This window comes from Dokdonella sp. (assembly GCF_019634845.1).
Lineage (GTDB): Bacteria > Pseudomonadota > Gammaproteobacteria > Xanthomonadales > Rhodanobacteraceae > Dokdonella_A.
Genome location: NZ_JAHCAQ010000002.1, coordinates 114,748 through 227,569, shown reverse-complemented (window position 1 = coordinate 227,569; position 112,822 = coordinate 114,748). Strand labels below are relative to the sequence as shown.

The 112,822-nt window shown below is 68.8% G+C and carries 106 protein-coding genes and 6 tRNA genes (2 of these 112 running past the window's edge); 75 read left to right on the top strand and 37 right to left on the bottom strand.

Translation table 11 applies throughout. The annotated features are described in order from the left end of the window. Positions 1-2,668, top strand: the 3' portion of a protein-coding gene (gene cphA / locus KF903_RS02515) for a cyanophycin synthetase (protein ID WP_291210595.1). Its footprint begins 128 nt before the window's first position; 2,668 of the gene's 2,796 nt are visible here — the last part of the coding sequence; its start codon lies off the left edge, out of view; its stop codon occupies positions 2,666-2,668. After that, positions 2,665-4,437: a Mur ligase family protein gene (locus KF903_RS02510; protein ID WP_291210593.1), complete on the top strand. Its 1,773-nt coding sequence runs from the start codon at positions 2,665-2,667 to the stop codon at positions 4,435-4,437. Before cphA ends, KF903_RS02510 begins: the two co-directional genes overlap by 4 nt. 31 nt (positions 4,438-4,468) lie before the next feature. On the opposite strand, the gene KF903_RS02505 is transcribed toward KF903_RS02510, so the two are convergent. From KF903_RS02505 to KF903_RS02490, 4 genes are all read right to left on the bottom strand, one after another. Further along, positions 4,469-5,806, bottom strand: coding sequence for a DUF4105 domain-containing protein (locus KF903_RS02505; protein ID WP_291210591.1), 1,338 nt, complete (start codon positions 5,804-5,806; stop codon positions 4,469-4,471). Then, entirely contained in the window at positions 5,796-6,638 is an 843-nt protein-coding gene (locus KF903_RS02500; protein WP_291210589.1) for a transporter associated domain-containing protein, read from the bottom strand. The genes KF903_RS02505 and KF903_RS02500 overlap by 11 nt, the downstream gene beginning before the upstream one ends. Positions 6,639-6,884: 246 nt before the next feature. Continuing rightward, positions 6,885-7,343 carry an rRNA maturation RNase YbeY gene (gene ybeY, locus KF903_RS02495; RefSeq protein WP_291210586.1) on the bottom strand — a complete coding sequence of 153 codons (459 nt, stop codon included), beginning with the start codon at positions 7,341-7,343 and terminating at the stop codon, positions 6,885-6,887. Further along, complete coding sequence (locus KF903_RS02490; RefSeq protein ID WP_291210583.1) at positions 7,340-8,338, bottom strand: PhoH family protein; 999 nt, start codon at positions 8,336-8,338, stop codon at positions 7,340-7,342. The genes ybeY and KF903_RS02490 overlap by 4 nt, the downstream gene beginning before the upstream one ends. Positions 8,339-8,514: 176 nt before the next feature. Here KF903_RS02490 and KF903_RS02485 point away from each other — a divergent pair, with 176 nt between their 5' ends. Genes KF903_RS02485 through KF903_RS02470 form a run of 4 tightly spaced genes read left to right on the top strand, consistent with a single transcriptional unit; the run spans position 8,515 to position 12,125 of the window. Next, positions 8,515-9,096, top strand: coding sequence for a TetR/AcrR family transcriptional regulator (locus tag KF903_RS02485; RefSeq protein ID WP_291210580.1), 582 nt, complete (start codon positions 8,515-8,517; stop codon positions 9,094-9,096). A 1-nt stretch (position 9,097) separates the two neighbouring features. Further along, positions 9,098-10,069 (top strand): biotin/lipoyl-binding protein, encoded by a 972-nt coding sequence (locus tag KF903_RS02480; RefSeq protein WP_291210578.1) that lies wholly within the window; start codon positions 9,098-9,100, stop codon positions 10,067-10,069. Positions 10,070-10,086: 17 nt separating this feature from the next. Next, on the top strand, positions 10,087-11,019 hold the full coding sequence (locus KF903_RS02475; RefSeq protein ID WP_291210646.1) for an ABC transporter ATP-binding protein: 933 nt from the start codon (positions 10,087-10,089) through the stop codon (positions 11,017-11,019). Beyond that, positions 11,016-12,125, top strand: coding sequence for an ABC transporter permease (locus tag KF903_RS02470; protein WP_291210575.1), 1,110 nt, complete (start codon positions 11,016-11,018; stop codon positions 12,123-12,125). Before KF903_RS02475 ends, KF903_RS02470 begins: the two co-directional genes overlap by 4 nt. 111 nt (positions 12,126-12,236) lie before the next feature. Here KF903_RS02470 and miaB read toward each other — a convergent pair whose 3' ends face one another. Beyond that, the gene (gene miaB, locus KF903_RS02465) at positions 12,237-13,589 is read right to left on the bottom strand and encodes a tRNA (N6-isopentenyl adenosine(37)-C2)-methylthiotransferase MiaB (RefSeq protein ID WP_291210572.1); all 1,353 of its coding nucleotides are present in this window, start codon (positions 13,587-13,589) and stop codon (positions 12,237-12,239) included. Between the two features lie 249 nt (positions 13,590-13,838). Between miaB and KF903_RS02460 the strand changes: the two genes are divergently transcribed. Next, positions 13,839-14,969, top strand: a complete 1,131-nt coding sequence (locus KF903_RS02460) for a lytic transglycosylase domain-containing protein (RefSeq protein ID WP_291210569.1) — start codon at positions 13,839-13,841, stop codon at positions 14,967-14,969. Positions 14,970-15,077: 108 nt separating this feature from the next. On the opposite strand, the gene KF903_RS02455 is transcribed toward KF903_RS02460, so the two are convergent. After that, entirely contained in the window at positions 15,078-16,244 is a 1,167-nt protein-coding gene (locus KF903_RS02455; RefSeq protein WP_291210566.1) for a trypsin-like peptidase domain-containing protein, read from the bottom strand. 373 nt (positions 16,245-16,617) lie between these two features. Here KF903_RS02455 and petA point away from each other — a divergent pair, with 373 nt between their 5' ends. The 5 genes from petA to KF903_RS02430 all read left to right on the top strand — a co-directional run bounded on the left by petA (position 16,618) and on the right by KF903_RS02430 (position 20,595). Then, positions 16,618-17,223 carry a ubiquinol-cytochrome c reductase iron-sulfur subunit gene (petA, locus tag KF903_RS02450; protein WP_291210563.1) on the top strand — a complete coding sequence of 202 codons (606 nt, stop codon included), beginning with the start codon at positions 16,618-16,620 and terminating at the stop codon, positions 17,221-17,223. Between the two features lie 80 nt (positions 17,224-17,303). Continuing rightward, on the top strand, positions 17,304-18,548 hold the full coding sequence (locus KF903_RS02445; protein WP_291210645.1) for a cytochrome b N-terminal domain-containing protein: 1,245 nt from the start codon (positions 17,304-17,306) through the stop codon (positions 18,546-18,548). A gap of 28 nt (positions 18,549-18,576) precedes the next feature. Continuing rightward, entirely contained in the window at positions 18,577-19,305 is a 729-nt protein-coding gene (locus KF903_RS02440) for a cytochrome c1 (protein WP_291210560.1), read from the top strand. A gap of 227 nt (positions 19,306-19,532) precedes the next feature. Then, positions 19,533-20,156 (top strand): glutathione S-transferase N-terminal domain-containing protein, encoded by a 624-nt coding sequence (locus KF903_RS02435; protein WP_291210556.1) that lies wholly within the window; start codon positions 19,533-19,535, stop codon positions 20,154-20,156. Positions 20,157-20,187: 31 nt separating this feature from the next. Continuing rightward, complete coding sequence (locus KF903_RS02430; RefSeq protein WP_291210553.1) at positions 20,188-20,595, top strand: ClpXP protease specificity-enhancing factor; 408 nt, start codon at positions 20,188-20,190, stop codon at positions 20,593-20,595. A gap of 14 nt (positions 20,596-20,609) precedes the next feature. Here KF903_RS02430 and KF903_RS02425 read toward each other — a convergent pair whose 3' ends face one another. Next, positions 20,610-20,951: a DUF3301 domain-containing protein gene (locus KF903_RS02425; protein ID WP_291210550.1), complete on the bottom strand. Its 342-nt coding sequence runs from the start codon at positions 20,949-20,951 to the stop codon at positions 20,610-20,612. Between the two features lie 150 nt (positions 20,952-21,101). On the opposite strand from KF903_RS02425, the gene KF903_RS02420 reads away from it, so the two are divergent. Next, a complete protein-coding gene (locus KF903_RS02420) occupies positions 21,102-21,899 on the top strand; it encodes an FHA domain-containing protein (protein ID WP_291210547.1) in 798 nt (265 codons plus the stop codon). Positions 21,900-22,025: 126 nt separating this feature from the next. Here KF903_RS02420 and nadC read toward each other — a convergent pair whose 3' ends face one another. From nadC to KF903_RS02405, 3 genes are all read right to left on the bottom strand, one after another. Then, complete coding sequence (gene nadC, locus KF903_RS02415; RefSeq protein WP_291210544.1) at positions 22,026-22,913, bottom strand: carboxylating nicotinate-nucleotide diphosphorylase; 888 nt, start codon at positions 22,911-22,913, stop codon at positions 22,026-22,028. Between the two features lie 61 nt (positions 22,914-22,974). Further along, positions 22,975-25,377 (bottom strand): DUF1631 domain-containing protein, encoded by a 2,403-nt coding sequence (locus KF903_RS02410; RefSeq protein WP_291210541.1) that lies wholly within the window; start codon positions 25,375-25,377, stop codon positions 22,975-22,977. Between the two features lie 109 nt (positions 25,378-25,486). Then, positions 25,487-25,747, bottom strand: coding sequence for a Trm112 family protein (locus KF903_RS02405; protein WP_306581956.1), 261 nt, complete (start codon positions 25,745-25,747; stop codon positions 25,487-25,489). Between the two features lie 62 nt (positions 25,748-25,809). Between KF903_RS02405 and purE the strand changes: the two genes are divergently transcribed. Both purE and KF903_RS02395 read left to right on the top strand, forming a co-directional pair. After that, positions 25,810-26,322, top strand: a complete 513-nt coding sequence (gene purE / locus KF903_RS02400) for a 5-(carboxyamino)imidazole ribonucleotide mutase (protein WP_291210535.1) — start codon at positions 25,810-25,812, stop codon at positions 26,320-26,322. A gap of 108 nt (positions 26,323-26,430) precedes the next feature. Then, entirely contained in the window at positions 26,431-27,573 is a 1,143-nt protein-coding gene (locus tag KF903_RS02395) for a 5-(carboxyamino)imidazole ribonucleotide synthase (protein ID WP_291210532.1), read from the top strand. 42 nt (positions 27,574-27,615) lie between these two features. Here the strand turns inward: KF903_RS02395 and sodB are convergent, their stop codons facing one another. Then, positions 27,616-28,194: a superoxide dismutase [Fe] gene (gene sodB, locus KF903_RS02390; protein WP_291210529.1), complete on the bottom strand. Its 579-nt coding sequence runs from the start codon at positions 28,192-28,194 to the stop codon at positions 27,616-27,618. Positions 28,195-28,313: 119 nt separating this feature from the next. Between sodB and grxD the strand changes: the two genes are divergently transcribed. The 5 genes from grxD (at position 28,314) to ppnN (ending at position 35,281) form a co-directional block, all read left to right on the top strand. Continuing rightward, the gene (grxD, locus tag KF903_RS02385; RefSeq protein WP_291210527.1) at positions 28,314-28,631 is read left to right on the top strand and encodes a Grx4 family monothiol glutaredoxin; all 318 of its coding nucleotides are present in this window, start codon (positions 28,314-28,316) and stop codon (positions 28,629-28,631) included. 1 nt (position 28,632) lies between these two features. Then, positions 28,633-29,403: an SDR family NAD(P)-dependent oxidoreductase gene (locus KF903_RS02380; protein ID WP_291210524.1), complete on the top strand. Its 771-nt coding sequence runs from the start codon at positions 28,633-28,635 to the stop codon at positions 29,401-29,403. A gap of 89 nt (positions 29,404-29,492) precedes the next feature. After that, positions 29,493-30,104 carry a YhgN family NAAT transporter gene (locus KF903_RS02375; protein WP_291210522.1) on the top strand — a complete coding sequence of 204 codons (612 nt, stop codon included), beginning with the start codon at positions 29,493-29,495 and terminating at the stop codon, positions 30,102-30,104. A 343-nt stretch (positions 30,105-30,447) separates the two neighbouring features. After that, complete coding sequence (locus tag KF903_RS02370) at positions 30,448-33,753, top strand: TonB-dependent receptor (protein ID WP_291210519.1); 3,306 nt, start codon at positions 30,448-30,450, stop codon at positions 33,751-33,753. A 142-nt stretch (positions 33,754-33,895) separates the two neighbouring features. Continuing rightward, on the top strand, positions 33,896-35,281 hold the full coding sequence (gene ppnN / locus KF903_RS02365; protein ID WP_291210516.1) for a nucleotide 5'-monophosphate nucleosidase PpnN: 1,386 nt from the start codon (positions 33,896-33,898) through the stop codon (positions 35,279-35,281). A gap of 51 nt (positions 35,282-35,332) precedes the next feature. Here ppnN and KF903_RS02360 read toward each other — a convergent pair. After that, positions 35,333-35,409: transfer RNA gene (locus KF903_RS02360), tRNA-Asn, on the bottom strand. A gap of 88 nt (positions 35,410-35,497) precedes the next feature. Next, positions 35,498-36,055: a GspH/FimT family pseudopilin gene (locus KF903_RS02355; RefSeq protein WP_291210513.1), complete on the bottom strand. Its 558-nt coding sequence runs from the start codon at positions 36,053-36,055 to the stop codon at positions 35,498-35,500. A gap of 153 nt (positions 36,056-36,208) precedes the next feature. Here KF903_RS02355 and uvrB point away from each other — a divergent pair, with 153 nt between their 5' ends. The 13 genes from uvrB to pip all read left to right on the top strand — a co-directional run bounded on the left by uvrB (position 36,209) and on the right by pip (position 48,123). Continuing rightward, positions 36,209-38,251: an excinuclease ABC subunit UvrB gene (gene uvrB, locus KF903_RS02350; protein WP_291210510.1), complete on the top strand. Its 2,043-nt coding sequence runs from the start codon at positions 36,209-36,211 to the stop codon at positions 38,249-38,251. A gap of 84 nt (positions 38,252-38,335) precedes the next feature. Further along, positions 38,336-38,410, top strand: a tRNA-Val gene (locus KF903_RS02345). Positions 38,411-38,449: 39 nt separating this feature from the next. After that, complete coding sequence (locus tag KF903_RS02340) at positions 38,450-38,971, top strand: hypothetical protein (protein ID WP_291210508.1); 522 nt, start codon at positions 38,450-38,452, stop codon at positions 38,969-38,971. Positions 38,972-39,304: 333 nt separating this feature from the next. After that, a complete protein-coding gene (thrS, locus tag KF903_RS02335) occupies positions 39,305-41,212 on the top strand; it encodes a threonine--tRNA ligase (protein ID WP_291210505.1) in 1,908 nt (635 codons plus the stop codon). 28 nt (positions 41,213-41,240) lie between these two features. Continuing rightward, a complete protein-coding gene (infC, locus tag KF903_RS02330; protein ID WP_291210502.1) occupies positions 41,241-41,780 on the top strand; it encodes a translation initiation factor IF-3 in 540 nt (179 codons plus the stop codon). 110 nt (positions 41,781-41,890) lie between these two features. Continuing rightward, on the top strand, positions 41,891-42,088 hold the full coding sequence (rpmI, locus tag KF903_RS02325) for a 50S ribosomal protein L35 (RefSeq protein ID WP_192030206.1): 198 nt from the start codon (positions 41,891-41,893) through the stop codon (positions 42,086-42,088). Positions 42,089-42,100: 12 nt separating this feature from the next. Further along, positions 42,101-42,472, top strand: a complete 372-nt coding sequence (gene rplT / locus KF903_RS02320; RefSeq protein ID WP_291210494.1) for a 50S ribosomal protein L20 — start codon at positions 42,101-42,103, stop codon at positions 42,470-42,472. 127 nt (positions 42,473-42,599) lie between these two features. Continuing rightward, positions 42,600-43,595 (top strand): phenylalanine--tRNA ligase subunit alpha, encoded by a 996-nt coding sequence (gene pheS / locus KF903_RS02315; protein ID WP_291210491.1) that lies wholly within the window; start codon positions 42,600-42,602, stop codon positions 43,593-43,595. Positions 43,596-43,668: 73 nt separating this feature from the next. Then, positions 43,669-46,032, top strand: coding sequence for a phenylalanine--tRNA ligase subunit beta (pheT, locus tag KF903_RS02310; protein ID WP_291210489.1), 2,364 nt, complete (start codon positions 43,669-43,671; stop codon positions 46,030-46,032). A 2-nt stretch (positions 46,033-46,034) separates the two neighbouring features. Next, entirely contained in the window at positions 46,035-46,337 is a 303-nt protein-coding gene (locus KF903_RS02305) for an integration host factor subunit alpha (RefSeq protein WP_291210486.1), read from the top strand. Continuing rightward, positions 46,315-46,671, top strand: coding sequence for a MerR family transcriptional regulator (locus tag KF903_RS02300; RefSeq protein ID WP_291210483.1), 357 nt, complete (start codon positions 46,315-46,317; stop codon positions 46,669-46,671). The genes KF903_RS02305 and KF903_RS02300 overlap by 23 nt, the downstream gene beginning before the upstream one ends. A 73-nt stretch (positions 46,672-46,744) precedes the next feature. Beyond that, positions 46,745-46,821: transfer RNA gene (locus KF903_RS02295), tRNA-Pro, on the top strand. Between the two features lie 351 nt (positions 46,822-47,172). Then, a complete protein-coding gene (gene pip, locus KF903_RS02290; protein ID WP_291210480.1) occupies positions 47,173-48,123 on the top strand; it encodes a prolyl aminopeptidase in 951 nt (316 codons plus the stop codon). A gap of 66 nt (positions 48,124-48,189) precedes the next feature. Here pip and KF903_RS02285 read toward each other — a convergent pair whose 3' ends face one another. Beyond that, positions 48,190-48,531, bottom strand: a complete 342-nt coding sequence (locus tag KF903_RS02285) for a PsiF family protein (protein ID WP_291210478.1) — start codon at positions 48,529-48,531, stop codon at positions 48,190-48,192. 148 nt (positions 48,532-48,679) lie between these two features. Next, complete coding sequence (locus KF903_RS02280; protein WP_291210476.1) at positions 48,680-50,182, bottom strand: aminotransferase class III-fold pyridoxal phosphate-dependent enzyme; 1,503 nt, start codon at positions 50,180-50,182, stop codon at positions 48,680-48,682. Between the two features lie 231 nt (positions 50,183-50,413). Here KF903_RS02280 and KF903_RS02275 point away from each other — a divergent pair, with 231 nt between their 5' ends. The 4 genes from KF903_RS02275 (at position 50,414) to KF903_RS02260 (ending at position 54,421) form a co-directional block, all read left to right on the top strand. Then, positions 50,414-51,310 (top strand): ABC transporter ATP-binding protein, encoded by an 897-nt coding sequence (locus KF903_RS02275; RefSeq protein WP_291210474.1) that lies wholly within the window; start codon positions 50,414-50,416, stop codon positions 51,308-51,310. A gap of 24 nt (positions 51,311-51,334) precedes the next feature. Further along, positions 51,335-52,126, top strand: coding sequence for an ABC transporter permease (locus tag KF903_RS02270; RefSeq protein WP_291210471.1), 792 nt, complete (start codon positions 51,335-51,337; stop codon positions 52,124-52,126). 483 nt (positions 52,127-52,609) lie between these two features. Then, positions 52,610-53,773, top strand: coding sequence for a sensor histidine kinase (locus KF903_RS02265; protein ID WP_291210469.1), 1,164 nt, complete (start codon positions 52,610-52,612; stop codon positions 53,771-53,773). 48 nt (positions 53,774-53,821) lie between these two features. Then, positions 53,822-54,421: a response regulator transcription factor gene (locus KF903_RS02260; RefSeq protein ID WP_291210467.1), complete on the top strand. Its 600-nt coding sequence runs from the start codon at positions 53,822-53,824 to the stop codon at positions 54,419-54,421. A 10-nt stretch (positions 54,422-54,431) separates the two neighbouring features. Here the strand turns inward: KF903_RS02260 and KF903_RS02255 are convergent, their stop codons facing one another. After that, positions 54,432-54,695, bottom strand: coding sequence for a hypothetical protein (locus tag KF903_RS02255; protein WP_291210464.1), 264 nt, complete (start codon positions 54,693-54,695; stop codon positions 54,432-54,434). 137 nt (positions 54,696-54,832) lie between these two features. Between KF903_RS02255 and KF903_RS02250 the strand changes: the two genes are divergently transcribed. After that, positions 54,833-54,979, top strand: coding sequence for a hypothetical protein (locus KF903_RS02250; protein ID WP_291210461.1), 147 nt, complete (start codon positions 54,833-54,835; stop codon positions 54,977-54,979). Between the two features lie 105 nt (positions 54,980-55,084). On the opposite strand, the gene KF903_RS02245 is transcribed toward KF903_RS02250, so the two are convergent. Next, on the bottom strand, positions 55,085-55,414 hold the full coding sequence (locus KF903_RS02245) for a hypothetical protein (protein ID WP_291210460.1): 330 nt from the start codon (positions 55,412-55,414) through the stop codon (positions 55,085-55,087). A gap of 153 nt (positions 55,415-55,567) precedes the next feature. Beyond that, positions 55,568-56,341, bottom strand: coding sequence for an SDR family oxidoreductase (locus KF903_RS02240; RefSeq protein WP_291210457.1), 774 nt, complete (start codon positions 56,339-56,341; stop codon positions 55,568-55,570). 114 nt (positions 56,342-56,455) lie between these two features. On the opposite strand from KF903_RS02240, the gene KF903_RS02235 reads away from it, so the two are divergent. Then, on the top strand, positions 56,456-57,382 hold the full coding sequence (locus tag KF903_RS02235) for a LysR family transcriptional regulator (RefSeq protein WP_291210455.1): 927 nt from the start codon (positions 56,456-56,458) through the stop codon (positions 57,380-57,382). Here KF903_RS02235 and KF903_RS02230 read toward each other — a convergent pair whose 3' ends face one another. Next, positions 57,383-57,577, bottom strand: a complete 195-nt coding sequence (locus tag KF903_RS02230) for a hypothetical protein (protein ID WP_291210453.1) — start codon at positions 57,575-57,577, stop codon at positions 57,383-57,385. Positions 57,578-57,803: 226 nt separating this feature from the next. Between KF903_RS02230 and KF903_RS02225 the strand changes: the two genes are divergently transcribed. The 7 genes from KF903_RS02225 (at position 57,804) to secF (ending at position 67,075) form a co-directional block, all read left to right on the top strand. Continuing rightward, entirely contained in the window at positions 57,804-59,072 is a 1,269-nt protein-coding gene (locus KF903_RS02225) for a DUF3142 domain-containing protein (protein ID WP_291210450.1), read from the top strand. Beyond that, a complete protein-coding gene (locus KF903_RS02220) occupies positions 59,069-61,207 on the top strand; it encodes a hypothetical protein (RefSeq protein ID WP_291210448.1) in 2,139 nt (712 codons plus the stop codon). Before KF903_RS02225 ends, KF903_RS02220 begins: the two co-directional genes overlap by 4 nt. A gap of 90 nt (positions 61,208-61,297) precedes the next feature. Further along, on the top strand, positions 61,298-62,341 hold the full coding sequence (gene queA / locus KF903_RS02215) for a tRNA preQ1(34) S-adenosylmethionine ribosyltransferase-isomerase QueA (protein WP_291210445.1): 1,044 nt from the start codon (positions 61,298-61,300) through the stop codon (positions 62,339-62,341). Positions 62,342-62,488: 147 nt separating this feature from the next. After that, entirely contained in the window at positions 62,489-63,601 is a 1,113-nt protein-coding gene (gene tgt, locus KF903_RS02210) for a tRNA guanosine(34) transglycosylase Tgt (RefSeq protein WP_291210442.1), read from the top strand. A gap of 200 nt (positions 63,602-63,801) precedes the next feature. Beyond that, on the top strand, positions 63,802-64,137 hold the full coding sequence (gene yajC / locus KF903_RS02205; RefSeq protein ID WP_291210440.1) for a preprotein translocase subunit YajC: 336 nt from the start codon (positions 63,802-63,804) through the stop codon (positions 64,135-64,137). Between the two features lie 65 nt (positions 64,138-64,202). Continuing rightward, positions 64,203-66,122 carry a protein translocase subunit SecD gene (gene secD / locus KF903_RS02200; RefSeq protein WP_291210437.1) on the top strand — a complete coding sequence of 640 codons (1,920 nt, stop codon included), beginning with the start codon at positions 64,203-64,205 and terminating at the stop codon, positions 66,120-66,122. An 11-nt stretch (positions 66,123-66,133) separates the two neighbouring features. Next, the gene (gene secF, locus KF903_RS02195; RefSeq protein ID WP_291210434.1) at positions 66,134-67,075 is read left to right on the top strand and encodes a protein translocase subunit SecF; all 942 of its coding nucleotides are present in this window, start codon (positions 66,134-66,136) and stop codon (positions 67,073-67,075) included. 325 nt (positions 67,076-67,400) lie between these two features. Here secF and KF903_RS02190 read toward each other — a convergent pair whose 3' ends face one another. The 17 genes from KF903_RS02190 to KF903_RS02110 all read right to left on the bottom strand — a co-directional run bounded on the left by KF903_RS02190 (position 67,401) and on the right by KF903_RS02110 (position 83,469). Further along, complete coding sequence (locus KF903_RS02190; RefSeq protein WP_291210431.1) at positions 67,401-67,952, bottom strand: response regulator transcription factor; 552 nt, start codon at positions 67,950-67,952, stop codon at positions 67,401-67,403. Then, positions 67,949-69,235, bottom strand: coding sequence for an ATP-binding protein (locus tag KF903_RS02185; RefSeq protein WP_291210428.1), 1,287 nt, complete (start codon positions 69,233-69,235; stop codon positions 67,949-67,951). Before KF903_RS02185 ends, KF903_RS02190 begins: the two co-directional genes overlap by 4 nt. Before the next feature lie 206 nt (positions 69,236-69,441). Continuing rightward, positions 69,442-70,857 (bottom strand): ATP-binding protein, encoded by a 1,416-nt coding sequence (locus KF903_RS02180; RefSeq protein ID WP_291210425.1) that lies wholly within the window; start codon positions 70,855-70,857, stop codon positions 69,442-69,444. 37 nt (positions 70,858-70,894) lie between these two features. Further along, positions 70,895-71,596: a response regulator transcription factor gene (locus tag KF903_RS02175; RefSeq protein WP_291210422.1), complete on the bottom strand. Its 702-nt coding sequence runs from the start codon at positions 71,594-71,596 to the stop codon at positions 70,895-70,897. Positions 71,597-71,724: 128 nt separating this feature from the next. Next, positions 71,725-72,453: a sulfite exporter TauE/SafE family protein gene (locus KF903_RS02170; RefSeq protein ID WP_291210419.1), complete on the bottom strand. Its 729-nt coding sequence runs from the start codon at positions 72,451-72,453 to the stop codon at positions 71,725-71,727. Then, the gene (gene ccoS, locus KF903_RS02165) at positions 72,450-72,674 is read right to left on the bottom strand and encodes a cbb3-type cytochrome oxidase assembly protein CcoS (protein ID WP_291210416.1); all 225 of its coding nucleotides are present in this window, start codon (positions 72,672-72,674) and stop codon (positions 72,450-72,452) included. Before ccoS ends, KF903_RS02170 begins: the two co-directional genes overlap by 4 nt. Then, entirely contained in the window at positions 72,671-75,109 is a 2,439-nt protein-coding gene (locus KF903_RS02160) for a heavy metal translocating P-type ATPase (protein ID WP_291210414.1), read from the bottom strand. Before KF903_RS02160 ends, ccoS begins: the two co-directional genes overlap by 4 nt. After that, positions 75,106-75,279, bottom strand: a complete 174-nt coding sequence (locus KF903_RS02155; RefSeq protein ID WP_291210412.1) for a hypothetical protein — start codon at positions 75,277-75,279, stop codon at positions 75,106-75,108. Before KF903_RS02155 ends, KF903_RS02160 begins: the two co-directional genes overlap by 4 nt. A 10-nt stretch (positions 75,280-75,289) precedes the next feature. Continuing rightward, complete coding sequence (gene ccoP / locus KF903_RS02150) at positions 75,290-76,195, bottom strand: cytochrome-c oxidase, cbb3-type subunit III (RefSeq protein ID WP_291210410.1); 906 nt, start codon at positions 76,193-76,195, stop codon at positions 75,290-75,292. Continuing rightward, entirely contained in the window at positions 76,192-76,353 is a 162-nt protein-coding gene (locus KF903_RS02145) for a CcoQ/FixQ family Cbb3-type cytochrome c oxidase assembly chaperone (protein WP_291210407.1), read from the bottom strand. Before KF903_RS02145 ends, ccoP begins: the two co-directional genes overlap by 4 nt. Beyond that, a complete protein-coding gene (gene ccoO, locus KF903_RS02140) occupies positions 76,350-77,003 on the bottom strand; it encodes a cytochrome-c oxidase, cbb3-type subunit II (RefSeq protein WP_291210403.1) in 654 nt (217 codons plus the stop codon). Before ccoO ends, KF903_RS02145 begins: the two co-directional genes overlap by 4 nt. 10 nt (positions 77,004-77,013) lie before the next feature. Beyond that, a complete protein-coding gene (ccoN, locus tag KF903_RS02135; protein WP_291210400.1) occupies positions 77,014-78,480 on the bottom strand; it encodes a cytochrome-c oxidase, cbb3-type subunit I in 1,467 nt (488 codons plus the stop codon). A 101-nt stretch (positions 78,481-78,581) separates the two neighbouring features. Next, positions 78,582-79,217, bottom strand: a complete 636-nt coding sequence (locus KF903_RS02130) for an SCO family protein (RefSeq protein ID WP_291210397.1) — start codon at positions 79,215-79,217, stop codon at positions 78,582-78,584. After that, positions 79,214-80,011 (bottom strand): formylglycine-generating enzyme family protein, encoded by a 798-nt coding sequence (locus KF903_RS02125; RefSeq protein WP_291210394.1) that lies wholly within the window; start codon positions 80,009-80,011, stop codon positions 79,214-79,216. Before KF903_RS02125 ends, KF903_RS02130 begins: the two co-directional genes overlap by 4 nt. Before the next feature lie 57 nt (positions 80,012-80,068). Further along, positions 80,069-81,577 (bottom strand): copper-containing nitrite reductase, encoded by a 1,509-nt coding sequence (nirK, locus tag KF903_RS02120; RefSeq protein ID WP_291210391.1) that lies wholly within the window; start codon positions 81,575-81,577, stop codon positions 80,069-80,071. A gap of 246 nt (positions 81,578-81,823) precedes the next feature. Continuing rightward, a complete protein-coding gene (locus KF903_RS02115; RefSeq protein ID WP_291210389.1) occupies positions 81,824-82,225 on the bottom strand; it encodes a SirB2 family protein in 402 nt (133 codons plus the stop codon). Next, a complete protein-coding gene (locus KF903_RS02110) occupies positions 82,225-83,469 on the bottom strand; it encodes an NnrS family protein (RefSeq protein WP_291210643.1) in 1,245 nt (414 codons plus the stop codon). Before KF903_RS02110 ends, KF903_RS02115 begins: the two co-directional genes overlap by 1 nt. A 39-nt stretch (positions 83,470-83,508) precedes the next feature. Here KF903_RS02110 and KF903_RS02105 point away from each other — a divergent pair, with 39 nt between their 5' ends. From KF903_RS02105 to KF903_RS02065, 9 genes are all read left to right on the top strand, one after another. Then, positions 83,509-84,018: a DUF2249 domain-containing protein gene (locus KF903_RS02105; RefSeq protein WP_291210387.1), complete on the top strand. Its 510-nt coding sequence runs from the start codon at positions 83,509-83,511 to the stop codon at positions 84,016-84,018. A 68-nt stretch (positions 84,019-84,086) separates the two neighbouring features. Continuing rightward, positions 84,087-85,112, top strand: a complete 1,026-nt coding sequence (gene nadA, locus KF903_RS02100) for a quinolinate synthase NadA (protein ID WP_291210384.1) — start codon at positions 84,087-84,089, stop codon at positions 85,110-85,112. Next, positions 85,109-86,578 carry an FAD-binding protein gene (locus KF903_RS02095; RefSeq protein ID WP_291210381.1) on the top strand — a complete coding sequence of 490 codons (1,470 nt, stop codon included), beginning with the start codon at positions 85,109-85,111 and terminating at the stop codon, positions 86,576-86,578. Before nadA ends, KF903_RS02095 begins: the two co-directional genes overlap by 4 nt. Before the next feature lie 74 nt (positions 86,579-86,652). After that, the gene (gene fabA / locus KF903_RS02090) at positions 86,653-87,168 is read left to right on the top strand and encodes a 3-hydroxyacyl-[acyl-carrier-protein] dehydratase FabA (RefSeq protein WP_291210378.1); all 516 of its coding nucleotides are present in this window, start codon (positions 86,653-86,655) and stop codon (positions 87,166-87,168) included. After that, complete coding sequence (gene fabB, locus KF903_RS02085) at positions 87,168-88,376, top strand: beta-ketoacyl-ACP synthase I (RefSeq protein ID WP_291210375.1); 1,209 nt, start codon at positions 87,168-87,170, stop codon at positions 88,374-88,376. The genes fabA and fabB overlap by 1 nt, the downstream gene beginning before the upstream one ends. Positions 88,377-88,619: 243 nt before the next feature. Then, positions 88,620-89,486: a patatin-like phospholipase family protein gene (locus KF903_RS02080; protein WP_291210372.1), complete on the top strand. Its 867-nt coding sequence runs from the start codon at positions 88,620-88,622 to the stop codon at positions 89,484-89,486. A 243-nt stretch (positions 89,487-89,729) separates the two neighbouring features. Beyond that, positions 89,730-90,461, top strand: a complete 732-nt coding sequence (locus tag KF903_RS02075) for a GTP cyclohydrolase I (protein WP_291210369.1) — start codon at positions 89,730-89,732, stop codon at positions 90,459-90,461. Positions 90,462-90,547: 86 nt separating this feature from the next. Next, positions 90,548-91,264, top strand: coding sequence for an RNA polymerase sigma factor (locus KF903_RS02070; RefSeq protein ID WP_291210366.1), 717 nt, complete (start codon positions 90,548-90,550; stop codon positions 91,262-91,264). Positions 91,265-91,524: 260 nt separating this feature from the next. Further along, on the top strand, positions 91,525-92,748 hold the full coding sequence (locus KF903_RS02065; protein ID WP_291210363.1) for a prolyl oligopeptidase family serine peptidase: 1,224 nt from the start codon (positions 91,525-91,527) through the stop codon (positions 92,746-92,748). Positions 92,749-92,817: 69 nt separating this feature from the next. On the opposite strand, the gene rpsT is transcribed toward KF903_RS02065, so the two are convergent. Further along, on the bottom strand, positions 92,818-93,081 hold the full coding sequence (gene rpsT, locus KF903_RS02060) for a 30S ribosomal protein S20 (protein ID WP_291210360.1): 264 nt from the start codon (positions 93,079-93,081) through the stop codon (positions 92,818-92,820). Between the two features lie 249 nt (positions 93,082-93,330). Here rpsT and murJ point away from each other — a divergent pair, with 249 nt between their 5' ends. From murJ to KF903_RS01960, 20 genes are all read left to right on the top strand, one after another. Continuing rightward, a complete protein-coding gene (gene murJ, locus KF903_RS02055; protein ID WP_291210357.1) occupies positions 93,331-94,938 on the top strand; it encodes a murein biosynthesis integral membrane protein MurJ in 1,608 nt (535 codons plus the stop codon). A 69-nt stretch (positions 94,939-95,007) separates the two neighbouring features. Continuing rightward, positions 95,008-95,994, top strand: a complete 987-nt coding sequence (locus KF903_RS02050; protein WP_291210356.1) for a bifunctional riboflavin kinase/FAD synthetase — start codon at positions 95,008-95,010, stop codon at positions 95,992-95,994. A gap of 53 nt (positions 95,995-96,047) precedes the next feature. Beyond that, the gene (gene ileS, locus KF903_RS02045; protein ID WP_291210355.1) at positions 96,048-98,945 is read left to right on the top strand and encodes an isoleucine--tRNA ligase; all 2,898 of its coding nucleotides are present in this window, start codon (positions 96,048-96,050) and stop codon (positions 98,943-98,945) included. 32 nt (positions 98,946-98,977) lie between these two features. Next, entirely contained in the window at positions 98,978-99,475 is a 498-nt protein-coding gene (gene lspA / locus KF903_RS02040) for a signal peptidase II (protein ID WP_291210352.1), read from the top strand. Positions 99,476-99,482: 7 nt separating this feature from the next. Further along, positions 99,483-100,430, top strand: a complete 948-nt coding sequence (gene ispH / locus KF903_RS02035) for a 4-hydroxy-3-methylbut-2-enyl diphosphate reductase (protein ID WP_291210349.1) — start codon at positions 99,483-99,485, stop codon at positions 100,428-100,430. 188 nt (positions 100,431-100,618) lie between these two features. After that, positions 100,619-101,251: a GspH/FimT family pseudopilin gene (locus tag KF903_RS02030; RefSeq protein WP_291210346.1), complete on the top strand. Its 633-nt coding sequence runs from the start codon at positions 100,619-100,621 to the stop codon at positions 101,249-101,251. An 11-nt stretch (positions 101,252-101,262) separates the two neighbouring features. After that, entirely contained in the window at positions 101,263-101,781 is a 519-nt protein-coding gene (gene pilV / locus KF903_RS02025; RefSeq protein ID WP_291210343.1) for a type IV pilus modification protein PilV, read from the top strand. Next, positions 101,778-103,121 carry a PilW family protein gene (locus KF903_RS02020; protein WP_291210340.1) on the top strand — a complete coding sequence of 448 codons (1,344 nt, stop codon included), beginning with the start codon at positions 101,778-101,780 and terminating at the stop codon, positions 103,119-103,121. Before pilV ends, KF903_RS02020 begins: the two co-directional genes overlap by 4 nt. Positions 103,122-103,130: 9 nt before the next feature. After that, positions 103,131-103,775: a PilX N-terminal domain-containing pilus assembly protein gene (locus KF903_RS02015; RefSeq protein ID WP_291210337.1), complete on the top strand. Its 645-nt coding sequence runs from the start codon at positions 103,131-103,133 to the stop codon at positions 103,773-103,775. A gap of 28 nt (positions 103,776-103,803) precedes the next feature. Next, positions 103,804-107,640 carry a PilC/PilY family type IV pilus protein gene (locus KF903_RS02010; RefSeq protein WP_291210334.1) on the top strand — a complete coding sequence of 1,279 codons (3,837 nt, stop codon included), beginning with the start codon at positions 103,804-103,806 and terminating at the stop codon, positions 107,638-107,640. Positions 107,641-107,704: 64 nt separating this feature from the next. Next, positions 107,705-108,100 carry a type IV pilin protein gene (locus KF903_RS02005; protein ID WP_291210331.1) on the top strand — a complete coding sequence of 132 codons (396 nt, stop codon included), beginning with the start codon at positions 107,705-107,707 and terminating at the stop codon, positions 108,098-108,100. A gap of 79 nt (positions 108,101-108,179) precedes the next feature. Further along, positions 108,180-108,255 (top strand) — tRNA-Thr (locus KF903_RS02000). 92 nt (positions 108,256-108,347) lie between these two features. After that, positions 108,348-108,422: transfer RNA gene (locus KF903_RS01995), tRNA-Val, on the top strand. 116 nt (positions 108,423-108,538) lie between these two features. Continuing rightward, positions 108,539-109,291, top strand: a complete 753-nt coding sequence (gene tpiA / locus KF903_RS01990; protein WP_291210329.1) for a triose-phosphate isomerase — start codon at positions 108,539-108,541, stop codon at positions 109,289-109,291. A gap of 10 nt (positions 109,292-109,301) precedes the next feature. Further along, positions 109,302-109,745: a preprotein translocase subunit SecG gene (gene secG / locus KF903_RS01985; protein ID WP_291210326.1), complete on the top strand. Its 444-nt coding sequence runs from the start codon at positions 109,302-109,304 to the stop codon at positions 109,743-109,745. A gap of 23 nt (positions 109,746-109,768) precedes the next feature. Beyond that, a tRNA-Leu gene (locus KF903_RS01980) sits at positions 109,769-109,853 on the top strand. 117 nt (positions 109,854-109,970) lie between these two features. Continuing rightward, positions 109,971-110,327 carry an NADH-quinone oxidoreductase subunit A gene (locus KF903_RS01975; RefSeq protein ID WP_291210641.1) on the top strand — a complete coding sequence of 119 codons (357 nt, stop codon included), beginning with the start codon at positions 109,971-109,973 and terminating at the stop codon, positions 110,325-110,327. Positions 110,328-110,415: 88 nt separating this feature from the next. After that, positions 110,416-110,970 (top strand): NADH-quinone oxidoreductase subunit B, encoded by a 555-nt coding sequence (locus tag KF903_RS01970; protein WP_291210323.1) that lies wholly within the window; start codon positions 110,416-110,418, stop codon positions 110,968-110,970. 11 nt (positions 110,971-110,981) lie between these two features. Beyond that, on the top strand, positions 110,982-111,722 hold the full coding sequence (locus KF903_RS01965; RefSeq protein ID WP_291210320.1) for an NADH-quinone oxidoreductase subunit C: 741 nt from the start codon (positions 110,982-110,984) through the stop codon (positions 111,720-111,722). Between the two features lie 3 nt (positions 111,723-111,725). Then, positions 111,726-112,822: the 5' portion of an NADH-quinone oxidoreductase subunit D gene (locus KF903_RS01960; protein WP_291210317.1), read on the top strand. It continues 157 nt past the right edge of the window; 1,097 of the gene's 1,254 nt are visible here — the first part of the coding sequence; its start codon is at positions 111,726-111,728; its stop codon lies beyond the right edge, outside the window.

Sequence of the window (112,822 nt, the reverse complement as noted above, 5' to 3'; positions counted from 1 at the left end):
CGACGGCCTCGTCGCGGCGCTGCCGGGCCTGGCCGAGCATGGCTGTTCGTACCGTGAGCCGGGCGGCTTCATCCGCCGCATGCGCGAGGACGAGGGCACCTGGCTCGGCCACGTGCTCGAGCATGTCGCGATCGAGGTGCAGAACATCGCGGGCGAGGCCGTCACCTTCGGCAAGACGCGCAGCACCGCCGAGGGTCGCCCGGGCGTGTACACGGTGGTGTACGAATACGCGCAGCGCGAGGAAGGCATCGCCGCGGGCGAGCTCGCGCTCAGGCTGCTCGAATCGCTGCTGCCGGTGCAGTTGCGCACGCGCGGGGCATTGCCCGACGACTGGGACTGGCCGACCGCACGCGACGAGTTCATCCGCTATGCGCAGCACCGCGCGCTCGGCCCCTCGACCGCGGCACTGGTGCGTGCGGCCGAGGAACGCGGCATTCCGTGGCTGCGCCTCAACGAACAGTCACTCGTGCAGCTGGGCCACGGCAAGTACCAGCAGCGCATCCAGGCCACGGTGACGGGCCGGACCTCACACATCGCGGTGGAGTTGGCCAGCGACAAGGAGGAGACCAACAAGATCCTCGCCTCGCTCGGCCTGCCGGTGCCGCGCCAGGAACTCGTGCAGAGCGAGGACCTTGCGGTGCGCGCGGCGCGCCGGCTCGGCCATCCGGTCGTGACCAAGCCCTACAACGGCAACCACGGCCGCGGCATCTCGATCCGGCTGATGAACGACGACGAGGTGCGGGCCGGTTTCCATGCCGCGCGCGAACACTCGCGCTCGGTCATCGTCGAGAACTTCCTCGACGGCGCCGACCATCGCCTGCTCGTCGTCAACGGAGAACTCGTTGCCGCCACCCGGCGCACGCCGGGCCACGTGGTGGGCGATGGCACGTCGACGATCGCGGCGCTGGTCGACGGCGTCAACGCCGATCCGCGGCGCGGCATCGGCCACGAGAAGGTGCTCACGCGGATCCAGCTCGACCGCGAGGCCGAGCAGATGATGCAGCGCGTGGGCTACAGCGCCGCCTCGGTGCCCGCGGATGGCGAGACCGTGTACCTGCGCTCGACCGCCAACCTGTCCACCGGCGGCACCGCCACCGACGTCACCGACATCATCCACCCCGACAACCGCGACATGGCGGTGCGCGCGATCCGCGCCATCGGCCTCGACGTCGGCGGCGTCGATTTCCTCTCGCCCAACATCGCCGAAAGCTACCGCACGGTCGGCGGCGGCATCTGCGAGGTCAACGCCGCGCCGGGCTTCCGCATGCACGTCTCGCCCAGCGAGGGCACGCCGCGCGATGCCGCCGGTCCCGTCATCGACATGCTGTTCCCGCCCGGCACGCCCGCGCGCGTGCCGATCGCGGCCGTGACCGGCACCAATGGCAAGACCACCACCGCGCGCATGCTCGCCCACATCACCAAGATGGCCGGTTACACGCCGGGACTGACCACCACCGACGGCGTCTACATCGACGGCCAGCGCACGGTGGAGGGCGACATGACCGGGCCGGTGTCGGCGCGCATGGTGCTGTCCGATCCATCGATCGACATCGCCGTGCTCGAGACCGCGCGTGGTGGCCTGCTGCGCGCGGGCCTGGGCATGCGCCACGTCAACGTCGGCGCGGTGCTCAACGTGCAAAGCGACCATCTCGGCATGAAGGGCATCGACACGCTCGAGCAACTGGCCGAGGTCAAGCGCATCGTGGTCGAGGTGGCGCGCGATTGCGCCGTGCTCAATGCCGACGATCCCAATGTGCTGCGCATGTCGGGCTACACCGACGCCAAGGTGATCTGCTACGTGACGATGAACCCCTCGCACGCGCTCGTGCGCGAGCACGTGCGCGCGGGTGGCCGCGCCTGCGCACTCGAGGCCGGCGTCAACGGCACGATGATCACGCTGTACGACAAGGGCGGCCACATCCCGCTGCTGTGGACGCACCTGATCCCGGCCACGCTCGAAGGCCGCGCCCTGCACAACGTGCAGAACGCGATGTTCGCGGCGGCGATGGCGTTTGCGCTCGGCATCAAGCTCGACGCGATCCGTCAGGGCCTGCGTACCTTCGGCACCACCTTCTTCCAGGTGCCGGGGCGCATGAACGTGTTCGACGAACACCCGTTCAAGGTGCTGTTCGACTATGGCCACAACGCAGCCGCGGTGGCGGCGATGGCCGACCTCGCGCAGCGCCTCGACGTGGCTGGGCGGCGCATCGTCGTGCTGGCCGGACCCGGCGACCGGCGCGACGAGGACCTCGCCGCGATCGCGCAGGCCACGGCCGGCAAGTTCGACCACTACATCTGCCGGCGCGACGACAATCTGCGTGGCCGCGATGGTGACGAGGTGCCGCTCATCATCTCCCGCGCGCTGCAGGCGGCCGGCGTGGCCAAGGACGCGATCTCGCTCATTCCCGACGAGCAGGCCGCGATCGACGCCGCCCTGCAGATGGCGCGCCAGGGGGATCTGCTGCTCGTATTTGCCGATGCGCTGGTGCGCTCGTGGAAGCAGATCATCAAGTTCCGCCCCGAAGGTGCGCCGGCGCCGGCCGCTGTGCGCGCGGCACCGCCGCCCGTGGTCGAGGAAGCCAGCTTCGACGAAGCCAGCTTGGCGAACCTGGGCGAGGTCAGCCGCGATGCGCGCGGCCTGTTTCTCGCCCGCGAGAGCGAAGATTGAGCCTGCCGTCGCTGCCGTTCGAGGATTCGCGGCGCCTGACCGGTTGGAACCTGCACTTCGCGGCGACCGGCGCGGTGCTGCAGACGGTCGGCGTGGCGGTCGCGACCGATCTGCCCGACCGCTGGCGCGCGCAGCTCGCGCGTGCGCGGCAGGCGCTGGGCTGGCCTGCGGCCGCGACCAGCGTGCGCAGCGCCGCGAATGGCCTCGTGCTCGCCTTTGCCGCGCCCGTCGACCAGTTGCTGACCGCCACCGAAGTCAACGAGTGGGCGCTCGCCAGCGCGCTCGGCGCCGGGCCGTGGGCGCGCCTGCATGCGCCCGGTCACCCCGCCGCGTGGGACGAAGCCAGCGCACTGGCCACCCTGCAGGCCCATGCCGCCAGCGAACGCAATCCGGCGCTGCTCGCGCTGCACGCGGCGGCGCAGGCGCGCGGCCGCAACGTGCTGCAGGATGACACCACGCTGACGCTCGGGTCCGGCGCCGCTGCGCGCAGTTGGCCGTTGGCGGCGCTGCCGGCAGCGGCGGCGCTCGAGTGGGACGCGCTCAGCGAGGTGCCGATCGCGCTCGTCACCGGCTCCAATGGCAAGACCACGACCACGCGCCTGCTGGCGGCCATCGCGCGCGGGCAGGGCCTGCACGTCGCGCACACCTGCACCGACGGCGTCTATCGCGATGGTGTTGCGCTCGCCAGCGGCGACTACTCGGGCCCGGTCGGCGCGCGCACCGCGCTGCTCGCCTCGGGCATCGACCTGGCGATCCTCGAGACCGCGCGTGGCGGCCTGCTGCGGCGCGGCCTGGCCGTGCAGCATGCGCAGGTCGGCATCGTCACCAACGTCAGTGACGACCATTTCGGCGAGTACGGCATCGATACGCTGGAAGCACTCGCGCAGGCCAAGCTGACGATCGCGCGCGCGCTCGGCGCTGCGGCCACGCTCGTGCTCAACGCCGACGACGCGCTGCTCGTGGCGCAGGCCGGGCAGCAGGCGATCACGGCGCGCCGCGCGTGGTTTGCGCTCGACGCCGATGCGCCGCTGCTGCGCGCCGGGCGCGCGCGGGGCGAGGCCACCTGCGGCTTGCGCGCGGGTCGCCTCGTGCTGCACGCGGACGGCCACGAGCATGACCTTGGTGCAGCTGCGGCGATGCCGCTCGGTTTCGGTGGCACCGCGCGCTACAACCTCGCCAATATCGCCGCGGCCGCACTCGCTGCGCAGGCGCTCGGCATCGCGCCTGGCGTCATCGCCGCCGTTGCGCAAAGTTTCGGCGCCACGCCGGCCGACAATCCCGGTCGGCTGCAGCATGTCGAGCTCGGCGGCGTGCATGTGCTCGTCGACTACGCCCACAACCCCGATGGCATGCGCGGCCTGCTCGAAGTCGCCGCAGGGCTGCGCCCGGCGCGGCTGGGTATCCTGCTCGGCCAGGTCGGCAACCGCAGCGACGCCGAGATCCGCGAGCTCGCCACGACGGTTGCCGCGGCGCGCCCTGCGCGCATCGTGCTCAAGGAAATCGCCAGCTACCTGCGCGGCCGTGAGCCCGGCGCAGTCCCGGCGCTGCTGCGCGCGGCGCTGCTCGCGGATGGCGTCGCCGAGCCGGACCTGAGCGGGCCGGTCGATGAGGACGCCGGCGTGCGGCAACTCCTCGCGTGGGCACGCGCGGGCGACGTGGTCGTGCTGCCCGTGCATGGCACCGACACGCGGCCACGTGTCGGTGCGTTGCTCGATGCACTCGCTGCGGGTGGCTGGCGCGCCGGCGATCGGTTGCCGGCATCGCGATGAGCGGGCGGCGCCGTCGGGTTGCGCGCGGTCGCTATTGACGCGGCGTGCGGCCGGTAGCGCCGCCGAGCGCCAGCGCGAGGGCAAGATGGATCGGCAGCAGCAGCACGATCCAGTGTAGGTTGGCCTGGGGGAACCACGGCAGGATCTTCGAGGCGAGCGCGAACAGCGCGCCGGCGACGACGAGCCAGGCCAGCGTGCGCGTGCCGCCCCTGGCGCGGCGGCCGCGCGCATGGCCGATCCAGCCCGGCACCAGCAGCAGGCACAACGGACTCAGCAGCAGCAGATTCTCGTTGCGCCAGGCGGCAACGTGGTCGCTGCCGAGCCACAGGTAGAGCAGGGCGATGCCGCCCAGTCCGCACAACGACTCGAACACGACCGCGAACGTGGCCAGGCCGATGCGCGCCGCGCAGGCTTGCCGCCGCGCGAGCCAGTGCAGGCCCAGGCCCAGGCCGATGCCAAGGCCGAGGAACGGCCAGCGCAGGTCGGGCGGCAGCGCGGGCGGCACCGCGACGTGGTTGGCGGCCAGCTCGCGCGTCGTGGTGACCAGCGGCTGCGCATCGGCACCGATGCGTGCACGCGCGACGACGGCGGCGAGTGTTTCGGGCACGAAGCTCTCGTCCCAGAAGTCGATGCGGCGATCGGCATACGGCCCGAGGCCGAGGTCGATCAGCAGCATGAGCGCAGGCTCGGGCGCCATCAGGCGCAGCGCGTCGAGCCGGTAGGTATAGCCGCGCGAGCGGCCTTCGCTCTGCGCGAGCAGCGCGCCGCCCAGCGCGCGATCGAGCGCGTCGCGCACGCGCGTGGAGCAGTTGGCGCTGAAATAGTCGTAGCGGTAGCGGGCGTTCTCGGGCAGGGCGTTCCACTCGAGGAACGCGACAAGCCGCTGCGCCTGCGCGGGCGCGAGGTCGAGCACCTGCTCCTCGACGCTGCGCCCTTCGGCGCGGTACTGCGCCAGGTCGGCGTCGAGAGCGTTGGCGGCGAGCTGGTAGGTCATGTGGCCGCGCACGAAATTGGCGAGGAAGTGGGCCTCGCTGAAGTCGAACATGCCGTAGTTGTAGGCCAGCGCCTCGCCGCTGGCCGGATCGCGCACCACGATCGCGTTGTGACCGAAGCGCTCGAAGTAGATGTCGCCGGGCCCCACCGTCAACAGGCTGATCGCGGGATGCCCAGCGGTGGCCGGAGTCGCCTCGCCGGCAGGCAGCGGCGCAGGCCCGGCGGCGGGTGGTTCGGCAGCGGGTGGTTCGGCAGCGGCGTGACCGACGGCCGCCGACACGCCCGCGCAGGCCAGCAGGGCGAGCCGCCGCAGCACGTGCCCGAACCGGCTCGCGCGTCGCTGGGCGGTTGCCGCCTGCCTGTGCTCAGGCCTCATGCACGCGCACCGCAAACTGCTGCACGCGGCGCGCGTCGGCCTTGGCGACATGGAACAGGAAGCCGCCCAGCGCCACTTCCTCGCCGACTTCGGGCAGGTGGCCGAACTGCGCGGTGACCATGCCGCCGACGGTGTCGAACTCCTCGTCGCTGAACTCGCTGTCGAAGCGCTCGTTGAATTCGGCGATCGGGGTCAGCGCGCTGACGAGGAAGTCGCCGTTGGGGCCGACCTGGATCAGCGTGCCCTCGTCGTCGTCATCGTCGTGCTCGTCGCCGATGTCGCCGACGATTTGCTCGAGCACGTCCTCGATGGTGACGAGGCCCGCCACGCCGCCGTATTCGTCGACCACGATCGCCATGTGGTTGCGCGACAGGCGGAACTCCTTGAGCAGGATGTTGAGGCGCTTGGATTCGGGAATCATCGTCACCGGCCGCAGCAGGCTGCGCAGATCGGCCTGCGCGCCGGCGACGAAGCAACGCAGCAGGTCCTTGGCGAGCAGGATGCCGAGGATCTCGTCCTTGTCCTCGCCATGTACGGGAAAGCGCGAGTGGCCCGACTCGATCACGCTGGCGAGCACCTGCGCCAGCGGGGCATCCACCGGCAGCGACACCATCTGTGCACGCGGCACCATGACATCGGCCACGCTGAGGTCGACGACCTCGATGGCGCCTTCGACCATCGACAGCGTGTCGTTGGTCAGCAGGCCATTGGCCTGCGCGTGGCGCAGCTCCTCGATGAGTTCCTCGCGGCTTTGGGGTTCGCCCGACAGTGCCTGGGTAATGCGTTCGAACCACGATCGTGGTGCGGGTCTACTGGGAGGATCCTCGCTCATCTGCCGTTTGTACATGCCCATCGGGGCGGCAGGGCAGTGTAGCAAAGATGGTCGGAGCCGCTACGAGCGGCCGGGGTCGAGGGCGCCACGCGCGGCCGAGGGGGAAGCCTGCAAAGCGACTGGAGAGCGCACCAGGGCGGCGGCCCCGAGCAGGGCCGGAGTCGATGACGCGCCACCGAGGGTTGCTTGCGATGACGCACGCGGCAGCAGACGCCGCCGCTCGCCACGACTGCGCCCCGACCCCAATCACTGTTCCCGATACGGGTCGGCGATGTCGAGCGAGGCCAGGATCCGGCGCTCGAGTGCCTCCATGCGCTGCGCCTGGGCATCGTCCTCGTGGTCGTGGCCGAGCAGGTGCAGCACGCCGTGGATCGTCAGGTGCGCATAGTGGTCGCGGGCGCGCTTGCCCTGCGCGCGGGCCTCGCGCGCGATCACGGGGGCGCACAGCACGAGATCACCGAGCAGGCCGCAGCGATCGCCCGGCAGGCGCTGGTAGGGAAAGCTCAGCACATTGGTGGCGTAGTCGCGACCGCGATAGCGCCGGTTGAAGTCGCGACCGTCGGCGGCGCCGACGATGACGATGGCGAGCTCGGCCGATCGGCGCCGGCGCAGTTGCGGAATCGCGTCGAGCCAGCGCTGGAACGAGCGTCGCAGCGGCACGCCGCGGCGACCGGTGCGGTTCTCGACGAACACCGATACCGTCATCGTCCGGAACCCGCGGCCGGTGCGTCGCTGCCGTCCTGCGCGGCGCGGCTCTCGTAGGCGCGCACGATGCGCTGCACGAGCGGATGGCGCACCACGTCCTTGGCCTCGAAGAAGGTGAAACCCACGCCCTCGACGCCGCGCAGCACCTCGATCGCATCGCGCAGGCCCGAACGGATCTGGCGCGGCAGGTCGGTCTGGGTCAGGTCGCCGGTGACGACCGCGACCGAGCCGAAGCCGATGCGGGTGAGGAACATCTTCATCTGTTCGATCGTCGTGTTCTGCGCCTCGTCGAGGATGACGAAGGCATCATTGAGCGTGCGGCCGCGCATGTAGGCCAGTGGCGCGATCTCGATCACGTTGCGCTCGATGAGCTTGCCGACCTTGTCGATGCCGAGCATCTCGTACAGCGCGTCGTACAGCGGTCGCAGGTAGGGGTCGACCTTCTGGGTGAGGTCGCCGGGCAGGAAACCGAGCTTCTCGCCGGCCTCGACTGCCGGCCGCACGAGGATGAGGCGCTGCACGCGGCTGTCGTTGAGCGCGTCGATGGCCATCGCCACCGCCAGCCACGTCTTGCCGGTGCCGGCGGGACCGACGCCGAAATTGATGTCGTGGCGTGCGATCGACTGCAGGTAGCGCTGCTGGTTGGCGCCACGGCCACGCACGATCCCGCGTTTGGTGCGGATCGCGATGTCGCCGACGTCGTGGCCGGATTCCGCCACGGCATCGGCGCCGGCTTCGGCCAGCGCGAGGTTCACCTGCAGCGTGCCGAGCGTGCCCTGCGCAGTCTGCGCATAGAGCTCGTGCAGCAGGCGTTCGGTGCGCTTCACGGCGTCGGCGGCGCCCTCGACGCGGAACAGGTTGCCGCGCTGGGCGATCGTCACGCCCAGCCGCAGTTCGAGCTGGCGCAGGTGTTCGTCGAGCGGGCCACCGAGATTGGCCAGCCGTTCGCTGTCGGCCGGTTCGAGGGCGAAATCGCGGCAGGTCGGTGCGGTCATGGGGCGGCGAGCCTAGCGCGCACGGCTCGCCGGTGCCAGCGGAGCGGCCTGTACTTGCATATATTTAAGCGAGCAATTAATTTATGCCGATGGCGACCATCCGCAGCAATTCCCGCCCCGCTTCGGCGGCGCGCAAGCGCCGTGCCCCGGGTCGACCGCCAGCGAACGGGCCCGAATTGCGGCCGCGCCTGCTCGATGCGGCGCTTGCCTGCTATGTGCGCGTCGGCATCGCCGCAACCTCGCTGCGCGCGATCGCGCGCGAGGCCGGTGTCACTCCGGCACTGCTGCACTACTACTTCGGCGATGCATCGCAGTTGCGCCAGGCCGTGGTCGACGAGCGCGTGCTGCCGGCGATCGCGACCTTGCGCGCGCGCCTCGTCTTCGATGGCGCGCCGGCCGAGATCGCCACCGGCTTCGTCGACGCCGTCGCCGAACTCGTTGCGAGCCACCCGTGGCTGCCGGCGCTGTGGGTGCGCGAGATCCTGTGCGAAGGCGGTGGCTTGCGTGATCTGCTGCGACAGTTCGTGTCGCCATTGCCGCAGGCATTGGCCGCGCGCTTCGCGCAGGCGCAGCGCCAAGGTGCGCTCAATGCCGCTCTCGACCCGCGTTTGCTCGTCGTTTCGCTGATCGGGCTGACGCTGTTTCCGGCCGCCGGAGCGCCGCTGTGGCGCGAGACGTTCCGTGCCGGCGACGTCGATGCCGCGGCGCTGCGCGCACATACGCTGGCCTTGCTCGGCGGCGGCCTCGGAGGAACCTGAAATGAAGCAGCCGACCCTCATTCGCATGCGCGACGCGGCCCTGCTCGGCGTGCTCGCCGTCGCGGCCTGCAGCAGGCCCGTGCCGCAGGCGCTCGGTACGCTCGAGTTCGATCGCATCGGCCTGCCGTCGCCGGCGGCCGAGCGCATCGTCGCGGTCGCCGTACACGAGGGCGAGCGGGTGGCCGCCGGTCAGTTGTTGCTCAAGCTCGACCCGACGCGCACGCAGGCGCAACTCGCAGCCGCGCAGGCGCAGGCCCAGCGCGCCCGTGCCGCACTGGCCGAACTCGAGGCCGGCCCGCGTGCGCAGGACATCGCGCAGGCGCGCGCCAGCCTGGCCGCCGCGCTGGCCGAAGCGCGTGCCGCACGCGCCTATCTCGATCGTCTGCTGCCGCTGCAGGGTCGCAACTACGTCGCCGCCGCCGACCTCGATCGCGCCCGTGCAGCTGCCGACAATGCGGCCGGCAAGGCGCGCGCGGCGCAGGCCGCGCTCGACGAACTGCTCGCAGGCACGCGCAGCGAACAGGTCGCGCAGGGCAGGGCGGCGCTCGCCGCCGCCGAGGCCGAGGTCGCCGCCCAGCAGGTCCTGCTCGACAAACTCGATGTCGTCGCGCCACGCGCCGCGCGCGTCGACAGCTTGCCTTACCGGCTCGGCGACCAGGCGCCGGTCGCGGCGCCGCTGGCGCTGCTGCTGGCGGGCGAGGCGCCCTACGCGCGCATCTACGTGCCGGCGGCGCTGCGCGCCAACCTGCACGTGGGTGATGCCGTGCAGGTGACGGTCGAAGGGCGCCGCAAGCCGCTGGTCGGCAAGGTGCGCATGATCCGCAGCGAGCCGGTGTTCACGCCGTACTACGCCCTGATCGGCGATGACGTCACGCGGCTGAGCTTCCTCGCCGAGGTGGCGCTCGACGCCGATGCGGCCACGCTGCCGGCTGGTCTGCCGGTGCGCGTCGAGCTCGCGGATGGTGTGCGATGAATGAAGCGCCGATCGCGATCAGCGCCCGCGGGCTGAGCCGGCGCTTCGGCGCCCTCGTCGCCGTCGATCGCATCGATCTGGCCGTGCCGCGGCGCCACGTCTATGGCTTCCTCGGGCCCAACGGCTCGGGCAAATCGACCACGATCCGCATGCTGTGCGGCCTGCTGACGCCGAGCGAAGGCAGCATCGAGGTGCTGGGCCTGGCAATCCCCGCGCAAGCCGAGGCGCTGCGCCGGCGAATAGGCTACATGACGCAGAAGTTTTCGCTGTTCGACGACCTGACCGTGCGTGAGAACCTCGAGTTCATGGCCGCGGTGCAGGCGCTGCCGCGGCTGGCCGCACGGCGCCGCATCGACACGCTCGTCGAGGAATACGCCTTCGCCGACCGCCAGCGCCAGTTCGCCGGGACGCTCAGCGGTGGTCAGAAGCAGCGCCTGGCACTTGCCTGCGCCGTCCTCCACGAGCCCGAACTGCTGTTCCTCGACGAGCCGACCAGTGCGGTCGATCCGCAGTCGCGCCGCGACTTCTGGGACAAACTGTTCGAGCTGGCCGATCGCGGCACCACCCTGCTCGTCTCGACGCACTACATGGACGAAGCCGAACGCTGCCACCGCATCGCGATCCTCGACCGCGGGGCGTTGGTGGCCGATGGTACGCCGGCCGAACTGACGGCGCGGCTGGCCGGTCGGACCCTGCTCGTCGTCAGCAGCGATCCACGCCGCGCGCAGCAGGCGATCCTCGGCGAGGACGGTGTGGTCAGCGTGGCGCAGATCGGCAACAGCCTGCGCGTGCTGACTGCGGCTGCGGGCGATGAGGCGTTGCAGTGCGTGCGCGCCGCCCTGGAACGCCGTGGGCAGCAGGCCCGCGTCGAAGCCGTGCCGGCCAGTCTCGAGGACGTGTTCGTCGCGACCACGCAGCGCGGCGCCGAACCCGCGCGGCGGGCCTCATGAACCTGCGCCGGATGTGGGCCGTGGTGCTCAAGGAGCTGCGCCAGCTGCGCCGCGACCGCATCACGCTGGCGATGATCGTTGCGGTGCCGGTCGTGCAGCTCGTGCTGTTCGGTTACGCCATCAACCTCAATCTGCGCGGCCTCGACGCCGGCATCGCCGATGAGGCCAACACCGCCGGTTCGCGCGCGCTGGTCATGGACATGCTCGCGACCGGCGTCGTCGCTCCCACGGTGGCGGCGCGATCGCCACAGGAGCTCGTCGACCTGCTGCGGCGCGGCCGCATCAATGTCGGCATCGCGATCCCCGCCGATTTCGAGCGGCGCAAGGCGGCCGGCGGCGAAGCGGTGCAGGTCCTTGTCGACGGCAGCGACACCTCGGTGCAGGCGGCTGCGGCCCAGCTTGCGCAGATGCCGCTGACGCGCGTGGTCGGCGTCGGCGAGGCGCCGCTGGCAAGCACGCCGGCGGCGCGCCCGATCTCGGTGCTGGCGCTGTACAACCCCGAGCGGCGTTCGGCGGTCAACATCGTGCCTGGCCTGATCGGCGTGATCCTGACGATGACCCTCGTGCTGTTCACGGCGGTTGCGATCGTGCGCGAGCGCGAGCGCGGCAACATGGAGCTGCTCATCGCGACGCCGCTGTCGCGCAGCGAGCTGATGGTCGGCAAGGTACTGCCTTATGTCGCGATCGGTTTCGTGCAGACGAGCGTGATCCTGCTGCTGGGGGTGTGGCTGTTCGCGGTGCCGATTCGGGGCAGCCTGCTCGACGTCTACATTGCCGCGGGCCTGCTGATCCTCGCCAACCTCACGCTCGGCTTGCTGATATCCACGCGTGCGCGGTCGCAGTTCCAGGCGATGCAGATGACATTTTTCCTGTTCCTGCCGTCGATCCTGCTGTCGGGCTTCATGTTCCCGTATGCCGGCATGCCGCGCTTGGCGCAGTGGATCGCCGAACTGTTGCCGCTGACGCACTTCCTGCGCCTCGTGCGCGGCATCATGCTGCGCGGAGCGTCGCTGGCCGAGCTGTGGATCGACGCGCTCGTGCTGGTGGCGTTCACGATCGTGCTGATGGCGGCGGCGATCGTGCGCTTCCACAAGCGGCTCGATTGAGCGCCGCGCCGGCGAGCGGAACGCAGTGCGTGACGCGATCGGTCGATGGTCGGCGAACGGGTTGCCCTGCGTGCTTGCGCACGGGGGCGCTGCGGGCCTGCCGCGCGCTGCCTAAGCGTCGGACAGGCGCGCGTCGTCGGCGATGCTGACGCGGCCACGCAACGAGTTGGTCAGCGCCTCGGTGATGACGACATCGACGAAGCGGCCGATGAGCCGCGTCGGCGCCGCGAAGTTGACCGAGCGCATGTTCTCGGTCTTGCCAGTGAGCTCGCGCGGGTTCTTGCGGCTCGGGCCTTCGACGAGGATGCGCTGGGTGGTGCCGACCATCGCTGCCGAGTAGCGTGCGGCGTTGGCATTGAGCGCGGCCTGCAGGCGTTCCAGCCGTGCGTGCTTGACCTCGGCGGGGGTGTCGTCGGGCAGGTTCGCGGCCGGCGTGCCCGGTCGCGGCGAGAAGATGAAGCTGAAGCTCTGGTCGAAGCCGACATCCTCGATCAGCTTCATCGTCTTGTCGAAGTCGGCGTCGGTTTCGCCGGGGAACCCGACGATGAAGTCGGACGACAGCGTGATGTCGGGGCGCATCGCGCGCAGCTTGCGGATCTTCTGCTTGTATTCGAGCGCGGTGTAGCCGCGCTTCATCGCCGCGAGGATGCGATCCGAACCCGACTGCACGGGCAGGTGCAGGAAGTTGGCGAGCTTGGGCACGCTCGCATAGGCCTCGATCAGCGAGTCGGAGAATTCCAGCGGATGCGAGGTGGTGAAGCGGATGCGGCCGATGCCGTCGATCTCGGCGATGGCGTGGATGAGCAGGCCCAGATCGGCGATTGCGCCATCGTGCATCGGCCCGCGATAGGCATTGACGTTCTGGCCAAGCAGATTGACCTCGCGCACGCCCTGTTCGGCAAGCGTGGCCACTTCGGCCAGCACATCGTCGAACGGACGGCTGATTTCCTCGCCGCGCGTGTAGGGCACCACGCAGTACGAGCAGTACTTGGAGCAGCCTTCCATGATCGACACGAATGCGGTCGGTCCGTCGGCGCGCGGCTCGGGCAGGCGGTCGAACTTCTCGATCTCGGGGAATGAGATGTCGACCTGCGGCTTGCCGCTGTCGCGGCGCGCCTGGATCAGCTCGGGCAGGCGGTGCAGCGTCTGCGGCCCGAACACGAGGTCGACGTGCGGCGCACGCTTGACGATGGCGGCGCCCTCCTGCGAGGCCACGCAGCCACCGACGCCGATCAGCACCGGCCTGTCGCCGCGCTTGTAGTCCTTCCAGCGGCCAAGCTGGCTGAACACCTTTTCCTGTGCCTTCTCGCGGATCGAGCAGGTATTGACGAGGATCACATCGGCCTCGGCCTCATCCTGGGTAAGCTCCAGTCCGTGCGATTGCCGCAGCACGTCGGCCATGCGGGCCGAGTCGTACTCGTTCATCTGGCAACCGTAGGTCTTGATGTAAAGCTTGCCGGTCATGGGCGGGTGGGCGCGAAACGGGTCGACGAGTCTAGCATCGTGCGGCCGGTAGCCATGCGTACGGCATGGAACTGCCGGCGCCGCCGCGGGTCGCAACCTCGCCGCAGCGGCAGCCGGGCGGCGCCGGTCGCCCGCGCTGCCGGGGTGGCGCCTGTCGCCAGCCCGGCGTGGCATGTTGCAATGCCGCATTACGCCTGCTTGGAAAGTTGAACAATGCAGCGGAAACTGTTGGTCCGGTTCAGATTGGATATGTCCTTGCCCTTCCTGCGCTTACCCCTGTCGTTGCTGGCGCTGCCGCTTCTTGCCGGCGCGGCGGTCGTGCACGCGGGCGCGCTCTATCGTTGCAACGCCGACGACGGCTCGATCGCCTACACGAGCACGACCAAGGGTTACTCCAACTGCAAGCTCGTCGACGTCTTTCCCGATCCGCCCAAGGCCAGACCGGTGGCCGCCACGCCGGCGGCGAAAGCCGCAGGCGCGGACCGTGGCTGGCGTTACGAGGAGAACCGCGCCGATTTTTCGAGTGTGCGCGGCGCGGTGGCGGTCATGCCGCCGGCGATCGCGCGCGCCGACTTCCGCGCCGTCTACGGCAACTCCGCATCGACCGCGCGCATCGTCGTGGCGGAGGACTTCTCGACCGTGCAGGCCGATGTCGCCAGCACGGCACGCACGATCGGCAACCCATTGTTCATCGCCGCGCGCTATCGCATGCGCGTACCGTGGCGGCAGCCGCAGGCCGTCGCGAACCTGGCCTTGCCGGCCGCCCAGAGCACGCCGCTGCCGCGCGTGCTGCGCGGGGCCGTGTACAAGCGGGCGCGCGCCGACGGCAGTATCGAGTACACCAACGTCAAGCCGCGCGAGGGCGGGTTTGCGGTGCTGTTCACCTACATCGCCACCTGTGTCGCCTGCGATGTGCACTCGACGATCGATTTTGCACGCACCGCGTTGAAGCTGGATTCCTACCGCGACGAGATCGCCGCGGCAGCGGCCGAATTCGGCGTCGACGGCGCCCTGCTGCATGCCGTGATCCACGCCGAGTCGGCCTTCAATCCGATGGCGCTGTCGGACAAGGGTGCGCAAGGGCTCATGCAGCTCATGCCCGGCACCGCGAGCGACATGGGCGTCGCCGATGCCTTCGATGCCGGCCAGAACATCCGTGGCGGCACGCGCTACCTGGCCATGCTGCTGCAGGCATTCCATGGCGACACGACGCTGGCCACCGCCGCCTACAACGCCGGCCCCGGCGCCGTGCAGAAATACGGCGGGGTGCCGCCCTACGACGAGACGCGCATCTACGTGCAGCGCGTGGCAACGCTGCGCGAGCGCTACCGGGCCGCGGCCGCGGCGCCGACCACGGCCGCTGTCGCGCCACGCTCGTAACACAAGGCCGCCGTTGGCGGCTGCGGCGCATTGGGTTGCGTGCTCCGTTGCTCACACCACGCGGCTTGCGCGACATCATCGCTGGCCGCCGCGCGGGCGGCGATGACATCAGGTGCCGGTGCTCGGGGCCGGGCGCTGCGCCATCACGAGGTTGACGTCGATGGGCTGGTTGCCACGCAGGCCGGCGAGGCGGGCGGTGCTGCCCGGCGCGAGCGCCGATTCGCGGTTGAGCAGGTCCATCTGGTCGACGATGTCGACGCCGTTGAGCTTGAGCAGCACGTCGCCGGCCTGCAGTCCGGCCTGCGCGGCGGGGCTGTCGGGCACGATGCGCACCAGCAGGACACCCTTCGCGTGCGCATCGCCATTGCCTGGCGGCACATCGGTGTAGTCGGCACCGATCCAGCCGCGGATCACGTGCCCGTGCTCGATGATCTGGTCGAGCACGGTCTTGGCGGTGGCCACCGGGATCGCAAAGCCGATGCCCTCGGGCATCTGCGGCGCGCGGTTGGATTCGGCACTGATCGGTCGCGCATACACCGCGGTGTTGATGCCGACCAGTTCGCCGCTGGCATCGACCAGCGCGCCGCCCGAGTTGCCGGCATTGATCGCCGCATCGGTCTGGATGAAGTCCTCGAAGGCCGACATCCGCAACTGCCGCCCGGTGGCGCTGACGATGCCCATGGTGACGGTCTTGCCGACGCCGGCCGGATTGCCGATCGCGAGCACCACATCGCCGACTTCGGCGGCATCCTCGCGCACTGCGATGGTCGGCAGGTTGCGCGCGTCGATATGCAGCACGGCGAGATCGGTCTCGACGTCGGTACCGACCACCTGTGCGCGTCGCACGCGACCGTCGTCGAGCATGACCTGGATGTCGTCGGCGCCGCTGATGACGTGGTTGTTGGTCAGCACGTAGCCGTCGGCGCCGAAGATCACGCCCGAGCCCAGGCTCTGATCGCGGCGCGGGATCACCGGCCCGGCGACGTAGCCAAGCAGGCGTTGGCTGAGCGGGTCGAACACGCGGTAGGCCGAGCGCGCCGCGGTGATGCGGTTGGCATAGATGTTGACGACCGCGGGCGAGGCGCGCGCGACTGCGGGCGCGTACGACTGCGCGGCACGCGTGGCCACGACGTCGGAACGCACGGCGCCGGTGCCGCCGCGCAGGCGATCGACCAGGCGCGGCGCGAGCACGCTGAGGACGAACGCCGCCGCAAGGCCGAGCACCACGCTGCGCGCGATGAAAGCGAAGAGTCTGTAGGTGGGGGATGGCGACATGGCGGTGTGTGCGGCGGCGTGGGGGTCAAGCCAGTCGGTCGCTCGCCATGTCGGCGCGGGCAGCCAGCGAGCGGACCGACCGGCCGGTCGGGATCGGGCTTGCCGCCTGAGCGGACATGGCGTCGTTCCCGGCGGTGAAACATCGGGACAAGGCTGGCGCGTATTGCCGCATTCGATTGTGCGGGTTGGATGCCTTGGTTAAACTAACACGATTTTGCGGCCCACCCGCGCCGTTGCGGGCGCGCCGGCGGCGATGGCGCGGTGGCCTGGCGCCACGCGCGACGGCCGTTGCAGGGCGGGATGTTGGGGTTGGCGTGCGGGCTCGGCCCTGCGGTCGGGCGTTCTGAATCTTGAGAGTTGCAGCGGAGTGCTGATGGCAAACGATGCTGTGGTGGACAAGGGCCGGCGCCGGTTCTTGACCGCGACGACTGCGGTCGTCGGTGGAGCGGGGGCCGCAGTGGCCGCGATCCCGTTCATCAAATCCTGGGAACCCAGTGCGCGGGCCAAGTCGGCCGGTGCGCCGGTGCTGGCCGACATCAGCAAGATCGAGGCCGGGCAGAAGGTCACCTTCGCCTGGCGCGGTCTGCCGGTGTTCGTGGTCAACCGCACCAAGGCCCAGCTCGATGCGCTGCCGGGGGTGGACTCGCGTCTGCGCGATCCCAAGTCCGACAACACGGCGCAGCAGCCCGAGTACGCCAAGAACGAGTTCCGCTCGATCAAACCCGAGTGGCTGGTGCTGATCGGCATCTGCACCCACCTGGGCTGCGTGCCTGACTTTTTCCCCGAGCTCAAGCCCGAGCCGTTCGACCCGAACTGGCAGGGCGGCTTCTACTGCCCCTGCCACAAGTCGCGTTTCGACATGTCCGGGCGCGTGTTCGACGGCGTGCCGGCGCCGGCCAACCTGGCCGTGCCCAAGTACCACTTCGTCGACGAAAGCCACATCCTGATCGGCGTCGACCCGGGCAAGGGGGCAGCGTAATGGGTACCACGATGGTTCGCCTGCATCCCAAGAATCGCGTGTTGGCCTGGGTCGAGGACCGCCTGCCGATCCTGTCGTTCATGTCCTCGCACACGAGCGGCTACTACGCGCCCAAGAACTTCAACCTCTGGTACTACTTCGGTTCGCTGGCGCTGCTGGTGCTGGTCAACCAGATTCTCACCGGCATCTTCCTCACGATGTTCTACAAGCCGAGCGCGCTCGAAGTCGCGCCGGGCATCTCGGCCGCGTTCGCTTCGGTCGAGTACATCATGCGCGACGTCGAGTGGGGCTGGCTGATCCGCTACATGCATTCGACCGGCGCCTCGCTGTTCTTCGTGGTCGTCTACCTGCACATGTTCCGCGGCCTCATGTACGGCTCGTTCAAGAAGCCGCGCGAGCTGGTGTGGATCCTCGGCATGTTGATCTTCCTCGCGCTGATGGCCGAGGCCTTCATGGGCTACGTGCTGCCGTGGGGCAACATGTCGTTCTGGGGCGCCAAGGTGATCATCTCGCTGTTCGGCACCGTGCCGTGGATCGGCGAGTCGCTGGTCGAGTGGATCATGGGCGACTACCTGCCGGCCGACGCCACGCTCAACCGCTTCTTCGCGCTGCACGTGATCGCGCTGCCGCTGGTGCTGCTGCTGCTGGTCGTGCTGCACCTGGGCGCGCTGCACGAGGTTGGCTCCAACAACCCCGACGGCGTCGAGATCAAGCAGAAGAAGAAGGAAGACGGCACGCCGCTGGATGGCATCGCCTTCCACCCGTACTACACGGTCAAGGACATCTTCGGCACCGGCGTGTTCCTGTTCATCGCCGCCTTCATCATCTTCTATGCGCCGACCTTCGGCGGCTGGTTCCTCGAACACGACAATTTCATCCCGGCCAACAACCTGGCCACGCCCACCCACATCAAGCCGGTTTGGTACTTCACGCCGTTCTACGCCATCCTGCGCATGATCCCGTCGTTCCTGGGCAGTGCGATCTGGGGCGTGATCGCGATGTTCGCTTCGATCGCGGTGCTGTTCGTGATGCCGTGGATCGATGCCGGTCCGGTCAAGTCGATCCGCTATCGCGGGGTCGGCTACAAGGTGGCACTGGCGCTGTTCGCGGTGTCGTTCGTCATGCTCGGTGCAGTCGGCGCCGGCGTCACCGCCGAGGTCATTCCGCAGTGGTTCGGCGCCCATGTCGACGCGACCTTCGTCGAGAACCTGTTCGGTCGCTTCTGGACTGCGGTCTACTTCGGCTTCTTCGTGTTCCTGTGGTTCTACAGTCGCGGCATGGAGCGCACCAAGCCGGTACCGGAGCGGGTGACCACGCATGACTAAGCCGACGACACTGACCATGGGCAAAGCGATGTTGATCAAGTTCGCCGCCGCACTCACGCTCGGGCTGGCCCTGCTGGCGCCGTTGCACGCCTCCGAGGGCGGCTCGCTGCAAGCCGCCAACGTGTCGCTCAACGACACTGCGGCGCTGCAGCGCGGCGCAAAGCTCTACTTCAACTACTGCTCGGGTTGCCATTCGCTGCGCTACGTGCGCTACTCGCGCATCGCCGAGGACCTGCAGATCGATCCCAAGGACGTCGAAGCCAACCTGATCTTCACCGGCGCCAAGATCGGCGACCTGGCGCTGAGCAGCATGTCGGCCGAGGACGGCACCAAGTGGTTCGGCAAGGCGCCGCCCGACCTGTCGCTCGAGGGTCGCTCCAAGGGCGCGGACTGGATCTACAGCTACCTCAAGTCGTTCTACCTCGACCCGACCCGCCCGCTGGGCTGGAACAACACGGTGTTCGAGAACGCCTCGATGCCCAACGTGCTGTGGGAACTGCAGGGCCTGCAGAGCCCGGTGCGCAAGGGCGGCAAGGCCGACGGCCCGATCGAGCACCTCGACCTCACCACGCCTGGCCGCCAGAGCGCCGCGGAATTCGACCGCAGCGTGCGCGACATCACGGCCTTCCTGCAGTACGTGGGCGAACCGGCCGCGCTCAAGCGCGAGTCGATGGGCGTGTGGGTGCTGCTGTACCTGGCCGTGTTCACGCTGCTGGCCTACCTGCTCAAGCGCGAGTTCTGGAAGGACGTGCACTGAGCGCTGCCGCGGCGACCGGGTAGCTCCTGAAGGGCGGCCATTGGCCGCCCTTTTTCGTGGTTGCCATGCCGCCGCCGTCGCGCGGCGACCGGGCACGGACGGCACCCCGGCCGGCCGACCCGGCGACCCGAGACCGGCAGGCCGCTGCCCGTGGGCCGGTGCGCCTAGGCGAGCGCGCCCACCGCGTAGTACATTCCGGGCGCATCGACGGGAGAGGGGACGACGGCATGGCCTTGAACCAACGCTCGCGGACGGTTCTGACGCTGTACTCGGCGCAGGACTGCATTCATGGACATCGCGTCCGCATGACCCTGGCCGCCAAGGGCGTGACCTATGATCATGTGCTGGTCGACCTCAACAATGCGCCCCACGAACTGCTTGAACTCAATCCCTATCATTCGGTGCCGACCCTGGTCGATCGTGACCTCGTGCTGTACGACACCGGGGTGATCTGCGAATACCTCGACGAACGCTATCCGCACCCGCCACTGATGCCGGTCGATCCGCTGTCGCGCGCGCGGTTGCGCCTGGCCATTGCGCGCATCGAGAACGACTGGGTGGCCCTGGTCGAGCAGATCGAGGCCGGCGGCAAGGGTGCCGATGCGGCACGCAAGGCCCTGCGCGAGGAACTGCTGCGCAATGCCTCGGCGTTCAAGGCGTCGCGGTTTTTTCTCAGTCCCGAAATCAGCCTTGCCGACTGCGCGTTGGCGCCGCTGGTGTGGCGCCTCAGTCATCTGGGCGTGCAGTTGCCCAAGGAAGCCCAGTCGATCATCGACTACGGCGAGCGCATCTTCCACAGCCAGGGTTTTGCGCGCAGCGTGACACCGTTCGAACGGACGATGCGCCCGTGACGACCCATTCACCTGCCGACCGGCGCGCAGCATGAGCGCCGATGCGCCAGCGATGAGCTCGAACCGGCCGTATCTGGTTCGCGCGCTGTACCAGTGGATCAGCGACAACGGCCTTACTCCGCACCTGCTGGTGGATGCCAGCGTCGCTGGCGTGCAGGTGCCGGCCAGCGCAGTACAGGACGGTCGCGTCGTGCTCAACGTCGCCGCGCGGGCGGTCAGCCAGTTCGACGTGGCCGACGACGCCGTCCGCTTCCTGGCCCGCTTTGGCGGCGTCAGCCAGTCGGTGCAGGTGCCGATGCCGGCCGTGCTCGCGATCTACGCGCGCGAGAACAACCAGGGCATGATGTTCCCGCCCGAGAACGCGCCGCCGGCAACGCCACCCGACGCGCCCGCGCCCGAGGCGCCGCCACGACGCTCACACCTGCGCATCGTCAAGTGACGGTACGCCGCGCCCTACTGCACGATGCGCAGGCGCGGCGGTGCGGGGTCGGGCGTGGTGGTGTCGGGCAAGCTCCAGGCGGCCAGGCGATGGCCTTCCAGGTCGAGGTGTCCCGGCCGGCGGTCACTGCCGTCGGTGCTGACATCGAACACGTAGCGGCGCAGTACTGAGGGCAGGCCGTCGCGCCAGACCAGACGGACGCGGCTGACCGCGACACTCTGGTCGAGCAGCTGCAGCCCTGCATCGGCACACAGCCGATGGCCATGCGCGATCGCGTATTCGCGCGAGCGCAGCACGTCCATCCAGGCCCATATGGCGGCCGCGATCAGGAGCAGGGCGAGCAGGGTTCCGGTCATGCGCGGCAGTGTGGCCAAGCCCGGCCCGGGCCGCAACCGCGTTGCGGCGTGCGCGCGGCGCCCGGCTCGGTACAATCGACCGCAAGTACGCGGCCACCGCCGCGCCCGTTTTGATGGTCGCACGCTGCGACCGGACACTGGAGGGGAGAAATGAAACTGGTCTTTCCGGGTGGGGATCACGCGCCGCTGGAGGTAGGCGGCGGTACCGTGACGATCGGACGTGATGCCGGCTGCACGATCGTGCTCGACAAGGATGGCGTCGCGCCGCGGCATTGCGAGATCGTCGGCACCGACGATGGCGCAAGCCTGCGCGCGCTCGACAGCGCGCTGGCCACCGTGCTCAACGGTCGCCAGGTCACGGCGCCGACGCCGCTCAAGGATGGCGACCTCATCGTCATCGGCCGCATCGGCTGTTCGGTGGTCAACGAGCGCAAGGCGGCACCGCAGCAGGCCGCCGCACCGGTGCGCGACGAGGCCACGCGCGTGCGCGCGGCGCTGCCCAAATTCGTGCTGCGCGGCGTGTCCGGGCCCACGCTGGGCAAGACCTTCGCGGTCAGCAACGGCGCCGTCATCGGGCGCCAGGCCGATTGCGACATCCCGATCGCGGCCGACGAGGTCTCGCGCCACCACGTTCGCCTCAAGGTGACTGCCGACGGCGTGATGGTCGAGGACATGGGTTCGGCCAATGGCACCTATGTCGGCAACCAGCGCATCAGCGAGGCGACGTTGTTGAGGCCGGGCGAGGAATTGCGCCTGGACACGATCCGCTTCCAGTTGATCGCACCCGGCATGGATGCGCGCCAGCAGGCGGCGGCGGTGCGTCCGGAAGCGGTTGCGCCGCCCGCGTCGGCGGCCAAGGGCGGCAACGGCACGCTGTGGATCGTGGTGGCCGTGATCGTGGTCGCGGCGATCGCCGCCGCCGTACTGCATCAGCAGGGCGTGTTCTGAGAGGCCGCCGAGGCACCGTCGCGAGCGCGTTCGCGCGGCGGTGACGGGTTGCCTGCCGGTCGGGCGCGGCCAGTGCCGCACCCGCGTCGCCGCTCCGGAATCGACCGGCGCGGCGCGACGTCCGCCTCAGTGACCGGTCTCGGCGTGACCACCGGCGGCTTCTGGAATGATGCTGTCGATGCGCATCGACAGGTCGATGGCACGGATGTGCTTGGTCAGCGCGCCGATCGAGATGTAATCGATGCCGGTTTCGGCGATCGCCCGCACGCGCTCGAGCGTGACCGAACCCGATACCTCGAGCGGCACGCGGCCCGCCGTCTCGGCCACCGCCTGGGCCAGTTCGTGCAACTCGAACTCGTCGAGCATGATGCGGTCGACGCCAGCCGCGATGGCCTCGCGCAGTTCCTGGAAGTTCTCGACCTCGGTTTCCAGCAACAGCTCCGGATGCAGCGCGCGTGCGCGGCTGACGGCCGCGCTGATCGAGCCGGCAGTGGCGATGTGGTTTTCCTTGAGCAGCACCGCATCGAACAGGCCGATGCGGTGGTTGTGGCCGCCACCGGTGCGCACCGCATACTTCTGCGCCAAGCGCAGCCCCGGCAGCGTCTTGCGCGTGTCGAGGATCCGCGCGCGCGTGCCGCGCACGGCGTCGACATGGGCCGCGGTCGCGGTCGCCGTGGCCGACAGCGTCTGCAGGAAATTGAGGGCCGTGCGCTCGGCGCTGACCAGCGCGCGCGCCGCGCCCTCGATGCGGCACAGCAGGGCGCCGGCGGCGAGCGTATCGCCATCGGCGGCCTGCCAATCGAGCCGGGTCTGCGGATCGAGGGCGTGGAAGCAGGCATCGACCCAGTCGCGCCCGCACAGCACCATGGCTTGCCGCGTCACGATGCGCGCCTGCGCCTGCGCCGACAGTGGCAACAGGTCGGCGGTGACGTCGCCGCTGCCGATGTCCTCGGCGAGCGCGCGCTGCACATCGCGCAGCACGTCGTCACGGCACGGTGGCGGCAATACAGGCATGGTCAAGCCGCAGGGGCAGGAGGGGGCGCAGGATAGCAAGCCGCGGCGCGAGCGGCTTGCTTCAGTGTGTCCCGTCGGCGGGCGGCACGGGCGCAGCGGCGGTTGCCGTCGCCGTGTGTGCCGACGCGGACGCCTCACTGCCGCCCGCGTCGCGCAGCTTGGCGACGATGGCGTCGAGCGCGCGATCGAACAGTGGCACTTCCTCGAGGATCGTCGTGCTGCCGCTGCGCAGTTCCTCGGCGAGCGAGGTGGCGGTCTTGTCGCAGACCTTGAGGCCGCGCCGGTTCACGAACAGGTACTTGGCGCTGATCGGGCTGATCCACGACAGTTTGGCGCGTTCGCGCTGGCCACTCTCGTCGACGAACTCGATCCAGCTGCCGGGCTTGATTGCCTTGACCGCGCGCAAGTACTCGTCGTCGGCGTCCGGTTCGGCGCTCACTTCGTCGGCTGCGAGCAGGGTACCGTCGAGCACGGCCTCCTCGACCGGGCTGTGCGATGCAGGAGCTGCCGGCGCCACGGCATCGGCGGTGGCACCTGCTGCCGCGTCGGTCGGAATGGCTGCCGCCACCGACTCGCGGATCACCTCGTCGACCTTCTTGGTTTCCAGCTTCTGCCCCGCCAGCACGCGGTCGTAGAACAGCGCCAGGTCGGCGAGCAGGCGCTGCATGTCGGCTTCGTGGTACGCGACCGTGGTCAGGCCGTGGCGCAGCGCCTTCTGCAGGGGCGGCAACAGGGCGCGCAGGCGGGCCAGCTCGTTGTCGGTGGTCTTGGGCTGCGCGCTCCAGATGAATTCGTCGGTGAAGCGCAGTGCATTGCGCCATTCATCGGACTCCTCGCCTTGGCGCAGCAGCGTCAGCACGAGATAGTTGGCCCACGGGCGCGACAGCACGCCATGCACGATCGGCGGCAGGTTGCGGTCGCTGATGCGCGACAGGATCTCGCGCGCGGCGCGTTGGCGCGCCGCCTGCAGCTTCTCGCGACCGCGTGCGGCATCGGCCGCGCGCTGCTCGGCCAGATCGGCGCGCTTGCGGTTCTGGCCGATGAAGTCACTGAACGAGGCGACTTCGCGGTCGAACACGCCCACGTCGTCGTCGAAGTCGCGCAGCACGGTTTCCACCGTCGCCTTGACGCGGTCGAACAGGCGGTGATCGCGGTCGGATTCCTCGCTCCAGCTCTTGCCGGCGTCGGCGAGCAGGTCGAGCAGACGTCGCGCCGGGTGTGTCTTCTGCGCGAACAGGTGCCGATCGAGGATGCCGACCTTGAGGTAGGGGATCTGCAGGCGGCCAAGCAAGGCCTGCATCTGCGCCGGCAGGTTGCGGTCGCGCAGGATGTATTCGAACAGCATGCCGACCAGGTCGATCGTGTCCTCGTCGGCCGAGGTCACGCGCTTGTCCTTGGCGTCGGCGGTCAGGCGGCCGACTTGCGCCAGCAATTCCTGCTTGATCTGCTGCACGATCTGCGCCGCGTCGAGCGGTTCGGCCTCGACGCGCGCCGGTGGGGTGGGACTGGCCTGCAGCAGCGTCAGGGCACTGAGCAGGTCGGTGGCCGAGAAGCCGCCCGCTGCCGGTTCGCCGCCGTAGTGCATCGGCCCGCGCCGGCTGGCGAGCAGCGCGCGCAGGGTGTGGTAGACCTCGGCCTGCACCGGGTCGTACACGGTCTGTGCATCGTGGGCCGTTGTCGTCGGATTGATCTCGCCGGCGTCGTCATGGCCGAGCAGACCTGCCGCCGGCGACGCGCCGGCGCCGGATTGTGCATTGCGGGCCACCGTATGGCGCACCTGCGGCAGCACTCCGGCGCGGATCAGCTCGATGTTGACCTCGTCGTAGACCGCTTCGAGCCCGGCGATGACGTAGCGCTCGAACAGCTTGAATACGATCAGCTTGACCTGGACGTTGACTTCGAATTCGCGCACCGCGACGCGGAAGGCGTTGGCCAGTGCGGCGGGGCCGATCGGATTGTTGGCATCGTCGACCTTGCCGCCGCCGACGATCACCGACAGGCGCTGGTTGACCTGGTAGAGCGTGCGCTGCAGGCGGTTCTCGGCCTTGGCGATCATGCTGCTGACGGCAAGGGACTCTTCCAGTTCGACGTCATCGACCAGGCTGAGGCCGCCTGCCGGCGCCGACGGCTGGGGTCCTTCGCCGGCTACCGTGTGGGCCTTGCCTTCGGCAAAGTCGTTGAAGGCGCGGCTGGCCTGCTCGTGGAACAGGCGTTCGACGAGATGGCGCTTGCGCCGGATCTCGCGCATGCCATCGAAGTATTCGGTCTGCACCGCGTTGCTGCCGGCGCGTTCGGCCAGGTCGAACAGCGCATCGTCGACGTTTTCGAACAAGGTGCCGACGAGCGCGTTGATGCGTTTGAGCGAGACGCCGCGCACGAGCTTGAGCAGATCACCGAGGCGATCCACCGGCGCCTGGCGTGGCGACAGGACGACGACGTTGGGGTTGTCGTTGGCAGCGGTCATGGTGCGAAGCCGGCTGAGGGTGCCACGTGGGCCGATTATGCCACTGCGCCGCCAGGCGCCGGCATGCCGAAACTGTCTACCCGTTCACAGTAGTGCATGCGTCGCGGGCTCAGGCAGCGGGGAACTGCGCGATGTCGGCGACCGCGAGCGCGGCGTCGGCGAGCAGCACCGGGATATCGTCGTCGATGCGATACAGCGTGCGTCGGTCGCGCGTGATGAGGCCGGCCGTCCACGCACCGGATGGGGCCGCGCCATGGTCACCTGCCGAAGCCAGCGCGCGGTTGACGGCCTCGAGCTCGTCGGCGCGCAGCAGGCGCAGCGGCACCTTGGTGCTCGGGCAGCACAGGATGTCGAGCAACTGGGGGTTGATGGCCACGTCGATCGCGTCGCAGGGCAATGCACGTACAATAGCGTTTTGCGGACGTGGCGGCTATGACGGAAAGCATGGTGGCGGCGCGACGAATCGGCGTCGTCATGGGCTCGCGCTCGGACTGGGACACGATGCGGCATGCGGTGGACATGCTCGAGCGGCTCGCTGTGCCGCACGAGGTGCGCGTGGTGTCGGCGCATCGCACGCCCGATCTGCTGTTCGACTACGCCGCGGGCGCACTCGCCCGCGGTCTGGCCGCGATCATCGCCGGCGCCGGCGGCGCGGCCCACCTGCCGGGCATGCTGGCGGCCAAGACGCGCGTGCCCGTGCTCGGCGTGCCGGTCCAGTCACAGGCGCTCAATGGCATGGACTCGCTGCTGTCGATCGTGCAGATGCCGGCTGGCATTCCGGTGGCAACCTTCGCGATCGGGCGCGCCGGCGCGGTCAATGCCGCCCTCCATGCGAGCGCATTGCTGGCACTGACCGATGCCGCGTTGGGCGAGCGACTGGATGCGTTCCGGCGCGACCAGACCGCTGCGGTGCTGGCTGGCGCCGATCCGCGCGAGCAAGCCTGATGCCGGTGATGGACACCTGCGTGATGAATGCTTGCCGTCGGCGGCCGCGCGCGCCGGGCAGGATGCGGACGGCCGCTACCGGCGCCGCGCGGTGCGAGGCGAACTGACGTGCCGACGATCGGGATCCTCGGTGGTGGCCAACTCGCACGCATGCTGGCGCTGGCGGGTGCGCCGCTGGGCCTGCGGTTCCTCGTCGTCGACAGCGCGGCCGACGCCTGCGCCGGTCAGGTCGCGCCGCTGGTGCAGGCCGACTGGTGCGATTTCGATGCGCTGGCCGGATTCGCGCAGCGCATCGACGTGGCCACTTTCGACTTCGAGAACGTGCCAGCCGATACCGCGCGCTGGTTGAGCGAGCGCACGCGCGTGTTTCCGAACCCGCGCGCACTGGCCACCTCGCAGGACCGCCTCGCCGAAAAGACGCTGTTCCAGCGCATCGGGCTGGCAACGCCGCCGTTTGCGGTGGTCGACAGCCGCGACGATCTGCAGCGGGCAGTCGCGCAGGTGGGTCTGCCGGCCATCCTCAAGACGCGACGGCTCGGCTACGACGGCAAGGGCCAGTACCGGCTGCGCCTGCCCGGCGACGTCGATGCGGCGTGGCAGGCGCTCGGCGGCGCACCGGCGATCCTCGAAGCCTTCGTGCCGTTCGAGCGCGAGTTGTCGGTGGTCGCCGTGCGTGGCCGCGACGGCGAGCTGCGGGCCTATCCGCTGACCCGCAACTGGCACACCGACGGGATCCTGTCGGCGAGCCTTGCGCCGGCGCCAGGCAGCCAGGCGCTGCTGCCCGTCGCGCTCGCCCACGCGCGGCGGCTGGCCGAGGAACTCGACTACGTCGGCACCTTCGCGCTCGAACTGTTCGTGCGTGACGGCCAGTTGCTCGGCAACGAAATGGCGCCGCGCGTGCACAACTCGGGGCACTGGACGATCGAAGGGGCCGCTGCCAGCCAATTCGAGAACCACGTGCGCGCGGTCTGCGGCCTGCCGCTTGGCGACACCGCTGCGCTCGGGCTGTCGGTGATGCTCAACTGGATTGGCGAATTGCCGCCGGCGCAGGCCGTGCTGGCCGAACCGCGTGCGCATTGGCACGACTACGGCAAGAGTCCGCGTGCGGGACGCAAGGTCGGCCACGCCACGTTGCGCGCCGACAGTGCGCCCGAGATGATCGAGCGGCTCACGCGCGTGGGCCGCGCGCTTGGCCGCGAGGCCCAGGTCGCGCCCGTGATCGAGGCGTTGCAGGCCGACGCCAGCGCCTGACCAGAACCCGGCCGCCAGCCTTGGCGGCGGCCAGGCGCGGGTTCACGCCATCTGGCTTGCTGCGAACTCCCAGTTCACGAGTTGCCAGAACGCCTCGAGGTACTTGGGGCGCGCGTTGCGATAGTCGATGTAGTAGGCGTGCTCCCACACATCGCAGGTCAGCAGTGGGCGGTCGCTGCCAGTGATCGGGGTGCCCGCATTGGAAGTGCTGACCAGCGCCAGGCCGCCATCGGCGCGCTGCACGAGCCAGCCCCAGCCCGAGCCGAACGTCCCCACGCAGGTCTTGGTGAATTCTTCCTTGAACTGGGCGAAGCTGCCGAAGGCCTTGTTGATCGCCTCGGCCAGCGCCCCGCCGGGTTCGCCGCCACCATTGGGCTTGAGGCAGTTCCAGTAGAAGCTGTGGTTCCACACTTGGGCCGCATTGTTGAACATGCCGCCGGTGGCCTTGCGGATGATGTCCTCGAGCGCGAGGTTCTCGAACTCGGTGCCCTTGATCTGGTTGTTGAGGTTGGTGACGTAGGCCTGGTGGTGCTTGCCGTAGTGGTAGTCGATCGTCTCCGCCGAGATGTGCGGAGCGAGTGCGTCGCGCGCCCATGGCAGCGCGGGCAGTTCGATGGCCATGAGGGACTCCTTGCCGGTGATGGGATCTTGCAGTCTAGGCAGTCGCGGCGCGCCGGATCAAGCAAGGAGCGCAGTGCTACACTTGCGGCTTTGTGCGTGCATGCAATCACAGGCTACCCATGGACGTCATCCAACGCATCACCGACACCCTCGCCGCGCATCCGATCGTGCTGTTCATGAAGGGAACGCCCGAGTTCCCGATGTGCGGGTTTTCCAGCCGCACGGTGCAGGCGCTCGATGCCGTGGGCGCGCACTACCATGCGGTCAACGTGCTCGAAGACCCGGAGATCCGTGCCACGCTGCCGCGCCATTCCAACTGGCCGACCTTTCCGCAACTGTTCGTCAACGGCGAACTGATCGGTGGCTGTGACATCACGCTCGACCTGTATCAGTCGGGCGAACTGGCCCGTCTCGTGCAGGACACGCGCAAGGACTGACATGCTGGCGTCGATCCGACTCGAGCGGGCCGCGCGCACGCCGGCCGCGGCGTCCTTGCACGAGCGCGTGGTGCTCGTCACCGGCGCCAGCGGCGGCCTTGGCCGGGCCACGGCGTTGGCTGCGGCGCAGGCGGGTGCGAGCGTGATCCTGCTCGGCCGCAAGCCGCGCGCGCTGGAGCGCGTGTACGACGAGATCGAAGCGCAAGGGTGGCCCGCCCCGGCGCTGTATCCACTCGATCTGGAAGGCGCCACGCCGCGCGACTACGAGGACCTGGCCGCCACGGTCGAGCGCGAGTTCGGTCGCCTCGATGGCATCGCCCATTGCGCCGCGCATTTCAACACGCTGCAGCCGTTCGGCCAGATCGAGCCGCTGGAGTGGGCGCGCGCGCAGCATGTCAACGTGACCGCGCCATTGTGGCTCACCCAGGCCTGCCAGCCGTTGCTGGAGCGCGCCGCCGACGCGGCCGTCGTGTTCGTGGTCGATGATCTGCGACGCATGGGTCGCGCTTACTGGGGCGCCTACGGGGTGGCCAAGCATGCGCTGCTGGGTCTGGCGTCGATCATCCACGAGGAAACCGAGAGCTCGCGCCTGCGCAGCCATCTGCTGCTGCCGATGCCGATGCGCACGGCGTTGCGCCGCGCCGCCTACTACGGTGAGGACACGGCCATGCTGCCCGAGCCCGACGAGGCCGGTGCGGCGCTGGCGTGGCTGCTCGGCGCGGCCGGCATCGCCGCGCGCGGGCGCTTGCTGGATCTGCGCCCGCAGGCGTGAAATGGGCCGCGGCCGCGGGCGGCGGCAACGGCCATGCGGGTGCGGGCGTCGCCAGCGGAAGCAGCCAACGGCCTGGAGGGGCCTGATCCATGGAAAGCTCGATGAGCACCGTGTCGGCGGGGATCCTGCTGTTCCTCATCATGGATCCGCTCGGCAACATCCCGTTGTTCCTGTCGCTGCTGCGCAACGTCGCACCCGAGCGGCGCCGGTTCGTGCTCGCGCGCGAGCTGCTGATCGCGCTGGTCGTGCTGTTCGCGTTCCTGTTCGGCGGGCAATACCTGCTGCACCTGCTGCAGCTCAAGCAGGAGTCGGTCGGCATCGCCGGCGGCATCGTGCTGTTCCTGATCGGCGTGCGCATGATCTTTCCGCCCAAGAGCGGCGGCATCTTCGGTGACGTGCAGGGCGAGCCGTTCATCGTGCCGATGGCGATTCCCGGTGTTGCCGGGCCGTCGGCAATGGCCGCCGTCATGCTGCTGGCCAACAGTCATCCCGGTCGCACGGCCGCCTGGAGCGTGGCGCTGTTCCTGGCCTGGCTGGCCACGGCGATCATCCTGTTGTCGGCGACCTACCTGTTCCGCTGGCTCGGCCACAGCGTGCTGACCGCGCTGGAACGACTCATGGGCATGCTGCTGGTCGCGCTGTCGGTGCAGATGTTCCTCGACGGGGTGGTGTCCTACGTGCGCATCGCCGTCGCCAGCTGAGGGCCTGCGTCTCCGATGCCGTCCCGTGGCTGCGGCGCCGGGCGCGGGGCCGTGGGCGGCGACAATCATCGCAAGTGATTGTTTCCATGGCACAAAGGAACCTTTTTTGGTTGCCGTTCCGGTCGGGTCATGGCGCTTGCGCGGCGCGCCGCCCGGTCGCCGACGCGCGGTGTTACAAATCCGTAATGGAACCCTGTTAAACTGCCGTTAGCGTAGCCCTGCGCATGCCCGGAGGGGTTGCTGGGGCCGCGCGGATCAACGACGTATTCCATGCATGGCGGCGCCTCACGATGGCGCAGCCGCGGTGCTGCTTTTTTCGTCTGGCATTTTTGGGGGTAACACCATGAAATCGCAATTCCGCCTGCGACTGCTGCCGCTGGTGATCGGTTCGCTGCTGGCCGTCTCCACCGCCTATGCGCAACAGACTTCGTCGGCCCTGAGTGGTCGCGTCGTCGATGCGGCTGGCAAGCCTGTTGCAGGCGCCACCGTCGAGATCATCCATGTGCCGACGGGTACGTCGCGCACGGTCGTCACCGATGCCGATGGTCGCTATGCCGCGCAGGGTCTGCGCGTGGGCGGTCCGTTCGAGGTCAAGGCGTCGGGTGATCATGGCGAGGCCGCCGACCAGGGCGACGTGTACCTCAAGCTGGCCGAAGAATCCACGCTCAACCTCGTGGTCGGCGCGGGTGGTACCCAGCAACTCGAGAGCATCGTGGTGACGGGCGTCGCCCCGGGCTCGACCTTCCAGGCCGACAACAAGGGCGTCAGCACCAACCTGTCGCAGCGCGCGCTGCAGGCTCTGCCGCAGCCGGACCGCTCGATCCAGAACATCGTGCGCGCCGATCCGCGCATCGTCGTCACCGACCGCGATCGCGGCGCGTTCTCGGCGATGGGCCAGAACTTCCGCTACAACTCGATCACGGTCGACACCATCAACGCGGGCGACCCCTTCGGCCTCAACGACAACGGCCTGCCGACCAAGGGTTCGCCGATCTCGCCTGATGCGATCGAGGAATACAACATCTCGACCGCCAACTACGACGTGAGCACGCGTCGCGGCGCCGGCGCCGTCGTCAACGCGGTCACCAAGAGCGGCACCAACGAATTCCACGGTTCGGCTTACTACTCATACACCAATGCCAAGGACCTGACCGGCGAGAATGCGGCGGGCAATGACTGGACCGGCTGGACCAGCAAGTACACGGCCGGTGCCACCCTCGGTGGCCCGATCATCAAGGACACGCTGTTCTTCTTCCTGTCGTACGAGGAGAGCAAGAACAAGGCGCCGGGTTCGGTGTGGGGGCCGGAAGGTTCGGGCGCGACCAATACCGTGCGCGGCCTGACCCAGCAGCAGGTCGACCAGATCACGAGCATCGCGGCAGGTTATGGCATCAATGCCGGCGGCATCCAGGCCTCGAACGTCGATCTGGTCAGCAAGCGCCTGCTCGGCAAGATCGACTGGAACATCAACGAGTCGCATCGCCTGAGCTTCCGTGCCAGCCGCACCAAGGAAGACGAGCCAATCATCGTGGCGGGTTCGTCCACGCGTCTGAACCTGTCGAGCAACTGGTACCTGTTCCACAAGACCAATGATTCGGCGGCGTTGACGCTGTTCGACGATTGGTCGAGCACGTTCTCGACCGAGGCGTCGATCGGTTACAACAAGTTCGACCAGGTGCGCGGGCCGCTCAATGGCCAGGCTGCCCCTGAAATCATCGTGCGCACGACCGGTACCGATTCGGGTACCAGCGTCGTGCTCGGCAGCGAGTATTCGAGCCAGGCCAACGTGCTCGGCGTGAAGACCTGGAACGCCTACTTCGCCGGCAACTGGTTCCTTGGCGACCACACGGTCAAGGCCGGCCTCGACTACCAGAAGGACAGCTACTACAACCTGTTCCTGCAGCGCTATTACGGCCAGTACGAGTTCAACTCGATCGACGATTTCGCCAGTGGCACCTACCGTCGCTATCGCCTGGCCGACCCGGCGCCGGGCTACTCGCTCGGCAACGTCGCCGCGGTCTACGACCTCAAGCAGTACGGCCTGTTCCTGCAGGACACCTGGCAGGCCACCGACCGCCTGTCGCTGATGTTCGGCCTGCGCTATGACATGCCGCACATGACGCCGGCACCGACCTTCAATCCCTGCGTCGCGCAGGCGTCGGGGACGACCGGCAACTTCGGCGTGTGCGGCCTGCAGGCCTCGACCAGCAATCCGAACGCGGCGTCGGGCGGTTACGGCATCAAGAACACCGACCGCATCACCGGTGGCGTGCTGCAGCCGCGCGTCTCGTTCAACTACGCATTCGACACCGAGCGGCTGACCCAGCTGCGCGGCGGCATTGGCGTGTTCATCTCCAACACGCCGGGCGTGTGGATGGCCAACCCGTACTCCAACAATGGCGTGGCGGTGGCTCAGTATGACGTCAATCGCCTGCGCACGCCGACCGATCCTGAGTTCAGCCCCGATCCCAACCACCAGAACATTCCGGGTGGCACGCTCACCACGCCGGGCTTGGGTCGTTCGCAGATGGGCGTCGACCTCGTCGACAAGCATTTCCAGTTGCCGACCGTCACCAAGATCACGCTCGGCTTCGATCGCGAACTGCCGTGGTGGGGCCTGATCGGTACCGCCGAGTATCAGCGCCTCAACGTCAACAAGGCCGTGCAGTACCAGAACCTCAATCTTGGTGCGCCGACCGGTACCCTTCCCGATGGTCGTTTCAGCTACGCCAAGGATCCCTACGCGGCGCCAGGCAGCAGCAACACCGCGCGCTGGAACGCCAATCCGTCGTTTGGCAGCGTGATCTACCTGACCAATACCGACAAGGGCAGTTCCGAAGCGCTGACGCTGTCGGTCAAGAAGCCGTTCGCCGACAACTGGTTCGGCATGCTGGGCTTCACCGCGAGCCGCGCCACCGAGGTCAATCCGGGTACCTCGAGCGTCGCGTTCTCGAGCTACCAGAATCGTGCGATGTTCAACCCCAATGACGCGGAAGTGTCGACCTCCAACTACTCGGTGCCGCGTCGCGTGATTGCCTCGCTGAGCTGGCAGCACAAGTTCTTCGGTGACTACAGCACCCAGATCAGCACGTTCTTCGACGGTCACTCGGGCACGCCCTACAGCTGGGTGTTCGGCAATGACATGAACGGCGACTCGCTGGGCGGACGTGATCTGGCGTACATTCCGCGTGGCCTCGACGACGTCATGTTCACGGGCAACTCGACGGCGGAACAGCGTCAGCAGTTCATGGACTACATCAACAACGACAACTACCTGAGCCAGTACAAGGGCCGCGTGTTCAAGCGCAACGGTGCGCGCGCGCCGTGGATCAACCAGATCGACCTGACCTTCCGGCAGGAGATCCCGGGCATCTTCCCCAGTGGCGCCAAGGGTGAGTTGCGCTTCGACATCTTCAACCTCGGCAACCTCATCAACGACAAGTGGGGCGTGGAACGCCGGGCGAGCTTCCCGCTCACGCGCAACCTCGCCAACTTTGCGGGTGTCGATCCGGCCACCGGTCGCTACATCTACAACATCGACCAGCAGATCAGTGGCGGCAACTACTCGCCGTCGGCGCTACCGGTCAACGAGTCGTTCAATCCGTCGCAGCGCTGGTCGGTATTGGTGACCCTGCGTTACACGTTCTGATCGGGTCGCGAGTGGACTGCAAACGGCCGGCCCTGTGCCGGCCGTTTGCTTTTCCGCCACAATGACGGGCTCGCCGTGCGAACGGCACCGCCTGGTGGCGCGCCGCGAGCGGCGACCGACAAGGCTTTGCCCAGGAGTATCCATGCAAGATTCCACCCGCGCCGCCACCGTCAGTGCGCGCATCACCCCCGCCGTCGGGCTCGACATCCTCTCGCGCCAGGAAGTGGCGCGCCTGCGCGACGCCGGCGCCGGCGGCCTGCATTCGCTGCTGCGCCGCTGCGCGCTGGCGGTATTGACCCAGGGTTCGGCCAGCGACGACGCGCGCGCGATGCTCGAGCGGTTCCCGGACTTCGACATCCAGATCCTGCAGCGCGACCGCGGCGTCAAGCTGGAGCTCACCAACGCGCCGGCCGAGGCCTTCGTCGACGGCCGCATCATCACCGGCGTCAACGAGCTGCTGTTTGCAGTGGTGCGCGACATCCTCTACGTCGCCACCCAGATCGACGCCGGCACCTTCGATCTGGACGATCCGCACGGCATCACCCACGCGGTATTCGAGATCCTGCGCAACGCGCGCGTGCTGCGCGCCAATGTCGATCCCAACCTCGTGGTGTGCTGGGGCGGCCATTCGATCAGCCGCGACGAATACGAATACACCAAGAAGGTCGGCTATGAGCTGGGCCTGCGTGCATTCGACATCTGCACCGGCTGCGGCCCGGGCGCGATGAAGGGGCCGATGAAGGGGGCGACGATCGCCCATGCCAAGCAGCGGCGTCGCCAAAACCGCTACATCGGCATCACCGAGCCCGGCATCATCGCCGCCGAGTCGCCCAATCCGATCGTCAACAACCTCATCATCATGCCCGACATCGAGAAACGGCTCGAGGCGTTCGTGCGGCTCGGGCACGCCATCATCGTGTTCCCGGGCGGCGTCGGCACGGCCGAGGAGATCCTCTACCTGCTCGGCATCCTCATGCATCCGGCCAACGCCGAGCTGCCGTTTCCGCTCATTTTCACCGGGCCACGCGAATCAGCCGCGTATTTCGAGCAGATCGACCGCTTCCTGCGTCTGGCGCTCGGCGACGCGGCCGCGCGGCACTACTCGATCGTGGTCGACGACCCGCGTGAAGTGGCACATATCGCGCGCAAGGGCGTCGATCGTGTACGCACGTTCCGGCTCGACAACCAGGACGCGTTCTTCTTCAATTGGGCGCTGCACATCGATGGCGCGTTCCAGACTCCGTTCCGGCCCACCCACGAGGCGATGGCGGCACTCAACCTGCATCGCGCGCAGGAACCGCACCGGCTTGCCGCCGACCTGCGGCGCGCGTTCTCGGGCATCGTGGCCGGCAACGTCAAGGAGGAGGGCATCCGTGCGATCGAGCAGCGCGGCTCATTCGTCATCCATGGCGACGGCGACATCATGCGCGCGCTCGATGCGATGCTCGCGAGTTTCGTCGAGCAGGACCGCATGAAACTGCCGGGCGGCACACGCTACGTGCCCTGTTACCGCGTCGAGGCCGGTTGAGGCGCCGGCGGCAACGAAAAAGGCCTGCATCGCTGCAGGCCTTTGCGTATCTGGCGCCCGAAGTTGGACTCGAACCAACGACCCCCTGATTAACAGTCAAGTGCTCTAACCGGCTGAGCTATTCGGGCGGGCCGCGTATTGTCTTTGCCGCATCCGGTGGCGTCAAGCGTTGCGGTGCAGCAGGCCCGGCCGGCCGCGGTCGTGGCGGTGGCCGCGTCAGCCGGCGGCGGCGAGGCACTGCGCAAGGCTGCCCGCGCTCGGCGTGCCGTCGCGCAGGCGGCCGCTGGCTGCGAGCACGAGCGTGCGCGCACCTCGCGCGCCGCTGCTGCGGTCGCAGATCGTGAGGGTCACGTTGCTGCCGTGTGCGCTGCCGTCGGGTCGGTAGTCGATGCGCAGTCGAGCGCTGCTGCCGACCACGGCGACCCCGGCCGCAAGCTGCTGGCCGATCGTCAGACGCTGTTCGTCGGCGCCGGCCTCGCGGTCGTGGTCGGCATCGACGAAGACCAGCCAGCCGCGCTGCCACTGCGCATCGTCGCTGCAGAGGACGCCATCGGCGCTCGGGCAGACCACCACATGGACGCCACGCGACACCGCGGCAAGGCGCGCGCTGTTGAGCGCAGTGGCCAGTTCGCTGCGTGTGGTGCGGGTGCGCGTGGCGCCGGTCAGGTCGCTGAACGAGGGTAGGGCGACGCCGGCGAGGATGGCGAGGATGGCGAGCACGCTGAGCAGTTCCACGAGCGTGAAGCCGCGACGGGGGCGAGTGGGCGCTGGCATGGCAGACTCCGGCTGCGAGGGGGTCGGCACATGCTCGGCCCGCGTCGGTCGCGCGGCGATGGCCGCCTGCCGCGGCCTGCTGTAGGAAATCGGCCCGCGACCGTGCGCGAAGTGGCTGCTTGCATGGGCGCCGGTGGTCCATACTTGGCCAGCATGCACAACGATGACTCCCGCGAGCGCTTCCAGCTCGTCGCGCCGTATCGCCCGGCCGGCGACCAACCGGCCGCGATCGAGGCCTTGGTAGGTGGCTTCGAGGCTGGCCTGGCCCAGCAGACGCTGCTCGGCGTGACCGGGTCGGGCAAGACCTACACGATCGCCAACGTGATCGAGCGCGTGCAGAAGCCGACCATCGTGATGGCGCCGAACAAGACGCTGGCCGCCCAGCTCTACGGCGAGTTCAAGGCCTTCTTCCCGCACAACGCCGTCGAGTACTTCGTCAGCTACTACGACTACTACCAGCCCGAGGCCTACGTGCCATCGAGCGACACCTATATCGAGAAGGACTCCTCGATCAACGACCACATCGAGCAGATGCGACTGGCGGCGACCAAGGCGCTGCTGTCGCGCCGCGATGCACTGATCGTCGCTTCGGTGTCGGCGATCTACGGCCTGGGCGATCCCGAGGACTACCTGCAGATGCGGCTCATCCTCGCCCGCGGCGAGCACACCGATCAGCGCGCGCTGTTGCGCCACCTGACCGAGCTGCAATATGTGCGCAACGACGTCGAGTTGCGCCGCGGCAGCTATCGCGTGCGCGGCGAGGTCATCGACGTGTTCCCGGCCGAATCGGAAACCGAGGCGCTGCGCATCGAGCTGTTCGACGGCGAGATCGAGAACCTGTCGCTGTTCGATCCGCTGACCGGCGCGCTGCTGCGCAAGGTTCCGCGCCATGTGGTCTATCCCAAGACCCACTACGCGACCACGCGCCAGGCCACGCTCAACGCGATCGAGACGATCAAGCTGGAGCTCAAGGACCGGCTCGACCAGTTGTACAGGGCCAACAAGCTCGTCGAGGCGCAACGGCTCGAGCAGCGCACGCGCTTCGATCTGGAGATGATGGCCGAGGTCGGTTATTGCAGCGGCATCGAGAACTACTCGCGCCACCTCACGCGCCGCCAGCCGGGCGAGCCGCCGCCGACCCTGTTCGACTACCTGCCGCCCGATGCGCTGCTGGTGGTCGACGAATCGCACGTGACGATTCCGCAGATCGGTGCGATGTACAAGGGCGATCGCTCGCGCAAGGAGACGCTGGTCGAATTCGGCTTTCGACTGCCCTCGGCACTCGACAACCGGCCGCTCAAGTTTCCCGAGTGGGAGGAGCGCACGCCGCGCGCGATCTACGTGTCGGCCACGCCCGGCCCCTATGAGCTGGACAAGTCGCAAGGCAGCATCGTCGAGCTCGTCGTGCGGCCGACTGGTTTGGTCGATCCACGGGTCGAGGTGCGGCCGGCCCGCACCCAGGTCGACGACCTGCTCGGCGAGGCCAATGCGCGCATCGCGCAGGGGGATCGCGTGCTCGTCACCACGCTGACCAAGCGCATGGCCGAGAACCTCACCGAGTACCTCGACGAACACGGCGTGCGCGTGCGTTATCTGCATTCGGACATCGACACGGTCGAGCGCGTCGAGATCATCCGCGACCTGCGGCTCGGCAAGTTCGACGTCCTGGTCGGCATCAACCTGCTGCGCGAGGGCCTCGACATGCCCGAGGTGTCGCTGGTGGCGGTGCTCGATGCCGACAAGGAAGGCTTCCTGCGCTCGACCGGCTCGCTGATCCAGACCATCGGTCGCGCCGCGCGCAACCTGCGCGGCACCGCGATCCTGTATGGCGACAGCGTGACGCGCTCGATGCAGGCGGCGATCGACGAGACCGAGCGCCGCCGCGGCAGGCAGCTGCAATACAACGCGGCGCATGGCATCACGCCGCGATCGGTCGAGCGCCGCATCACCGACATCATGGAGGGCGCGCGCGCCGACGGCGTGCAGTCGCGGCGCGTGGGCCGCGGCGCGGCGCGCAAGGTGGCCGAGCCGGCCGCCGACTATGCGTTGCTCACGCCCGAGCAGGTCGCAGCGAAGCTGCGCGAGCTCGAAGCGCGGATGTACCGTCACGCACGCGACCTCGAGTTCGAGGACGCCGCGCGGCTGCGCGACGAGATCCACGCGATCCGCGAGCAGGGACTGATTGGTTCGGCTTGATATCGGCCGATGTTGCCGGCGGTTGTCGCTGCGCTGGGGCTGTGCTACCTTGCGCGACCCTCGCCGGGCATCCCTCGGCGTTGCGGGCGCGTAGCTCAGCGGTAGAGCACTACCTTGACATGGTAGGGGTCACAGGTTCGATCCCTGTCGCGCCCACCAATCCAAGCCGTCCCACGCGCCACCTCGACGGTGGCGTTCGTGTATCTGCGCGGCATGGCTGGCGCGGACTGCTTCGCCGGCAGCCGCGCCCGCGCCATGCGTCGTCGCAGCACGGCGGCAAGCGGCGCGCCGCCGTGGCATGCACCGCGCCAAGCGCGGCATGGGCCGATACGCACCAAAGTTTGCAATCGGCACGTGCCGCGACCACGCCAGATCGGTGATGCTCGCGGCGATGCGCAATGGTCCCGCGCGATCGCGTTGCGAGTGAGGATGGTGATGCCAAGGCGGACGCAAGGTTGGTTGATGGTCGTCGTCACGGCTGGTATCGCGGCGTGCGGACTGCGCCCGGTGCTGGCGCAGGAAGTGGCCGAAATCAGCGTCGAGCGCTCGGACTGGCCATTGCGCAGCATCAAGGCCGATCCGCGCGCCGCGGCGGCGGCGGGCGTGGTGGAGCTGTGTGGCAGCCGCGCGCTCGACTGGGGCGCGCCCGCACCTGCGCCACAGGATCGCGTGGCCGCGAACCGGGACGGTCCAGCCGGCGGGCCGCTGTGCCTGAGCTGATGTCGCGGCTCGCCCCGAGCCCGACTGCACCCCCGGGCCTGGCGATGACGTGCCGAGGAATACGGTGGCGGACGCTGGCAGCGCGCGGGTGCAACGGCGTTGACAGTGACGGCAGTCTGCTCTAGCGTGCGTGACCATTCGTTGATCGCTGTGAGGTGGCCCGCGGGTAACCGCCGGTCGAGTGTGCGACATGGATACGCGAACTGCCCACGATTGAACCCGCGCGACGGCACTTGGTGGAACCCAGGCGCCTTGGCGCCTTTTTTGTTGCCCTGATCCAGGCCTGGGCCACACCCGTGCCAGGCAATGCGATCGATTGTTGGAACGCTCCCCATGATCACGATCACCCTTCCCGACGGCAGCCAGCGACAGTTCGAGCAGCCACCCACGATCGCCGCCATTGCTGCCTCGATCGGCGCCGGCCTGGCCAAGGCCGCGCTGGCCGGCAAGATCGACGGCCGACTGGTCGACACCAGCCGCGTGGTCGAGCATGACGCCGCCGTCGAGATCGTCACCGAGAAGTCGGCCGAGGCACTCGAGGTCATCCGCCACTCGACCGCGCACCTGCTCGCGCAGGCCGTGCAGCGGTTGCATCCGGGCACCCAGGTCACGATCGGACCGGTGATCGAGGATGGCTTCTTCTACGACTTCGCGCCCAAGGGCGAGCCGTTCAAGCCCGAGGATCTGCCGGCCATCGAGGCGGAGATGCGCAAGATCGCGCAGGAAGCATTGCCGCTGTCACGCCAGCTCAAGTCGCGTGACGAGGCCGTGGCGTTTTTCCGTGGCATTGGCGAGGACTACAAGGCCGAGATCATCGAGTCGATCCCGGCCAACGAGGACCTGTCGCTGTACACGCAGGGCGAATTCACCGACCTGTGCCGCGGTCCGCACGTGCCCGACACGGGGCGGCTCAAGGCATTCAAGCTCATGAAGACGGCCGGTGCCTATTGGCGCGGCGATTCCAACAACGCGATGCTGAGCCGCATCTACGGCACGGCCTGGCTCAACGACAAGGATCTCAAGGCCTACCTCACGCGCATCGAGGAAGCCGAAAAGCGCGACCACCGCAAGCTCGGCAAGCAGCTCGACCTGTTCCACATGCAGGAGGAAGCGCCGGGCATGGCGTTCTGGCACCCGAAGGGGTGGGCGCTGTGGCAGCAGGTGGAGCAGTACATGCGGCGCGTGTACGTCGCTTCGGGCTATGCCGAGGTCCGCTGCCCGGCCATTCTCGACGTGTCGTTGTGGAAGAAGTCGGGCCACTGGGACAACTACAAGGACAACATGTTCTTCACCGAGTCCGAGAAGCGGACCTACGCGGTGAAGCCGATGAACTGCCCCGGTCATATCCAGATCTTCAAGTCGGACCTGCGCAGCTACCGTGACCTGCCGATCCGCATCGGCGAGTTCGGCGGTTGCACGCGCAACGAGCCTTCGGGGGCGCTGCACGGCCTGCTGCGCGTGCGCAGCTTCACCCAGGACGATGGCCACGTGTTCTGCACCGAGGACCAGATCGAAGCCGAGGTCGTGGCGTTCCACGAGCAGGCGCTCAAGGTGTATGCCGATTTCGGTTTCGAGGACGTCGAGCTCATGCTCGCGCTGCGCCCGACGCCGCGGCTGGGCGACGATGCGATCTGGGACAAGGCCGAGGATGCGCTGCGTGCCGCGTTGCGCAAGGCCGGTGCGCAGTGGACCGAGCTGCCCGGCGAGGGCGCGTTCTACGGGCCCAAGATCGAATACCACCTGCGCGATGCGATCGGCCGCGACTGGCAGCTGGGCACGATGCAGGTCGATTTCTCGATGCCGGGCCGGCTCGGCGCCGAGTACGTGGGCGAGGATTCGGCGCGCCACACGCCGGTCATGCTGCACCGCGCGATCGTCGGTTCGATGGAGCGCTTCCTTGGCATCCTCATCGAGCACCATTCTGGTGCATTTCCGCCCTGGCTGGCGCCGGTGCAGGCCGTGGTCATGAACATCACCGATGCGCAGGCCGGCTTTGCCCGCGAGGCGACGCAAGCCCTTGTCGCGCAAGGATTCCGCGTCGAGGCCGATTTGCGCAACGAGAAGATCGGCTATAAAATCCGCGAACACACGCTGGCCAAGGTGCCGTATCTGCTGGTCGTGGGCGACCGCGAGCGGGATGCGGGCGCCGTCGCCGTGCGTACGCGCGCGGGCGAAGATCTCGGGTCGATGCCGATCGCCGACTTCGCGCAGCGTCTGAAGTCCGAAACGCGCCTGGCCTGAGGCCGGCACGTCCGGGTGCGTATTCTTTTTGGAGGGTCGACATATCGCCATCGAAAGCAAGCCGAACCGCCGGAACCACGAGATCCGTGTCCCGCGTGTTCGCGTCATCGGTCCGGAAGGTGAGCAGGTCGGCATCCTGAGCCGCGACGAGGCATTGTCGATGGCGCAGGACGCGGGGCTCGATCTCGTCGAAATCCAGCCCAACGGCGATCCGCCGGTGTGCCGCATCATGGATTTCGGCAAGTTCAAGTTCGAGGCGCAGAAGAAGGCGCACGCGGCCAAGAAGAAGCAGAAGCAGGTCGAGATCAAGGAACTCAAGTTCCGTCCGGTGACCGACGTCGGCGACTACCAGATCAAGATGCGCAACCTGCGCCGCTTCCTGGAAGAGGGCGACAAGGTCAAGATCACGATCCGGTTCCGCGGCCGCGAGATGTCGCACCAGGAACTGGGACGGGCGATGGTCGACAAGATCACCGCCGAGATTGCCGAGGAAGCGGTGATCGAGCAGTTTCCACGCATGGAAGGGCGCCTCATGGTGATGATGATCGCGCCGAAGAAGAAGCAGTAATCAGGAGCCGATCCGCGTTGGCGGATCACACAAGCCGGTTCGAGCAGGATGGAAAGCGTGGCCCCGGCCACCGCTCGCGCCAGTCACGAAAACCACTGAAGGGAAATGTCATGCCAAAGATGAAGACCAACCGGGCCGCCGCCAAGCGGTTCCGCAAGACCGCCTCCGGCAAGTTCAAGTGCGGTCACGCGTTCAAGAGCCACATCCTTACCAAGAAGGCGACCAAGCGCAAACGCGGTTTGCGCGCCACCAACCACGTGCGCAAGGAAGACGCCGGTCGCGTCGCCCGCATGATGCCCTACGCGTAAGGAGAACCAGACATGGCACGAGTCAAGCGTGGCGTCATCGCCCACCGTCGACACAAGAAGATCCTCGGCAAGGCCAAGGGTTACTACAACGCGCGGCGCAAGGTATTCCGCGTCGCCAAGCAGGCGGTTACCAAGGCGCACCAGTACGCCTACATCGGCCGCAAGCAGAAGAAGCGCAACTTCCGCAGCCTGTGGATCGTGCGCATCAACGCCGGGGCGCGCCAGTTCGGCCTGTCCTACAGCCGCTTCATCAACGGCCTGCTCAAGGCCGGCATCACGCTCGACCGCAAGGTGCTCGCGGACATCGCAGTCCACGACATCGCTGCGTTCGGTGCGCTGGCCGACAAGGCCAAGGCAGCTCTCGGCGGCAAGGCGGCTTCCTGAGCGATCACGCGCGCGCAACGCCGCATTGCGGCGTTGCGCTGGGCGGAAGAAGGGAAGGGCGCGCGTCCTTCCCTTTTTTATTGGTGCGGCGCGGCCGTCGCCTCGGCGGGCGCAACGGGAACTGGACATGAGCGACATCGAACAACTCACTGCCACCGCGTTGGCCGATATTGCCGCCGCCGGCAGCAGCGGCGTGCTGGAACAACTGCGCGTGGCCGTGCTTGGCAAGTCGGGCACGCTCACCGCGCAGCTCAAGCAGCTCGGCGCACTCGATCCGCAGCAGCGCAAGGAGCGCGGTGCGCAGGTCAACGCAGCCAAGGAGCACATCGGCGCGGCGCTGGCTGCGCGCAAGCTCGAACTGGAGCGGGCCGAAACGGCTGCGCGACTCGTCGCCGAGCGCATCGACGTGACGCTGCCGGGGCGCGACGGCACGCGCGGTGGCCTGCACCCGCTCACGCGCACGCTCGAGCGCATCTGCGGCATCTTCGCGCGATTGGGCTATGACGTGGCCGATGGTCCCGAGATCGAGGACGACTGGCACAACTTCGAGGCGCTCAACTTTCCACCCGACCATCCGGCGCGCACGATGCACGACACGTTTTGGTTCGGCGACGGGCGGCTGTTGCGCACGCACACCTCGCCGGTGCAGATCCGTGCCGCCAAGGGACGCACGCCGCCGATCCGCATCATCGCGCCGGGCAAGGTCTACCGCAGCGATTCGGACCAGACCCACTCGCCGATGTTCCACCAGGTCGAGGGGCTGCTGATCGACGAAACTTCGACCATGGCCGATCTCAAGGGCACGCTGCGCGAGTTCCTGCGCGCGTTCTTCGATCGCGATTTCCACATGCGTTTCAAGCCGACGTTCTTTCCGTTCGTCGAGCCCGGCGCCGACGTGATCATCCGCTGGGACCTGCCCGACGGTGGTTCGCGCTGGCTCGAGGTGCTCGGCTGCGGCATGGTGCACCCGGCGGTGCTGCGCAATTGCGGCATCGATCCGCAGCGCTACAGCGGTTTCGCTTTCGGCATGGGCGTGGAACGGCTGGCCATGCTGCGCTATGGCGTGGCCGACCTGCGCGCGTTCTTCGAGAACGACGTGCGGTTCCTGCGGCAGTTTGCCTGAGGCCGCGACGGAGCGGGGGCGACGGATTCGCGCTCCCGGACCACGGCCCTGACACGAACGAAGTGAGCAACCAATGAAGATCTCGGAAAACTGGCTGCGTTCCCGGGTGCCGCTCACGGTCGATTCGGCCACTCTCTGCGAGCGGCTGGACATGATCGGCCACGAAGTGGAGAGCGTCGAACGGATCGGCGATGGCCTTGCCGGCGTGGTCGTTGCGCAGATCGTCGCCTGCGCCCGGCACCCGCAGGCCGATCGCCTGCAGGTGTGCGATGTCGACGCCGGTGGGGCGCGCCTGCAGATCGTGTGCGGCGCTCCCAATGCGCGCGCGGGGCTCAAGGCGCCGCTGGCAATGGTCGGCGCGCGACTTGGCACGCTGACGATCAAGGCGGCCAAGCTGCGTGGCGTGGAATCGGCCGGCATGTTGTGTTCGGCGAGCGAGTTGGGTCTCGATGCCGACGCTGCGGGGCTGCTCGAACTGGCCGACGATGCGCCAGTCGGCATGGAACTCGCACAGTACCTGGGCCTGCCCGACGCCAGCATCGACCTCGGCCTCACCCCGAACCGCGCCGACTGCCTGTCGCTGGAGGGCCTTGCCATCGACGTGGCGGCGGCGTTCAACCTGCCCTGTGCGCCACTCGCCATCGACGCCGTGCCGGTGCAGGGCTCGCGCACGATCGAGGTCGAGCTGCAGGCGCCGGCCGACTGCCCGCGCTACTGCGGACGTCACATCGACGGCATCGATCTGGCGGCGCAATCGCCGGCGTGGCTCGTCGCGCGCCTGCGCCGTGCCGGCCTGCGGCCGATCAGCCTGCTGGTCGACGTGACCAACTATGTGATGCTCGAACTGGGCCAGCCGCTGCACGCCTTCGATGCCGACACGCTGCATGGCCCGATCGGGGTGCGTCGCGCGCGCGAGGGCGAGACGCTCAAGCTGCTCGACGAGCGTGAACTGCGCCTGGATGGCAGCTTCCTGCTCATCACCGATGCCGACCGGGCGGTGGCACTGGCCGGTCTCATGGGTGGATTCGATACGCGGGTCACTGCCGGTACGCGCAGCGTGTTCCTCGAAGCCGCACACTTCGCGCCGGCCGCGCTCGCCGGGCGCGCACGCAGCCTGGGCATGCACACCGACGCGGCGCACCGCTTCGAGCGTGGTGTCGATCCCGAGTTGCCACGCCGCGCGCTCGAACGCGCGAGCGCCCTCATCATCGCCTGCGCCGGCGGCAACGCCGGGCCGATCGTCGAGGCGGTCAGCACCGCGCACCTGCCGCAACGTGGCGCGGTGTCGCTGCGCCGTGCCCGCATCGAGCGTCTGCTCGGCATCACGGTCGCCGACGCCGAGGTCGAGCGCATCTTTGCCGCCCTCGACATGCGCTGCGAGCGCAGCGGCGACGGCTGGCACGTCACGCCGCCGAGCCGGCGCTTCGACATCGTGATCGAGGAGGACCTGGTCGAGGAAGTCGCGCGCATCCACGGCTACGAGCACATCCCCGATCGCGCGCCGGGTGGCGCGCTGGCGACGCCGGCGCTGCGCGAGGATCGCGTCGCGCTGGCTGCGCTGCGCGACCAGCTCGTCGGGCGCGACTATTTCGAGGCGATCACCTACGCCTTTCTCGCTTCCGGGCAACTGGCGCACTGGCAGCTCGACAGCGGCGCGCTGGCGCTGACGAATCCGCTGTCGGCCGACCTGGCCGTGATGCGACCGAGCCTGCTGCCGGGGCTGGCGGCGGCGCTGGCCGGCAACCGGCGCCGCCAGCAGCAGCGCGTGCGGCTGTTCGAAACCGGCAACGTGTTCGCCGCCGACGGCAGCGAAACGCTGCGCATCGCCGGCATCGTCTGCGGCACGGCGGCGCCCGAGCAGTGGGGCGATGCGCCGCGCGCGGTCGATTTCTTCGACCTCAAGGGCGATGTCGAGGCCTTGCTGGCGCTCACCAACGCCGGCGCCGAGTTCGCTTGGGTGCCAGCTGCGGCGCCGTGGGCGCATCCGGGCCAATGCGCGGCCATCGAGCGCGCGGGGCAGGTCGTGGGTCATCTTGCTGCACTGCACCCAGATCTCGGCGCGGCGCTCGATCTGGCGGAACCGGTGTTCGCGTTCGAACTCGACGTCGAGCCGCTCAGCCGCCGTGCGGTGCCACGCGCGCAGGGTCTGTCGCGCTTTCCGTCGGTGCGCCGCGACCTGTCGCTCGAACTGCCGGTCGAGGTGCCGTTTGCGGCCGTGGCGCGTGCAATCCGTGACGCAGTTGGCGAAACGCTCGCCGATGTCGTACTGTTCGATCGCTACATGGGGGACAAGCTCGGCAGTGGGCTCAAGAGCCTCGCCATCGGCTTGATTTTGCAGGACCGTTCCCGCACGCTTACCGATGAGGACGCAGACCGCTGCACGGGCCTCGCGGTTGCCGCACTCGAGTCGGCGTGCCGGGCAAAGTTGCGAGGGTAGTGATGGCGCTTACGAAGGCTGAAATGGCCGAACGCTTGTTCACCGACGTGGGCTTGAACAAGCGCGAAGCCAAGGAGTTCGTCGACGCTTTCTTCGACGTGTTGCGTGATGCGCTCGAGCAAGGGGAGCAGGTGAAGCTGTCCGGTTTCGGCAACTTCGACCTGCGTCAGAAGAATCAGCGTCCGGGACGCAACCCAAAGACCGGTGTCGAGATCCCGATCTCGGCGCGACGGGTCGTAACGTTCCGTCCGGGGCAGAAACTGAAGGTCCGGGTCGAGGCATATGCTGGATCAGGGCAGCAATAGCGAACTGCCGGTCATCCCGGCCAAACGCTATTTCACCATTGGTGAGGTCAGCGAGCTGTGCGCGGTCAAACCGCACGTGCTGCGCTACTGGGAACAGGAGTTTCCCAACCTCAAGCCGGTGAAGCGGCGTGGCAATCGGCGCTATTACCAGCGCCACGACGTGCTGATGATCCGGCAGATCCGCTCGTTGCTGTACGAGCAGGGTTTCACGATCACCGGCGCGCGCCAGCGCCTGGAAGGTGCGCAGGCGCGCGTGGAGTCGTCCATGTCGGCGCAGATCGTGCGCCAGGTGCGGCTGGAGTTGGAAGAAGTGCTGCAGCTCCTGCGGCGCTGAACCCGCCACGGCGGCCACCACGTGGCCGGTATCGCCTGCCAACCTGATACAATCCGCCTCACGGTACCCATGTCGGGGTATAGCGCAGCCTGGTAGCGCACTTGTCTGGGGGACAAGTGGTCGTCGGTTCAAATCCGGCTACCCCGACCAACTCATCGCCCACCATCGTCCAACGTGGTCCAATGAACCCCGCGAAATGCGGGGTTTTTGTTGCTGCTTGCCCGCTGTCCCCGTGCAGTCGCACGCACTGTCCACGGACGAAGCATGCGCGGCCTTGGCGTCGAACGTGCGTACCGGCGAGAAGGGTCGCAACAGTGATTCGGCCTACGAGCGCAACAAGATGCGCGCCGAGCTGAACTGCCGGTAGGTCAGGAGGCCTGGGGCTAGCAAGGCAAGGAGACCAACGGCAACATCACCTGTACACGTCCCCGCACCAACTTCCGGCCAAGGGTATTCCTTCGTTCGGTACCCTTGGAATGTCGCCCGTATCGGAGCCATCACATGACCGACCGCCGCACGCTGTATCCCGAGATCGAACCGTTCGACAGCGGATTCCTGTCCGTCTCGCCGCTGCATCGCGTGTACTACGAGCGGTGCGGCAAGCCCGATGGCAAGCCGGTTGTGTTCCTGCATGGCGGGCCCGGCGCAGGCTGCAACGCGAAGTCGCGGCGCTTCTTCGATCCGGCCCACTACCGCATCGTGCTGTTCGACCAGCGCGGTTGCGGGCGCTCCACCCCACACGCCGAGCTGACCGACAACACGACTTGGCACCTCGTGCAGGACATCGAGCTGCTGCGCAGCCACCTCGGCATCGAGCGCTGGCAGGTATTCGGCGGGTCGTGGGGCTCGACACTGGCGCTCGCCTACGCGCAGAGCCATCCCGAGCGCGTCACCGAACTCGTGCTGCGCGGCATCTTCATGCTGCGGCGCTGGGAGCTGGAATGGTTCTACCAGCGCGGTTGCGACGCACTGTTTCCCGACGTGTGGGAGCAGTATCTGGCCGCCATTCCGGCCGCCGAACACGGCGATCTCATGAGCGCCTACCACCGGCGGCTGACCAGCGCCGACCCGCAGGTGCGTCTGGCGGCTGCGCGTGCCTGGGCAGTCTGGGAAGGTGCGACGAGCTTCCTGCTGCAGGACGAGGCCCACATCGCATCGAGTGGCGAGGATGACTTCGCGCTTGCGTTCGCGCGCATCGAAAACCACTTCTTCGTCAACGGCGGCTTCTTCGAAGTGGACGGGCAGCTGCTGCGCGACGTGGCGCGCATTCGCCGCATCCCCGCCGTGATCGTGCAGGGCCGCTACGACGTGGTGTGCCCGCTGCGCAGTGCCTGGGACCTGCACCGCGCCTGGCCCGAGGCGGATCTGCGCATCGTGGCCGACGCCGGCCACTCGGCCTTCGAACCCGGCATCACGCACGAGCTCATCGCGGCCACCGACCGCTTCCGCTGAGACGCGACGCGCATGCGCAGCCGTCGAGGCTGCGCATGGCGGACCGGCTGTGCGCCGTGTCTGCTTTCAGTGCGCGGGCGCCGCGGCGGCGTGATCGCCGCGCAGGCAGGTGCTCATGAAGGTCTTGCGGTCGGCACCCTTGAGGTGCTTGCTGCTGGCTTCGGCGTTGCAGGTGGTCATCTTCTCCTGCTGGGTTTCCTTGGCCGGTGCCGCCGCCGTCTCGCCCTTGAGGCAGGAGCTCATGAAGGCCTTGCGCTCGGCGCCGGTCTTGCCGGCCGCTTCCTTGTTGCAGGTCGTCATGCGCTGCTGTTGCGGGGTGAGCGTCTTGCCGGCGTCCTTGGCGACCGCCGTCAACGAACCAACCGACAGCGCCAGCACCAGCGCGAACATCGATGTCTTGAGAAGCATGGGGAACGTCCCTCCGGTGGGGTCAGCCGTTGCCGGCTGGCAACGACGCGCGCAGTCTACGCCGCTGCCAAGCGGGCAGCGGCGACCGGAAACCGATGTTCACGCGGCTCGTTGCGACCGATTCAGGCAGTCGCCGACCCATGCCCGATCAGGCCGCCTCGGCCTGCTGCTTGCGCGGGCCTTCGAGCAGGGCGCGGCGCACACCCTCGACGAGCAGGTCGACTTCGGCCGAGCTGACCGCGAAATGCGGGGTGAAGCGCAGCGAATTGGCGCCGCCGTGGATCACGCCATAACCGTGCTCGCGCAGCCATTCCTCGGTGCTGCCGGCACCGAAGCACTTGAACTGCGGCGCGAGCTCGCACGAGAACAGCAGACCGGTGCCCTGCACCTTGGTGATGTAGCTGGGCAGCTCCGCCCGCAGCGCATCGAGCTTGGCGACGAACTCGGCGCCGCGCGCACGAATGTTGTCGCGCAGTTCGGGCGTGAGTGCCTTGAGCACGCTGAGCGCGACGTCGAGCGCGCGCGGGTTGGTGGTCATCGTGTTGCCGTAGATGCCGCGGTGGTAGAGCGCGGCGGCATGCTCGCTCACGGCCAGCACCGACAGCGGATACTGCCCCGCGTTGAGCGCCTTGGAATAGGTTTCCATGTCCGGCGCGTCGAGTTTCTCGAAACCGGGGTAATCGACGATCGACAACACGCCATGGGCACGCAGACCGGCCTGGATCGAGTCGATCAGCAGCAGGCTGCCGTGCGCGCGCGTGAGCTCGCGCGCGGCGGCATAGAACTCGGGCGTCACGCCGCGGCCGGGATCGCCTTCGCCCATGACCGGCTCGATGAACATCGCCTCGATGAACCAGCCGTTCCTGTCGGCATCGGCAAAGGCTTGCCGCAACTGGGCGACGTTGTAGGGCTCGACCGTGATGACGCTGTGCTCATCGCGATAGCTGGCCAGTTCCTTCTGGTAGGCCTTGCGCGAGGAGTCCGAATACAGCGCCGGCCGTTCGGTGCGGCCATGGAACGCGCCCTTGATGGCCAGGCGCTTGATCGTGCGGCCGGCGTGGCGCGCGCCCGGATCGGTCATCAGCTTGGCGTTGACGTCGACGATGCGCGCAGCCAGCGTGACCGATTCGGAACCCGAGTTGAGGCACATGAACTGCGTGTAGGGGCAGCCGCCGCGGCTGTGGCCGATTTCCTTCTTCATCGCGGCGCCGAAGCGCAGCTGCGACAGGTTCGGCGTCATCACGTTGGCCATCACCTGCGGGCGCGACAGCACCTTGAGGATTTCCTTGGGCGCGTGGCCGAGCCCGAGCATGCCGTAACCGCCCGCGTCATAGACCACGGCGCCCTTGACCGTGACCAGCCACGGGCCGTGCGCCGCCAGTGCGACGTAGGGATTGACGCCGTCGGTCGGATAGAAATTGACGAAATCCTGCTGCACCTGCGCGATCTGGCTCGCCTCATCCAGATGCAGGAAGTCGGACATGCACGAGCGCAGCGCGAGGTGGGCGGCATAGGCCTCATCGATCGCCTCGCCGAGCGCGGCATCGGTGGCGAGGAAGTGCTCGATGACCGCGTCGGGCAGGCCGACCGTGCGCACCTCGCCTTCATCGAAGGTCCTCATCTCGATCAATTTGGCCAGCATTGCGTTCATCGGTAGGTCTCCTCAAAAACACGTCGTGCCCGCCCCGTTCGGGAAGCGAGCACGGCGTCTTAGGTATTGATTTGCAAGTGAATACGCGAGTCGAATTGTAGCACGCGCGCCGGCCAGCCGGTACCCCGTCGCGGATGACAGGCGTCACCCGCGATCGCTGACGCGCGTGCCTGCCGGCGCGGCGCCATCGCCTGCACAGTGGCGCCGTCATCCACTGCACGGTCCATGCGCATGCCTGTTCCCATCGCCCCGGTGCTCGCCTACCACGCGGCCTCGAAGCGGTACGGCGCCGCCACCGCGCTCGATCAGTTCGATCTGGCCCTGCGTCCGGCCGAACTGTTTGCGCTGCTCGGCCCCAATGGCGCCGGCAAGACCACCGCGCTCGCGCTCGGACTCGGGCTGGCCGATCCCGATGCAGGCAGCGTTCAGCTGTTCGGCCAGTCGCCGCATGCGCTCGCGGCGCGCCGCCAGGTCGGCATCATGCTGCAGGACGCCGGACTGCCCGATACGCTCAAGGTCAGCGAGTTGCTGGCGCAGACGCGTGCCGCCTACACGCAGCCGCTCGCGGTCGACGAGTGCGCGCGCACGGCCGGCATCGAATCGCTGCTGTCGCGCCGCTACGGCCGCCTGTCGGGTGGCGAGCAGCGGCGCGTGCAGTTCGCGCTCGCGATCTGCGGCAGGCCGAACCTGCTGTTCCTCGATGAGCCGACCGTTGGACTCGACGTCGAGGCACGCGGGCTGCTGTGGCAGGCCATACGCACGCTGCGCGCCGCTGGTTGCTCGATCATCCTCACCACCCACTACCTTGAGGAAGCCGAGGCGCTGGCCGATCGCGTCGGCGTGCTCGTGCAGGGCCGCCTCGTTGCCTGCGGCAGCGTGGCGCAGATCCGTGCCCGCGTCAGCCAGAAGCGCATCCGCTGCACGAGTGTGCTCGCAGCCGAGACGATCGCGGCCTGGCCGCAGGTCGCCAGCGCGAGCCGTGCCGGCCACTACATCGAGATCGTCACCGCCGCCGCCGAACCGGTCGTGCGCGAACTGCTCGCGCTCGACGCCACCGTCGCCGAACTGGAAGTGCATCGCGCCGGGCTTGCCGAAGCATTCGTCGAGATCACGCGCGCCGCCGCCTGAACACGAGCACTGGGAGCACAGTCCATGTCCACCGCCATCGCCGTACCGGCCCTCGCCTCGTCCACGCCAGTGCCGCGCCTGCTGCGCTGCTATGCGCTGGAGGCGCGGCACGAATTCCTGCGCCTGCTGCGCACCCCGATGTTCGCGTTGCCCACCTTGCTGTTTCCGGCCATGTTCTACGTGCTGTTTGCCTCGCTCACCAACGGTTCGGCCAGCGGCCCGATCAACCCGGCCGTATACATGCTGGCCGGCTACACCGTGTTTGGCGTGATGGCGCCGGGCATGTTCGGCTTTGGCGTGGCGGTGGCGACTGATCGCGACAGCGGCTGGCTGCGGTGGCGACGCGCGTCTCCCATGCCGCCGGCGGCGTATCTGGCGGCCAAGCTCGTCATGGCCATGCTGTTCGCCGCGCTCGTGTACGCGACGATGGCAGCGGCCGCGGTCATCGTCGGTGGCGTACGCATGGCATGGTCGGCCTGGGGCGCGCTGGCGCTGGTGGCGAGCCTGGGCGTGGTGCCGTTCTGCGCGATCGGCCTGTTCGTTGGCAGTCTCTGCCGGGCCCAGGCGGCCCCGGCCATCGTCAACCTCATCTATCTGCCGATGGCCTTCCTGTCGGGCCTGTGGTTGCCGCTCATGCTGCTGCCGGCATTGCTGCGCGAGGCTGCGCCGGTGTGGCCGTCCTACCACCTCGCGCAACTGGCCTATGCCGCCACGGCACAGCCGCATGCGGGTTCGCTGCTCGGCCATGTCGCCGTGCTCGCCGGCATGACGGCGCTGTTCCTGCTGCTGGCCTGGCGGCGCCTGGCGCGCGCCTGAACTACCGTCATCGTCATCTACCCGAAGAACCCCGCGATGCAGTCTTTCCTGTCGCGCGCACTGGTGACGGTCGGTGCCATGCCGGACGCCGGCGCTCCGGCATTCACCTCTGTCGCCCGGCCGCAGCATGATCGGGACACCGCACGCGGCCGCGGTGCGACCGCCGATCCGGGCGCGCGCCAGCCGCCTTCCCGAACCACGCCGCACGTGGCCCTGTGCATGCCGAACCGGACATGTTCACCGACTGGCACATGCTCGCCGCGGCCCGGCGCGGCGCTTGGGTCGCGCCGACCGCGCTCGCATCGCGCTGGGCAGGCGTGCCGCCTTCGTGCGCGCCGACAGCGATCCCACGTGCGACACCACCGCCACGCGCGACCCGCGAGGTGTGGAAGAATGGTTGCGCGATCGCGCGCGCCCCGGCGGCCGGCGTGCCGGCGGTAGCGCGATGAACAGGCATGGGCACGATCCTCGGAGCAGGCCGTCATGAACCACTCCCCCGCACCATCGTCCGCAGCGCCCGCCGCCGCCGAACACGATCGCATCGCGTTGTGGAGCCTGCTCTATGCGGGCTTCCTGTTCGTCAATTGGGAGGTCGCGCCGCTCGTGCGGTGGCTGCCGCCGACGCTGCTCACGCTCGCCGTGTTCGTGCCGGTCTACGTTCACGTGGTGCGACGGGCGCGCGGTCGGGGCGCACTGCCCGCGGCCGCGCTGTTCGCGCTGCTGACCTATGTACTGCTGCCGTTCAACGTCTCGGCCAACACCTACCTCATCTACGCGGCCGCGCTGCTGCCGCTTGGCGGCATGCGGCCGCGCTGGTCGCTGCTCGCGATCGGCGGCGCCATCGCGCTGCTCGGTGTCGAGGCGGTGTGGTTGGGCTGGCCCACGCGCTACGCGGTCCTCGTCACCGCGATCTCGGCGATCATCGCCTGCGCGGTCTACCTCGCCAACCATTTCGCGCACGAGAAGGCGCTGCGCCAGGCCGAACTCAAGCTCAGCCACGATGAAGTGCGCCGACTCGCCGCGCTGGCCGAGCGCGAGCGCATCGGGCGCGACCTTCACGACCTGCTTGGCCATACGTTGTCGCTGATCACGCTCAAGTCCGAGCTCGCCAACCGCCTGCTCGAGCGCGATCCGCAGGCCGCTCGGCACGAAATGGTCGAGGTCGAGCGCGTGGCACGTGATGCGCTGGCCCAGGTACGGCGCGCCGTCAGCGGCATCCGCGCCGCCGGCATCGCCGCCGAACTGGCCGCGGCGCGGCTGCTGCTCGAAACCGGCGACGTGGCGCTCGACTATCACCTGGACGAAGTCGCCATGCCGCCGGCGATCGAGACCGCGCTCGCGCTCGTCGTGCGCGAGGCCGTCACCAACATCCAGCGCCACGCCCATGCGAGTCGGGCGCGGGTCACGCTGGCGGTCCTCGACCGCGCCGTGGAACTGCGCATTGCCGACGACGGGCGGGGCGGCATCGGCGCCGCAGGGAACGGCTTGGCCGGCATGCAGGAGCGCCTGCAGACGCTCGGTGGCACCCTGGTGATCGAATCGCCGCGCGGCGGTGGCAGTGTCCTCGTGGCGCGCGTGCCGCTGCCACCGCAGGCCAGCCACGGCAGCGCAGGGCAGGCCGTGGCACACGTCGCGCCGCTACACTGACGTTTCGCGGGCAATCGACGGATCGGAACGAGGGCAATCCAGGTGGCGATGCGGGTCTTGTTGGCCGAGGACCAGGCGATGGTGCGCGGGGCGCTGTCGGCGCTGCTGGGCCTGGAGAGTGACATCGAAGTCATCGGCAGTGCCGCCGATGGCGAGGAAGCCTGGCGTCTGCTGCAGGCGCTCAAACCCGACCTGCTCGTCACCGACATCGAGATGCCGGGCCTGTCGGGGCTCGAACTGGCGCAGCGCGTACAGCGCCACGAATTGCCCTGCAAGGTGGTGATCGTGACCACGTTTGCGCGCGGTGGCTTCCTGCGCCGCGCGCTCGAGGCCGGCGTGGCCGGTTACTTGCTCAAGGACGCACCGGCCAGCCAGCTCGCCGAGGCGCTGCGCAGCGTGCATCGCGGTGGCCGCGCGATCGATCCGCAACTGGCGATCGAAGCCTGGTCGGAAGCCGATCCGCTCAGCGAGCGCGAGCGTCAGGTGCTGCGCCTGGCCGGCGAGGGCATGAGCGCCGGTGACATCGCGCAGCGGCTCAACCTGTCGCACGGCACCGTGCGCAACTACCTGTCCGAGGCGATCAGCAAGCTCGGCGTGAGCAACCGCATCGAGGCCTGGCGCCTCGCGCGGCAGAAGGGCTGGCTGTAGCGCCGCCGCGTCAGTCGGGCGGCGGCGCTTCGCGCGCTGCCCGCGCCAGCGTGCGCCGCGTCCATTCCGGCCACAGTCGCCGCGCGGTCGCGAGCGGCAGGGTGCCATCACCGAACATGCCGCGCAGGATTCCGCGGTGGGTCGGCAGCAGGCCCAGCCGCGCCGCGACGTGGATCGCGAGCGCGACGATGAGCGCCCACGCCGCGTAGATGTGCGTGCGGATCGCCACGATGAACATCCAGCGCGGCCAGTCGGGCGTCACGTACAGGTACACGCCGCTCGAGGTATGGGAATTTCAAACGGCCTTTTCGGACAGTCTGGCGGCCAGGCTGCCGTCGTGCAGCACCGGTTCTGGCACCGAAGCCGGAGGCCCACGCGGTGGGCGACGTCGCTCGCGGAGAGGTCAATGCGATGGGTGAAGTGGTCGCAAACCGCGCGCCGTGGATCGCCTCGACCTTGAGGCTGTGGTTGCAGCGTGCCATCGCCGCGTTGTCGCCGCCGTTGACTGCGCTTGCCGCAGATTTTCCGAAGACTGTTTTCTGGGTGATTCAACGATGAAGCCAATCCCAACCGCCGCCCTCGTGCTGGCCGCCGGCCTCGTGTCCGGCGGCGCCCGGGGCCGACGCCGTACCGCCCGCGCACGTGGCCGCCTGCGGCCTGGAATTAGATCTTCCCGCGGGCTACAAGATCACCCGCCGCAAGCGTGACGGCAGCCCCAAGGACGGCGCCTCCTGCGCCTTCGACATCGTCCAGGCCCGGTCCGCGGCGCCCCTGCGCGGCGAATGCAAGGACAACGAAGACGGCGGCCAGCCGCCCTACAACGTGTGCGACTGGATGATCGACGCCGGCCCCGCCACGCCGAGCGTGCGGGTGGTGCGCGCGCCACCGGGCGGCAGGCCCTTGCTGGATGCCTTCGTGCGCGGCGACGATGACCTGTGGCACGTCGTCAACGCGCAGGCCGGCGACCAGCCCGCCAAGCCCTTCGACTTTCATGGCAAGCCTGCATGGAAGGGCGAAACCATCATGCGCGGCGACCGGTACCGCCAGCGCGTCAAGCACTTCAACGGCATCTACGCAGGCTCCCTCGGCGGTGATGTGACCCTGGTGCAGTTCGCGCCCGATCTGCCGGCAAGCGCCTTGCGGCGCCTACTTGGTGGTGTAACCGCCGTTGATCAGAATGGTCTGGCCCGTGACCCACCAGCCATCGCTGACCAGGTGGCGGATGAAGGGCACCACGTCCTCGATATCGGTCAACCCCGTCTTGCTGAAGGGCGAGAGCGCGGCGGCGCTCTTGTGGTAGGCCTGGGCGTCGGCGCTTTCCTGGCCATAGAAGAACGGCGTGTCCATGGGTCCCGGGCCCACGGCCGTGACCGAGATACCGCGCGCACCCAGCTCCTTGGCGGCTGCGCGCGTGTAATGCTCCACCGGCGCCTTGGTGCCCGCATACGAGGCATAGAACGGCGTGAACGCCCCCAGCAAGGACGTGACCAGGGTGCAGATCTTGCCGTTGTCATTCACGTGTTTACCGGCCTCCTTCAGAAAGAAGAAGGCGCTCTTGTTGTTGACCGCGTCCATCTCGTCGAACTCGGTCTCGCTGATGTCGGCCATGGGCTTCTTGAGCACCTTGCCCACGGTGTTGATGGCGATGTCCGGTCGGCCCACGGCGGTCACGCAATCGGCGAACAGCCTTTCCATCGCTGCGGCCGTGGTCAGGTTGCCCTGCAGCGCCACGGCCTTGGCGCCAAGCTTTTGCACGGCCGCCACGGTGGCATCGGCATCGGCCTTGGATGCTGCGCTGTTGTAGTGGATGGCGACGGCCTTGGCGCCATGCTGCGCCAGGTCGCGCGCCAGCAGGCCGCCGAGGTTCTTGGCGCCGCCGGCGATCAACACGACCTTGCCTTGAATGCTGTGCTGGGACATGGGGGACTCCTTCATGCAGATGAACGACAGTCAATCACTCTATTTGCCAACAAAGCGCAAATAAATATCGAATCAACGGCTTTACTATCCAAGAATTACAAACAAAGAACGCCCATGGACCGCATCGAGCAACTTCACATCTTTGCCCGCGTGGCGCACAGCGGCAGCTTTACCCAGGCGGCCGACCAGCTGGGCCTGCCGCGGGCCACGGTGTCGCTGGCCGTGCAGCAGCTCGAATCGCGCCTCGGCACGCGGCTGCTGGCGCGCACCACGCGCCGCGTGGCGCTCACCCAGGACGGCCAGGCCCTGCTCGAACGTGCCCAGGCGCTCGTGGCCGACATGCAGGAACTGGAGCAACAGTTCCGTCCCCAGGGCGGCGCGCTCAGCGGGCGCCTGCGTGTGGACATGCCCAGCCGCATCGCGCGGCGCCTGGTGGCGCCGGCGCTGCCTGGCTTCTTTGCGCTGCATCCCGGCGTGGAGGTGGAGCTGGGCAGCAGTGACCGGGCGGTTGATCTGGTGCAGGAGGGCGTTGACCTGGCGCTGCGCGTGGGCACGCCACCCGCCAGCAGCCTGGTGGCGCGGCCCCTGGGACAGCTGCGCATGGTCAACTGCGCCAGTCCGGACTATCTGGCGCGCTGCGGCACGCCGCGGTCGCCGCAGGATCTGGCACGGCACCAGGCCGTCAACTACGCCTCGCCCACCAGTGGGCGGGTCGAGCCCTGGGAATGGCAGCAGGCCGGGCAGGTACACACCCTGGTCTTGCCCGGCAGCGTGGCGGTGAACAACGCGGAAACCTATATCGCCTGCTGCCTCGCGGGCCTCGGACTGATCCAGGTACCGGCCTTCGACGTGCGTGAGCACCTGCAGAGCGCAGAACTCGTCGAGGTGCTGCCAGACTGGCCCGCGCCCGCCATGCCCATGCAGCTGCTGTACCCGCACCGGCGCCACCTGTCGCGGCGGCTGCAGGTTTTCAGCCAGTGGCTTGCAGAAGTGCTCGCTCCCTGCTGGGAGGCAGGCGATCCATCGCGGGGGCTGGGGTGATCAGCTGTTGCGGCGCATCTGCGCAAATGCCGCAAACTCCCAACTGCGCATGGCCAGCGGTAGGGTGTCGCCCTCGCGCTCCTGCTCGGGCAGGCGCCGCTCGGCCAGGTGCTGCTGGGCAGCGTCCCCGGCCACGCGCTGCGAGCGCTCGAGCCGGGACGGAGCCAGGCTGCGGACGATGGAGCCTTGAGGCATAGGAATTTCAGATGGCCTTTTCGGGCAGTCTGGTGGGTAGGCGGTGGTCGTGCAGCACCGGTTATGGCACCGAAGCCGGACGCCCACCCGGTGGCTTTCGGCAGCTCGCCGCCGCTCATTGGCGTCATCCCTGGCGGCGCTGACCGATGCTCAACAAGGAGCAGAAACCACAGCCAAGCATCGGCCGTGAGACGATCGGTGCGGTGCAGTACACGGAGTTCGGTCCATGCAAGGGTGGCAGATCCAAGGCAGGGCTGGGGCGCGGCGCGGCACAGGCGCGCGCTGTTGGCGCCGGCTGGCGGCGATGGCCGGCGTGGTGGCCGCGAGTCTGGGTGTTGCGGCACCGCCCGTTGCCGCGCCGACGCACGAGGTCTACGTGTGGCAACGGGTGTGGAACGAGCCGCTGCGCGGCGCGCTCGGCGACAGCCGCGATCTCTTCAGCGGCGTGCGCGTGCTCGTGGCGCAGGTGTCTGGTGATGGCCGCTGGCAGGCGACCCAAGCCGATCCGGCGGCGCTCACCGGCGATGCGCGGCGCCGCGTGGCGGTGGTGCGCTTCGATGGCGCCGGTCAGGCGCCCGTGGCCGAGTCGCTGCTTGCCGAACTGCGACCGCTGCTCGCGCGCTGGCAGTCTGGCGCTGCGCCGTTCGCTGCGGTGGAGATCGACTACGACTGCGGCACCGCGCGGCTGGCCGACTACGCGGAGCGCCTGCGCACGCTGCGTGGCGGCTTGCCGGCGGGACTGGCGCTGTCGGTCACCGCGTTGCCGGCGTGGCTCGATGCGGGTGAACTCGATGGCGTGCTCGACGCCGTCGACGAGAGCGTGCTGCAGGTGCATGCGGTGCAGCGCCCAGCGGCGGGCCTGTTCGACGCGGCGAGCGCCGAGCGCTGGGCGCGTGCGTTCGCCCGGCGCACGACGCGGCCGTTCCGCCTCGCGTTGCCCGCCTATGGCACGCGCGTGTACTTCGATGACGCGGGGCAGCCGCGCGCCGTCGAAAGCGAAGCGCGACTCGAGGACCGGCCGGCGCTGCCGGGCGAGGAACTCGCGGCCGAGCCACGCGAGGTGCTCTCCCTGCTCGCACGCCTGCGCGCCGATCCGCCCGCGCACTGGCAGGGCGTGGCCTGGTTCCGCCTGCCGTTGCCCGGCGATCGGCGGGCGTGGACGCTCGCGGCATTGCGCGAGGTCATCGCCGGCACGCTGCCGCGCGCACGCTTCGAGGTACGCCTGACGCCACAGGCCAACGGCGCGCACGATCTCGCGCTCGCCAATGGCGGCACGGTTGCGGCACCGGCGCCCGCGCTGCGCGTCGCCACCGCCTGCAACGCGCACGATGCGGTGGGCGACTGGATCGCGGCGGGCGATGCCACGCGCCTGCGCTTCCTGCCCAAGCCGGGCTTCCGCCTGCCGCCGGGTCGCACGAGCCCGGTCGGCTGGCTGCGCTGCGCGCAGGCGCCGGTCGTTACAATCGAGGACTCGCAAGCAAAGGATGTGCAATGAAGAAGACGCTGCTCGCCGCGCTCGCGCTGGGCATCACGCTGCAGGCCTGGGCCTGCGGCCCCGATTTCCCCGAGAACCTCCTCGACCACCGTGGCGCCACGCTGACCCACCTGCCGGCGCGCGGTTTCGCCGCCGAGGCCGCACGGCTCGTGCCGGCACCGCCGGGCGCGGCCACCGCGGGTTCGGTCGGCATCGGCAGTCATGGCGATGTCGAGGTGCGGGCGGGCGTCGAGCGCGACTGGTTGGGTGACCAGGCCGAACTCGCCCAGCGCGTGCGCGAGGCCGACAGCGGAGCGGCCGCCTGGAATCTTGGTGCTGGGCTGCCCGTCGAGGCGCGGCGCTATCTCGCGGGAGCCGCCGCGTTCGCGCAGGGGGCGCATGACGAGGCGCGGCAGCGCTTCGCAAGTGTGCTCGAACTGCCCGCCGCCGAGCGGCGCCACTACGGGCCGTGGGCGCAGTACATGCTCGGTCGCCTGCTCGCCGACACCGCGCCGGCGGAAGCAGCGGCCGCGTTCGCGCAGGTGCGCGAGCTGGTCGCCGCGGGCGCGGACGATCCGCTCGGCCTCGCCCTCGACAGCCAGGGCGAGCAGGCGCGTCAGTTGCTCGCCACGGGTGACACTGCGGGCGCGGTGCGCCTGTACGCCGAGCAGGCCGCGCGCGGCTCGGAGCTCGGTTGGACCTCGCTGCTGGTGGTCGCGCGGCGCATCGTCGCCAGCGACACCGAACTCGATGCCGCAGCGCATGATGCGCGGTCGCGCAAGCTGGTCGCGGCATACCTGATCACGCGCGGCGACGTGGGCGACTTCGACGATGAGGATGCAGCGACGCTGGAGCGCGTCACACAACGTTTTCTCGCCGCGCTCAGGCATGAGGACGCGGCCGGTTTCGACGACGCCTCACGGCTCGCGGCGCTCGCCTATCGCAGTGGCCGTTACGACGTCGCGGCGCGCCTGGCGGCGAAGGGCGACGACGGATTGTCGGCGTGGGTGCGCGCCAAGCTCGCGCTGCGCGCGGGCGACATCGCGGCGGCGACGCAGGCCTATGCCGTTGCGGCCAAGGCGTTTCCGCCGACCGAGCCCGATGGTGACGGGGAGGGCGACGCCGGTGTGGCGCCGGCGGTGGACTACTGCCGCGTGCGCGGCGAGCAGGGCACGCTCGCGCTGGCGCGCGGCGAGTACCTCGCGGCGATGGACCACCTGTTCCACGCCAACGCGTGGGAGGACGCGGCCTTCGTCGCCGAGCGCGTGCTCACGGTCGAGGAGCTCGAGGATTTCGTGGCGCACAATGCGGCTGCGCCCGGCAGCATCGGTGGTTTTGAAAGCGGTGCCGATCCGGTGCACCAGTTGCGCACCCTGCTCGCGCGGCGCCTGCTGCGGGCCGGGCAGTGGGACGCCGCGCTCGCGCATTTCGATGATCCGCAGTTGCGGGCCAAGGCGCAGGAATACGTCGCCGCGCGCCGTGCCGCCGAGCAGGGCGGGCGCATCGAGCGCGCCGAGGCGTGGTATCGCGCGGCCGAGCTCGCGCGCAACGACGGCATGGAACTGCTCGGCTACGAGGTGACGCCCGACATGGTGACGTGGGGCGGCAGTTTCCCCACCGTCTACGATTTCGGCTATCCGCGTGCCGGCGAGTCTGCGAGCACTGTCGGCGACGCGCCCGCGTTCAAGTTGCCGTTCGCCGCGGGGCCGACCGACGCGGAGCGCGTGCGCGTGACCGCGAGCGCCGCGCAACCCGACCGTCGCTTCCACTACCGCTACGTCGCCGCCGAGTTCGCCGCCCGTGCCGCCGACCTCGTGCCGCAGCGTTCGCAAGCCTACGCGGCACTGCTGTGCAGCGCGACCGGCTACGTGCTCAATGATGCGCCCGAGCTCGCCCGCGACTACTGGCGGCGCTACGTCAAGCACGGGCCGTACGTGCCCTGGGCCGACGATTTCGGCAATCAATGCCTCGCCCCGGATTTCCCCGGCGCGGCCAAGCGCCTGCACTTCGAACGCGTGCGCGCCGCCAAGCGCCTCGCCAGGCGCGCGTTGCCATGGGCGGCGGGCGCGCTGTTGCTCGCGCTCGGTGCTGGCGCGTGGTGGTGGCAGCGCCGTCGCCGCGGCAGCGCAGCGCAGGGTCACGTGGTCGCGGGTTGAGCGCCGTCGCGCACCGCGGCCGCGCGCGGTACTTGGCGCACGCGCGACCGGCTGCCTACCATCCACGTTTTCACCCCATTGGCCACCCCGTTGCGCAAGACCGATTTCCATTACGACCTGCCGCCCGAGCTCATCGCCCAGGTGCCGCTCGCGCAGCGCTCGGCGAGCCGCCTGCTGCTCGCCGATGCGCGCAGCGGCACGCTCGCCGATCGCGGCATCACCGATCTGCCGGCGCTGCTGCAGCCGGGTGACCTGCTGATCTTCAACGACACCCGCGTGCTGCCGGCGCGCCTGTTCGGGCGCAAGGAATCGGGCGGCGCGGTCGAGATCCTCATCGAGCGTGTGACCGGCACGCATGAGGCGCGCGCGCAGCTGGGCGTGAGCAAAAAGCCGAAGTCCGGCGGCCGCATCGTGCTCGCCGACGGCAGCCTCGTCACCGTTCTTGGTCGCGACGGCGAGTTCTTCCTGCTGCGTTTCGACGAACGCGAGCCGCTGGAAAAAACGCTATTGCGCCTGGGCCGCATGCCGCTGCCGCCATACATCGAACGCGACGCGGATCGCGCCGACGACGAGCGCTACCAGACCGTGTTCGCGCGCCAAGCGGGCGCGGTCGCCGCGCCGACGGCGGGCCTGCATTTCGACGCCGCGCTGCTCGCCGCGTTGCGGGCGCGCGGCGTCGATTTCGGCTACGTCACGCTGCACGTCGGCGCCGGCACGTTCCAGCCGATGCGCGCAGAACGCCTCGAAGACCACACGATGCACCGCGAATGGCTCAACGTCGGCGCCGAACTCGTCGAGAAGATCCGCCACACGCGCGCGCGTGGCGGGCGCGTCATCGCGGTCGGCACGACGGTCGTGCGCGCGCTGGAGTCATCGTTGCAAGGCGGCGAAGTCGCACCGTTCGCGGGCGAGACGCAGATCTTCATCTTCCCCGGCTATCGCATCACCAGCGTCGATGCGCTGGTGACGAACTTCCACCTGCCCGAATCGACCCTGCTCATGCTCGTGTCCGCCTTCGCCGGGCGCGAGTTCATGCTGGCGGCATACCGGCACGCGGTCGACGCGCGCTACAGGTTCTTCTCGTATGGCGATGCGATGCTGATCCTGCCGCCCGGCACCGCGGCGGCGGTGTAGCAGCTCGGTGCCGAGCGCGGCGCAGGCTGCGGCGTCGAACCTTGGATGCGATGGGCGCGTGTCGATTTGGCGCGGCTTGGCCGCTTGTCGCGCATCGATCGCCGCAGCGCGTATCATGCGCGGCCTGTTTCCGCGGCGGCCCGTTTCATGCAGTTCGAGCTTCTGACAACCGACGGCGCCGCACGCCGCGGCCGGCTGGCGTTTCCGCGCGGCACGATCGAGACGCCGGCGTTCATGCCGGTCGGCACCTATGGTTCGGTCAAGGCGATGACGCCGCAGTCGCTGCGCGAGATCGGCGCGCAGATCATTCTCGGCAACACCTTCCACTTGTATCTGCGCCCGGGGCTCGAGGTCATCGAACGCTTCGGCGGCCTGCATCGCTTCATCGGCTGGGACCGGCCGATCCTCACCGATTCGGGTGGTTTCCAGGTGTTCTCGCTTGCGCACAAGCGCAAGATCACCGAGGAGGGCGTGACCTTCGCCTCGCCGGTCGATGGCTCGAAGGTGTTCCTCTCGCCCGAAGTGTCGATGCAGATCCAGCGCACGCTCGATTCCGACATCGTCATGATCTTCGACGAGTGCACGCCGTACCCGGCCGACGAGCGTACCGCGCGCGCCTCGATGGAGCTGTCGCTGCGCTGGGCCGAGCGCTCGCGGCTGGCGTTCGATGCGCTGGGCAATCCCAATGCGCTGTTCGGCATCGTGCAGGGCGGCGTGCACGCGGAGCTGCGCCGCCGCTGCGCGCAGGCACTCATCGACATCGGCTTCGACGGCTATGCGATCGGCGGACTGGCCGTGGGCGAGCCCGAGGCCGAGCGCAACGCCACGCTCGAGGCCATCGAACCACTGCTGCCACGCGAGCGGCCGCGCTATCTGATGGGTGTGGGCCGTCCCGAGGACATCGTGGCCGCGGTCTGCCGCGGCGTGGACATGTTCGATTGCGTGATGCCGACGCGCAATGCGCGCAATGCGCACCTGTTCACGCGCCACGGCACCTTGCGCATCCGCAACGCATGTTACGAGCACGACACGCGCCCGCTCGACGAGACCTGCGCCTGCTACACCTGCCGCAACGGCTTCAGCCGTGCCTACCTGCGCCACCTGGACCGATGCGGCGAAATGCTGGGGCCGATGCTGGCGACGATCCACAACCTGCACTACTACCAGGAACTCATGGCCGGCCTGCGCGCCGCGATCGACGAGCGGCGCCTGGCGCAGTTCGTGGATGGGTTCTGGCGGCTGCGCGCAGGGCCGGCCTAGGGTCCGCCGGCGGGCGCCTGCCGGCGCGGCCGCGTGGCAGCGGGTCGGCGGCGGTGGCGGTGGCGGTGGCGGTGGCGGCCGTGAGGCGTCCCTGGACGTGGTGGCGCTGGCGACCGCGTCGCCGCTCCCCGGTATGGCATAATTCGCGATCTTTTTGGTCCCCGCCGGGGCCTGACCCTCGGCGCACAACCGGAGCATCCATGGATTTCTTCATCAACACCGCCCATGCGCAGGCCGCTGGCGACGCCGCCGCGGCACCCAATCCGCTGGTGTCGTTCCTGCCGCTCATCATCCTGTTCGGCATCTTCTACTTCATGTTGATCCGGCCGCAGATGAAGCGCGCCAAGGAGCAGCGCGCCATGATCGCGGCGCTGGCCAAGGGCGACGAGGTGCTGACCAACGGCGGTCTGCTCGGCCGCGTCGAGGAGATCAACGAGCAGTTCGTGGTGCTCGAAGTCGCCAACGGGGTGTCGGTGAAGATGCAGAAGCAGGCCATTTCCGCCGTGCTGCCCAAGGGCACCCTGAAGTCGGCCTGAGCCGGCCGACCTGACAACCATCCGTCGCGGCCGGAGCTGGCCGCGGCAGCGCAACGGATCCCACCATGAACGATTTTCCACGCTGGAAGTCCGTGCTCGTCGTAGTCGTGCTGTTGCTCGGCATTCTCTACGGCGTGCCCAACCTGTACGTGCAGCAGCCGGCCGTGCAAGTCACCGCCAATCGCGGCGCGACCATCGACGAGGCGCTCAAGGAGCGCGTGCAGGGCGTGCTGGAGAAGGACAAGATCACCTTCCAGAGCATCGAGTTCAACAAGGACCACATGCTCGTGCGGCTGCCGCTCGGCGCCAGCGACGACCAGGCCAAGGCCGTCGAGGCGATGAAGACCGAGCTGGCCGACCAGTACGTGGTGGCGCCCAATCTGGCCTCGACGGTGCCGGCGTGGATGCTCGCGATCGGCGCGCGCGAGATGCCCAAGGGCCTCGACCTGCAGGGTGGCGTGCACTTCCTCATGGAAGTGGACGACAAGGACGTGCTCGACAAGCAGGTGCAGCGTTACACCGACGACATCCGCGGCGTGCTGCGCGAGAAGAACATCCGCTACCAGTCGGTCAACCGCGGCGCCAAGGGCGTGGTGGTGCAACTGCGCTCGGCCGAGGATCGCGACGCCGCGCGCACGGCGATCCAGTCCAAGGTGCCCGATGTCGTCGTCAGCGATGGCCCTGGCAGCGGCGATGCGTTCGTGCTCAACGCCAGCGTCAAGCCGGACAAGGTGCGCGAGGCGGCGCTCAACACGATCCGGCAGAACCAGGCCACGCTGTCCAACCGCATCAACGCGCTCGGCGTGGCCGAGCCGCTGATCCAGCAGCAGGGCGAATCGCGCATCGTGGTCGAGCTGCCCGGCGTGCAGGACACGGCCGCCGCCAAGCGCGTGCTCGGCGCGCAGGCCACCCTCGAGTATCACGCGGTCGATCAGGATGCCAACGCGTTCGACGCCATGCGCAGCGGCAACGTGCCGCCCGACGACAAGCTCTACTACATGCGCAACGTCGGCGCCGATGGCCGCAAGGTGCCGGTGCTGCTCAAGAAGAAGATCATCGTGAGCGGTGACGAGATGGTCAACGCCAGCAGCGAGCTCGACCAGCAGTCGGGCACGCCGGCGGTGTCGGTGCAGCTCAATGCCAGCGGCGGCCGCAAGATGCTCGACTTCACCACCCAGAGCGTGGGCAAGCCAATGGCCGTGCTCTACGTCGAGCGCACGCCCGAGGTGAAGGTCGTCGACGGCAAGGAAGTGCGCAGTACCAAGATCACCGAGGAGGTGATCAGCGTGGCGACGATCCGCGGCGTGTTCTCCACCCGGTTCCAGACCACGGGGCTGGAGAGCATGAAGGAAGCCTCCGACCTGGCCCTGCTGCTGCGTTCGGGTTCGTTGGCGGCGCCGATCGACATCGTCGAGGAGCGCGTGATCGGCCCGAGCCTGGGTGCCGACAACATCAAGAAGGGCGTCTACGCCGTTGCGCTCGGCCTGGCGGCCGTGCTCGTGTTCATGGCGTTCTACTACTGGCTGTTCGGTCTCATCGCCGACATCGCGCTGTTCTTCAACCTCGTGCTGCTGCTGGCGATCATGAGCGCGATCGGCGTCACGCTGACCATGCCCGGCATCGCCGGTATCGTGTTGACGCTGGGCATGGCGATCGACGCCAACGTGCTGATCTGCGAGCGTGTGCGCGAGGAATTGCGCCACGGCTCCACGCCATTGGCGGCGATCCGTGCCGGCTATGACAAGGCCTGGGCCACGATTCTCGACGCCAACGTGACCCACCTGCTGGCTGCGCTCGCACTGATGACGCTCGGCTCGGGTGCGATCCGCGGCTTCGGCGTGACGCTGTTCATCGGCATCCTGACCTCGATGTTCACCTCGGTCACGGTGACCCACGCGTTCACGCACTTCATTCACAGTCGCCGGCGCAAGCTCAAGGGCTTGTCGATCGGCAGCGGTTACACCGACCGCACTGCGACGGCCTGAGGACGCACGCCATGGAAATGTTCAATCCCAACAGCAACATCGACTTCCTGGGCATGCGCAAGGTCAGCCTGGTGATCTCGCTCGTGCTGGTCCTGGCCTCGCTCGCGCTGGTCGCGACGCGCGGACTCAACTACGCGCTCGACTTCACCGGTGGCGTGCTCATCGAGGCCCAGTACGAGCAGCCGGTGGCGGTCGACCAGGTGCGTGCGGCACTGACGGCCGCCGGCATCGAGAACGCGCAGGTGCAGAGCCTGGGCGGCACGCGCGACGTGTCGATCCGCCTGCAACCGCAGGCCGACCAGAAGGACGTTGACGCGGTCGGCAAGACGGTGATGGCCGCGCTGCAGAAGTCGCGTGCCGACGCCTCGCTCAAGCGCCATCCCGACTTCGTCGGTTCCTCGGTCGGCGACGAGCTCAAGTCCGACGGCATCGTGGCGGCCGTGTTCGTGATGCTCGGCATCATGATCTACATCGGCATCCGCTTCGAGAAGCGCTTCGCCATCGCCGCCATCGCCAGCGAATTCCACGACGCGATCCTGACCGTGGGCTTCTTCGCCGCGACCCAGCTCGAGTTCGACCTGACCGTGCTCGCCTCGCTGCTGGCCGTCATCGGCTACTCGATCAACGACAAGGTGGTGGTGTTCGACCGCGTGCGCGAGCTGTTCCGCCTGACCCGCAAGGCCGAGACCTACGACATCCTCAACAAGTCGATCAACCAGACCTTGTCGCGCACGATCATGACCTCGTTGACCACGGCGCTGGCGATGTTCGCGCTGTTCTTCTTCGGCGGCCCGTCGGTGCATGGCTTTGCGCTGACGATGCTGGTCGGTATCGTGATCGGTACGCTGTCGTCGATCTTCTTCGCCAACCCGATCCTGCTCTGGCTCAAGGTCTCCAAGACCGACCTGATGCCGGTCACCAAGGAAAATCCCGAGCTCGCGCGGCGCCCGTGAGGGCGTCCGCAGCGGAACCGGCGCGCGCCACGCTCGGCGCGCACGGTCGCGGGCAGTCCCGCACTGCGCGCTGGCGCAGTGCCGGTTGGCGAGGCGCCCGCTGAGGCTGCGCCGCTGCCATTGCAGCGGCCACGTGCGTCGCGCTGCACCACCGGTGCACATGGCCACCGGGCCGCGGCGCGGCGTTGGGCGAAACGATTGTGCGTGCCGGTCGATCCGCGTCGAGCGCGCCCGCCGCAAGTGTGGCTGCGCGCGAGGCCGGCGCGGTGGTGACGACCGCATCGCGCGTCGCGCATCGGGCCTGACGCCTGCATGGCGCCTGCGCTCAGGCGTTGTTTTCGCGTACCGGCCGCTTGGCCAGCTTGCGCTGCAGCGTGCGGCGGTGCAGCCCGAGCCGCCGCGCCGCTTCCGAAATGTTGTTGTCGCATTCGGCCAGCACGCGCTGGATGTGTTCCCATTCCAGCCGGCGCAGGGGTGGCGCGTGCTCGGGCAACGGCAGGTCATCGGCATCGTCGCTGCCCTCGCCGAGCAGCGCCTGCATCACCTGGTCGGCGTCGACCGGCTTGGCGAGGTAGTCGTGCGCGCCGCGCTTGATCGCCTCCACCGCGGTGGCAATCGAGGCATAGCCGGTCAGCAGCAGGATGCGCAGGTTCGGCTGCAGCGCCAGCAGATCGGGGATCAGGGTCAGGCCGTTCTCGGCGCCGAGCTTGAGGTCGAGCACGGCATAGGCGGGTGCACGTTCGCGCGCATGCGCGAGGGCGCTGGCACTGTCGTGGGCGATCGCGACCGCAAACCCGCGCGCGCTGAGTGCGCGCGCCAGCACGGTGGCAAACACCGCGTCGTCGTCGATGAGCAGCAGGGAACCGGGTGTGTTCATGGCGCGCTATTGTCGTTGCCCAGCAGCGGCACGCGCAATCGTTGCACGAGGCCGCCATCCTCGGCGGTGTGCGCCGCCAGGCCGCCGCCGAGGCGCTCGGCGGTGGAGTGTGCCAGCGCCAGGCCCAGCCCCAGGCCGTGTTGCTTGCCGGTGCGGAAACCCGCGCCCAGACGCGGGACCACGCCGCTGCCGTGGTCGCGCACCGCAAACACCGCGTCGCCGCCATCCACGCTGATGCGCAGTTCCACCGCCGCCGAACCGGCTGCCTGCGAGGCGTCACCCGCGTTGCTGAGCAGGTTGACCAGCGCGTGGCCGAGATCGGGCGCGGCCGCGATGACCTGTTCGCCGGCGTTGCCGGTGAAGGCGATGCGCAGCGCGATCTCGGGGCGCAGCAGCCGGATCTGATCGCCGCATGCCTCGACGAAGGCGGCGAGCGTGAGCTGTTCGGGCAGGTCGTTCAGGCCACGATTGCCGACCGCGACGAGCTTGCGCAGGATGTCGCGGCAGCGTTCGGCCTGACCCACGAGCAAGGCGAGGTCGCCGGCCAGCGCGGTGTCGTTGCCGCGTTCGCGTTGCAGCTCGCCGAGCAGCGTGCGGATCGTCGACAGCGGCGTGTTGAGCTCGTGCGCGGTGCCGGCCGCCTGGGTCGCGATGGCGAGGATGCCCTCGTTGCGCAGCGTGCTTTCGCGCTGGCGGCGCACCTCGGCCTCGCGCGCGCGCAGCGCGTTGGCCAGGCGCGCGCTGAAGAAGGCCAGCACGCCGGCAATGACGACGAAGTTGACCGCGATCGCGATCTCGCGCAGGTCGGCCTCGGCGATGCGCGCCACGTGCAGCGGCGGCAGCGGTTGGTGCCAAGGCACGAGCAGGGCGAAGCAGATCGACGCGAGCACGGCCACGGCCGCCACGTAGCGCATCGACAGCGCCGCTGCCGCCAGCGCCATCGGGATCACGAGCAGGGTCACGAACGGGTTTTCGACGCCGCCGGTCCAGTACAGCAGATAGGTCAGCACGAGGATGTCGACGCTGACGTGGGCAAAACCCTCGGCCAGGCTCACCGGGCGCGGCAGCGTGAGCCGCCAGAACGCGAACACCGCGAACGTGACCAGAGCGCCGACGCCGAGCATGAGTGGCACCACCGGCACCGGCAACCGCAACAGGCGCGTCACCACCACGATCGTCGCGGTCTGCCCGGCGATCGCGCACAGGCGCAGCCAGGCCAGCGTTTCGACGAGGCCGCGGGCGCGTTGGAAGAAGGCGATCTGGGTGGCGTGGGTGGCAGGCATCTGTGCATTGTAGGCTGCCGGCGGTGCGGCGTTGGCGGCACGCCGCAGCGCGGGGGCGCGGCTGGTTCTGCGACCGGGCGTTGCCGGTTGCCGCGCCGGCCCGCGGCGTGCGTTGGCGCGCCGTTGCGCGGCACCGATCGTGTTGCGTGCGGCGACGCTCTGGCCGCGTGGCCGGGGCTGTCGGTCGACGCCGGGCGTGGCGCGGCTCAGCTGCGTGCCGGCTCGCGGCGACCGGCTGTGCGCGGCGCCAGCGGCAGATCGATCGTGACCTCGAGGCCGCCGCCGTCGGCGTTGCGGGCGCTGATGTGGCCGCCGTGGCGCATGATGGCGCGGTAGGCGATGGCCAGGCCCAGACCGGTGCCGCCGCTGCTGCGCGTGCGTGCGCTGTCGGTGCGGTAGAACGGCTCGAAGATGCGCCCCAGTTCGCCCTCGGCGACGCCGGGGCCGTGGTCGCGCACGATGACGCGGGCATTGCCGCCGGCCTGCAGAAGGCGCACCGCCACCGTGCTGCCGTCGCGCGTGTAGGCCAGCGCGTTGCGGATGACGTTCTCGAGCGCCGAATACAGCGCGCGGTGCGAGCCGCTCAGTTGCAGGTGGGTGCGTTCGCTCAACGCGACCTTGCGGCCGCGTGGCGCGCCTTCGTAGTCGGCGTTGGTGATGACATCGTCGAGCAGGGCATCGAGTTCGACGCGGTCGTCCATCGGGAAATCGGCGGTTTCCAGCCGCGACAGCTCCAGCGCCTGTGCCAACATCGATTCGAGGCGGGCCGATTCGCATTCGATGCGGTCGAGGGCAGCCGAGACATGCGCGGGATCACCGTCGCGCGCCAGTTCGAGCGCGACGCGCTGGCGCGCCAGCGGCGAACGCAGTTCGTGCGACACGTCGCGCACGAGCCGGCGTTGGCTCTCGACCAAGGTCTCGATGCGGTCGGCCATCGCGTCGAACTCGGCCGCGACCGCCACCACTTCGGCGCTGCGGCCAAAGCGGATACGGCCCACGCGCGCATCGAGATCGCCCTGGGCGAAGCGGCGCGTGCTGGTGCGCACGCGCTGCAGCGGTGCGGCGACATACCAGGCGATCAGCAGGCTGATCGCGGCACTGATCGCCATGGCGATGAGCATGTTCTGCCAGAACCAGTCGGGCCGGCGCGAGATCAGGCGGGTGAGGAAACTGCCTTCCAGGGCGGCAACGGCGGCGAAGGTGCCGGCCTCGCGCGTGCGCAGCAGGCGCGCGCGCAGCCGCTCGGAGCCGACGACGACGTTGTCGGCGCGCGCGCCGTCACCAAGCTGCGCCAGCACGGCGTTGGCTGCCTCGCGCACGACCGGCGACACGCTGCGGCCGAGCAGTTCGTTGCCAGCCGGGTCGAACACGTAGACCCGGGCCGGGCCGAAGCCGGTGGCCGCCTGCAGCCAGCGGCGGGTCGGCTCGACGCCTTCGCGGCGCAGCTCGTGCGTGGTGCGCGTGAGCAGGTCGTCCATCGACGCCTGCAGGCGCGTGATGTCGAGACCGGGGATCTTCTCACGCTCGAACTTGCTGGTGGCCAGCCACGCGAAGGCGACCATCAGCATGACGGTGGCGAACCAGATTGCGGCGAAGATGCGCCAGAACAGCCGCTGCATCATGACGCGGCGCGCGGTGCGACGGGCCGGCGCGCGGCGCTCATGCCGGCGCCCCGAGCTGGCGCAGCAGATAGCCGCTGCGATGGATCGTGGTGATCGGCGAATCGCCGTCGGCCGCGTCACCGAGCTTGCGGCGCAGGTTGGAGATGTGCACGTCGATCGAGCGGTCGAACGGGCCGAGCGGCCGGCCCAGCACGCTCTGCGAGATGCGCTCCTTGCTCACCACGCGGCCGGTTTCGCGCAGCAGCAGTGCGAGCAGGTCGAACTCGGTGGCGGTCAGCGTGACCGGTTCGCCGTTGACGCTGACGCTGCGCGAGGCCGCGCGCAGCACGATCGGACCGTTGTGCAGATCGGTCAGTGTTTCGCCGCCGTCGCCATGCGCGCGGCGCAGCACCGCGCGCAGGCGCGCCGCCAGTTCGCGCGGATTGCACGGTTTTGGAATGTAGTCGTCGGCACCGAGCTCGAGGCCGAGGATGCGATCGATGTCCTCGCCGAGCGCGGTCAGCATCAGGACCGGCAGCGGCGATTCGCGGCGCAGCTCGCGCAGCGCATCGAGACCCGAGCGGCCCGGCATCATCACATCGAGCACGAGCGCGTCGAAGGCGCCGTTGCGCACGGCGGCGAGGGCGTCGTCGGCGTTGTGGGCGAGCGCGACCTCGAAGCCGTCGCGGGTGAGAAAGTCACGCAGCAGCTGGGCGAGTTCCACGTCATCGTCGACGAGCAGGATGCGCTGGCTGACCATGCGCCAAGGATAGCGGGCGGGGCGCCGCTGCAGCTTGGCGCCGCCGCGGGTTTGCACGCCTTTACGCCGCCGCCGCACCGGTGGCGGGCACGGTTGGCGTGGCCATGCCGGCGGGGCGACCACCCGCGTCAGGGCGGCAAGGTGCAATCGAACGGCAACAGGTGGTGCAGCCATGGCGCGCTGCCCACCAGCCACGGTCCGGCCAGCGTGAGCAGGGCGCTCAGCACGAGCGCACCGGCGGCGATGCGGCGGTTGCCGGGGCGCGCGCCCAGGCGTGCGATGCGCTGCGCGCCGAATGCGGCGGCGAGCATTGCCGGCGCGGTACCGAGCCCGAACATCGCCATCGTCGCGCCGCTGCGCAGCGCATCGAGCTGCAGCGTCGCGATCAGCAGCACGGTGTAGACGAAGCCGCACGGCATCCAGCCCCAGACCATGCCGAACGCGAACGCGCGCGGGATGCTCGCCACCGGCAACAGCCGGCGACCGAGCGGCGCCAGATGGGGCCAGATGCGCGGGCCGATGCCGTAGCCGGGATCGCGCAGGCGGCCGCTGGCCACCAGCGCGCCCAGCAGCAGTGCCAGTGCCGAGACCACGCGCAGGGTGCGGCGCACGGCCTCGATGTCGAGCAGTGCGATCGCGCCGCCGAGCACGCCACCGAGCAGCATGCCGGCGAGCGTGTACGAGCTGATGCGGCCGAGCTGGTAGAACACGAGCAGGCCGCGGCGCGGGCGCCCATCGGGGCCCTTGGCGGTGGCGATGCCGAGCGCCGCCGAGATGCCGCCGCACATGACCAGGCAATGTCCGCTGGCCGCCAGCCCCAGCAGTAGCGCGGCGAGCAGGGTTGGCGCTTGGCTCATGCGCGCGGCGCTGGCGCGTCCGGCGCGGTATCGGGCGCGGCGTCGAGCGCCGGCGCCGCGTCCGCGGCGGCGAGTGGCGGCGCCGGATCGTCGAGCAGTGGCAGCAGCTTGGGCGTGTCGAGATCGTCGAACTGGTCGTGGTCGACCGCCCAGAAAAAGGCGACGCCGGCGCCGAGCGCGAACAGGATCGACAGCGGAATCATCACCAGCAGTATGTTCATGCCAATGCCTCGCGCGGCGCCGCTTCGGCCAGGATCGGTTGGCGGCGGCCGATGCGGGTGGCATTGAGCACCACCACGAGCGAGCTCACCGACATGCCCACGGCGGCGAGCCATGGTGGCACATGGCCGAGCGCGCCGAATGGAATCGCCAACAGATTGTAGACCAGTGCCCAGCGCTGGTTCTGGCGCAGCACGCGCATGGTGTCGCGGCTGATCGCCACGGCCTCGGCCAGCGCCGGCAGGCGTGCGCGCGACAGGATGACATCGCTGCTGGCCTGGGCGAGATCGCTGCCGCTGCCGAGTGCGACGGCGACATCGGCGCCGGCGAGGATCGGTGCATCGTTGATGCCGTCGCCGACCGCGATCACGCGCGCGCCGCCTGCGCGCAGCTCGTGCAGGCGGGCGAGCTTGTCGGCCGGTGTCTGCCGCGCGCGCCACTGCGCGACGCCCGCGCGCTGTGCCAGCGCAGCCACGCGCGCCGGCGCATCGCCGCTGACGATTTCGCTGTGGACGCCGGCGGCGTCGAGGGCGGCAATCGTCTCGCGGGCACCCGCGCGCAGGCGCTCGCCGATGTGGAAGGCGGCGATGAGGCCGCCTGCGTCGGCAAGCACGACCGCATCATCGAGCGTGGCCGCGGGCGCGGCGTCATCGGTAGCGGCGCCGAGCGCGAAGCTGGGCTGCCCGAGCCGCAGCTCGCGGCCGTCGACCACGCCGCGCAGGCCCTGGCCGGTGACTTCGTCGATTGCGCTCGCCGTGCGCGCGGGTAGCGCGGCGGCGGCGGTGGCGAGCGTTGTGGCCAGCGGATGGCGGCTGCGCTGCGCGAGTGCGCCGGCCAAGGCCAGCGCCTCTTCGCGCGTCACGCCGCGGGCGCAATCGATGCGCTCGATTCCGCTGCGCGGCTCGCTCAGCGTGCCGGTCTTGTCGAACACGACGTGGCTGGCGCCAGCGAGTGTTTCCACCGCGTCGGCATGTACGACGAGCACGCCGCGCTGCGCCAGCAGCGCCAGCGCGCGAGTGAGCGCGGCGGGTACCGCCAGCGCGAACGCACATGGACACGACACCACGAGCACGGCCAAGGTGGCCGCGAAGGCGCGCGAGGGATCGAACACGCTCCAGCCGATCGCGGTGGCCGTCGCCAGCACCAGTACGCGCGCCACGAAGCGTGCAGCGGCGGTCTCGCCGGCCCGCGCCAGGCGTGGGCGTTCGGCCTGCGCGCGCGTGACGAGGGCGACGATCGCGGCGAGCGCGGTGTCGGCGCCGACATGCTCGACGCGCAGTTCGAGCGGGCCTTCGGCCACCACGCTGCCGGCCACCAGTGCGTCACCGCGGCGGCGCAGTTGCGGCAGCGATTCGCCCGACAGCAAGGCCTCGTCGACGCGGCACTGCTCGCTCAGCAGCACGCCATCGGCCGGTACGGCGGCGCCCTGGGCCACCGCCACGCGATCGCCGGGCTGCAGTTCGATGGCGCCGACGCGCTCGCGGCTGCCGTCGGCGCGGATGCGCTCGGCGAAGGCGGGCGTGAGTCGCGCCAGCGCATCGGTGAGGTCGCCGGCGCGATGGCGCGCCTTGAGTTCGAGCTGGCGGCCCAGCAACAGGAAGAACACGAACATGCTGACCGAGTCGAAGTAGACCTCGCTGCCGCCGCGCAACGCCTCGATCACGCTCGCGCCATAGATGAGTGCGATCGCGAGCGCCACTGGCACGTCCATGCCGAGGCGGCGCGCACGCAGGCTGCGCAGGGCACCGGCGAAGAACGGCTGCGCCGCGTAGAACACCACGGGCGTGGCGACCAGCAGGCCGAACCAGCGAAACAGATCGCGCGTGGAGGTGTCCATCGCCGCGAATGCGCCGAAGTACAGCGCGCTGGCGTACATCATCGCCTGCATGGCGCCAAAGCCGGCCACCACGACGCGCTTGAGCGCGGCGCGTGACTCGCGCTTGCGCGCGTCCTCGAGCGCGGCGGCATCCAGCGGCAGCGCGCGGTAGCCGGCGCGGGCGAACGCGGTCACCAGGGCGGCGAGGTCGCAGCGCGTCGGATCCCACACCAGGCGGGCGCGCCGGGCGACCGCGTTGACCTGCACCGAAACCACCCCGGGCAGGGCGCCCACGGCGCGCTCGATGAGCCAGACGCAGGCGCTGCAGCGCATGCCATCGACGAGGAAGATCGCCTCGCAGTGGTGGGCGTCGAGTTCGCGCACGACGTGGCGCGCGAGCTGCGGCCGGCTCCAGCTGTGGGTGTCGGGCGGCGTCGGCGCGGGACGATCGGCCGGCACGCTGCGCAGGCGGTAGTAGTCGGCCAGACCGAGCTGCTCGATCCATTCGGCCGCGGCGCGGCAACCCGCGCAGCAGACCGGGCGCGGCTGGCCGGCGACGCTGGCGTGCAGCACCGCGCCCTCGGGCAGCGGCTCGCCGCAATGCCAGCAGGGCGCAGTCATGGCCGCGGCGGTGCCGACCGCGTGACCGGCACCTTGAAGATCACGCCATCGGTGGCGACCGGTTCATCGGCATGGCGCAGGCCGAGCACGATGAGCCACACGCACCCGGCCAGCGACGCGGCCAACACTGCAACGCCGAGCCATGCCACCGGCTGGCGGTACCACGCCACGCGTTGCGGCTCAGTGTGTGGCGTCGGCGTGCGACTGCGCATAGACCCACGCCGCGACGAGGCGAACGTCGGTGTCGGACAGGCGCGAGCGCCAGGCCGGCATGACGCCATGGCGGCCGTCACGGATCGTCTGCTCGATCGTGGCCAGATCGCCGCCGTAGAGCCAGATCGTGTCGGTCAGGTTGGGCGCGCCGAGCGCCGGGTTGCCGCTGCCGGTCGGACCATGGCAGGCCGCGCACACCGCGAATTGCGGCGCGCCGAGCTTGGCCTTGGCCGGCGAGTGGTCGGCGCCCGACAGGCTCAGCACGTAGTTGGCGACGTTCTCGATCGCGGCCTTGTCGAGGCTGCCACCGAACGGCGGCATCGTGCCGCCGCGGCCGTCCTCGATGCTCGCGAGAATCGTCGCGCCGTCGCCGCCATAGAGCCAGTCGCCATCGACGAGGTTGGGCGCACCGAGCAACGCGTTGCCGTGGCCCTCACGACCATGGCACGCGGCGCAGTTGTCGATGAACAGGCGCTGGCCGATGCGGGTGGCCTCGGCGTTGCGCGCGATCGACTCCACCGGCGCACCGGCGAGGCTTGCGAGCAGGGAATCGAGCTTGGCCGCGTTGGCGGCGGTGTCGTCGGCAAGCTGCTGGTGCGAAGTCCAGCCCAGCACGCCCTTGGAGGCGCCAAAGCCCGGATACAGGTACAGGTACACGAAGCCGACCGCGAACATCGCGCCCGAGAACAGCAACCACCACAGCGGCAGCTTGTGCATGCCCTCGCGCAGCACGCCGTGCGCCCACACGTGACCGGTGGTGCCGTCGGGCAGCACCGGGATCTTCACGCGCGGCCCCCACAGGAACAGGAACAGCGTGATGCCGAGGTTGAGCACGATGAGGAACATGATCCAGGCGGACCAGAAGGGCGTCATGGCTGGTTCTCCTCATCTTCCATCGGCAGGCGCGCCAGCGCTGCGTACTTGTCATGGTGGCGGCGGTTCCACACCCACACCCAGATGCCGATGAAGGCGAGCATCGAGGCCAGCGTCAGCACGCCGATCAGCTGTCCCCACAATGGATGGATGCTCATGGCGTGCCCTCCTGCCTGTTGGCGGAGACGCCACCGGCCTCGTTGGCGATACCCAGACCCTGCAGGTAGGCGACCAGGGCTTCCATCTCGGTGTGACCGCTGACGGCGGCCGCGGCGCCTTCGATGTCGGCATCACTGTACGGGTCGCCGAGCAGGCGCAAGGTGCGCATGCGCGCCTGGATGTCGGGGCCGTCGACCAGCGCCTGGCTGAGCCAAGGGTAGGCCGGCATGTTCGACTCCGGCACCACGCTGCGCGGATCGAGCAGGTGCTTGCGCTGCCAGTCGTCGCTGTACTTGCCACCCACACGCGCCAGGTCGGGGCCGGTGCGCTTGGAACCCCACTGGTGCGGGCGGTCGAAGACCGACTCCTCGGCGGTGGAGAACGCGCCGTAGCGCTGGGTCTCGGCGCGCAGCGCGCGGATCATCTGCGTGTGGCACAGATAACAGCCTTCACGCACGTAGATGTCCTTGCCCGCCAGCCGCAGCGGGTCGTAGGGCTTCAAGCCCAGCGTCGGCTTGACTGCATGTGCGGCCATGAAGATCGGCGTGATCTCGGCCAGGCCGCCCAGCGACACCATGATCGCGGTGAACACGCCCAGCAGCAGCGCGCGCTTCTCGATTGCTTCGAAATACTTGTATCCACCAGCCATGTTCGTCTCCTCAACCCATGGCCGGCAGCGGGGCCGGGGTCTGTGCCGCTTCGGGCTCGGGGATCGGCACCGGAATCGGCGTGATCAGCTTGGCGCGCGCCTGGGCGGCGGTGTGCCACAGGTTCCAGGCCATCACCACCATGCCGGCCAGCACGAACATGCCGCCGAGCCAGCGCACCGTGTACATCGGCTTGATCTTGATGAGGCTGTCGATGAAGGCATGGGTGAGCGAACCGTCGGGGTTGGTCGCGCGCCACATGAGGCCCTCGGTGACGCCGGCCGTCCACATCGCCAGCACGTACAGCAGCACGCCGATCGTGTGCAGCCAGAAGTGCAGTTCCATCGCCGGCGTGGAGTGCATGGCCGGGCGGCCGAGCGCGCGCGGCGCCATCGCGTACAGCGAGCCGATCGTGATCATCGCGACCCAGCCGATCGAGCCCGAGTGCACATGGGCGACGGTCCAGTCGGTGTAGTGGGACAGCGCGTTGACGGTCTTGATGGCCATCATCGAGCCTTCGAAGGTCGATGCGGCGTAGAACACGAGCGCGATCACCATGAACTTGGCCGCCGGGTCGCTCTTGAGTCGGTGCCAGGAGCCGTTGAACGTGAGCAGGCCGTTGGCGGCCGAACCCCAGCTCGGCATCAGCAGCACGAGCGAGAACGCCATGCCGACCGACTGCACCCAGTCGGGCAGCGCGGTGTAGATCAGGTGGTGCGAACCGGCCCACATGTAGATCGAGATGAGCGCCCAGAAGTTGACGATCGAGAAGCGGTAGCTCCACAACGGCTGCTGGGCCTGGCGCGGCACGAAGTAGTACATCATGCCGAGGAAGCCCGCGGTGAGGAAAAACGCCACCGCGTTGTGGCCGTACCACCACTGCACCATCGCGTCGACCACGCCCGAGTACACGGGATAGGACTTCCACAGCGACACCGGCACCGCGATGTTGTTGACGATGTGGAGCAGACCGACGGCGATGATGAACGCGCCGTAGTACCAGTTGGCGACGTAGATGTGGCGGATGCGCCGGCGCGCGAGCGTGGCAAAGAACACCGCGCCGAAGGCGACCCACACGATCGCGATGAGGATGTCGATGAACCATTCGGGTTCGGCGTATTCCTTGCTCTGGGTGATGCCCAGCGGCATCGTCACCATCGCCAGCACGCAGATGAGCTGCCAGCCCCAGAACGTGAAATTGGCCACCTTCGGCCAGGCCAGGCGCGTATGGCCGGTACGCTGCACCACGTAATAGCAGGTGCCCATCAATGCCGAGCCGCCGAACGCGAAGATCACGCCGAAGGTGTGATCCGGGCGCAGCCGGCTGAAGGTCAGGAATGGAACGTCGAAGTTCCAGAATGGCCATGCCAGTTCGGCGGCGATCCACACGCCCACCGACATGCCGACGATTCCCCACACGGCCGCCGCGAGCAGGAACAGGCGCACGACCTGATCGTTGTAGACTTCAGTTTTGGGCATCTCGCACCCCCGGAAAACGCCGCATTGTCCGGGAAATGACGCAGTGCCACAAATGCCCTGCGGCAAAGTGCCGCAGCGACCTTGGTCCGATTGCGCGTGGATCAGGGGCCGGTCAGTGCCTCCCGGAGCGCAGCCACGAAGGTCTCGTCGGCCTCGCCGAGCCGGTCGGTGCGGGCGAGGATGCGGCCTTCACCGTCGAGCAGGACCAGCGAGGTGGAATGGCTGAACTCGCCGTCGGCGAGCTGCTTGTACTGGATGCCGAGCACGGCCGCCAGCCGCCGCACGTGGCTGGCGTCGGTACGCGCGAGCGTCCAGCGCGTGGTGTCGACCTTGCGCTGGCTGGCGAGCTGCGCCAACGCCTGCGGGGTGTCGCGCGCGGGGTCGAGGCTGACCAGCAGCACGCGCAGTCGGTCGCGCGATGCCGGATCGAGCTCGCGCTCGGTCTTGCGCAGCGTGTCGATGATGAGCGGGCAGACGAACTTGCACGAGGTGTAGAACATGCTGACCACGCGCACCTGGCCGCGGCCGTCGGCAAGCGTTGAGGCCTTGCCGGCCTGGTCGACGAGCGGCGCCTGCAACTGGTAGACCGAGTCACCCGGCAGCGGCGCGGCCTGCGCGCGCGGCGCGGCGAACAGCGGCCACAGGCACAGCGCGACAAGCAATGGCAGGACGCGCCGCCAGTGGTCATTGGCGTGGCGCAGCGCACGGGCAGCGGTGGCGATCGCGGTTGCGGTCATGGCGTGGTCGTGGTGGCGGTGGCGGTGGTGGCGTCGCGCACGCAGCGGAAGCCGAGGCTGGTGGTGGTGTCGGCGGCCTTGAGCGAGGACAGCATCGCCACGCGCATGAGCAGCGCGTAGTTGTCGCGGTCGCGCAGGCTCAGTGCGGCCGAGCCGCAGAACTTGAGGCGGTCGGGATCGTTCTGGTCGCGGCTGTCGGCTGCGACCATGAGGGCGGCGTAGTCGTCGACCCATTCCCACACCAGACCGTGCAGGTCGCGCACGCCGTAGAGGTTGGCGTCACCGCCGATCTCGGCCAGCGTGCCGCGGGCTGGCCGTGCGTACCAGTCGAGCAGTTGCTGGCGCCAGGCCGGGTCGTTGCGCGCATCGGCCACGCTGGCACTGGCGGCGGCGGCGCGTTCCCATTCGAGCCAGCTCGGCAGCCGCGCCTGCTCGCTCTCGCAATAGGCCTCGGCGGCAAACCAGCTCACGCGCGTGACCGGTTGCCTGGGCAGCGCGCTGGCACCGAGCGCCGTCGCGCCCTGCCAGTGCGCGAGGTAGCCCTGGTCGACGAAAACACTGGGAGCCTGGCCACGCTGCCACTGCGGGTTGGCAGCGACGAAGACGAGGAACTCGGCATTGGTGACCGGTTCGCTGCGCATCGAGTAGGCGGCCAGGGGGCGCGGCGCGCTGCCGCCAGCGTCGTCGATGATGCTGACGAAGGCAGTGGCTGGAACCTCGCGATACAACGCGGCGGCCGCAACGGGCATCGCGCCCGTTGCGGCCAGCGCGAGCGCCGCCGCCAGTACGCGCAAGCCGCAATGCGGCCTGCGCGGGGAAACGGCTGGCGCATGTGGCACGGCGCGCACGACTCAGTGCTCGGCCTGGGTCGCGTTGGGGTTCTGCGCGCGCACCGCCGCGGCGTCGTCGGTGCTGATCTGCCCGCCCGGATTGCCCCAGCTGTTGAGCACGTAGGTGCCGATGTTGGCCACCTCGTCGTCGGTGAGCTGGGTCATCGGCGGCATCACCGAGTTGTAGTCGGTGCCGTTGACGGTGACCTTGCCACTGAGGCCGTGCAGCATGACCTGGACGATGCGCTTGGGGTCGGCGGCCAGATAGTCGGACTTGGCCAGCGGCGGGAACACGCCCTTGATGCCTTCGCCACTGTCCTGGTGGCAGACCGAGCAGGTGCCGGTGAAGAGCTGCTTGCCGGCCGCGATCTGCTCGGCCTTGGTCAGCTTGCCGGCGGCGTGCGCCGAGGCCGCCGTGCTGACAGCCTTGAGGTTGGGCTCGGAGCGGTCACCGAGGTACACCGAGTCGACTTCCTTGCCCGAATAGATCGCCTTGTCCTCGGCGCCGTCGACCTTGAGAATGGCCAGCGCACCCTTGTTGAAGGCGCGGAAGATCGAGTGGTCGACCAGCACGTAGCTGCCCGGCACCTCGGTGTGGAACTCGACGATGGCGGCGCCACCGGCCGGGATCAGCGTGGTCTGCACGTTTTCCTGCGGATGGGTACCGCCTTCGGGCTGCACCTTGTCGAAGATCTCGCCGATGACGTGGAAGCTCGACACGAGGTTGGGACCGCCGTTGCCGATGAACAGGCGCACGGTCTGGTTGGTGCCGGCGAGCAGGGCCTTGTCGCCGGTGAGCGCGCCTTCGTGGCCGTTGAACAGCACGTAGGTCGGCCGCTCGTCGATGGCCTTCTCCATGTCGAACGGCTGGTGGCCTTTCTCGCGGTACTTGCCGGTGGTGTAGAAATCGCCCTGCATCACGTAGTACTCGTGATCGACCGGGGCGAGGCCTTCCGGTGGCTCGACGAGGATGAGACCGTACATGCCATTGGCGATGTGCATGCCGACCGGTGCAGTCGCGCAGTGGTAGACGTAGACGCCCTGGTTGAGCGCCTTGAACGTGAACTGCGATTCATGACCCGGCGCGGTGAAGCTCGATGCAGCCCCGCCGCCGGGCCCGGTCACGCCGTGCAGGTCGATGTTGTGCGGCATCTTGCTGTCGGGCGCATTCTTGAGATGGAACTCGACGGTGTCGCCCTGACGCACGCGGATGAAGCTGCCCGGCACGGTGCCGCCGAAGGTCCAGAACGTGTAGCTCACGCCTTCGGAGATCGGCATTTCCTTCTCGATCACCTCGAGCTCGACGATGACCTTGGCCGGATGGTTGCGGTTGGTCGGTGGCGGCACCTGTGGCGGGCTCGTCAGCACGGCGTGGATCGGCTCGCCCTGCGGCGGACCGAAGTCGCCCTTGGCCGAGCCGCCGGTGGTGGCCATGGCGGCATTGGCACCGCCCACGCCCGGTGTGCCCGAGCTGCAACCCACCAGTCCGGCGGCCGCCAGCAAGGCGGCGGCAAGCAACACATGTCTCATCGGAGAAGCTCCATCGTCATCATCGGGATTCGAGGGCGCGGAGCTTGCGGCAGGCGTGACGCGCCGCGATTGACGCAGATCATCCGGATGGTCGAATGCGACATCGCGTCGCTGTGGCATGTCGCCACAGTTGCGCAATCGGCGCGAGTGTGCCGATCCATAGCAGGGCATGGGCAAAGCGCGTGGTGCCGGTGCGCGCAGCGCCGCCGCCGGTGTCGGGCATGATCGCCGCAGCGGCGGCGCTGCTCAGGACACGTAGGGCGCGAGCGCGCCCCACGGATCGTGCGAGCGCGCCACGCTGATGATGAACAGATACACCGCCAGCGCGGCGAGGTAGGTCAGCGCGCGCACGGCGCGCGTGCGCCCGCGTTTGAGCGCGAACGTGCCGAGCACGATGTAGACGATGAGCAGCACCACCTTGACCGTGAGCCAGGCCTGCACGAACGGGTACTGGTGCACGATCAGCGTCAGCGTGATCGCCGCGGCCAGCAGCGTGGTGTCGATCGCGATCGAGAGGAGGCGCAGCGAAACGTGGTTGGTCCACTGCGAACGCAGCAGCATCATGAGGCCGCGTGCCGTGAACAGACTGCCGGACAGGATCACCGCCCAGATGTGGACCCACTTGATCTGCAGGAAGTAGGCAGCCATCAGCCGGGTTTGCCGTCCAGTCGCGGCGTCAGGTAGATCCACAGCGAGCGGCCGACCCAGGGCGCGAACGCGATGAGCCAGCCGAAGGCGGCGACCGCCAGCCACAGCGGCCCGTTGCTGGCCAGCTCGGCGCCTATGCGGATCACGGCCACCCACTGCAGCAGCACGAAGGTCAGCCACGGGATGCGGCCCATCTGCAGCGGCCGGCCCGAGTGGCCCTGCGTGACGCGCGTGACCATCGCCACCAGCATCGAACCGAAGAAGCCGATCGTCAGCGCGTGCGCAGGTGCGCGTGCGAACAGGAAGCCGTAGTCGAAATACGCCAGCAGGCTCTGCGCGGCGTAGAGCAGGAACGCCACCGGCAGCCACAGGAAGGCCAGGTACAGCGCGGCCAGCAGGCCCGGCCGCATGCACTTCCAGGGCTGCCAGCCCAGCCAGTGCACGAGGAACAGCGCGGCCAGCGGCAGGTCGCTGAGCCACAGCCAGTCTTGCTGATGGCGCAGGTCGAGCGCCACGTGCACGAGCAGCAGCAGCCACAGCAGCGGCAGGCTCCAGCCCGGGCGGAACATGCGGTAGCCGGCGCCGACCACGTTGCTGCTGAAGAACGGGATCATGCGATGACAGACCGTGAAGAAGATCGGCAGCAGCAGGAAAAAGGTGCCGAAGCGGATCGACACGAACGCGAACTGCCACGGCGCGCCGAGCGCGAAGGCAGCGAATGCCGCCAGCCCGAAGCCGCCCAGCAGCAGCGCGACGTAGCATGACAACGCATGGCGATCCTTGCCGCCATTGCGCCACAGCACGCCGCCGAGCACGACCAGGGCGCTGATCCAGCCGGCCAGCATCAGCGCGATGCCGGCCAGCAGCAGCGGACGCAGATCGAGCAGGCCGATCTGGGCCAGCAGGTAGCCGCCGAAGATGCCGATGAACACTGGCACGTAGTGGCGACGCTGCAGCGCGGGCTGGCCCATCCAGCGCGGGAACACCGTGAGCAGGAAGCCGAAGATGAAGGGCGGCAGCATGCCGTACTGGGTGAATACCGCGTGTGCCCAACCGGCCGGCACTGGCGCGGTGGGGAAGGCATGGCCGGCCCAGCTCGCGCCGAGGAAGCAGGCCCACCACAGCATCGACACGATGATCGCGCTGGCGCCGGCGAAGAACATCATGCGGTGCGGCGCGCTGGCCAGCAGCGCGGGCAGTTGCGCCAGCGACGCGCGCAGTGCGTGGTCGTCCGGCGCCGTCATGCCGCCCATTTCCACCCGCAACGGAATGCCGCGCGGCCCGTGGCCACCCTGATGATCGGTATTCATCTCGTGATTGTGAATGCTTCGCGTTGGCGTGATCTTGATCCGGGTCAGCTCGCCGTGTCCGATGCTTGCCGGCCCCGCAGCGGCAGCATCGCGGTGCGGCGCGGCGCAGCACGCGCGTGGTGTGCAACACCGCCACCAGCGCAGTGCGGTTCATGCCTTGACCTGCATCATCGCACCGCACCCGCCACCGTCGCGATGATGTCGACTGCAATGGATACGACAACCGCCAGTGTGAACCCGCCGCGCGACGCCGTCGAGATCGACCTGCGCAACCTGCTTGCGCCCGAGCCGCTGCTGCGCACGCTCGGCATGGCCAGGCAACTCCAGGCCGGGGCGAGCCTCACCGTGCTCACGCCGCGCTGGCCGCATCCTTTGCTGGCGGCGCTGACCGAGCTCGGTCTGCACCACCGTGGCCAGCTGCTGGCCGACGGCAGCGCGCGCATCTGCATCGAACGGCCGGCGCACACGTTCGGCACGGGTTGACTCCGCGGCGCCAGCCCCCACCATACGCGCCCCGCTTCCCGCTTCTCCGCCCTGACGAGGATTGCCTGGTGAATGCAATCAGCCCGCTGCCCGTGCCGACCTGGCGCGAGGAACTCGAACACGAGTACGCCGCCCTGCGCGCGCGCATCGAGCACCTCGTGCCGTGCATGGAGTGGTCGCTGCACCTGCCGTGGATCGAGGCGATCAATCGCCTCAAGCAGCAGCGCGGTGCGGTGATCATGGCGCACAGCTACCAGTCGCCCGAGATCTTCCATGGCGTGGCCGACGTGACCGGCGACTCGCTGGCGCTGGCGCAGGCCGCCGCCGATTGCGACAGCGACCTCATCGTGCTCTGTGGCGTGCACTTCATGGCCGAGAGCGCCAAGATCCTCGCGCCCGACAAGACCGTGCTGATCCCCGACCTCGAAGCCGGCTGCTCGCTGGCCGCGTCGATCACGGCCGAGGATGTGCGCGAGCTGCGCCGCCAGCATCCGGGCGTGCCGGTGGTGAGCTACGTGAACACCTCGGCGGCGGTCAAGGCCGAGACCGACGTGTGCTGCACCTCGGCCAACGCGGTGCAGGTGGTCGAGTCGCTCGGCGTGGACAAGGTGATCTTCCTGCCCGACCAGTTCCTCGGCAAACACGTCGCCAGCCAGACCGGCGTCGAGCTCGTGCTCTGGCATGGACGCTGCGAGGTGCACGAGAAGTTCACCGCCGGCGAGGCGCGCCATGCGCGCGAGCGCTTCGACGCCAAGCTCGTCGCTCACCCCGAATGTCCGCCCGAGGTGCTGGCCGAGGCCGACTTCGTCGGCTCGACCAGCGCGATGGGCCGCTGGCTGGCCAAGGAACAACCCAAGCGCGTCGCGCTCATCACCGAGTGCTCGATGGCCGACAACCTGCGGGCGCAGTTCCCGCGCACCGAGTTCATCAAGCCCTGCAACCTGTGCCCGCACATGCAGCGCATCACGCTGCCCAACATCTACGCCGCGTTGCGTGACCTCCGGCACGAGATCCACATTCCCGCCGACATCATCGAGCGCGCGCGCGGCTCGCTCACGCGCATGCTGGCGGTCGGGCGGCAAGAACGCGTATGAACGCACCGATCGTCGTGGTCGGGGCCGGCGTGGCCGGCCTCGCCACCGCGCTCGCCGCGGCGCCGGCGCGCGTGCTGCTGCTCAGTCGCGGCGAGGCGGGCGCCGGCAGCGCGAGCCTGCTCGCGCAGGGCGGCCTGGCGGCCGCGCTCGCCACTGGTGACAGTGCTGCCGCCCATGCGCACGACACGATGGTGGCCGGTGCCCACCACAACGACGTGGCGTGCGTGCAGTGGCTGTGCGCGCAGGCACCGGGCGTGGTCGAGTGGCTGCTTGCGCAGGGCGTGGCCTTCGACCGCGCCGGCGATGGCCAACTGCTGCTGGGCCGCGAGGGCGGCCACGGCGTCGCGCGCATCGTGCATGCCGGCGGCGATGCCACCGGCGCGGTCATCACGCGTGCGCTCGCCGCGCGCGTGGGCGCGGCGCACCACATCCACTGGCACAGCGGCGTCGAGGTCGACGCGCTGTGCCTGCGCGACAACCGCGTCTGCGGCCTGCGCCTGCGCCGTGCCGACGGCTCGCTGGAGGAGCTTGCCGCCAGTGCCGTCGTGCTGGCCACCGGTGGCAGCGGTGCGCTGTTCGCGCGCACCAGCAATCCGCCCGGTGCCGATGGCGCGGGCCTTGCGTTGGCGCTCGCGGCCGGCGCGCGCGTGCGTGACCTGGAGTTCGTGCAGTTCCATCCGACCGCGCTCGACGTGCCCGGTCAGCAGAGCCTGCCGCTCGTGACCGAGGCGCTGCGCGGCGCCGGCGCTCGTCTGGTCGATGCGCAGGGCCGCCGCCTGCTCGATGGCGTGCATCCACTGCGCGATCTCGCCCCGCGCGACGTGGTGGCGCGCCAGGTCTGGCTGGAGCGTCAGGCCGGCGCGCGCGTGCTGCTCGACGCGACCGCGGTCGACGTCGATTGGCCGCACGCGTTTCCCAACGTGCTCGCCGCCTGCCTTGCCCACGGCATCGACCCACGCACCACGCCGATCCCGGTCACTCCCGCGGCGCATTACCAGATGGGCGGCATCGCGGTCGACGCCGATGGACGCAGCTCGTTGCCGGGCCTGTACGCGGTCGGCGAGGTGGCCGGCACGGGCGTGCATGGCGCCAACCGGCTGGCCAGCAATTCGCTGCTCGAAGGCATCGCGTTCGGGCGCCGCCTCGGCGGCTGGCTGGCGGCGGCCGCTGCGCCGCCGGCGACCGGCGCGCCCGAGTGGCGTGGACTGGGCGCGGGCCTGCCGCCGCCGCGGCTGGCGCAGTTGCGCGAGCTGTTGTGGCAGGTGGCCGGGCCATTGCGCTCGCGGAGCGGGCTGCGCCGCGGTTTGGACGGCTGTATCGACTGGAGCGGCGAGGGCTGGCAGGCGCGGCTGGCGCTCGCTATGCTTGCGGCGGCCTTGCGTCGGCCAGACAGTCTGGGTGCGCACGGGTGCGTACCCGATACCGTACTGGCGACGTCGCCAGCGCCGCTCGCGGTGGCCTGCTGAGCCAGCGCAAGCCTGCTGTTCCGCTTCCCGCGGCGCGTCGCCGCGGTCCTGTCGCCCAACTGCCGATGGATTCCATGTCCCGACCTTCATCGCTCGATTACGAGCAGCTTCTGTCCTGCGCGCGCGGCGAGATGTTCGGCCCCGGCAATGCGCGGCTGCCGGCACCGCCGATGTTGATGTTCGATCGCATCACGCGGATCGACGAGCACGGCGGCAGCCATGGCAAGGGCATCCTCGTTGCCGAGCTCGACATCCGGCCGGACCTGTGGTTCTTCGGCTGTCACTTCGAGGGCGACCCGGTCATGCCGGGCTGCCTCGGCCTGGATGCGATGTGGCAGCTGGCCGGCTTCTACCTGCCGTGGCTCGGTGAGCCCGGCCTGGGCCGTGCGCTGGGCGTGGGCGAGGTCAAGTTCACCGGCCAGGTACTGCCGGGCGCGCGCCAGGTGCGCTACCAGATCGACGTCGCGCGCGTGATCCGCGGTCGTCTCAAGATGGTCGTCGCCGATGGCAGCACCTTTGTCGACGATCGCCTGATCTACACTGCCAGCGGCCTGCGGGTGGGCCTGTTCCAGTCGACGGAGAGCTTCTGATGCGGCGCGTGGTGGTGACCGGCATGGGCATCGTGTCCTGCCTGGGCAATGCGGCCGACAATGTGTCACGTGCGCTGCGCGATGGCATCAGCGGTCTGCGCTCGATGCCCGAGTTCGCCGAGCATGGACTGCGCAGCCATGTCGCCGGCGCGCCGCAGATCGACCTCGTCGCCGCGATCGATCGCAAGCTCAAGCGGTTCATGGGTGACGCGGCCGCCTATGCCTATGTGGCGATGCGTGATGCGGTTGCCGATGCCGGGCTCGCGCTCGATCGCATCCGTCATCCGCGCATCGGCGTGATCGCCGGCTCCGGTGGCGGTTCGGCGCAGTGGCAGATCGAGACCGGTGACCTGTTGCGCGAGAAGGGCATCCGCAAGGTCGGTCCCTACATGGTGCCGCGCACGATGTGCTCGACCGTGTCGGCGACGCTGGCGACCGCGTTCGGCATCCTTGGCCTCAGCTATTCGATCGCCGCCGCCTGCGCCACTTCGGCGCATTGCATCGGTGCCGCTGCCGACCTGATCCGCCATGGCGCGCAGGACATCGTGTTCGCCGGTGGTGGCGAGGAATTGCATTGGGGCATGACCGCGCAATTCGACGCGATGGGTGCGCTGTCGACCGCATGGAACGCCACGCCCGAGGCCGCCTCGCGACCCTACGACACCGGCCGCGACGGATTCGTCATCGGCGGTGGCGGCGGCATCCTCGTGCTCGAGGAATACGAGCACGCCAAGGCGCGTGGCGCACGCATCCATGCCGAGCTGGTCGGCTACGGCGTGACTTCCGACGGCGCCGACATGGTGGCGCCATCGGGCGAGGGTGCGGTGCGCTGCATGCGCATGGCGCTGGCCGGCGTGGATGGTGCGATCGACTACCTCAACACGCATGGCACGGCCACGCCGGTGGGCGACATCACCGAGCTCAACGCCGTGCGCGAGGTGTTCGGCGCCGACGTTCCGCCGCTGTCCTCGACCAAGGCGCTGACCGGCCACTCGCTCGGGGCCGCCAGTGTGCACGAAGCGATCTACAGCCTGCTGATGCTGCGTGACGGTTTCCTGGCTGGTTCGGCCAACATCGCCGAGCTCGACCCGCGCGCGGAAGGCTTCCCGATCGTGCGCAGTAGCCGCGCGGCCACATTGCGCACGGTCATGTCCAACAGCTTCGGCTTCGGCGGCACCAACGCCAGTCTCGTGTTCGCGGCGGTGTAACGGGTCACGCGCACCGGCGCGGCGCTGCCGGTGCCGGCAGCGACGTGCGCACGACCGCGACCATCGCAGCGCACCCGGGGTTGCAGGCCAGGTGCGTGCGCCCGAGTTGACGCCCACCGCGACATTCGCGCACTTCCGGTCGGCGTGACTCGGGTATCGGGATGGCGCTGCTTTGGCGTATAAATTGCATCCGATCGGTGTCGATGCCGCCGTGTCGCGGCGCCCCAGCTGGCGGTCCCTGCAATGAGTCGAACCCAAACGGCATTGGTGCTGAGCGGTGGTGGCAGCCTGGGAGCGGTCCAGGTCGGCATGCTGCAGGCGCTCAGCCGTGCCAATCTGGAGGTTGATCTCATCGTCGGCGCCTCGGTCGGCGCGCTCAATGGCGCGTTCTATGCCGACGATCCCACGCCCGAGGGCGCCGACCGCCTCGCCAACCTGTGGCGTGGCCTGCGTCGCAAGGACGTGTTCCCGCTCACGCTGTGGAGCGGCATCAAGGCCCTGTTGCTCGGCAGCGATCACCTGATCGAGCCGACGCGGCTGCGCCGCATCATCGAGCGCACCCTGCACAACGCGCGCTTCGAGGACCTGCCGCTGCCACTGCATGTGGTCGCCACCAACGTGCTCAGCGGGCAGTCGGTGTTGCTGTCGACGGGCGAGGTCGAAACCGCGCTGTTGGCCAGCACTGCCATCCCGGTGGTGTTTCCGTCGGTGGAGATCGATGGCCGCCATCTCGTCGACGGTGGCGTCTCCACCAACACGCCGATCGCGAGCGCGGTCGAACTGGGCGCGCAGCGCATCATCGTGCTGCCGACCGGCATGAGCTGCGCGATGCTCGAACCGCCGCGCAACATGGCGGCGCTCGCGCTGCATGTGATGGGTCTGCAGAGCATGCGCCAGCTCGATCGCGACGTGGCGCAATACCGCGAACATGCCCGCATCACCGTGGTGCCGCCGCTGTGCCCGCTGAGCGCGTCGGTGTTCGACTTCTCGCAGACTGCCGCGCTGATCTACCGCGCCGCCAAGCAGACCTACGAATGGCTCGGCAGTGGCGGACTCGACAGTGCCGGGCCGCTGCAGGTGCCGCTCGCGCACCATCATTACCGGCGTTGATCGCGGCGCCCGGCGCGGCGTGACGCACGGTGGACCGCGCCGACCGGCTTGCCGGCGTGCGCAGCCGTTCGCCGTGGCGCAGGGCACCGGCGCGCTCCTGCGGGACTCCGCCGCAGCGCGCGGGAACGCAAACGGCTGCGGCTGCATCCAACGGCTCGAACGAAGCGGCAGGGCAGGGGCGGATGCGCAGCGACCGCTTGCCGCCATGCCGCTGGAGCGCCCACCGACCCATGGAATCTGCCGATGCCCGTCCATACTCCCGTCGTCGCCCTCAGGTCCGAGCCGGCCGCCACGCAGCGCCCGGCCTCCGAACGCATCCGCCAGCGCCTGTTGCAGGCGTGCCAGCGACATCACGCCAACGACAACATCGCCGACTTCATCGCCGAGGGCGAGCTTGATGAGCTGCGCGCCGAGGTTGCCGGCCGACTCGAGGACGTGCTGCAGGCACTCGTGATCGACACCCGCCACGACCACAACAGCGCCGGCACGGCGCAGCGCGTGGCGCGCATGTTCATCGACGAGGTGTTCGCTGGCCGCTACCGCGCGGCACCCGAGGTCGCCACGTTCCCGAACGTGTCGCGGCTCGACCAGCTGATGACGATCGGCCCGCTCACGGTGCGCAGCGCCTGCTCGCACCACCTGTGCCCGATCATGGGCCGGGTGTGGATCGGCGTCTTGCCCAATGCCGACTCGGAGCTGATCGGCCTGTCCAAGTACGCGCGCATCTGCGACTGGGTGATGAGCCGGCCGCAGATCCAGGAAGAAGCGGTGACGATGCTGGCCGATGCGCTCGAGCAGCGCGTCAAGCCCGACGGCCTGGCCATCGTCATCGAGGCCGACCACTTCTGCATGCACTGGCGCGGCGTCAAGGATGCGCACGCGCTCATGCGCAACACCGTGATGCGCGGTGCGTTCGCGCACGACGCCGGTCTGCGCAGCGAATTCCTCGGCTTCGTCGCGTGCGACGCGGCATGACCACGGTGGCGACGGACCATGATGCGCCACTGCCGCGACCGGGCATGGCATGTTCGGCGCGCCCATCCATGACGGGATCGACCACGATGGACCCCAACACGCAAGCCGGTAACGCCGCGATCAGCCACGATGACGACGAAGCAGCGCTCGTACAGCGCGCCGCGCGCGGCGAGGAAGCGGCCTTCACCGCGATCATGCGCCGCCACAACCAACTGCTGTTCCGCAGCGTGCGCAGCATCCTCAAGTCCGACGCCGATGCCGAGGACGCGCTGCAGGAGGCCTGGCTGCAGGCCTGGCGCGCGCTCGGCACGTTCCGCGCCGATGCGCGGCTGTCGACCTGGCTCGTGCGCATCGCGATCAACGAGGCGCTCGGGCGCCAGCGCCGCAAGTCGGCGCAGATCATTGCACTGGAACCCGCCATGAACCTCCCCGATGCCGATCGTGACGATGCGTTCGCGGACGATCCCGCGGCTGCGCCAGAGCAGAAGGCGCTGCGCGCGCAGTTGCGCCGCCTGATCGAGGCGCGCATCGACGAGTTGCCCGCATCGTTCCGCACCGTGTTCATGCTGCGCGCGGTCGAGGAGCTGAGCGTCGAGGAAGTCGCGCAGGCGCTCGGGATCCCGGCGGCGACCGTGCGCACGCGACTGTTCCGTGCGCGCAGCCTCATCCGCGAAGGCCTCGCCAGCCAGATCGACCTCGCCACGGCCGACGCGTTCGCGTTCGACGGTGTGCGCTGCGACCGCATCGTCGCCGGCGTGCTCGCGCGGGCGCGCGCAAGCGGGCTGTGCGATGCGACGCGCTGATCGAGCGGCCAGAGGAATCGCCATCGCATTGCCGAAACCTGGTACGGGCGCGATGCCGGCGACCGCATCGCGTTCGAGCGTGTCGAACTGTTCCTCGCCCGTGGCCTGCTTGCGCGCAGCGCGGCCGGTTGCGCCGGCGCGCATCACTGGCGCGGCGCGGTTGATCTGGATCAACGCAGCGCCGTGGCGCGACCGGCAGCATCCCGGTACCGGCGCCGCTGCTACCGCAGTCTGCGCGCGTCTGTCACCGTGGAGGATGCATGAGCGAGACGCTTGAGCGCGGCCGCATGCGCGTCGCCGGCTTCGCCGACGCCGAAATGGAATACCAGCTCATTCGTCAGCTCGGCGCCGCGCGTTATGGCGGCGCGGCGATCGGCGAATGCCTCATGCTCGCGCAACGCATCGAAAGCGGGGTACCGGCCAGCTGGGTCGACGCGTTCGCGGCGGCGGCGGCGCGGCAGCAGGCCGACGCCGAACGGCGCGCCGCAGGCGGCCACGCCGTCAGCGCCCATGATGCCTGGCTCGTTGCCAGCAACAGTTGGCGCGCGGCCGAGTACTACAGCGCGATCAGTGATCCACGCCATCGCCAGTACGGTCTGGCCAGCCGCGCCTGCTTCCTCGCCGCGATGAAGCACGGTCCGTGGCGATGCGAGGAAGTGAGCCTGGACTGCGACGGCCGGGCCCTGCCGGCGTACTACCTGTGCGCGGCCGGCGCCGACGCGCCGGGGCGGACGCTGATGATCGTCAGCGGTTACGACGGCACGCTGGAGGAGACCTATCTCGGCTACGGTCGCGCCGCGCTTGAGCGCGGCTACCGCCTGCTGCTGTTCACCGGGCCGGGGCAGATGGACACGCTGCGTTTCCACGACGGACTGTGCTTCATCCCTGAGTTCGAGCGCATCGGCACGCCGGCCGTGGAACACCTGCTCACGCGGGCCCAGACCGACCCGGCGCGGATCGCGCTCATGGGCATCAGCTTCGGCGGTTACTTCGCCACCCGCATCGCCGTGCACGAGCCGCGCATCCGCGCACTGATCCCCAACTCGCCGATCGTGGACCTGCATGCCTACATGGCCTCGTTCGTCGGCTTCGATCCGGCGCAGATGCCCGATGCGGACGATTTCCGCGCCGCCGATCTCGACCATATCCCGGACCACGTGATGCCGCCGCAGGCGCGCGAGATGTCGCGCAACCTGATCCTGCGCATCGGCGGCACGAGCTTCAAGGACACCTATCGGCGGCTGCGCGCGTTCCGCGTCGAAGCGGCGCAGCTGGCGACCCTGCGCTGCGCGGCGCTGGCGCTGGTCGGCAGCGGCGAGGGCCGCGAGCCGCTGGCACAGTACGAACGCTTCGTTGCCAGCGTGCCCGGCGCGAGTGGCCACCTGTTCGGCACCGACGAGGGTGCGGACGGGCACTGCCAGGCCGGCAACCTCGCCCATTCGGCAGCCGTGTCGATGGACTGGCTCGACGACGTGCTGGCCTGAGCGCCGGCACCGGCGCGCGCAACAAAAAAGCCGGCTTGCGCCGGCTTTTTCGTGATCGTCGCGCGGCGTTCAGGCCAGCGCGGCGATGTGCGCGGTCAGGCGGCTCTTGTGGCGCGCCACCTTGTTCTTGTGGATGAGGCCACGCGCGGCGTAGCGATCCATCACCGGTTCGGCGATCTTGAAGGCGGCTTCGGCGCGCGCCTTGTCCTTCGCATCGATCGCCTTGACGACGTTCTTGATCGTGGTGCGAACCATCGAACGCGCGCTGGCGTTGCGCTGACGGTTCTGCTCGGACTGGCGCGCACGCTTCTTCGCGGATTTGATGTTGGCCAAGGGATGACTCCGGAGACTGGGGTTGCTGGAAAAAAGACCGCGAATTGTCCGGGTTGCGCCGCTTGGCGTCAAGTCTGCGCCTGTACCACCGGCCAGGCTGCGACCCACGCCCCGCCACGGCGGCGCCGCGCCTGGTGGCGCCGTGCGTGGCGGTCGCCACACGCCGGCGCCGCTTCGGGCATCATCCGGGCGGCGTGGTGTCGCCCCCGGGGCGCCCGTGGCGCCCTCGACCCCAACCTGCAGCTGCCCATGTCCCGCCCGAGTCTCCTGCGATCGATGCTGAGTTTCAGTGGCGGCACCTTCGTGTCGCGCATCCTCGGCCTCGTGCGCGAGCAGGCGATCGCCTGGGCGTTCGGCGCCAACGCGATGACCGATGCGTTCTGGGTCGCGTTCCGCATCCCCAATTTCCTGCGCCGCCTGTTCGCCGAAGGCTCGTTCTCGGTCGCCTTCGTGCCGGTGCTGACGCAGACGCGCGAGACGCGGTCGCATGCCGAGCTCCGGGACCTGGTTGCCAATGTCAGCGGCACCCTCGGCGGCATCCTGCTCGTGGTGACCGCGCTGGGCGTGCTCGGCGCGTCGTGGCTGGCCGCCGGTTTCGCCCCGGGTTCGCTCGACGACCCGGCCAAGTTCGGCCTCACCACCGACCTGCTGCGGGTCACCTTTCCGTTCCTGCTGTTCGTGTCGCTGACCGCGCTGGCCGGTGGCGTGCTCAACAGCTTCCACCAGTTCATGCTGCCGGCGCTGACGCCGGTGATCCTCAACCTGTGCATGATCGCGGCCGCGCTGTGGTGGCGGCAGTATTTCGACGTGCCGATCATGGCGCTGGGCTGGGCGATCTTCGCCGCCGGCGTGCTGCAACTGCTGGTGCAGTTGCCCGCGCTGGCGCGCCTCGGGCTGCTGGCCTGGCCGCGCTGGGGCTGGCACCACGCCGGCGTGCGGCGCGTGCTCAGGCTCATGCTGCCGACGCTGTTCGGCTCCTCGGTGGCACAGGTCAACCTGCTGCTCGACACGCTGATCGCCTCGTTCCTCATCACCGGTTCGCAGACCTGGCTGGCGCAGACCGACCGCCTGCTCGAGTTCCCGTTGGGCGTGTTCGGGGTGGCGCTCGGCACCGTGATCCTGCCCTCGCTGTCGCGCCACCACGTCACCACCGATCGCGCGGCGTTCGCGCGCGCGCTCGACTGGGGCCTGCGCACGGCGCTGCTGATCGCGGTGCCGGCCATGCTCGCGCTCATGCTGCTGGCCAAGCCGGTGCTGGCGACGCTGCTGCAGCATGGCCGCTTCACCGCGCATGACGTCGACATGGCGGCGCTGTCGCTGGCGGCGCTCGCGCTGGGTCTGCCGGCCTTCGTGCTCGTCAAGGTGCTGGCGCCGGCGTTCTATGCGCGGCAGGACACCACCACGCCGGTGCGCGCGGGGGTGGCGGCGATGCTGGCCAACATGGCGCTCAACATCGTGTTCGTCGGCACGTTGTTCTGGCTCTGGCACGAGCCGGCCGACCTCGCCGACGGCTGGCTCGCCGGCATTGCCCGCGTGCCGGGCCTGCACATGGGGCTGGCGCTGGCAAGCGCGCTGGCGAGCTACCTCAACCTCGCGCTGCTGTGGCGTGCGTTGCGGCGCGACGGCAGCTACCAACGCCAACCGGGCTGGACGCGGCACCTGACGCGCCTGGCGCTGGCCTGCGCGGCGATGGTCGGCGTGCTGTTGCTGCTGCTGGCGCAGTGGCCTGCCTGGGGTGACTGGAGCGTGGCGACACGCATCTGGCGGCTGGCCGTGGTGATCGCCGCCGGCGCCGGCAGCTTCGTGCTCGTGCTGCTGGCGGCGGGCTTCCGCCTGCGCGATCTGCGGGCGAGCTGAACGCGCGGTGCGCCGCCGGCGGCGTGCCGAGCGCCGCGTATGCTGCGGCGCAGCGGCTATACTCGCGCGATGAACCGGCTTTTTCGTGACGCCGCCGGGCCCTGTCTGGCGCCGGGCGGCAGCGTCGTGTGCGTGGGTGCGTTCGATGGCGTGCATCTGGGCCATCGCGCGCTGCTCGCGCGCACCTGCGCGCGCGCGCGCGAGCTGGGCCTGCAGTCGATCGCGATCACGTTCGAGCCGGTGCCGCGCGAGTACTTTGCGCATGGCCAGGCCGTGCCGCGCCTGACCGGGGCGCGCGAGAAGCTGGCGTTGCTGTTGGCCAGCGGCGTGTCGAAGCTGCTGTCGCTGCGTTTCGACGCGCGCCTGACCGCGATGAGCGCGGAAGCCTTCGTCAGCGAGCTGTTGCTCGGGCGCGCGGGCCTGCGCGAGCTGTGGGTCGGCGCCGATTTCCACTTTGGCCATGCGCGCCGCGGCAATGTGGCCCTGCTCGAGCGGCTGGCGCCGCAGCTCGGCTTTGCGCTGCGCGTGCTGGCCGACGTGCAGGCCGGCGGCGTGCGCGTGAGCAGCAGCGCGTTGCGCGAGCAGCTCGCGGCCGGTCAGTTCGATGCGGCAGCGTGCGGCCTCGGGCGGCGTTTTTCGATCGGCGGCCATGTCGTGCGTGGTCAGCAGCTCGGCCGCAGGCTCGGCTACCCGACGGCCAATGTGCGGCTCGGACGGCGCACCGCGCCGGTCAGCGGCATCTTCGCCGTGCGCGTGCATGGGGTGGCCGCGCATGGGATGCCGGCGGTGGCGAGCCTCGGCGTGCGGCCGACCATCGATGGCACCGAACCGCTGCTCGAGGCGCACCTGTTCGACTTCGATGGCGACCTGTACGGGCGCCGCATCGAGGTCGAGTTCGTGGCCAAGCTCCGCGACGAGCGCAAATTCGCCGACCTGCCGGCGATGGTGCGGCAGATCGACCTCGACGCGGCGCAGGCGCGCGCACTGCTCGCCCACAACCCGCCGCAAGGGCAGGCTGCGGCCGGCGCCGCGCCGGCACACCCACTCTGCGGCTGAGTCGCAACCGCATACTCTCACCCATTTCCCGCATCCCGAACCCTGGCGCCGCCATGTCCAAGGACTACAAGAACACGATCAACCTGCCCAACACGCCGTTCGCGATGAAGGCCGATCTGGCCAAGCGCGAACCGGCCATGCTCGAGGCCTGGGACAAGGCGCAGCGCTATGCGCAGATCCAGCAGCGCAGCGCCGGGCGCGCCCACGCCTTCATCCTGCATGACGGTCCGCCCTACGCCAACGGCGCGATCCACATCGGCCACGCCGTCAACAAGGTGCTCAAGGACGTGGTGGTCAAGTCGGCGTTGCTGGCCGGATACCGCTCGCCCTACGTGCCGGGCTGGGACTGCCACGGCCTGCCGATCGAGATCGCGATCGAGAAGAAGGTCGGCAAGGTCGGGCAGAAGGTCGATGCGGCCGAGTTCCGCCGCCTGTGCCGCGCCTACGCAAGCGAACAGATCGACCTGCAGCGGCAGGATTTCAAGCGCCTGGGCGTGCTCGCCGACTGGGAGCATCCCTACCGCACGCTCGATTTCCGCTACGAGGCCGACATGCTGCGTGCGCTGGCGCAGATCCATGCCAACGGCCACGTGCTGCGCGGCTTCAAGCCCGTGCACTGGTGCTTCGATTGCGGCTCGGCGCTGGCCGAGGCCGAGATCGAATACCAGGACAAGCAGTCGCTGGCGGTCGACGTGGCCTACGATGCGGTCGATGCGCAAGCGCTCGCGGCGTGCTTCGGCGCGAGCATCGGCGCCGACGACATCGTTGCAGTGCCGATCTGGACCACGACGCCTTGGACGCTGCCGGCGAGCTTCGCGGTCACGCTTGGTCCCGAGCTCGACTATGTGCTGGCCGAAGGCCCCGCGCGCGGCGGCAGGCGCGTGCTGCTCGTGCTGGCGCAGTCGCTGGCGCAGGCGGCGCTGGCGCGCTACGGCGTGACCGAGCTGCACGTGCTCGGGCACGCGAAGGGCGCGCAGCTTGCCCTCGCCGCGCCGGCCAGGGCTGCCGGTGAACGCGACCACAGCCTGCTGCGCCATCCGTTCTACGCGCGCAGCGTGCCGCTCATCCTCGGTGACCACGTGTCGGCCGAGGACGGCACCGGCGCCGTGCATACCGCGCCGGGCCATGGCGCCGAGGACTTCGCGGTCGGCCAGCAGTACGGCATCGTGGCGGCGACAGCGGCCAACGAGCTCAATCCGGTGGGTGGCAATGGCGTGTACCTGCCAGGCACGCCGCTGTTCGAGGGCCAGTTCATCTGGAAGGCCAACGATGCGATCGTCGAACTGCTTGCGCAGCGCGGCGTGCTGCTTGCCCAGGCCAGGCTCAACCACAGCTATCCGCATTGCTGGCGCCACAAGACGCCGGTAGCGTTCCGCACCACGCCGCAGTGGTTCATCGGCATGCAGGCCGCCGGCCTGCGCGCGGCGGCGCTCGCGACGATCCGCGACGATGTCGACTGGTACCCGGCCTGGGGCGAGGAGCGCATCGCCGGCATGGTCGCCGGGCGCCCCGACTGGTGCATCTCGCGCCAGCGCACCTGGGGCGTGCCGATCGCGCTGTTCGTCGACAAGGTGAGTCAGCAGCCGCATCCGCGCAGCGCCGAGCTGATGCGCGAGGTGGCCGCGCGCGTCGAGCAGGCCGGCGTCGATGCCTGGTACGCGCTCGATCCGGCCGAACTGCTCGGTGCCGAGGCCGAACGCTATGAAAAGGTCACCGACATCCTTGACGTGTGGTTCGACTCGGGCGTCACCCACCACTGCGTGCTCGACCAGCGCCCCGAACTGGCGCGCCGGGCCGGCGACAGGGTCATGTACCTGGAAGGTTCCGACCAGCATCGCGGCTGGTTCCAATCCTCGCTGCTGACCGGTGCCGCCCTGCATGGCCGCGCACCGTACGACGTGGTGCTGACCCACGGCTTCACGGTCGACGCGCAGGGCCGCAAGATGTCCAAGTCGCTCGGCAACGTGATCGCACCACAGAAGGTCGTCGACACGCTCGGTGCCGACGTGCTGCGCCTGTGGGTGGCCTCGACCGACTATCGCAACGAGATCGCGGTGTCGGACGAAATCCTGCGTCGGGTGTCGGATTCCTATCGCCGCATCCGCAACACGGCGCGCTTCCTGCTCGGCAATCTCGATGGCTTCGATCCGGCGCGGCACCTGCTGCCGGTCGCCGACTGCCTGCTGCTGGACCAGTGGGCCGTGCAGCAGGCCCATGACGTGCAGGCCGCGGTGGTGGCCGCCTATGCGCAACACGACTTCCCCGAGGTGGTGGCGCGCGTGCAGAACTTCTGCACCAACGAGATGGGCGCACTGTACCTGGACATGACCAAGGACCGGCTCTACACGATGCCCACCGACAGCCATGGCCGGCGCAGCGCGCAGAGCGCGATGTATCGCATCGTCGAGGCGCTCGTGCGCTGGATTGCGCCGGTGTTGTCGTTCACGGCCGAGGAGATCTGGCCGCTGATCCCGGGCGAACGCGGCGAATCGGTGCTGTTCGAGCAGTGGTACGACGGCCTTGCCGCCACCCAGGGCACGCCCGAGCGGCGCCAATGGTGGGCCGACCTGCTGGCCATCCGCAGCGCCGCCGCGCGCCTGCTCGAGGGCATGCGCACCAGCGGCACGCTCGGCGCCTCGCTGCAGGCCGAATTGAGCCTGCATGCCGACGCGGCGGTCCGCGCGCGCTATGCCGAGGTCGCCGACGAGTTGCGCTTCTTCTTCATCACCTCGCGCCTCGACTGGGCCGATGCGGCGGCGCCGGCCGGCGGCGAGCTGGTCAGGCTCGATGGTGGCAGCGTCACCGTGACGGCGCGCGCCAGCGAGGCGGCCAAGTGCATCCGTTGCTGGCATTACCGCGACGACGTCGGCACCCACGCCGAACACCCCGAACTGTGTGGGCGCTGCGTCGACAATGTCGATGGCGGCGGCGAGACGCGGCGGTGGTTTTGAGCACGCGCGGGATGGACGGACGCGAGACGACGATGAACCGCAACGGCAATGCCTTGCCGTGGCTGCTGCTGTCGGCGGTCGTGATCGCGCTCGATCAATGGACCAAGCATCTCGCGCTGGCGAACCTGCAACCGTTCGAGCCGCACGTGGTCATCGCCGGCCTGCTCGACTGGACGCTGGCGTTCAACAGTGGCGCCGCCTTCAGTTTCCTCGCCGGCGGCGATGGCTGGCAGCGCTGGCTGTTCGCGGCGCTGGCGATCGGCGTGAGCACGGTGCTGGCGGTGTGGCTGGCGCGGCTGGCGCGCGGCGACTGGCGCAACGCGGCGCCGCTCGCGCTCATCATCGGCGGCGCGCTCGGCAATCTCGTGGATCGCCTGCGGCTGGGCCATGTGGTCGACTTCATCGACGTGCACCTGGGCAGCGCGCACTGGCCTGCCTTCAACATCGCCGACTCGGCAATCAGCGTCGGCGCGGTCATGCTGATCGCATTTGGCCTCGGCAGTGGGCAGCGGCGCGGCAAGCACGGATAATCACCCCATGGAAGTCATCCTTGCCAACCCGCGCGGCTTCTGCGCGGGCGTCGACCGCGCCATCGAGATCGTCGAGCGTGCCCTGGAAGCCTTTGGCGCGCCGATCTACGTGCGGCACGAGGTCGTGCACAACCGTTACGTGGTCGACAACCTGCGCAGCAAGGGTGCGATCTTCGTCGAGGACCTGCACGAGGTGCCCAACGGCGCCACCGTGATCTTCAGCGCCCACGGCGTGTCGCGCGCGGTGCGTGACGAGGCCGCGCTGCGCAACCTGCGCGTGTTCGACGCGACCTGCCCGCTGGTCACCAAGGTGCACCTGGAGGTCGGTCGCCATGGCAAGGCCGGGCGCGACGTGGTGCTGATCGGCCACGCCGGCCATCCCGAAGTGCAGGGCACGATGGGGCAATGGAACGGCGCCTATCCGGGCCTGATCCACCTGGTCGAGAACCTCGAGGGCGTGGCGTGCATGACGCCGCGCGACGCCGGCCAACTGGCCTACGTCACCCAGACCACGCTGTCGGTCGACGACACGATCGCGATCATCCGGGCGCTGCGCGAACGCTTCCCGGCGATCCAGGGGCCGCGTCACGACGACATCTGCTACGCCACGCAGAACCGCCAGGACGCGGTGCGCCGGCTCGGCCAGCAGTGCGACCTCGTGCTCGTGGTCGGCTCGCCCAACAGTTCCAACTCGAACCGCCTGCGCGAGCTGGCCGAGAAGCAAGGCGTGCCGGCCTTCCTCATCGACGGTGCCGCCGACATCGCGCCCGAGTGGCTCATCGGCCGCCAGCGCATCGGCGTCACGGCCGGCGCCTCGGCGCCCGAGAAGCTCGTGCGCGAGGTCGTCGAGAGCCTGCGCGCGGCCGGCGCCAGCCAGGTCCGCGAGCTCGGCGGCAAGCCCGAGGACATGGTGTTCGCGCTGCCGAAGGAGTTGCGGTTGCGCACCGCGCGGTGAGCTCGCGGCGCGCCTGGCCCGGGTCCCCGGGGCCCCGCGGCGGGGCGATCGGGCCGTTCGTCGGCGGACTGTCGCCGACGATCGGGCCTGGGCCGCCGCGGCCGCAGGTTGTGGCTAGGATGCAGCTATCGCATGGTGCCATCGGCATGCGACGATCCGGGCGGTGGGGAAATTCGGCGGAGGTTCTGATGCAATACCACTCATCCAGCGCGTTGAAGCGACGCCCGCCGTGGCAAACGGGGCGTGGCTTCACGCTCGTCGAGCTCCTCATCACGCTGGCGCTCATCGCGATCCTCGCGGCGATGGCGTTCCCGAGCTTCCGCGAGTTTTCCGCCCGCATGGCCGTGACCGACAACACCAACAGCCTCATCGGCGCGATCAACTCGGCGCGCGCCGAGGCGGTCAAGCGGGGGCGTCCGGCGGCGGTGATCGCCAACGGTGGCGACTGGAACAATGGCTGGCAGGTGGTGGTGGCGAAGGAAACGGCCACCGGGATCGAATACACACCGACCTCGCCCGGCACGACCGCCGCGGCGTGCGCTGCCTACCTCGACAATGCGGTTACGCCAAGCAACACCGTGCCATTGTGCGTGCGTCACCAGGACGCCATGCGCGATGGTTACCGCGTGCTCGGCAGTGGCACGGAAGTCGTATTCACGGCGATGGGCAGCGTGCAGGGCGGCGGTGATTTCGATTTCAGCGTGTGCCGCCCCAGCAACAACGCCAACCCGACGCAGTCGCGGTGGGTGCATGTCGGTCCGGGTGGCACGGTCGAGAGCCGCCGTGACACCACCAGCTCGCCGGCCGGAAATTGCAGTTGAGGATCCACACGATGCGCAGACTCATGCCAGCACGCGGGTTCACGTTGCTCGAAGTGCTTATCGCGGTACTGATCTTCACGCTTGGTCTGCTCGGCGTGGCCGGGCTCATGGTGCTGTCGGTGCGCACCAACCACAGTGCCTACCTGCGCACGCAGGCATCGTTCCTCGCGCAGTCGATGGCCGACCGCATGCGCAGCAACGTGGGCTGGGCCAATGATTACAACGGCACCTACGACTCGAGTACGACAGGTGCCGGCACCTGCAGTGGCGGCGTATGCACGCCTGCCGCGCTCGTCACGCGCGACACGCAGCTGTGGAGCCAGCAGCTCGTCGACCAGTTGCCGGGCGGCACGGCCACGATCACCTGCAACGGTACCTATGGCGAGGGGGCGCTGCCACGCGGTTCAGGAACGGAGCCTTTCGATGGCATTTGCTCGATGGTGATCCAGTGGACCGAAGCCGACCTGCAGCGCACGGCCACGGCCGCGCCACCCGCCACGCAGACCTTCGCCTGGGTGTTCCAGCCATGACCGGGAATCGCCACGACATGTCACGCGCCAGTCGCAGCCCGCGGGGCTTCTCGCTGATCGAGATCATGATCGCCTTGACGCTGGGTCTGTTGCTCAGCGTCGGCATCATGAGCCTGTTCAGCAATACCAGCCGCACCAACAAGCTGCAGGATGCGCTGGCGCGCCTGCAGGAAAACGGCCGCTTTGCCGTCACCCAGATCGACCGCGACCTGCGCATGCTGAGCGCGCAGTACTGCAGCAACACGGCAGGCGGCAGCCCGCCCGGCACGGTGGCGCCGGTGGTACCGGCACGAGCGCCGATGGTCTACGCACCCGACCTCCGGCTGCCCGACAGCACGATCAACAGCATCGATTCCGCCGGCAATCCGAGTGCTGCACCGGCCGCGTCGCCCTATGCCTTGAGCCCGCGCTGGTTCGTGCAGGGCTATTCCTGCACGGCCAGCAGCTGCACGCCGGCCTTGCCGAGCGGCGCCGGCCAGATTCCGACGATGGGCCTGGCCGCCGGGCGACGCGTGCCCGCCTCCGACGTGCTCACGATCCGCTACCAGCGTGGCAGTGGCTGGCCGGTAGCCATGAATGCCTGCGCAGTGGCGGCCGGCGATCCGCTGGTCAATGGCACCACGATCACGGTCAGTCCGCAGGTGGGTGATGACCCGATCGGCAACATGCAGCCCGGTTTGGCGCTCATTTCCGACTGCGTCAATCCCGCGGTGATCCCGATCGGTGGCGTGGCCGGCAATATGCTCACGATCGGCACCGCGCCGTCGACCAGCGGCGGCATCTTGCCGGGCGCGCAGGGCGCACTGTGCATGGGCAACCGCACGCGCGACGTGCGTCTGTTCAACTTCAGCGACGACTTCGTCACGGTCAGCTACTACCTCGTGTTCCGCGATGACGACAATCCCGACGCGCGGCCCAACAGTGGCGCGGCGCGGCGCCTCGTGCCGGTGCTCGTGCGGCGCGAGAACGGCGTGGAGCAGGAACTCGTGCGTGGCGTCGACCAGCTCGCGTTCCGCTACGGCGTCCAGGATGCCGGCGGCAACCTGCAGTTCATGACGGCGGCGCAGGTGCAAACGGCGGGGAGCTGCACGGCACCGCCGCCCGGCATGCCGTTGGAGCCGGGTTGCATGTGGCGCTCGGTGAAGACCGTGGAACCGCACCTGCTGCTTAACACGGTCGATGAGGTCTTCGGTCTCGACAACGCGAGCCGCACGTTCCGCTTTGCCGGCAGCAGTTACACGCTGGCCGACACGGCCTCCTTGCCGTCCGGCATCAGGGCCGGCAGCCAGTTGCGCCGTGAGTTCATCGCTTATGTCTCCGTCCGTGACCGTCATCTCTAGGCCCGACCCATGAATATCGAGTTTCAGCGATCACCAGGCCGCCAGCGCGGCGCCGTGCTGTTCGTGGCCCTGATCTTCCTGTTGCTGATCACGCTGCTCACGCTGACCGCGATGGGCACGTCGATCCTGCAGGAGAAGATGACCGGCGGCATGCGCAACCAGCAACTCGCGATGATGGGGGCCGAGAGCGCCGTGCGCGGCACCGAGGCATGGCTGTGGCACGTGCGCTTCAACGATTCCACGGGCAATCCGCTGCCGCCCTGTCAGGGGAGCGGTTCGAGCTGCGTGTATCGACCAGACATCAACGGCACCTTGCAAAGCGGCGTGCAGGCGTTCCGCAGTTCGTTCGGCTGGGTGGCCGCACTGCCCGGCATGCCGGGTTACGCGCACGCGTTGACCGGGCTCAGCGGTGATGACGAAACCGCGTCGCTGGCCAGGCAGCCGAACGTCCTGCTCGAGGACATCGGGCCGAACGTGCCGCCGAGTGCCGGCCAGCAGTCCGGGGCCATTGATCCCGAGACGCTGAACGCCTACCACTTCTACCGCATCACCGCGCGCAGCCAGGGCGGCAGTGCGGCCGTCCAGCGCGTGGTCGAGAGTGTGTACTCGGCGTCGAACATGACCGATGCCGGATTCGGCACCAGCACGCCGTGATCGTGCAGACCCATTCAGGAGCGATCCCATGACTCGCCTAACGTCTTCAACGACCTTGTCCATCGCGGTAGCGGCCGTGTGCGCGCTGGCGGGTGCGGGTGCACCACAGCAGGCGCTGGCGCAATCACCGGCGGCCGGCACGGTGAACCTGTTGACCACTCCGCCCGAGCTGACCTCGAAGGTCGCTCCCAACGTGGTGCTGACCTTCGACGATTCGGGTTCGATGGGTCGCAACTACATGGGCGACCAGCGCCCGTACACGGGCGCCGGCTGGGGTGGGACCGACCAGCAGAACACCACGGGCAGCGCGACGTGGCCGAGCGGTGGTGGTCCCTATCTGTGTGCAGGCGTCATCGATCCGCGCATCACCGATCCGGCCGACCCGCGTTCGTGGGCGATGAATGGCGTCTACTACAATCCCAACTCGAACTACCAGCCGCCGCTCATGGCCGATGGCGTGACCGCGTTCCCGAATGCGCGCTTCACCGCCGCCTGGGACAACGGCATCCTGCAGAATCGCCCCCAGTCACCGACCAGTTCGTCGACACGCAATCTGGGCACCGACACTCGATTCTGTAACCGTGCTGCCGGCTATTACCGCTACAAATCCACCGCGCCGGCATTGACACTCGACGCCAACGGCCGCATCAGCAATACCGGCGTGCTCTATACCGCGAGCAACTGGGAATGGGTGGATCTGACCGGTGCGACTGCGACCGAGCAGCAGAACTTCGCCAACTGGTATTCGTACTACCACACACGCTACACCGCGGCGGTCACCTCGGTATCGCGCGCGTATGCGACCTTCGACAATGGTATCCGCGTGGCCTGGCAGAACATCAACACCCGCCAGATCACCAATGCGACCAAGATCTTTCCGTTCGAGGATACCGGCTCGACCACGACGCGAACCGACTTCTACAACTGGCTGTTCTCGACTCCGGTCGGTGGCAACACCCCGAACCAGGCCGCGGCCGATCGCGTCGGCAAGCTCTTCCAGCGCAACACCGGCGCGGCCGACACCAATCCGTACTGGGAGCGCGCGACGGGACGCGAGCTCAGTTGTCGCAAGAACTTCCACATCCAGATGACCGACGGCCTGTGGAACAACTCGGTGGTCACGCCGGCGCGGCGCGACACCAACGCCATCGCGACCTTGCCCGACGGCCGCAGCTACTCGGTCAGTGAACTGCAGTCCAAGATCTTCTGGAACGAGGGCAGCAGCGCGCAGAACACGATGGCCGACATCGCCTTCAACTATTGGGCGACCGACCTGCGTCCCGACTTCCAGAGCAACCCGCAGACCAAACTCAAGGTGCGCCCCTATCTGGTGGATCGCACGACCGGGGTGACTGGCAGCACGCCGCTGCTGCCCGGCAACAACTGGCTCGATAACCGGGAGCTCTACTGGAACCCCGCCAATGATCCGGCGACCTGGCCGCATCTGGTGCAGTTCATGATCGGCCTGGGCGTCGACGGCACGATCCCCAAGACCGACACCAACTACCTCAAGCTGCGCCTCGGCACGCTGGCCTGGCCGGTGCTGCAGGGAGGCAGTGCACCGTATTCGGATACATCGGAGAAGATCGACGACATGTGGCATGCGGCGATCAACAGCCGTGGCGACTTCTTCGCCGCCTCCAATCCCGACGAGCTGATCGACGCGCTGCGCCGGATCATCGCCAGCGTGGTGGCACAGAGCAGTTCCTCGACGCCGGCGGCGGTGTCGCTGCCGATCCTGACCGGTGGCAACAGCGCCTATCAAGGCGGCTACGACACCAGCGGCTGGCCCGGCAACGTGCGACGCTGGACCTTGGATGCGTCGGGTCAGCCCGCCAGCGTGCTGTGGGATGCGGGCTGCCGCCTCACGGGAGGCAGTTGCGCCGACCCGGCCGGCACCAATCCCGTGCGCGATCCCAACAGCCGCATCATCGTGACCTCGAACGGCGCCGCGAGCGGCCTGCCGTTCCGCTGGGGCAGCCTGACCACGGCGCAGCAGAACGCGCTCAACCAGACGCCAGGCGCTGCACCTTGTGCGGGCTCGGGGCCCAACTGCGATGGCTACGGAGCGGACCGCGTCGACTATCTGCGCGGCAAGCGCGACAACGAGACGGCACCGGCAACACCGCTGCTGCGCGTGCGCCAATCGGTGCTCGGTGCCGTCATCAACGGCGAGCCGGCCTATGTGTCTTCGCCACGCAGCGGCTATCACGACATGTTCCCGCCCGGTTCGCCCGAGGCCTCAGCCGCGGCCACCGACAGCACCAAGACCTATGCCTACTACCAGAACCAGCAGCGTGCGCGGACCCCGATGATCTACGTCGGCGCCAATGACGGCATGCTGCACGCGTTCGATGCGACCAGTGGCGACGAGAAGTGGGCGTTCGTTCCCGATACGGTCATTCGCAACGGGCGCGCGGCGGCGTCGACCAAACGCGACGCCGATCTCGTCCCCGGCGTGGATGCCAAGCCGCGTGAGCGTGACGTGTTTCTCAATGGCGCCTGGCGCACGATCCTGGTCGGGTCCACGCGCCTGGGTGGCCGCGGCGTCTATGCGCTCGATGTGACCAACCCGGCGCAGGCCGATGAGACGGCGGCCAGCGGCTCGAACGGCGTGGTCATGTGGGAGTTCAGCAGCGGCGATGTCGCCAGCACGGCCGGCGATCCGCCCTGCGCTGCGGGTTCGCGCACCTGCGCCTCACTCGGCTACACCTACGATTCGGCCAACATCGCGCGCCTCAAGTCCAACGACAAGTGGGTTGCGCTCGTCTCGAGTGGCTATTTTCCGTCCAATGTCGATGCCGCCGCGCGATCGGGCGATCGCTTCGAGGCGGCGGCGAGCCGCACCTCGCTGCTGGTCATCGACTTGGAGACGGGTCAGCTCATCAGGGAACTGCGTACGAGTCTTGCTCCGCAGACGATGCCGACCGGGTTCAAGACCTTTGGCCTGTCGACGCCGATGGTCTACGACTTGGGGAGCGACGAAGTCGACGATCTCGCCTATGCGGGCGATCTGGCCGGCAATCTGTGGCGTTTCGATCTCTCCGACAGCAACCCGAACAACTGGAAGGTCGACCTCATGTTCACCAGTTACGGTAACGGTGGCGCGGCCACGGCAGGTGATCAGCCGATCGTGTTCAACCCGACCGCGCTCGGTGATCCGGTGACGCGCAGACCGATCCTCGTGATCGGTACCGGCAAGTACCTCGGCGAGGACGACCGCACGAGCCTGATTCCGCAGCAGGCCTTCTACGGCATCCGCGATTACGGCACGGCTTCGACCAACTATCCGATCAAGGTGAACCAGCTCGTCACGCAGAACCTGGCCCAGGCCGCCAACGACGTGCGCAGCGTGACCGGTTTCACCAACCCGACCGGATCGGTGCCGACCTCCACCCCTGAGATGCGGCTGGGCTCGATGTCGGGCAGCACGGCGGTCATCGTGTCGGTCAAGGCCCACGGCTGGCGCATGCCGCTCAATATCGCCACCGAGAAGGGCGAGCGTGCGCAGCGCCGCGCGATCCCGATCGTTACGGCCAACGTGGCGATGCTGTACGGGCTCATTCCGAAGAGCGATGACCCTTGCGATCCGGGCGCGCGTTACTCGATCATGGCGCTCGATGCAGCCACGGGCGCCGCGATCAACACGGCGGGCGGCATCGGCTCCGGTCGCGGCCTGATCGGTGCGGTCGTGACGGCGCCGACGCCCCCGAGCGATCCGGTGATCAAGCGCGGCGGCGGTGGCGGCGTGGTGGTGGGCTTGCCGGCCGGCGTGCCGATCGCGGTCAAGGACGCCCTGGACGCGATCCTGGCGGCGGCGATCCCGGTGTGGCACCGCAGCGGCTGGCGCGAACTGCTCAACTGAGCGATGGTGTTTGCGGGCGTGCACTCGCGGCGATCGCGATGGCACGCCCGACTGGAGATCGACAATGAAACAAATCCGGGCTTTCACGCTGATCGAGCTGTTGATCGTGGTGGCGATCGTGGCCATCCTTGCCGCCATCGCCTACCCGAGCTATTCCAACTACGTGATGCGCTCGCGTCGTGCCGATGGCAAGGAATTCCTCATGCGCGTGGCGGCGGCGCAGGAACGCTACTTCACCAATCTGAACCGCTACGCGTCGATGGCGACGCTGGGGCTGGGCACCACGTCGGAGAGCGGCTATTACACGGTGTCGGTCGCCCTCGCCAACGACGACCAGACCTACACGCTGACTGCCTCGCCGCAGGGACCGCAGGCGCCCGACCAGTGCGCCAACCTCACGCTGACCAACACCGGCTTCAAGGACAAGTCCGGTAACGAAAACAACGGTAAGTGTTGGTGAGCGCCAGCGGCCTGTGCTGGCCGCGGGCCTCCCGCCCGGTTGTCGCCTGCCGGGCGAGTGTCTATACTCCGCGACCCTCGCCGGAGTAGCTCAGCTGGTAGAGCAACGCATTCGTAATGCGTGGGTCGGGGGTTCGATTCCCTTCTCCGGCACCAGGTTCACCGCGGCGGCAACGCAAACGTGTTGCCGCCGCGGCGTTTGGCGCGGTGTACGCGCTGCGGCGCCGACGGGCGCACAACAAGGTTTCGGGCGGTTAGCTCAGCGGTAGAGCATTGCCTTCACACGGCAAGGGTCGCAGGTTCGAACCCTGCACCGCCCACCATTCCCTCCGGTTTCATCGCGCGGGTCGCGCTGCGGCCGATTGCCGCTGCCGCCGGCTTGAGTGCGCGCGGCGTGCGCGGCTATCCTTGCCGCCCTTTCAATCGCGGGCCGACATCCATGCGCCGACCACTGGTTGCCGGAAACTGGAAGATGCACGGTTCGCGGGCGATGGCCGCCGAGCTCGTTGGCGCGCTGGTCGCCGATGCCGGTGGCCCGGTCGAGATCGCGATCCTGCCGCCGTTTCCGTACATCGAGGCGCTCGTCGCCCGCCACGCCGGCAGCGGACTCGCCTTCGGCGCACAGGACGTGTCGGCCCATGCGACGGGCGCCTACACCGGCGAGGTCGCGGCCGCGATGCTCAAGGACATCGGTTGCAGCCATGTCCTGGTCGGTCATTCCGAGCGGCGCCAATACCATGGCGAGAACGATGCCTTGGTCGCGGCCAAGTTCATTGCTGCGGAGCAGGCCGGTTTGGTGCCGATCCTGTGCGTGGGCGAGACGCTCGCGGAACGCGAAGCCGACATCACCCGCACCGTGATCGCGCGCCAGCTCGAGGCCGTGGTCGGCGCAGCCGGCATCGCCGCGTTCGCGCGGGCGGTGGTGGCCTACGAGCCGGTGTGGGCGATCGGTACCGGACGCACCGCCTCGCCGGCACAGGCGCAGGAGGTACACGCCTTCATGCGTGACACATTCGCGCGGCACGATGCTACAATCGCCGACTCGCTGCGGCTCCTGTATGGCGGCAGCGTCAAACCCGCCAACGCGGCCGAGCTGTTCGGCCAGCGTGACGTGGACGGTGGATTGATCGGTGGGGCGTCGTTGTCGGCAGCGGATTTCCGCGCCATCTGCGCCGCAGCCGCTGTTTCGTGAAGAGTGCAAGATGCTTCTTATCGTTGCCAATGTTCTCTATGTGCTGACGGCGGTCGCCATGACTGTCCTGATCCTCCTGCAGCGTGGCGCTGGCGCCAACGCGGGATCGGGCTTCGGCGGCGGCGCGTCGGCGACCGTTTTCGGTGCGCGCGGCTCGGCCAACTTCCTGTCGCGCAGCACGGCGGTCCTCGCCGGTTTGTTCTTCCTGCTCAGCCTCGGCATGGGCATGTACGTGAGCCGCACGGCAGGCGATCGACCGACCAGCACCGATCTGGGTGTGATGGCCGGGGCGACCACGCCAGCCAAGCCGGAAGCCCCCGCGCCGGCGGCAACGAGCGACGTGCCCGCGGCAAACGCGGCGCCCGCAACGGATGTGCCGGCCGCCACGGCGACGCCGGCGGTGCAGGGCGACAAGCCGGCGGCGCAACCGCCGGCACCAGCGCCAGGCAAGTAGGAAGGACGGAACGAGTTGGCAGTGCCCAGGTGGCGGAATTGGTAGACGCACTACCTTGAGGTGGTAGCGGGGAGACCCGTGGAGGTTCGAGTCCTCTCTTGGGCACCACTTTGATGCGGACGACGGTCGCGGCTATCCGCGACCGTCGTTCCGGATCGTTTCTCACCGTCGTCGTGCCGGCTGCGCCGGCGCGACCGCTGATGCGCCTGCGGCGCGGAGGTGTCTGTGTTGGCCGAGTATTTCCCGGTGCTGTTGTTCCTCGTGGTGGCGGCGATCATCGGCATCGCGCTCATCGTCATCGGCAACGTGCTCGGCCCGCGACGCCCCGACCGCGAGAAGACCTCGACCTACGAGTGCGGCTTCGAGGCCTTCGAGGACGCGCGCATGCGTTTCGACGTGCGCTACTACCTCATCGCGATCCTGTTCATCATCTTCGACCTGGAAATCGCCTTCGTGTTTCCGTGGGCGACCGTGTTCAGCAGTCTGGGCCTGGTCGGCTTCGTCGAGATGGGCATGTTCCTCGGCCTGCTCGTCCTCGGCTACATCTACGTGTGGAAGAAAGGGGCTCTGGAATGGGAGTGATCCGTTGCGCCGGCGTGCCGCTGGCGTTGTCCGCGCGCCTGCGTGATCGGTTGCCGATCGCGCTTGGTCATCCAGGCAGGGTTATCGCATGAGCATCGTGTCCCGTGTCAGCGCGTCGATGCACAACCCGGCGCCGCTCGATGTCGTCGACGACATCCTGCGTCAGGACGCCGACAATCCGCTGATCCAGCGCGGCTTCGCCACCGCGACGCTCGACTCGCTCATCAACTGGGCGCGCACCGGCTCGATGTGGCCCGTCACGTTCGGCCTGGCCTGCTGCGCGGTCGAGATGATGCATGCCGGCGCCGCGCGCCTGGACCTGGATCGCTATGGCGTGATCTTCCGCCCCAGCCCGCGCCAGTCCGACGTGATGATCGTGGCTGGCACGCTGGTCAACAAGATGGCGCCGGCGCTGCGCAAGGTCTACGACCAGATGCCCGACCCCAAGTGGGTGATCTCGATGGGCTCGTGCGCCAACGGTGGTGGCTATTACCACTATTCCTATGCGGTCGTGCGCGGTTGTGATCGCATCGTGCCGGTCGACGTGTACGTGCCCGGCTGCCCGCCCACGGCGGAGGCGCTCATCCACGGCATCTTGCAGTTGCAGCGCAAGATTCGCCGCACCAACACCATTGCGCGTTGATGGAGCCGCCGATGACTGCCAGCAATCCCGCGCAACCTTCCGCCCTCGCGCAACTGCTCGAAGCGCGCTTGGGTGCGCGCTGCGCGCGCATCGCCGAGTCGCATGGCCAGACCACACTCGAGGTGTTGCCCGAGAACTGGCTCAACGTGGCGCTGACGCTGCGCGATGATCCGCAACTGCGCTTCGAACAGCTCGTCGACCTGTGCGGAATCGATTACCTGTCGTGGGGCGAGGGCGAATGGGAAGGTGACGCGGCCAGTTGGCAGGGTTTTTCCCGCGGCGTGGAAGGCGCTGGTCCCGGTCGTTTCGGTTGGTCGACTCGGCCGCACCCGCAACATGTTCCGCGTCGCTTCGGCGTGGTGGCGCACCTGCTGTCGATCAGCCACAACCAGCGTGTTCGCGTGCGCGCGTACTGCGCCGACGACGAGCTGCCGAGTGTGGCTTCGCTGGTGGCCGTGTGGCCCGGCGTCAACTGGTTCGAGCGCGAGGCGTTCGACCTGTTCGGCATCGTGTTCGAGGGCCATCCCGATCTGCGCCGCATCCTTACCGACTACGGTTTCGTCGGGCATCCGTTCCGCAAGGACTTCCCGCTGATCGGCAACGTCGAGGTGCGCTACGACGCCGACAAGAAGCGCGTGGTGTATGAGCCGGTGCGTTCGGTCGAGCCGCGCGTGACGGTTCCGCGCACGCTGCGCGACGATTCGCGCTACGAGCAGGCGCAGGCCGAAGCCAAGGCGCGAGGCGCAAAGTAAGCCATGCAGGAAATCAAGAACTACACGATGAACTTCGGCCCGCAGCATCCGGCCGCGCACGGCGTGTTGCGCCTGGTGCTCGAGCTGGACGGCGAGACCGTGATGCGGGTGGATCCGCACATCGGCCTGCTGCACCGCGCGACCGAGAAGCTGGCCGAATCCAAGCCGTTCAACCACTCCATCGGCTACATGGACCGGCTCGACTACGTGTCGATGATGTGCAACGAGCATGCCTACGTGCGCGCGATCGAGAACCTGCTCGGTGTCGAGGTGCCTGCGCGCGCGCAGTGGATCCGCACGCTGTTCGACGAGATTACGCGCATCCTCAACCATCTCATGTGGCTCGGCTCCAACGGTCTGGATCTGGGCGCGATGGCGGTGTTCCTGTACGCATTCCGCGACCGCGAAGAGCTGATGGACTGCTACGAAGCGGTGTCGGGCGCGCGCATGCATGCGACCTATTACCGTCCGGGTGGCGTCTACCGCGACCTGCCCGACGTGATGCCGCGCTACGCCGAGTCGAAGTGGCACCGGGGCAAGGACCTCGAGCGCCTCAACGAATGGCGCAACGGTTCGATGCTCGACTTCCTCGACGCCTTCGCCGACGACTTCCCGCGCCGCATCGACGAGTACGAGACGCTGCTCACCGACAACCGCATCTGGAAGCAGCGCACGGTCGACATCGGCATCGTTTCACCCGAGCAGGCGCTCGAATGGGGTATGTCGGGACCGATGCTGCGTGCCTCGGGCATCGAATGGGACCTGCGCAAGAAGCAGCCTTACGCCTGTTACGGCGAGGTCGATTTCGACATCCCGGTCGGCAGCCGTGGCGACTGTTACGACCGCTACCTCGTGCGCGTCGAGGAAATGCGCCAGTCCAACCACATCATCAAGCAGTGCGTGCGCTGGCTGCGCGCCAATCCCGGCCCGGTGATCGCGCGCAACTTCAAGGTGGCGCCGCCCTCGCGCGTGGAGATGAAGCGCGACATGGAAGCGCTGATCCACCACTTCAAGCTGTTCACCGAGGGCTACACGGTTCCGCTCGGCGAGACCTATGCCGCGGTCGAGGCGCCCAAGGGCGAGTTCGCGGTGTACCTCGT

Bases quoted from the DNA above. Each gene is read 5' to 3' on its own strand.
- KF903_RS02225 (WP_291210450.1), top strand. From the start codon at position 57,804: ATGCAAGGGTGGCAGATCCAAGGCAGGGCTGGGGCGCGGCGCGGCACA.
- KF903_RS02115 (WP_291210389.1), bottom strand. From the start codon at position 82,225: ATGGCTGCCTACTTCCTGCAGATCAAGTGGGTCCACATCTGGGCGGTG.
- KF903_RS02420 (WP_291210547.1), top strand. From the start codon at position 21,102: ATGAAACTGGTCTTTCCGGGTGGGGATCACGCGCCGCTGGAGGTAGGC.
- KF903_RS02080 (WP_291210372.1), top strand. From the start codon at position 88,620: ATGAGTCGAACCCAAACGGCATTGGTGCTGAGCGGTGGTGGCAGCCTG.
- ccoO (WP_291210403.1), bottom strand. From the start codon at position 77,003: ATGGCTGGTGGATACAAGTATTTCGAAGCAATCGAGAAGCGCGCGCTG.
- KF903_RS02015 (WP_291210337.1), top strand. From the start codon at position 103,131: ATGAATATCGAGTTTCAGCGATCACCAGGCCGCCAGCGCGGCGCCGTG.
- sodB (WP_291210529.1), bottom strand. From the start codon at position 28,194: ATGGCCATCGAACTGCCCGCGCTGCCATGGGCGCGCGACGCACTCGCT.
- KF903_RS02220 (WP_291210448.1), top strand. From the start codon at position 59,069: ATGAAGAAGACGCTGCTCGCCGCGCTCGCGCTGGGCATCACGCTGCAG.
- KF903_RS02095 (WP_291210381.1), top strand. From the start codon at position 85,109: ATGAACGCACCGATCGTCGTGGTCGGGGCCGGCGTGGCCGGCCTCGCC.
- ccoS (WP_291210416.1), bottom strand. From the start codon at position 72,674: ATGAACATACTGCTGGTGATGATTCCGCTGTCGATCCTGTTCGCGCTC.
- KF903_RS02275 (WP_291210474.1), top strand. From the start codon at position 50,414: ATGCCTGTTCCCATCGCCCCGGTGCTCGCCTACCACGCGGCCTCGAAG.
- KF903_RS02065 (WP_291210363.1), top strand. From the start codon at position 91,525: ATGAGCGAGACGCTTGAGCGCGGCCGCATGCGCGTCGCCGGCTTCGCC.
- KF903_RS02265 (WP_291210469.1), top strand. From the start codon at position 52,610: ATGAACCACTCCCCCGCACCATCGTCCGCAGCGCCCGCCGCCGCCGAA.
- KF903_RS02010 (WP_291210334.1), top strand. From the start codon at position 103,804: ATGACTCGCCTAACGTCTTCAACGACCTTGTCCATCGCGGTAGCGGCC.
- KF903_RS02050 (WP_291210356.1), top strand. From the start codon at position 95,008: ATGAACCGGCTTTTTCGTGACGCCGCCGGGCCCTGTCTGGCGCCGGGC.
- KF903_RS02235 (WP_291210455.1), top strand. From the start codon at position 56,456: ATGGACCGCATCGAGCAACTTCACATCTTTGCCCGCGTGGCGCACAGC.
- KF903_RS02455 (WP_291210566.1), bottom strand. From the start codon at position 16,244: ATGTCGCCATCCCCCACCTACAGACTCTTCGCTTTCATCGCGCGCAGC.
- purE (WP_291210535.1), top strand. From the start codon at position 25,810: ATGACGGAAAGCATGGTGGCGGCGCGACGAATCGGCGTCGTCATGGGC.
- KF903_RS02440 (WP_291210560.1), top strand. From the start codon at position 18,577: ATGTTGATCAAGTTCGCCGCCGCACTCACGCTCGGGCTGGCCCTGCTG.
- pip (WP_291210480.1), top strand. From the start codon at position 47,173: ATGACCGACCGCCGCACGCTGTATCCCGAGATCGAACCGTTCGACAGC.
- KF903_RS02260 (WP_291210467.1), top strand. From the start codon at position 53,822: ATGCGGGTCTTGTTGGCCGAGGACCAGGCGATGGTGCGCGGGGCGCTG.
- ccoP (WP_291210410.1), bottom strand. From the start codon at position 76,195: ATGACGCCCTTCTGGTCCGCCTGGATCATGTTCCTCATCGTGCTCAAC.
- KF903_RS01965 (WP_291210320.1), top strand. From the start codon at position 110,982: ATGACTGCCAGCAATCCCGCGCAACCTTCCGCCCTCGCGCAACTGCTC.
- KF903_RS02070 (WP_291210366.1), top strand. From the start codon at position 90,548: ATGGACCCCAACACGCAAGCCGGTAACGCCGCGATCAGCCACGATGAC.
- KF903_RS02180 (WP_291210425.1), bottom strand. From the start codon at position 70,857: ATGATGCAGCGGCTGTTCTGGCGCATCTTCGCCGCAATCTGGTTCGCC.
- secG (WP_291210326.1), top strand. From the start codon at position 109,302: ATGCTTCTTATCGTTGCCAATGTTCTCTATGTGCTGACGGCGGTCGCC.
- ybeY (WP_291210586.1), bottom strand. From the start codon at position 7,343: ATGACGGTATCGGTGTTCGTCGAGAACCGCACCGGTCGCCGCGGCGTG.
- KF903_RS02435 (WP_291210556.1), top strand. From the start codon at position 19,533: ATGGCCTTGAACCAACGCTCGCGGACGGTTCTGACGCTGTACTCGGCG.
- KF903_RS02185 (WP_291210428.1), bottom strand. From the start codon at position 69,235: ATGCCTGCCACCCACGCCACCCAGATCGCCTTCTTCCAACGCGCCCGC.
- petA (WP_291210563.1), top strand. From the start codon at position 16,618: ATGGCAAACGATGCTGTGGTGGACAAGGGCCGGCGCCGGTTCTTGACC.
- KF903_RS02355 (WP_291210513.1), bottom strand. From the start codon at position 36,055: ATGCCAGCGCCCACTCGCCCCCGTCGCGGCTTCACGCTCGTGGAACTG.
- KF903_RS02380 (WP_291210524.1), top strand. From the start codon at position 28,633: ATGCTGGCGTCGATCCGACTCGAGCGGGCCGCGCGCACGCCGGCCGCG.
- nirK (WP_291210391.1), bottom strand. From the start codon at position 81,577: ATGAGACATGTGTTGCTTGCCGCCGCCTTGCTGGCGGCCGCCGGACTG.
- KF903_RS02030 (WP_291210346.1), top strand. From the start codon at position 100,619: ATGCAATACCACTCATCCAGCGCGTTGAAGCGACGCCCGCCGTGGCAA.
- KF903_RS02130 (WP_291210397.1), bottom strand. From the start codon at position 79,217: ATGACCGCAACCGCGATCGCCACCGCTGCCCGTGCGCTGCGCCACGCC.
- fabA (WP_291210378.1), top strand. From the start codon at position 86,653: ATGTCCCGACCTTCATCGCTCGATTACGAGCAGCTTCTGTCCTGCGCG.
- KF903_RS02145 (WP_291210407.1), bottom strand. From the start codon at position 76,353: ATGAGCATCCATCCATTGTGGGGACAGCTGATCGGCGTGCTGACGCTG.
- KF903_RS02170 (WP_291210419.1), bottom strand. From the start codon at position 72,453: ATGAGCCAAGCGCCAACCCTGCTCGCCGCGCTACTGCTGGGGCTGGCG.
- rplT (WP_291210494.1), top strand. From the start codon at position 42,101: ATGGCACGAGTCAAGCGTGGCGTCATCGCCCACCGTCGACACAAGAAG.
- KF903_RS01970 (WP_291210323.1), top strand. From the start codon at position 110,416: ATGAGCATCGTGTCCCGTGTCAGCGCGTCGATGCACAACCCGGCGCCG.
- KF903_RS02490 (WP_291210583.1), bottom strand. From the start codon at position 8,338: ATGACCGCACCGACCTGCCGCGATTTCGCCCTCGAACCGGCCGACAGC.
- KF903_RS02425 (WP_291210550.1), bottom strand. From the start codon at position 20,951: ATGACCGGAACCCTGCTCGCCCTGCTCCTGATCGCGGCCGCCATATGG.
- pilV (WP_291210343.1), top strand. From the start codon at position 101,263: ATGCGCAGACTCATGCCAGCACGCGGGTTCACGTTGCTCGAAGTGCTT.
- KF903_RS02370 (WP_291210519.1), top strand. From the start codon at position 30,448: ATGAAATCGCAATTCCGCCTGCGACTGCTGCCGCTGGTGATCGGTTCG.
- nadC (WP_291210544.1), bottom strand. From the start codon at position 22,913: ATGCCTGTATTGCCGCCACCGTGCCGTGACGACGTGCTGCGCGATGTG.
- KF903_RS02270 (WP_291210471.1), top strand. From the start codon at position 51,335: ATGTCCACCGCCATCGCCGTACCGGCCCTCGCCTCGTCCACGCCAGTG.
- KF903_RS02075 (WP_291210369.1), top strand. From the start codon at position 89,730: ATGCCCGTCCATACTCCCGTCGTCGCCCTCAGGTCCGAGCCGGCCGCC.
- KF903_RS02500 (WP_291210589.1), bottom strand. From the start codon at position 6,638: ATGAGCGAGGATCCTCCCAGTAGACCCGCACCACGATCGTGGTTCGAA.
- pheS (WP_291210491.1), top strand. From the start codon at position 42,600: ATGAGCGACATCGAACAACTCACTGCCACCGCGTTGGCCGATATTGCC.
- uvrB (WP_291210510.1), top strand. From the start codon at position 36,209: ATGCACAACGATGACTCCCGCGAGCGCTTCCAGCTCGTCGCGCCGTAT.
- KF903_RS02505 (WP_291210591.1), bottom strand. From the start codon at position 5,806: ATGAGGCCTGAGCACAGGCAGGCGGCAACCGCCCAGCGACGCGCGAGC.
- lspA (WP_291210352.1), top strand. From the start codon at position 98,978: ATGAACCGCAACGGCAATGCCTTGCCGTGGCTGCTGCTGTCGGCGGTC.
- KF903_RS02280 (WP_291210476.1), bottom strand. From the start codon at position 50,182: ATGAACGCAATGCTGGCCAAATTGATCGAGATGAGGACCTTCGATGAA.
- ileS (WP_291210355.1), top strand. From the start codon at position 96,048: ATGTCCAAGGACTACAAGAACACGATCAACCTGCCCAACACGCCGTTC.
- KF903_RS02460 (WP_291210569.1), top strand. From the start codon at position 13,839: ATGTCCTTGCCCTTCCTGCGCTTACCCCTGTCGTTGCTGGCGCTGCCG.
- ppnN (WP_291210516.1), top strand. From the start codon at position 33,896: ATGCAAGATTCCACCCGCGCCGCCACCGTCAGTGCGCGCATCACCCCC.
- tpiA (WP_291210329.1), top strand. From the start codon at position 108,539: ATGCGCCGACCACTGGTTGCCGGAAACTGGAAGATGCACGGTTCGCGG.
- pheT (WP_291210489.1), top strand. From the start codon at position 43,669: ATGAAGATCTCGGAAAACTGGCTGCGTTCCCGGGTGCCGCTCACGGTC.
- KF903_RS02230 (WP_291210453.1), bottom strand. From the start codon at position 57,577: ATGCCTCAAGGCTCCATCGTCCGCAGCCTGGCTCCGTCCCGGCTCGAG.
- KF903_RS02020 (WP_291210340.1), top strand. From the start codon at position 101,778: ATGACCGGGAATCGCCACGACATGTCACGCGCCAGTCGCAGCCCGCGG.
- murJ (WP_291210357.1), top strand. From the start codon at position 93,331: ATGTCCCGCCCGAGTCTCCTGCGATCGATGCTGAGTTTCAGTGGCGGC.
- KF903_RS02240 (WP_291210457.1), bottom strand. From the start codon at position 56,341: ATGTCCCAGCACAGCATTCAAGGCAAGGTCGTGTTGATCGCCGGCGGC.
- KF903_RS02410 (WP_291210541.1), bottom strand. From the start codon at position 25,377: ATGACCGCTGCCAACGACAACCCCAACGTCGTCGTCCTGTCGCCACGC.
- ispH (WP_291210349.1), top strand. From the start codon at position 99,483: ATGGAAGTCATCCTTGCCAACCCGCGCGGCTTCTGCGCGGGCGTCGAC.
- KF903_RS02250 (WP_291210461.1), top strand. From the start codon at position 54,833: ATGGGTGAAGTGGTCGCAAACCGCGCGCCGTGGATCGCCTCGACCTTG.
- yajC (WP_291210440.1), top strand. From the start codon at position 63,802: ATGGATTTCTTCATCAACACCGCCCATGCGCAGGCCGCTGGCGACGCC.
- grxD (WP_291210527.1), top strand. From the start codon at position 28,314: ATGGACGTCATCCAACGCATCACCGACACCCTCGCCGCGCATCCGATC.
- KF903_RS02245 (WP_291210460.1), bottom strand. From the start codon at position 55,414: ATGAAAGTCGAAGGGCTTGGCGGGCTGGTCGCCGGCCTGCGCGTTGAC.
- KF903_RS02445 (WP_291210645.1), top strand. From the start codon at position 17,304: ATGTCCTCGCACACGAGCGGCTACTACGCGCCCAAGAACTTCAACCTC.
- KF903_RS02470 (WP_291210575.1), top strand. From the start codon at position 11,016: ATGAACCTGCGCCGGATGTGGGCCGTGGTGCTCAAGGAGCTGCGCCAG.
- ccoN (WP_291210400.1), bottom strand. From the start codon at position 78,480: ATGCCCAAAACTGAAGTCTACAACGATCAGGTCGTGCGCCTGTTCCTG.
- KF903_RS02285 (WP_291210478.1), bottom strand. From the start codon at position 48,531: ATGCTTCTCAAGACATCGATGTTCGCGCTGGTGCTGGCGCTGTCGGTT.
- KF903_RS02430 (WP_291210553.1), top strand. From the start codon at position 20,188: ATGAGCGCCGATGCGCCAGCGATGAGCTCGAACCGGCCGTATCTGGTT.
- secF (WP_291210434.1), top strand. From the start codon at position 66,134: ATGGAAATGTTCAATCCCAACAGCAACATCGACTTCCTGGGCATGCGC.
- KF903_RS02375 (WP_291210522.1), top strand. From the start codon at position 29,493: ATGGAAAGCTCGATGAGCACCGTGTCGGCGGGGATCCTGCTGTTCCTC.
- KF903_RS02300 (WP_291210483.1), top strand. From the start codon at position 46,315: ATGCTGGATCAGGGCAGCAATAGCGAACTGCCGGTCATCCCGGCCAAA.
- miaB (WP_291210572.1), bottom strand. From the start codon at position 13,589: ATGACCGGCAAGCTTTACATCAAGACCTACGGTTGCCAGATGAACGAG.
- KF903_RS02175 (WP_291210422.1), bottom strand. From the start codon at position 71,596: ATGGTCAGCCAGCGCATCCTGCTCGTCGACGATGACGTGGAACTCGCC.
- thrS (WP_291210505.1), top strand. From the start codon at position 39,305: ATGATCACGATCACCCTTCCCGACGGCAGCCAGCGACAGTTCGAGCAG.
- fabB (WP_291210375.1), top strand. From the start codon at position 87,168: ATGCGGCGCGTGGTGGTGACCGGCATGGGCATCGTGTCCTGCCTGGGC.
- rpmI (WP_192030206.1), top strand. From the start codon at position 41,891: ATGCCAAAGATGAAGACCAACCGGGCCGCCGCCAAGCGGTTCCGCAAG.
- KF903_RS02005 (WP_291210331.1), top strand. From the start codon at position 107,705: ATGAAACAAATCCGGGCTTTCACGCTGATCGAGCTGTTGATCGTGGTG.
- secD (WP_291210437.1), top strand. From the start codon at position 64,203: ATGAACGATTTTCCACGCTGGAAGTCCGTGCTCGTCGTAGTCGTGCTG.
- KF903_RS02480 (WP_291210578.1), top strand. From the start codon at position 9,098: ATGAAGCAGCCGACCCTCATTCGCATGCGCGACGCGGCCCTGCTCGGC.
- KF903_RS02110 (WP_291210643.1), bottom strand. From the start codon at position 83,469: ATGACGGCGCCGGACGACCACGCACTGCGCGCGTCGCTGGCGCAACTG.
- tgt (WP_291210442.1), top strand. From the start codon at position 62,489: ATGCAGTTCGAGCTTCTGACAACCGACGGCGCCGCACGCCGCGGCCGG.
- KF903_RS02305 (WP_291210486.1), top strand. From the start codon at position 46,035: ATGGCGCTTACGAAGGCTGAAATGGCCGAACGCTTGTTCACCGACGTG.
- KF903_RS02190 (WP_291210431.1), bottom strand. From the start codon at position 67,952: ATGAACACACCCGGTTCCCTGCTGCTCATCGACGACGACGCGGTGTTT.
- KF903_RS02160 (WP_291210414.1), bottom strand. From the start codon at position 75,109: ATGACTGCGCCCTGCTGGCATTGCGGCGAGCCGCTGCCCGAGGGCGCG.